General features: G+C 31.4%; 83 protein-coding genes, 3 pseudogenes and 1 riboswitch (1 of these 87 only partly in view). Of the genes and pseudogenes, 22 read left to right on the top strand and 64 right to left on the bottom strand.

The annotated features are described in order from the left end of the window. Window positions 1–381: 381 nt before the first annotated feature. A complete protein-coding gene (locus HMPREF3058_RS07285; protein ID WP_002476201.1) occupies window positions 382–1,305 on the top strand; it encodes a diacylglycerol/lipid kinase family protein in 924 nt (307 codons plus the stop codon). Between the two features lie 396 nt (window positions 1,306–1,701). Beyond that, complete coding sequence (gene adhE / locus HMPREF3058_RS07280; protein WP_002491220.1) at window positions 1,702–4,311, top strand: bifunctional acetaldehyde-CoA/alcohol dehydrogenase; 2,610 nt, start codon at window positions 1,702–1,704, stop codon at window positions 4,309–4,311. A 66-nt stretch (window positions 4,312–4,377) separates the two neighbouring features. Here adhE and HMPREF3058_RS07275 read toward each other — a convergent pair whose 3' ends face one another. From HMPREF3058_RS07275 to HMPREF3058_RS07250, 6 genes are all read right to left on the bottom strand, one after another. Continuing rightward, entirely contained in the window at window positions 4,378–4,917 is a 540-nt protein-coding gene (locus HMPREF3058_RS07275) for a 5' nucleotidase, NT5C type (RefSeq protein ID WP_002445915.1), read from the bottom strand. A 121-nt stretch (window positions 4,918–5,038) separates the two neighbouring features. Then, window positions 5,039–6,094, bottom strand: a complete 1,056-nt coding sequence (gene hisC / locus HMPREF3058_RS07270) for a histidinol-phosphate transaminase (RefSeq protein WP_002491239.1) — start codon at window positions 6,092–6,094, stop codon at window positions 5,039–5,041. A gap of 202 nt (window positions 6,095–6,296) precedes the next feature. Then, entirely contained in the window at window positions 6,297–7,811 is a 1,515-nt protein-coding gene (locus HMPREF3058_RS07265; protein ID WP_002491234.1) for an ABC transporter permease/substrate-binding protein, read from the bottom strand. Continuing rightward, window positions 7,804–8,778, bottom strand: a complete 975-nt coding sequence (locus HMPREF3058_RS07260) for an ABC transporter ATP-binding protein (RefSeq protein WP_002486651.1) — start codon at window positions 8,776–8,778, stop codon at window positions 7,804–7,806. Before HMPREF3058_RS07260 ends, HMPREF3058_RS07265 begins: the two co-directional genes overlap by 8 nt. A gap of 200 nt (window positions 8,779–8,978) precedes the next feature. Beyond that, window positions 8,979–10,760 carry a DNA helicase RecQ gene (recQ, locus tag HMPREF3058_RS07255; RefSeq protein WP_100214438.1) on the bottom strand — a complete coding sequence of 594 codons (1,782 nt, stop codon included), beginning with the start codon at window positions 10,758–10,760 and terminating at the stop codon, window positions 8,979–8,981. A gap of 10 nt (window positions 10,761–10,770) precedes the next feature. Then, window positions 10,771–12,660, bottom strand: a complete 1,890-nt coding sequence (locus tag HMPREF3058_RS07250; protein ID WP_172952485.1) for an ABC-F family ATP-binding cassette domain-containing protein — start codon at window positions 12,658–12,660, stop codon at window positions 10,771–10,773. 121 nt (window positions 12,661–12,781) lie between these two features. Here HMPREF3058_RS07250 and HMPREF3058_RS07245 point away from each other — a divergent pair. Beyond that, window positions 12,782–13,596 (top strand): annotated as a pseudogene (locus tag HMPREF3058_RS07245) (ZIP family metal transporter). Between the two features lie 266 nt (window positions 13,597–13,862). Here HMPREF3058_RS07245 and HMPREF3058_RS12205 read toward each other — a convergent pair. The 8 genes and pseudogenes from HMPREF3058_RS12205 to HMPREF3058_RS07200 all read right to left on the bottom strand — a co-directional run. Further along, a pseudogene (locus HMPREF3058_RS12205) lies at window positions 13,863–14,452 on the bottom strand (transposase); the annotation flags it as partial. 325 nt (window positions 14,453–14,777) lie between these two features. Continuing rightward, complete coding sequence (ltaS, locus tag HMPREF3058_RS07230; protein ID WP_002491438.1) at window positions 14,778–16,718, bottom strand: polyglycerol-phosphate lipoteichoic acid synthase LtaS; 1,941 nt, start codon at window positions 16,716–16,718, stop codon at window positions 14,778–14,780. Window positions 16,719–17,226: 508 nt separating this feature from the next. Next, the gene (locus HMPREF3058_RS07225) at window positions 17,227–18,231 is read right to left on the bottom strand and encodes a 5-oxoprolinase subunit C family protein (RefSeq protein WP_070731238.1); all 1,005 of its coding nucleotides are present in this window, start codon (window positions 18,229–18,231) and stop codon (window positions 17,227–17,229) included. Beyond that, window positions 18,219–18,950: a 5-oxoprolinase subunit B family protein gene (locus tag HMPREF3058_RS07220; RefSeq protein ID WP_002445907.1), complete on the bottom strand. Its 732-nt coding sequence runs from the start codon at window positions 18,948–18,950 to the stop codon at window positions 18,219–18,221. Before HMPREF3058_RS07220 ends, HMPREF3058_RS07225 begins: the two co-directional genes overlap by 13 nt. 18 nt (window positions 18,951–18,968) lie before the next feature. Beyond that, window positions 18,969–19,175, bottom strand: a complete 207-nt coding sequence (locus HMPREF3058_RS07215) for a hypothetical protein (RefSeq protein WP_001830353.1) — start codon at window positions 19,173–19,175, stop codon at window positions 18,969–18,971. A gap of 48 nt (window positions 19,176–19,223) precedes the next feature. Then, the gene (locus HMPREF3058_RS07210; protein ID WP_002490714.1) at window positions 19,224–19,832 is read right to left on the bottom strand and encodes an aminotransferase class IV; all 609 of its coding nucleotides are present in this window, start codon (window positions 19,830–19,832) and stop codon (window positions 19,224–19,226) included. Between the two features lies 1 nt (window position 19,833). Beyond that, window positions 19,834–20,985 (bottom strand): chorismate-binding protein, encoded by a 1,152-nt coding sequence (locus HMPREF3058_RS07205; protein ID WP_002491470.1) that lies wholly within the window; start codon window positions 20,983–20,985, stop codon window positions 19,834–19,836. Then, window positions 20,975–21,562, bottom strand: coding sequence for an anthranilate synthase component II (locus HMPREF3058_RS07200; protein WP_002491460.1), 588 nt, complete (start codon window positions 21,560–21,562; stop codon window positions 20,975–20,977). The genes HMPREF3058_RS07205 and HMPREF3058_RS07200 overlap by 11 nt, the downstream gene beginning before the upstream one ends. A gap of 118 nt (window positions 21,563–21,680) precedes the next feature. Then, window positions 21,681–21,727, top strand: a riboswitch (PreQ1 riboswitch). A 130-nt stretch (window positions 21,728–21,857) separates the two neighbouring features. Here HMPREF3058_RS07200 and queC point away from each other — a divergent pair. The 8 genes from queC (at window position 21,858) to HMPREF3058_RS07160 (ending at window position 27,592) form a co-directional block, all read left to right on the top strand. Continuing rightward, window positions 21,858–22,529 (top strand): 7-cyano-7-deazaguanine synthase QueC, encoded by a 672-nt coding sequence (gene queC / locus HMPREF3058_RS07195; RefSeq protein WP_002491476.1) that lies wholly within the window; start codon window positions 21,858–21,860, stop codon window positions 22,527–22,529. Between the two features lie 4 nt (window positions 22,530–22,533). Continuing rightward, a complete protein-coding gene (queD, locus tag HMPREF3058_RS07190) occupies window positions 22,534–22,953 on the top strand; it encodes a 6-carboxytetrahydropterin synthase QueD (protein WP_002491414.1) in 420 nt (139 codons plus the stop codon). Next, complete coding sequence (gene queE / locus HMPREF3058_RS07185; RefSeq protein WP_002457623.1) at window positions 22,954–23,667, top strand: 7-carboxy-7-deazaguanine synthase QueE; 714 nt, start codon at window positions 22,954–22,956, stop codon at window positions 23,665–23,667. It abuts the gene before it with no gap. Between the two features lie 99 nt (window positions 23,668–23,766). After that, window positions 23,767–24,366 (top strand): hypothetical protein, encoded by a 600-nt coding sequence (locus HMPREF3058_RS07180; protein WP_002491416.1) that lies wholly within the window; start codon window positions 23,767–23,769, stop codon window positions 24,364–24,366. A gap of 545 nt (window positions 24,367–24,911) precedes the next feature. Beyond that, window positions 24,912–25,349: a DM13 domain-containing protein gene (locus tag HMPREF3058_RS07175; RefSeq protein WP_002475954.1), complete on the top strand. Its 438-nt coding sequence runs from the start codon at window positions 24,912–24,914 to the stop codon at window positions 25,347–25,349. Between the two features lie 50 nt (window positions 25,350–25,399). Continuing rightward, entirely contained in the window at window positions 25,400–25,873 is a 474-nt protein-coding gene (locus HMPREF3058_RS07170; protein ID WP_001830332.1) for a DoxX family protein, read from the top strand. Next, complete coding sequence (gene saeR / locus HMPREF3058_RS07165) at window positions 25,848–26,537, top strand: response regulator transcription factor SaeR (protein WP_002475960.1); 690 nt, start codon at window positions 25,848–25,850, stop codon at window positions 26,535–26,537. The genes HMPREF3058_RS07170 and saeR overlap by 26 nt, the downstream gene beginning before the upstream one ends. Before the next feature lie 2 nt (window positions 26,538–26,539). Beyond that, window positions 26,540–27,592 carry a sensor histidine kinase gene (locus HMPREF3058_RS07160; RefSeq protein ID WP_032602599.1) on the top strand — a complete coding sequence of 351 codons (1,053 nt, stop codon included), beginning with the start codon at window positions 26,540–26,542 and terminating at the stop codon, window positions 27,590–27,592. Between the two features lie 68 nt (window positions 27,593–27,660). Here the strand turns inward: HMPREF3058_RS07160 and HMPREF3058_RS07155 are convergent, their stop codons facing one another. The 10 genes from HMPREF3058_RS07155 to norA all read right to left on the bottom strand — a co-directional run bounded on the left by HMPREF3058_RS07155 (window position 27,661) and on the right by norA (window position 39,619). Then, window positions 27,661–28,767, bottom strand: a complete 1,107-nt coding sequence (locus tag HMPREF3058_RS07155) for a glycosyltransferase family 2 protein (protein WP_002491413.1) — start codon at window positions 28,765–28,767, stop codon at window positions 27,661–27,663. A gap of 202 nt (window positions 28,768–28,969) precedes the next feature. Then, window positions 28,970–29,809 carry an aldo/keto reductase gene (locus HMPREF3058_RS07150; protein WP_002491453.1) on the bottom strand — a complete coding sequence of 280 codons (840 nt, stop codon included), beginning with the start codon at window positions 29,807–29,809 and terminating at the stop codon, window positions 28,970–28,972. Between the two features lie 241 nt (window positions 29,810–30,050). After that, window positions 30,051–31,400 (bottom strand): hemolysin family protein, encoded by a 1,350-nt coding sequence (locus HMPREF3058_RS07145; protein ID WP_002445894.1) that lies wholly within the window; start codon window positions 31,398–31,400, stop codon window positions 30,051–30,053. 236 nt (window positions 31,401–31,636) lie between these two features. Next, window positions 31,637–32,809: an N-acetylglucosamine-6-phosphate deacetylase gene (nagA, locus tag HMPREF3058_RS07140; RefSeq protein ID WP_002445893.1), complete on the bottom strand. Its 1,173-nt coding sequence runs from the start codon at window positions 32,807–32,809 to the stop codon at window positions 31,637–31,639. Window positions 32,810–33,163: 354 nt separating this feature from the next. Further along, entirely contained in the window at window positions 33,164–35,116 is a 1,953-nt protein-coding gene (locus tag HMPREF3058_RS07135) for a PTS fructose transporter subunit IIABC (RefSeq protein ID WP_070731236.1), read from the bottom strand. Window positions 35,117–35,121: 5 nt separating this feature from the next. Next, window positions 35,122–36,042 carry a 1-phosphofructokinase gene (gene pfkB, locus HMPREF3058_RS07130; RefSeq protein WP_002491482.1) on the bottom strand — a complete coding sequence of 307 codons (921 nt, stop codon included), beginning with the start codon at window positions 36,040–36,042 and terminating at the stop codon, window positions 35,122–35,124. Next, complete coding sequence (locus tag HMPREF3058_RS07125; protein WP_002457633.1) at window positions 36,039–36,797, bottom strand: DeoR/GlpR family DNA-binding transcription regulator; 759 nt, start codon at window positions 36,795–36,797, stop codon at window positions 36,039–36,041. Before HMPREF3058_RS07125 ends, pfkB begins: the two co-directional genes overlap by 4 nt. Before the next feature lie 255 nt (window positions 36,798–37,052). Beyond that, window positions 37,053–37,535, bottom strand: a complete 483-nt coding sequence (gene ybaK / locus HMPREF3058_RS07120) for a Cys-tRNA(Pro) deacylase (RefSeq protein WP_002457634.1) — start codon at window positions 37,533–37,535, stop codon at window positions 37,053–37,055. A gap of 113 nt (window positions 37,536–37,648) precedes the next feature. Continuing rightward, a complete protein-coding gene (locus HMPREF3058_RS07115) occupies window positions 37,649–38,119 on the bottom strand; it encodes a hypothetical protein (RefSeq protein WP_002491431.1) in 471 nt (156 codons plus the stop codon). A 336-nt stretch (window positions 38,120–38,455) separates the two neighbouring features. Then, a complete protein-coding gene (gene norA, locus HMPREF3058_RS07110) occupies window positions 38,456–39,619 on the bottom strand; it encodes a multidrug efflux MFS transporter NorA (protein ID WP_002476307.1) in 1,164 nt (387 codons plus the stop codon). Between the two features lie 413 nt (window positions 39,620–40,032). Between norA and HMPREF3058_RS07105 the strand changes: the two genes are divergently transcribed. Next, window positions 40,033–40,650, top strand: a complete 618-nt coding sequence (locus HMPREF3058_RS07105; RefSeq protein ID WP_002445880.1) for a DUF1361 domain-containing protein — start codon at window positions 40,033–40,035, stop codon at window positions 40,648–40,650. After that, a complete protein-coding gene (locus HMPREF3058_RS07100) occupies window positions 40,647–40,916 on the top strand; it encodes a hypothetical protein (protein ID WP_002445879.1) in 270 nt (89 codons plus the stop codon). The genes HMPREF3058_RS07105 and HMPREF3058_RS07100 overlap by 4 nt, the downstream gene beginning before the upstream one ends. A gap of 49 nt (window positions 40,917–40,965) precedes the next feature. Here the strand turns inward: HMPREF3058_RS07100 and HMPREF3058_RS07095 are convergent, their stop codons facing one another. The 5 genes from HMPREF3058_RS07095 to HMPREF3058_RS07075 form a co-directional block, all read right to left on the bottom strand. Next, window positions 40,966–42,339 (bottom strand): cryptochrome/photolyase family protein, encoded by a 1,374-nt coding sequence (locus tag HMPREF3058_RS07095; RefSeq protein WP_002491419.1) that lies wholly within the window; start codon window positions 42,337–42,339, stop codon window positions 40,966–40,968. Window positions 42,340–42,534: 195 nt separating this feature from the next. Then, a complete protein-coding gene (locus HMPREF3058_RS07090; protein WP_002476304.1) occupies window positions 42,535–44,091 on the bottom strand; it encodes an SLC13 family permease in 1,557 nt (518 codons plus the stop codon). A gap of 132 nt (window positions 44,092–44,223) precedes the next feature. Continuing rightward, a complete protein-coding gene (mdh, locus tag HMPREF3058_RS07085) occupies window positions 44,224–45,165 on the bottom strand; it encodes a malate dehydrogenase (protein WP_002491464.1) in 942 nt (313 codons plus the stop codon). Between the two features lie 128 nt (window positions 45,166–45,293). After that, the gene (locus HMPREF3058_RS07080) at window positions 45,294–45,587 is read right to left on the bottom strand and encodes a hypothetical protein (RefSeq protein WP_002457641.1); all 294 of its coding nucleotides are present in this window, start codon (window positions 45,585–45,587) and stop codon (window positions 45,294–45,296) included. Window positions 45,588–45,607: 20 nt separating this feature from the next. Continuing rightward, on the bottom strand, window positions 45,608–46,534 hold the full coding sequence (locus HMPREF3058_RS07075; protein WP_002491466.1) for a CobW family GTP-binding protein: 927 nt from the start codon (window positions 46,532–46,534) through the stop codon (window positions 45,608–45,610). Between the two features lie 221 nt (window positions 46,535–46,755). Here HMPREF3058_RS07075 and mgrA point away from each other — a divergent pair, with 221 nt between their 5' ends. Continuing rightward, window positions 46,756–47,199, top strand: coding sequence for a global transcriptional regulator MgrA (mgrA, locus tag HMPREF3058_RS07070; protein ID WP_002445872.1), 444 nt, complete (start codon window positions 46,756–46,758; stop codon window positions 47,197–47,199). A 239-nt stretch (window positions 47,200–47,438) separates the two neighbouring features. Here the strand turns inward: mgrA and cydC are convergent, their stop codons facing one another. Together cydC and HMPREF3058_RS07060 are read right to left on the bottom strand one after the other, a co-directional pair. Beyond that, entirely contained in the window at window positions 47,439–49,133 is a 1,695-nt protein-coding gene (gene cydC / locus HMPREF3058_RS07065; protein WP_002491428.1) for a thiol reductant ABC exporter subunit CydC, read from the bottom strand. Beyond that, a complete protein-coding gene (locus HMPREF3058_RS07060; RefSeq protein ID WP_002491439.1) occupies window positions 49,130–50,764 on the bottom strand; it encodes an ABC transporter ATP-binding protein/permease in 1,635 nt (544 codons plus the stop codon). The genes cydC and HMPREF3058_RS07060 overlap by 4 nt, the downstream gene beginning before the upstream one ends. Window positions 50,765–50,974: 210 nt before the next feature. On the opposite strand from HMPREF3058_RS07060, the gene HMPREF3058_RS07055 reads away from it, so the two are divergent. Further along, the gene (locus HMPREF3058_RS07055) at window positions 50,975–51,847 is read left to right on the top strand and encodes an undecaprenyl-diphosphate phosphatase (protein WP_002445869.1); all 873 of its coding nucleotides are present in this window, start codon (window positions 50,975–50,977) and stop codon (window positions 51,845–51,847) included. Between the two features lie 292 nt (window positions 51,848–52,139). Here the strand turns inward: HMPREF3058_RS07055 and HMPREF3058_RS07050 are convergent, their stop codons facing one another. Further along, entirely contained in the window at window positions 52,140–52,598 is a 459-nt protein-coding gene (locus HMPREF3058_RS07050) for an effector binding domain-containing protein (RefSeq protein WP_002491440.1), read from the bottom strand. 195 nt (window positions 52,599–52,793) lie between these two features. Between HMPREF3058_RS07050 and HMPREF3058_RS07045 the strand changes: the two are divergent. From HMPREF3058_RS07045 to HMPREF3058_RS07035, 3 genes and pseudogenes are all read left to right on the top strand, one after another. Continuing rightward, a pseudogene (locus HMPREF3058_RS07045) lies at window positions 52,794–53,219 on the top strand (hypothetical protein); the annotation flags it as partial. 50 nt (window positions 53,220–53,269) lie between these two features. Continuing rightward, a complete protein-coding gene (locus tag HMPREF3058_RS07040) occupies window positions 53,270–53,719 on the top strand; it encodes a YaiI/YqxD family protein (RefSeq protein WP_002475907.1) in 450 nt (149 codons plus the stop codon). A gap of 10 nt (window positions 53,720–53,729) precedes the next feature. Continuing rightward, complete coding sequence (locus HMPREF3058_RS07035) at window positions 53,730–54,296, top strand: LOG family protein (RefSeq protein WP_002445865.1); 567 nt, start codon at window positions 53,730–53,732, stop codon at window positions 54,294–54,296. 318 nt (window positions 54,297–54,614) lie between these two features. Here the strand turns inward: HMPREF3058_RS07035 and HMPREF3058_RS07030 are convergent, their stop codons facing one another. The 3 genes from HMPREF3058_RS07030 to HMPREF3058_RS07020 form a co-directional block, all read right to left on the bottom strand. Next, window positions 54,615–55,163 (bottom strand): GNAT family N-acetyltransferase, encoded by a 549-nt coding sequence (locus tag HMPREF3058_RS07030; protein ID WP_002475901.1) that lies wholly within the window; start codon window positions 55,161–55,163, stop codon window positions 54,615–54,617. A 125-nt stretch (window positions 55,164–55,288) separates the two neighbouring features. After that, window positions 55,289–55,585: a hypothetical protein gene (locus tag HMPREF3058_RS07025; RefSeq protein WP_002491457.1), complete on the bottom strand. Its 297-nt coding sequence runs from the start codon at window positions 55,583–55,585 to the stop codon at window positions 55,289–55,291. A gap of 121 nt (window positions 55,586–55,706) precedes the next feature. Continuing rightward, window positions 55,707–56,126, bottom strand: coding sequence for an SA0632 family lipoprotein (locus HMPREF3058_RS07020; RefSeq protein ID WP_002499291.1), 420 nt, complete (start codon window positions 56,124–56,126; stop codon window positions 55,707–55,709). Between the two features lie 440 nt (window positions 56,127–56,566). Between HMPREF3058_RS07020 and HMPREF3058_RS07015 the strand changes: the two genes are divergently transcribed. Beyond that, complete coding sequence (locus HMPREF3058_RS07015) at window positions 56,567–57,256, top strand: DUF1129 family protein (protein WP_002491478.1); 690 nt, start codon at window positions 56,567–56,569, stop codon at window positions 57,254–57,256. Window positions 57,257–57,311: 55 nt separating this feature from the next. Here HMPREF3058_RS07015 and HMPREF3058_RS07010 read toward each other — a convergent pair whose 3' ends face one another. From HMPREF3058_RS07010 to HMPREF3058_RS06985, 6 genes are all read right to left on the bottom strand, one after another. Continuing rightward, the gene (locus HMPREF3058_RS07010) at window positions 57,312–57,800 is read right to left on the bottom strand and encodes a DUF456 domain-containing protein (protein ID WP_002445860.1); all 489 of its coding nucleotides are present in this window, start codon (window positions 57,798–57,800) and stop codon (window positions 57,312–57,314) included. Window positions 57,801–57,806: 6 nt separating this feature from the next. After that, window positions 57,807–59,015 (bottom strand): sugar efflux transporter, encoded by a 1,209-nt coding sequence (locus HMPREF3058_RS07005; protein ID WP_001832093.1) that lies wholly within the window; start codon window positions 59,013–59,015, stop codon window positions 57,807–57,809. 57 nt (window positions 59,016–59,072) lie between these two features. Next, complete coding sequence (locus tag HMPREF3058_RS07000) at window positions 59,073–59,927, bottom strand: LysR family transcriptional regulator (RefSeq protein WP_002445859.1); 855 nt, start codon at window positions 59,925–59,927, stop codon at window positions 59,073–59,075. A gap of 80 nt (window positions 59,928–60,007) precedes the next feature. Then, a complete protein-coding gene (locus HMPREF3058_RS06995) occupies window positions 60,008–60,601 on the bottom strand; it encodes a ribonuclease FAU-1 family protein (protein WP_002475896.1) in 594 nt (197 codons plus the stop codon). A 295-nt stretch (window positions 60,602–60,896) separates the two neighbouring features. Continuing rightward, window positions 60,897–61,082 (bottom strand): hypothetical protein, encoded by a 186-nt coding sequence (locus tag HMPREF3058_RS06990; protein WP_002457527.1) that lies wholly within the window; start codon window positions 61,080–61,082, stop codon window positions 60,897–60,899. A 19-nt stretch (window positions 61,083–61,101) separates the two neighbouring features. Beyond that, entirely contained in the window at window positions 61,102–62,247 is a 1,146-nt protein-coding gene (locus tag HMPREF3058_RS06985; RefSeq protein WP_002499292.1) for a globin domain-containing protein, read from the bottom strand. Window positions 62,248–62,418: 171 nt separating this feature from the next. Between HMPREF3058_RS06985 and scdA the strand changes: the two genes are divergently transcribed. Then, window positions 62,419–63,093: an iron-sulfur cluster repair di-iron protein ScdA gene (scdA, locus tag HMPREF3058_RS06980; RefSeq protein WP_002491433.1), complete on the top strand. Its 675-nt coding sequence runs from the start codon at window positions 62,419–62,421 to the stop codon at window positions 63,091–63,093. Window positions 63,094–63,403: 310 nt separating this feature from the next. Here the strand turns inward: scdA and HMPREF3058_RS06975 are convergent, their stop codons facing one another. The 5 genes from HMPREF3058_RS06975 to HMPREF3058_RS06955 all read right to left on the bottom strand — a co-directional run bounded on the left by HMPREF3058_RS06975 (window position 63,404) and on the right by HMPREF3058_RS06955 (window position 68,419). Further along, window positions 63,404–63,880 (bottom strand): cupin domain-containing protein, encoded by a 477-nt coding sequence (locus tag HMPREF3058_RS06975; RefSeq protein WP_002445854.1) that lies wholly within the window; start codon window positions 63,878–63,880, stop codon window positions 63,404–63,406. Beyond that, on the bottom strand, window positions 63,880–64,596 hold the full coding sequence (locus tag HMPREF3058_RS06970) for a YebC/PmpR family DNA-binding transcriptional regulator (protein WP_002445853.1): 717 nt from the start codon (window positions 64,594–64,596) through the stop codon (window positions 63,880–63,882). Before HMPREF3058_RS06970 ends, HMPREF3058_RS06975 begins: the two co-directional genes overlap by 1 nt. 252 nt (window positions 64,597–64,848) lie before the next feature. Then, complete coding sequence (locus HMPREF3058_RS06965) at window positions 64,849–65,208, bottom strand: transcriptional regulator, SarA/Rot family (protein WP_002457530.1); 360 nt, start codon at window positions 65,206–65,208, stop codon at window positions 64,849–64,851. Between the two features lie 113 nt (window positions 65,209–65,321). Beyond that, on the bottom strand, window positions 65,322–67,496 hold the full coding sequence (locus HMPREF3058_RS06960; RefSeq protein WP_002491420.1) for a helix-turn-helix transcriptional regulator: 2,175 nt from the start codon (window positions 67,494–67,496) through the stop codon (window positions 65,322–65,324). A 263-nt stretch (window positions 67,497–67,759) separates the two neighbouring features. After that, window positions 67,760–68,419, bottom strand: coding sequence for a Bax inhibitor-1/YccA family protein (locus HMPREF3058_RS06955; RefSeq protein WP_002457532.1), 660 nt, complete (start codon window positions 68,417–68,419; stop codon window positions 67,760–67,762). Window positions 68,420–68,829: 410 nt separating this feature from the next. Here HMPREF3058_RS06955 and HMPREF3058_RS06950 point away from each other — a divergent pair, with 410 nt between their 5' ends. Next, window positions 68,830–69,630: a LysM peptidoglycan-binding domain-containing protein gene (locus tag HMPREF3058_RS06950; RefSeq protein ID WP_002491463.1), complete on the top strand. Its 801-nt coding sequence runs from the start codon at window positions 68,830–68,832 to the stop codon at window positions 69,628–69,630. Window positions 69,631–69,798: 168 nt separating this feature from the next. Here the strand turns inward: HMPREF3058_RS06950 and HMPREF3058_RS06945 are convergent, their stop codons facing one another. The 7 genes from HMPREF3058_RS06945 to graX all read right to left on the bottom strand — a co-directional run bounded on the left by HMPREF3058_RS06945 (window position 69,799) and on the right by graX (window position 77,397). Next, complete coding sequence (locus HMPREF3058_RS06945) at window positions 69,799–70,809, bottom strand: inorganic phosphate transporter (RefSeq protein ID WP_002457533.1); 1,011 nt, start codon at window positions 70,807–70,809, stop codon at window positions 69,799–69,801. A 14-nt stretch (window positions 70,810–70,823) separates the two neighbouring features. Continuing rightward, window positions 70,824–71,441: a DUF47 domain-containing protein gene (locus tag HMPREF3058_RS06940; protein WP_002457534.1), complete on the bottom strand. Its 618-nt coding sequence runs from the start codon at window positions 71,439–71,441 to the stop codon at window positions 70,824–70,826. A gap of 521 nt (window positions 71,442–71,962) precedes the next feature. Then, window positions 71,963–73,852: an ABC transporter permease VraG gene (gene vraG / locus HMPREF3058_RS06935; protein WP_002491474.1), complete on the bottom strand. Its 1,890-nt coding sequence runs from the start codon at window positions 73,850–73,852 to the stop codon at window positions 71,963–71,965. Next, the gene (gene vraF, locus HMPREF3058_RS06930; protein WP_002491452.1) at window positions 73,842–74,603 is read right to left on the bottom strand and encodes an ABC transporter ATP-binding protein VraF; all 762 of its coding nucleotides are present in this window, start codon (window positions 74,601–74,603) and stop codon (window positions 73,842–73,844) included. Before vraF ends, vraG begins: the two co-directional genes overlap by 11 nt. A 144-nt stretch (window positions 74,604–74,747) precedes the next feature. Then, the gene (gene graS / locus HMPREF3058_RS06925) at window positions 74,748–75,788 is read right to left on the bottom strand and encodes a histidine kinase GraS/ApsS (protein ID WP_002491415.1); all 1,041 of its coding nucleotides are present in this window, start codon (window positions 75,786–75,788) and stop codon (window positions 74,748–74,750) included. Beyond that, the gene (gene graR / locus HMPREF3058_RS06920; RefSeq protein WP_002491455.1) at window positions 75,781–76,455 is read right to left on the bottom strand and encodes a response regulator transcription factor GraR/ApsR; all 675 of its coding nucleotides are present in this window, start codon (window positions 76,453–76,455) and stop codon (window positions 75,781–75,783) included. Before graR ends, graS begins: the two co-directional genes overlap by 8 nt. A gap of 18 nt (window positions 76,456–76,473) precedes the next feature. Next, window positions 76,474–77,397: an auxiliary protein GraX/ApsX gene (graX, locus tag HMPREF3058_RS06915; RefSeq protein WP_002445844.1), complete on the bottom strand. Its 924-nt coding sequence runs from the start codon at window positions 77,395–77,397 to the stop codon at window positions 76,474–76,476. A 108-nt stretch (window positions 77,398–77,505) separates the two neighbouring features. Here graX and HMPREF3058_RS06910 point away from each other — a divergent pair, with 108 nt between their 5' ends. Continuing rightward, window positions 77,506–78,012 (top strand): GNAT family N-acetyltransferase, encoded by a 507-nt coding sequence (locus HMPREF3058_RS06910; protein ID WP_001832115.1) that lies wholly within the window; start codon window positions 77,506–77,508, stop codon window positions 78,010–78,012. Between the two features lie 554 nt (window positions 78,013–78,566). On the opposite strand, the gene HMPREF3058_RS06905 is transcribed toward HMPREF3058_RS06910, so the two are convergent. The 11 genes from HMPREF3058_RS06905 to HMPREF3058_RS06855 form a co-directional block, all read right to left on the bottom strand. Then, window positions 78,567–79,616, bottom strand: a complete 1,050-nt coding sequence (locus HMPREF3058_RS06905; protein WP_002499293.1) for an alpha/beta hydrolase — start codon at window positions 79,614–79,616, stop codon at window positions 78,567–78,569. Window positions 79,617–79,894: 278 nt separating this feature from the next. Then, on the bottom strand, window positions 79,895–80,962 hold the full coding sequence (locus tag HMPREF3058_RS06900; protein ID WP_002474354.1) for a YkvI family membrane protein: 1,068 nt from the start codon (window positions 80,960–80,962) through the stop codon (window positions 79,895–79,897). 223 nt (window positions 80,963–81,185) lie between these two features. Next, the gene (locus tag HMPREF3058_RS06895; RefSeq protein WP_001832127.1) at window positions 81,186–81,686 is read right to left on the bottom strand and encodes a hypothetical protein; all 501 of its coding nucleotides are present in this window, start codon (window positions 81,684–81,686) and stop codon (window positions 81,186–81,188) included. A 350-nt stretch (window positions 81,687–82,036) separates the two neighbouring features. Continuing rightward, complete coding sequence (locus HMPREF3058_RS06890; RefSeq protein WP_002445840.1) at window positions 82,037–82,834, bottom strand: ABC transporter ATP-binding protein; 798 nt, start codon at window positions 82,832–82,834, stop codon at window positions 82,037–82,039. A 358-nt stretch (window positions 82,835–83,192) separates the two neighbouring features. After that, complete coding sequence (locus HMPREF3058_RS06885; RefSeq protein ID WP_002457541.1) at window positions 83,193–84,026, bottom strand: YitT family protein; 834 nt, start codon at window positions 84,024–84,026, stop codon at window positions 83,193–83,195. Between the two features lie 537 nt (window positions 84,027–84,563). Continuing rightward, the gene (locus tag HMPREF3058_RS06880) at window positions 84,564–85,793 is read right to left on the bottom strand and encodes a NupC/NupG family nucleoside CNT transporter (RefSeq protein ID WP_002499294.1); all 1,230 of its coding nucleotides are present in this window, start codon (window positions 85,791–85,793) and stop codon (window positions 84,564–84,566) included. A 285-nt stretch (window positions 85,794–86,078) separates the two neighbouring features. Then, on the bottom strand, window positions 86,079–87,806 hold the full coding sequence (locus tag HMPREF3058_RS06875; RefSeq protein WP_001832157.1) for an ABC transporter ATP-binding protein: 1,728 nt from the start codon (window positions 87,804–87,806) through the stop codon (window positions 86,079–86,081). A gap of 872 nt (window positions 87,807–88,678) precedes the next feature. After that, on the bottom strand, window positions 88,679–89,077 hold the full coding sequence (gene tagD, locus HMPREF3058_RS06870) for a glycerol-3-phosphate cytidylyltransferase (protein ID WP_001833002.1): 399 nt from the start codon (window positions 89,075–89,077) through the stop codon (window positions 88,679–88,681). Window positions 89,078–89,211: 134 nt separating this feature from the next. Continuing rightward, window positions 89,212–90,276, bottom strand: a complete 1,065-nt coding sequence (locus HMPREF3058_RS06865) for a glycosyltransferase family 2 protein (protein ID WP_002491427.1) — start codon at window positions 90,274–90,276, stop codon at window positions 89,212–89,214. Further along, window positions 90,276–91,367: a teichoic acid glycerol-phosphate primase TarB gene (tarB, locus tag HMPREF3058_RS06860; RefSeq protein ID WP_002491480.1), complete on the bottom strand. Its 1,092-nt coding sequence runs from the start codon at window positions 91,365–91,367 to the stop codon at window positions 90,276–90,278. The genes HMPREF3058_RS06865 and tarB overlap by 1 nt, the downstream gene beginning before the upstream one ends. A gap of 324 nt (window positions 91,368–91,691) precedes the next feature. Continuing rightward, a protein-coding gene (locus HMPREF3058_RS06855; RefSeq protein WP_002445834.1) for an ABC transporter permease crosses the window boundary here: on the bottom strand, window positions 91,692–92,260 show its 3' portion. The gene runs 244 nt beyond the window's last position; the window shows 569 of its 813 coding nt (coding positions 245–813); its start codon lies beyond the right edge, outside the window — the gene reads right to left on this strand; the stop codon is at window positions 91,692–91,694.

Below are 92,260 nucleotides of genomic sequence, written 5' to 3'. Positions count from 1 at the left end.
TTAATAAACATCACTAAACTAAATTAACGAGGTGTCTTATGTATAAAGAGGCTTAACTCACTCTACCAGATTGAAACTTCAGTCCTTATCCCCACAATGATATTGTTGAAACAATTCCCGATACTGAATTCAGACATCATCGTGGCGCAACATTATATCATCCCAAAATGAAATTAAAAATAGTGTTATATGCCTACACAAATTTTTTGCCAACCTTATATTCTTATTCTTAATTTTATGCTATTTTATTTTGAACATCTATCTCTATAGAACACTTAAGTTTCAATAACATAAATTTTAATTTATAATGTAAATCAAACATAAGTGGATATTCAAACAATCTAATTACATAGACTATTTATCGAAAGTAGGTATATATTTATGAAACAACCGTATAACCATGGTGTTCTTTTCTATCATGAACATAGCGGTTTGAAAGATATACATAATGGCATAGGAGAAGTTGCAAAATCTCTTAGTTCAATGTGTAAACACCTCTCTCTTCAACTCAGTGAAAATAAAGGCGATATTATTAAATATTGTAAAGCTATTAAAAATGAAAATTACAGTTCTGATGTAGACATTTTATTTATTTTAGGTGGAGATGGTACACTTAATGAACTAGTAAATGGCGTTATGCAATATCAATTAGATTTACCAATCGGTGTAATACCAGGTGGTACCTTTAACGATTTTACAAAAACACTTCAACTGCACCCTAATTTTAAAATAGCTAGTGAGCAATTATTAACATCGCACGTTGAATCATATGATGTGTTAAAAGTGAACGATTTATATGTACTTAATTTCGTTGGACTAGGCTTAATAGTACAAAATGCAGAGAATGTTCAAGATGGTTCTAAAGATATATTCGGTAAATTCAGCTATATTGGATCAACTGTTAAAACGTTATTAAATCCTGTTAAATTTGATTTCTCATTGACTGTTGATGGTGAAACAAAAGAAGGAAATACTTCGATGATGTTAGTAGCAAATGGTGCCAATATAGGTGGTGGACAAATTCCGCTAACCGATTTATCACCACAAGATGGAAGAGCAAACACATTTGTATTTAATGATCAAACACTAAATATATTGAATGATATATTAAAAAAACGTGATAGTATGAATTGGAACGAAATCACGCAAGGTATTGACCACATATCAGGAAAGCACATCACACTCTCAACAAACCCTAGTATGAAAGTGGATATTGATGGCGAAATTAACTTAGAAACACCAATTGAGATTGAAGTATTACCCAAAGCGATACAACTTCTTACTGCAACTGAACAAAATAATTAAAATAAATTTTACTTATTCTTTATCAATTTATTTTAAAAGCATGAGCGACTGAGACATTAATGATTGTCTCAGTTTTTATTTTAAAAATTGATAACATCGTTAGTCGTGTGGAACGATAATTTCATTACAATATCCTTATTATTTTTAGTATGAATACTTACAATAAATTTTTTAAAATTTACTTCTTTTAAAAATAGATTTTTTTAATTACCAAATACGTTTTGTTCCCTTTGTATCAAGTCTTACACATTAATCCCGACTAAATATACAGATTAACAACGTGTTCATATAAACATCACAATTGACTCTTTAATAGTCTGTATTTTCTTTTAATTTGAAAAAAGGTGTACTATAATGTTTGTGAATTATTTCACAATATCTAAGGAGTGGTTGTATATGTTATCTGTAACTAAAAAAAATACATATGAATCAAACAAAGATGAAGTTACACAAATGATTGATTCATTAGCAGAAAAAGGACAAGAAGCTCTAAAAGAATTATCTAAAAAATCTCAACAAGAGATTAATGACATTGTACATCAGATGAGCATGGCTGCTGTTGATCAGCATATGCATTTAGCTAAACTCGCTTACGACGAAACAGGTAGAGGTATTTATGAAGACAAAGCTATCAAAAATTTATATGCCTCAGAGTACATATGGAATTCAATCAAAGACAATAAAACAGTAGGTATCATAGGTGAAGATAAACAAAAAGGATTAACGTATGTAGCTGAACCTATAGGCGTTATTTGTGGAGTGACACCAACGACCAACCCTACATCTACAACTATTTTCAAAGCAATGATTGCTATTAAAACAGGTAATCCAATTATTTTCGCATTTCATCCAAGTGCACAACAATCATCAAAACATGCTGCTAAAGTCATTTTGGAAGCAGCAATAAAAGCAGGTGCTCCTAAAGATTGTATTCAATGGATAGAAATACCATCAATTGAAGCAACTAAACAATTAATGAATCATAAAGACATTGCTTTAGTTCTAGCGACTGGAGGCTCTGGAATGGTAAAGTCCGCATATTCGACAGGTAAACCTGCATTAGGAGTCGGTCCAGGTAATGTTCCTACTTATATTGAAAAAACTGCACATATCAAACGTGCTATTAATGATATCATTGGTTCTAAAACTTTTGATAATGGTATGATTTGTGCTTCTGAACAAGTCATGGTTGTTGATAAAGAAGTATACTCTGACGTCGTTAAAGAATTCAAATTACACCAAACATATTTTGTTAATAAAAATGAACTACAACAATTAGAAGATGCCATCATGAATGAAGATAAAACTGCAGTCAAACCTGACATAGTTGGTAAATCTGCTGTAAATATAGCGAAATTGTCAGGAATTAGTGTTCCAGAAAAAACAAAATTATTAGTCGCAGAAATTGATGGAATTGGAAAAGATTATCCTTTATCACGTGAGAAATTATCACCTGTACTCGCAATGGTAACTGCAAAATCAACAAGACATGCACTACAAATTTGTGAAGACACATTAAAATTTGGTGGTTTAGGTCACACTGCTGTAATTCACACCGAGGATAGTCAATTACAACAAAAATTCGGTCTAAAAATGAAAGCTTGCCGTGTATTGGTAAATACACCTTCTGCTGTTGGAGGAATTGGAAATATGTATAATGAACTCATTCCTTCTCTTACGTTAGGTTGTGGTTCATATGGTAGAAATTCTATTTCTCATAATGTAAGCGCAGTAGACTTATTAAATATTAAAACAATAGCAAAACGTCGTAATAATATGCAATGGTTTAAACTCCCACCTAAAGTTTATTTTGAAGAAAATTCAGTTATGTATTTGACAGAGATGGATAATGTTGAACGTGCAATGATAGTTTGTGATCCAGGGATGGTTAATATTGGTTATACTGATATAGTTGAACAAGTGTTGAGACGCCGAGAAAACCAACCTCAAATTAAAGTGTTTAACGAAGTTGAACCTAATCCATCAACTCATACAGTCTATAAGGGATTAGAAATGTTTATGAATTTCCAACCTGATACTATTATTGCACTCGGTGGTGGTTCGGCAATGGATGCAGCCAAAGCAATATGGATGTTCTTTGAGCATCCAGAAACTTCATTTTTTGGGGCAAAACAAAAGTTCTTAGATATTCGTAAACGTACTTATAAAATTAGCAAACCTAAAAACGCAAAATTTATATGTATACCAACGACATCAGGAACTGGTTCTGAAGTGACACCTTTTGCAGTAATTACTGATAGCGAGACGCACGTTAAATATCCACTAGCAGATTATGCGTTAACTCCCGATATTGCTATCGTCGATCCACAATTCGTATTAAGTGTACCTAAAGATATTGCCGCAGATACAGGAATGGATGTTTTGACACATGCCATTGAATCTTACGTCTCTGTCATGGCTTCAGATTATACAAGGGGCTTAAGCTTACAAGCAATAAAGTTAACTTTTGACTATCTCAAATCATCAGTTCAAGAAAATGACAAACACTCACGAGAAAAAATGCATAATGCTTCAACAATGGCCGGTATGGCGTTTGCCAATGCTTTTTTAGGAATTTCTCATTCTATCGCACATAAAATTGGTGGTGAATACTGTATTCCCCACGGTAGAACAAATGCTATTTTATTACCACATGTCATTCGTTATAATGCCAAAGATCCACAAAAACATACACTGTTTCCTAAATATGATTTCTTTAGAGCAGATACAGACTATGCTGACATTGCAAAATTTTTAGGACTCAAAGGTAATACAACTGAAGAATTAGTGGAAGCTCTAGCTAATGCGGTGTATGATTTGGGATGTTCAATTGGTATTGACATGAATTTAAAATCGCAAGGCGTAACTGAAGAGCTTCTTCATTCTACTATAGACAGAATGGCTGAATTAGCATTTGAAGATCAATGTACAACTGCTAATCCAAAAGAACCGCTAATTAGTGAGCTTAAAGGCATTATCGAAAGAGCATATGATTATGAAAGATAACTTCAAAAATGTTTAATAAAAAAGTCATAGGCCATCAAATAAAGTGACCTATGACTTTTATCTTCTCTATTTTTCAATTGAATTAAAATAATTCTTTACATCTCTCCAACCACTTACGCGTTCAAATCTATGTTCATTAACATTATGAGAAGCAGTAAACATAATTGATTTCCCTTCAAAAATTTCCAATTGCTTTGGATTATCATCAATAAGATAATCTGCAAGAATAATATTCTTTCTACCACAAAATACAAAATGTTGTGGATCTAAAAAAGGAAAGAATTCTAATAACCATTCATATTTGTCATGAAAAGAGGTTGGTACATCCATCGCTGCTGTGGCTATGTATATGTCGTAATGCTCATTGAGTTGTTTTACAACTTCTTGAGCATGCGGCATTACATCTAAATTTCTAAAGAATCCAGGTTCTTTTAAAATATCCATGACTAACCCCTCATGTTCGGGTATCATATGTTTTAATTTTTTACCGTTTAATGATTCCATTTTGATATTTAAATCCGCTCGTTCATTGACCGCTTTAACAACAGCACCCAATGTATCAGCAAGCACTTCATCCATATCAATGGCGATTCTCTCTCGCGTCATTCGCTTACACTCCCTGTTCTTGATATACGTGTTTAGTATAGCAAAATTTTTTCCTTCTGTTTAATCTATTTAACTGCGATATCACATCTTTTTAAATCAGAAGCTATCAAAGAGTGTTAGTTTAATACTCAAAATGTTTTAAAACTTCAATCATCTTATCATTTTGTTCTGGTAAACCAATAGTAATTCTAACACCGTTAGGGAATAAACGTGTAATACATCCTACGTTTAACAATGCATCATAAAGTGCTTGACTTCTTGAAGTTTTAACAAAGACAAAATTAGCTTGACTTGGTAAAAAATACTGACTTTGAGGAATTTGATAAAATTTATCTCGTTCAAAACTATTTTTTTGTGTCACTTCTTTCAAATACTCTTGATCTTCTAAGGCAGCGATTGCTGCATATTCTGAAATTCTAGTAACATTAAATGGTGGACGAATAATATTCCACTTTTCAATGGCGTCTTCAGAAGCTATAACATATCCTACTCTTAATCCAGCTAATCCAAATGCCTTAGAAAAAGTACGTAATAAAAAGGCATTGTCAAAATCCTCCTGTAACTTTAGCGTATCAGGAAAATCATCAGCAGTAACAAATTCTACATATGCTTCGTCAATTAATACAGGAATATCACTTGGGACACGTTTTAAGAAGTTAAATAATTCATCGTGCGAAAAGTAAGTCCCAGTTGGATTGTTAGGATTGCATAACCAAATTAAAGACGTTTTATTATCAATCTGTTGTAATATACCATCTAAATCAAATCCACCATCTTTGAGAGGCACTTGGATAACATCAGCAGATTCCACAATTGCATTATGATAATATTGTCCGAAAGTAGATTCACTAGTGATAATCTTATCTCCTGGTGATAATACGGCTCTTGATATCATTAGAATGACCTCATCTAAACCCGCACCAAATAAAATACGAGATGCATCAACATTAAGTTGTTGACTTATTGCTTCCCTTAATTTTGGCGATCCAGATTCCGGATAATAATATAATTCATCTAAATGAGATTGAATAGCCGTTTTAACTTTTGGACTTGGACCATATACATTTTCATTTGAAGCAAGTTTATGTAATTCACCTTTAATACCATACTGTTTTTTTAAAGATTCTGGAGAAAGCCCTGGCGTATATGCTGTTAATTGGTCTAATTGTTTCTTCATACATAGATCACACCTTAAATTGACTGAAATTTTAAAAAACTTAGTACTTATTATAAACAAACTCATACCTTAAAATCAATCACACTTCTAAGATTACATTTTAAATTCGCTATATCGGTTGAAATAGTTAAATTATAAATAGCTATTCGATGTTTAAATGGTACATCGAATAGCTATCAAATCAATCTAGAAACGCACAATTTTATTTTATTAATTTTTCTTTTTCTAAGTATTCTCTTGCTACTTTATAAGGATCCTCTTTCTTCACTGTTACCTTATAGTTCATTTCTTGCATTTCTTCATCTGTGATTCTATTCTCCAATTTATTGAGTGGTTTTTTAACTTCAGGATGGTCATTTAAATATTTTTCTTTAAATAGCGGTGCTCCTTGGTATGGAGGAAATACATGTTGATCATCTTTTAATACTACCATGTTATATTGTTTTAATTCAGCATCAGTAGAATATGCGTCTATGAGATTAATATCTCCCTTTTTAACTGCAGTATAACGTAATTTAGGTTCCATAGTTTTAACATTAGAAAGATTAAGATGGTACGTTTTTTTAACAGCTTTGTATCCATCTGGTCTATCATTAAATTCCAATGTAAAACCTGGTTTAAGTTTATCTTCCACCTTGCGTAAATCACCTATTGTTTTAATTTGATGTTTTTCCGCAAAGTCTCGTTTTACAGCTAATGCATACGTATTATTATATTTCATCGGTTTAAGCATTGTCATATGATATTTTTTTTCTAAACTAGACTTTGCTTGTTGATATACGTCTTTCTCTTTTTTAGACTTTAAATCTTCTTTCGTTAATTCACCTAATACGGTACCTGTAAATTCTAAATAACCATCAATTTCATCTGACTTAAGCGCATTAAATAAGAATGATGTTTTACCCATGCCATCTTTGACTTCTACAGTATCATCTGTGTCTTCTTCGATAAGTATTTTATACATATTAGTAATAATTGACGGTTCTGATCCCAGCTTACCTGCGAATGTGATTTTATCACCTTTTTGAGCTGCCATAGGTATAGCAATAGCTATGATAATCACAATTACAATTGTCCCTAAAGAAATGAGCAATTTTTTATATGATAAACGTTCCATGTATCTTAAAATAAAGTCAAAAATAATAGCTAGAAGTGCAGCTGGAATAGCACCTATTAAAATGAGTGCACTATTGTTACGATCTATGCCTAATAATATTAAATCTCCTAGACCACCAGCGCCTATTAAAGCTGCGAGTGTAGCAGTACCAATGATTAATACCATAGCTGTGCGTATTCCTGCCATGATGACAGGCATTGCAATAGGGAGTTCGACTTTGGTCAATCTTCTAAGTGGTTTCATCCCAATACCTTTAGCCGCTTCAATAAGAGAGGAATCGACCTCCTTAATACCTGTGTATGTATTACGTAGAATAGGAAGTAACGCATATACAACTAAGGCGATAATTGCCGGAAGTCTCCCAATTCCGAAAATTGGTATCATCAAACCAAGTAGTGCCAGTGATGGAATTGTTTGTAGAACAGCTGCAATATTCATGACGATTTCTGAAAGTTTTTTTGTTTTAGTAAGCAAAATTGCAAGTGGTACTGCTATAAGAGTTGCAATGAAAAGGGCTATAAAAGAAAGTTGAATGTGTTCAATTATAGTAGAAAATAGCTGTCCTTTTCTATCACTTAATGTCGCAAAGAACTCATTCATGTGTCGCATCCTCCTTATTGAGAGATAAATAAGTAAACACATCTTCTCTATTTAACAAATATCGACGATGTTGTTCTTTATCGTTGACCACAACTGCATCATAATGAGACAAATCTTCATAAATATTATTTAAGTACAACTCAGCATCTACTTCAGGATAATGAATAACGCTTGTGTTGTCATCTACAGGTCGATTAATTCCTAAATCTTTAATCTTCACTTGATTCACAATATTATGCGTTGTATCCAAATGACTACCCATGAATTGCTTTACAAAATCACTTTTAGGTCGCGTTCTAAAACCTTCAGGTGTATCAATTTGTTCAACATGGCCTTCATTAAGTAAACAAATTCTGTCACCTAGTTTCATCGCTTCTTGGATATCATGCGTTACAAAAACTATTGTTTTCTTAATTTGCGTTTGTAAGTCAATTAAATCGTCCTGCAACTTCTCTCTGCTAATTGGGTCAAGAGCACTAAAAGGCTCATCCATGATAATAACGGGAGGATCTGCAGCTAATGCTCGCACTACACCAACCCTTTGTCGTTGTCCACCCGATAGTTCATCAGGTTTTCTATTTTTAAATTGCTCAGGGTTTAAACCTACCATAGTCAATAATTCATCCACACGTAAATTAATATCGTTATCTTTCCACTTTTTCATTTGGGGTACTTGTGCAATGTTTTCTTTGATGGTCATATGAGGAAATAATGCAATTTGTTGTAGTACATATCCAATATCCCAACGCATTTCGTAAACTGGATAATCACTAATTGGTTTATCTTTAAAATATATGTAACCTTCGCTTAAAGGAATTAAACGATTGATCATTTTAAGTGTTGTTGTCTTACCACAACCTGAAGGACCAATTAACACAAAAAATTCTCCTTCTTTAATATTAAAACTTACATTATCTACAGCAATATTATTACCATATCGCTTTGTGACATTTTTAAATTTAATCACTTTTTCACCTTCATTCCCTCTACAAAATAGTAGACCATTTTAATCTATATTCCCTATTAAATCATTTTTAATTGAAAATTAACATTTATTATATTTCAAAAATCCAAACTAACAAAAAGTATTATTAATACTTAATATCTAACTTCATATAATTAAAAAACGACGAAATCAAAAGATAGGAGATTTCGTCGTTTAATCATTTATATACTAGTTTTATAGCTTTGTATGGTTTCGATAAACTTAGGACAATAATGCTTTAATTTATAACTTCCTACACCATCAATAGCAATCATTTCTTGTTTCGATTCAGGTTTACGCTTAGCAAATTCTTCGAGTGTGTAATCAGAAAATATACTTACAGGTGCTATTCCAAGTGTATCACTTAGCTGTTTACGTACATCAACAAGCTCACGATATAACGCTCTATCCACACCTTCAACAGTGTTGATAAATACCTTCTCTTTAGTTTTTTGTTTAAACGGAGTGGTATAAACCTTGGTATGATTATTTAGTAATTGCTTCACGGATGTATCACACATAAGAATTTCATCATTTTCATTTAAATATCCTTTGAAACGTAACTCATCAATTAAGTGTGATAACTCAGATGTTGTGTAATTTTTCATCAATCCATGTGTCGTTACTTCATTATAATGATGGTGTTTTATATAATCTGTCACTTCTCCACGTAAAACTTGTATAATAACACTATAACTTTCCTGTTGCTTCATTCGAGCAATACAGCTAATAATCATTTTAGCTTCACGTGTCATATCATACGTTTTATTTTCCTGTATACAATTACTGCATTGATTGCATTCCTCTAGATTTTCATTGGGTTCAAAATAATGAACAATTGTCGCTTCTAAACACTTTTTCGTTTTGGTATATTGAATCATTTTTGTTAATTTTTCGCCCATTTTATCTTTATAGTCATCATCAGCTTGGGATACAGTAATAAAATACTCATGTAATCCCTTATCTCGTTCACTAAACAAAAGGATGCATTCACTTTTTAAACCATCACGTCCCGCACGTCCAGCTTCCTGATAGTAAGATTCCAAATCTCCAGGCATGTTATAGTGAATGACATAACGTACATTTGATTTATCAATACCCATACCAAATGCATTTGTCGCAATGACAACCTCTACACGATCATACAAGAAATCATTTTGCGCCTCAATTCTCTCTTTATTCGTTAAACCAGCATGATAAATTGTGCTCTTAATTTTTTCACTATTTAGAGCTTCGTGTAATTCTTCAACCTGCTTACGAGTGGAACAATAAATGATTCCTGCCTGCCCTTCATGATTTGCAACATAATCCACAACAAATTTTTGGCGCTGATAAGTGGGATTGACTTTGAAGATTAAATTGCGTCTTTTAGTACTTGTTTTGACAACATCATTTTGTCCAATTGATAACTTAGACATGATATCTTGTTGAACTTCAGCAGTTGCCGTAGCTGTAAGTGCAACAATTGTGAAGTTTTGCGGTAATGTAAAAACTTTTTGTATGACACTTTGGTAACTAGGTCTAAAATCATGTCCCCACTTCGATATACAGTGTGCTTCATCAAAAGCGATAAGGGGTATTTTTATTTTACGTAATAAATTTAGAAAAAATGTATTTTCAAAGCGCTCTGGAGCTACATATAAAAACTGAATGGCGCCACGCTTTATTCGCTCTTCAATCTCTTTTTGTTGTTTATGAGTCAAACTACTATTCAAATATGCAGCTTGAATTCCCATTGCTTGTAGTTGATCAACTTGGTCTTTCATCAAAGAAATAAGTGGACTTATAACAATAGTTGTGCCACCCTGCATTAAACCCGGTACTTGATAGCATATCGATTTACCGCCACCGGTAGGTAGTACACCCAGTGTATGCTGATGATTTAATATTTTAGTTATAATTTCTTCTTGTCCTGGTCGAAATGACTTATAACCAAAATAATGCGATAAAGTCTCTTGCATGATTACATTCCCCTTATTGTTCTTTAATTTCTTCAAGCTCACTCCATCTCGTGATGTCTGCTTCATAAGTTGCTTCAAGTTGCTCTTTTTCCTCATTAAGTTCTTTGATTCTTGCATAATTATCACTTGCATTAATCATTTCTTGTTCAAGCTCTTCTAAACGCGTTTCAGTCATTTCTATACGCGTCATAATTGTTTCGTATTCTAACTTCTCTTTATAGGAAAGTCCTGTTTTCTTTTTTGGTTGATGCTTATGTTTATTTTGTTGTTCAGTTTGTTTAGATAACATGGCTTGGCGTTCATGTTCCTTTTTAAAAGATTCATAATCTTCAAATGATCCAATAATTTTTTCGATTTTACCATCATGAATAAACCAATATTCTTGTACCACTTTATTTAAGAAATAACGATCATGACTGACAGTAATGACAGAACCACCAAAATCATCAATGTAATCTTCTAAAATCGTAAGTGTTTCAGTATCTAAATCATTAGTCGGTTCATCTAAAAGGAGTACATTAGGTTTATGAACAAGTAGACGCAATAAATACAGACGCTTTTGTTCTCCACCTGAAAGTTTATAAACTTTTTTACCGTGTGTAGCGCTCGGAAATAAAAATCTTTCTAACAATTGTGTAACTGAAATTGAGGTACCATCTTTTTCTTTAGCCATTTCACTTTCTTCTCTTAGATAGTCAATCACTCTAATATCACGTTCAAGTGTCTCTTCGGTTTGCTTAAAATAAGCTACCTTAACAGTTTGACCGATTTTGAGCTCACCCTCATAGTCCTGATCTTCATTACTTAAAATATTAAGTAATGTTGTTTTCCCCGCTCCATTAGGTCCTACAATACCTATACGTCTACCACTTTGAATAATTTCAGTGACACCTTCAAATAAAACTTTATTATTAATTGATTTTGATAAATTCTTTAACTCATATACTTGTTTACCTAACCTTGAATATGCAAGATTAAGCTCACCCTTATCTTGTGTATGTTGCGTCTTAACATCTGATTCCAGTTGATTAAATCTATTGATACGTGCCTGTTGTTTAGTAGTTCTTGCCTTTGCTCCTGCTCGCATCCATGCTAGCTCTTGTTTATACAATGCTTTTTGTTTTTCTTGTTGCTTTTGTTCTACTAATTCATTTTCTGCACGCATTACTATGTAATCTTCATAATTACCTGGATATGTTTTTAACTTCCCTCTGTCCAGTTCAATAATTCGCGTCGATACTTCATTTAAAAAGTAGCGATCATGTGTTACAAATAAAACTGTATGCGGATATTGCTTAACATAATTAATAAGCCAACGGATGGATTCAAAGTCAAGATGGTTCGTCGGTTCATCTAGCAAAAGTAAATCCGGTTGCTCTATTAGAGTTTTAGCCAATACAACTCTTTTTTGTTGACCACCCGAAAGTTCAACTATTTTCTTAGTTGTATCGTGAATCCCTAGTTTAGATAAAATCGTTTTAATTTCTGCATTATAATCCCATGCATCCTTTTGATCCATTTCTTCTTGTGCTTCCATCATTTTATTAAAATTAGAGTCACTTTGATCTAACGCATAGCGATTAACCGCTTCTTCATATTTTTTTATAATTCTTAATGTAGGGGTATCCGAACTTAAAACGGCTTCGAACACAGTCATATGACCATTGAGGTCTTGTTTTTGAGAGGAATAACGAATGCGATATTGATTAGGGTGGGTAATATCTGCAGTAAAATCTTCGTCTAGACCACCAATGACTTTTAATAGTGTACTTTTACCTGTTCCATTAATACCTACTAATCCAATTCTTTCATGCTCGGATATAGATAGGTTAAGATCATTAAAAATTTCTTTATCTGCATAGGATTTATTTAAATGTTCAATTTTGTATGCTTCCATGCTTATCTTCCTTTTCAAATACTGGAAATTGTCAACTATCGAATTTTCAAAAAAATTTTGTTAAGCTAAATTCAGTTCTATATATTATACACCTTTTTAGATCCAAAAGATATAAGGAGACTTAGATATGTCAGATTTATTCCAAAACGCACCACCCTACATTCAGGCGCTTATAGCCGGAATAATCACGTGGTTACTAACTGCTTTGGGTGCGGCAGCAGTTTTTATATTTAAGAAAGTGAATGATAAAGTCTTAAATTCGATGCAAGGTTTTGCAGCTGGAATCATGATAGCAGCAAGTTTTTGGTCATTATTACAACCCGCAATTGAATCAAGTGAAAATAGCGCTATGCCATGGCTTCCTGCAGCAATAGGTTTTATTCTCGGTGGCGTTTTTATCAGGGTTCTAGATTATATTATTCCCCATATTCACCAAAATGCCCAAGATAAAAACCAACAACAAGAGGGTGTGCCTACCTCTCTTGGAAAAAATGCACTACTTGTGTTAGCTATCACACTTCACAACATACCTGAAGGACTATCTATCGGAGTTGCATTCGGTGGTGTTGTATCTGGTAACAGTCACGCTACATTTTTAGGTCGATTGGTCTAGCAATAGGTATCGGCATACAGAATATTCCTGAAGGTGCAGCACTATCGATGCCAATCCGTGCCGCAGGTGCAACACGTTGGAAAGCATTTAATTATGGACAAGCTTCAGCAATTGTTGAGCCTATTTTCGCTACTATCGGTGCTGCAGCAATTTTAGTGGTAAATCCTATATTGCCTTATGCACTGGCGTTTGCTGCAGGTGCCATGATTTTCGTTGTTGTTGAAGAACTGATACCTGATTCTCAATCAAGTAACAACACTGATTTGGCAACTTTAAGTCTAATGATTGGTTTTACAATTATGATGATTCTAGACGTTGCACTTGGATAATTCATATCATTAAAAAAAGAATCATAATAGATTAATCAACTATATTGTTTTACTTTATATTTAGCCTTGTAACCCAATCATTTATAATCAGCGAACTTCATTGTCCTTAACATTAATCATAATAAAAATTTGAGATTTTGTTTTATAGTTAATAAAACAAATGACTTCAATTAATTCCAATATAAATAAAACATACTTATAAAGTTATATGTTGATATTAATGTTTTTTCTAAAAAAGGTGTGTCATTGAAAGTTTCAAAGTTATTTTATTTGTACAAAAATATATTAAATACAGAAGTCACTCTTAAAGATATTCTAATTTCAAAATGATTAGTAAAGATATTAATATAAAAATAAGAGCCCAGGACATAAAGTTCCAGGATAACTAAATAAAGACAATTTCTATTGAATTAATATAGAAATTGTCTTTTTTATAATTTTTTTGATTATTTTCAGCTCGTTGAGCTGTTACTTTTATTATATTAAGTGTCATCAGCACAAATCCTAGTTCTCTTTTGACTTTATTTCTCCTTCAAACGGACATACAATTGGAACCCAAAATAAGATTCATAAATACAAAAACAAGCTCTACATCAATTTTTCTTTGACTGTAGATGTTTTTTGGTTCTGAAAGCTTTTTATTAATTTGGCCTTTAAAATATTACCAACTATAATTCTTCATTATTTTTTTATTTGTTTTTGAATTGAAGTTAATAAATTGGTGTTTCAGAGGACATTCTGAACAATCATCACATTCATATAATTTAAAGTCTCGTTTAAAACCATATTTATCATGACGATAGTCAAATCTTTTAAATCCTAGTCTTTTATTGTTCAGACAAATAAATTCATCGAATTCAGTCTCGGGAATTGTTTCTACAGTATTATTTACATCTCGTGAAATATCATTTGTTGGGATAAGAACTGAAGTTTCCATTGGTAGAGTATGTTGAGTCTTGTTATAATCTTGATACATAAGGCATCTCGTTAATTTAGTTTATTGGATTTATTAAATTATACGAAAGGGCCTTATTTTTTAGTATTTCAATGAAAAATTACATATAAATACAAAGTATTATAAATAAAGAAGCCAGTAAAATGAATTTATAAAAACTCATTTACTGGCTATTTTGCTAGGAATTATGTCCCAGCTTCTTAACAATTTCAACTCACTGAAAAAACTATTTTTTTTCGTTCCCTTTTGGACCTGATTTATATTCATATTTACCAGGATTTACTTTTTTAAAGTCAGGATTTTTGTAGAATCTGAACAAGTCACCATTTAACACGCTGTCACTCATTTCAAGATCTTTCTCAACTTGTTTTTTATTTTTATCGAAGTCTTTAGGTTTTTCAGTAAGCAATTCATTATCTTTATTTGAGTAAATTTTACCATTCACATACTTATAATCTTCAGTGATAAAATCACCGTTTCTAAACGGTACTACGTTATTGTGTTGTTTAGAGAACATGTCAGAGCCAAACATTAGGTAATTCTTGCTATCAATACCAACAAGATGCAGTAATGTAGGCATTACATCCATTTGTCCAGCATACTCTTTATTTACGCCCCCTGATTTACCTGGAACTTTTAACCAGAAACCAGTGCGGTTTAAATCTGTAAATTTAGCTGGTGTAATCTTCTCACCTAATAATTTTTCCATAGCATTATTATGATTTTCTGAAATACCATAATGGTCTCCATAAATCATAATGACTGAATTATCATATAGACCTTTTTTCTTAAGATCAGTAATATATTCCTCTAAAGCTTGGTCGAGATAGTGTGCCGTTTGTATATAACCGTCTACTGTTGAGTCACCAGTATTAGGTTTATCAATAGAAGCATCCTCTTCATCTAATGTGAAAGGATAGTGGTTAGTTAAAGTAATTAAGTGTGAATAAAACGGCTTTTTCATTTTAGATTGATAATCTGCTGATGCTTTAAAGAATGGTTTATCTTTTAAACCAAGATTAACAATATTGTCGTCAGACATGTCATAGTAAGTGGCATCATAGAAATTATCAATACCGAAATGTTTATAAACTTGATCTCGATTCCAAAATGTTTTGTAGTCACCATGCATTACATTAGATGTATAACCTTGCTTTTGATCTAGTATAGCAGGTAATGATTGATACGTATTATCTCCCTTCAGTGAATAGGCAGATCCTTGCGGCAAGCCATATAAACTGTTGTCCATTGTAAACTCTGAGTCAGATGTTTTACCTTGCCCTGTTTGATGGAAAAAGTTTGGGAAATACGTAAAATCTTGGTTACCACTAGATAATTTATTTAAAAACGGTGTAACCTCTTTACCATTTACCTTTTTATTGATTAAGAAAGTCTGGAAACTTTCAAGGTGAATTTTAATTATATTTTTCTTTTTCGCTGCACCGTAATATTCAGGATTTGGTTCAGTACGTTTCTGCTTAGTGTAATTCAGCACTTTAGTTAAGTCGTCTTCAGAAGCTAGTGCTTTTTGCTGATTATTTTCGATTGTTTTTACACCATCATAAACAGTGAAGTTATATGGTCCTAAGTATTTCACAAGATATTTATGATCAAAAGTTCTTGTTAATAATTCGGGACGGTCTGTTTCTGCAAACGCTAAATTTAAGAAAAATAATGCTACTGACGTAGCCATTACAACGGGTACAAATTTTTTACTGAATGCTCTATAATCTAACCATTTACGTTTAAATATTAAAATGGCAAGGTAGATAATAGTGTCAATGAAATAGACAAAGTCATACCATTTGAAAGAAGCACTTACTGCACCACCCATTGATTCAACGTTGCCTGCCTGGTTTAGTGTACTAAAAGTTAAGAAATCTGAGAAAAATCTGAAGTACACAACGTTTGCATAAAGTAGAAACGTAAGTAAAAATCCTCCAATAAAGATGAACCAAAATGCCTTCTTCCCTTTAAAAAATAGGAAAACACTTAGTACAAGTGCAATCAAACTATAGGGATTCATAAGCAATATTAAGTTTTGTACTAAACCCTTGACACCTAAAGAAAAGTCAACATAATATGAAAAATATGTCTTCAAAGTAATGGTGAATACCGTTAATAAGAAGAACGCAAAAATTCCTATTTTCTTCTTGGGTAAACTCATGTTTGTTTCCTCCGTTTTTAGTAATGAATCATTCTTACGTTAAATGATTTACTTTACCTTCAGTTAATTCAAATTATAACTATCTGTTTAAATTACTTTATATTCATTTGATCAAATCGATTATTTCTATATATAAATTTAAAAATTTGATATAAATCATAAATGCGAATACGTCATCGTTTAGACTATGTAGTTGTTAACTTTTTATTAAGATTTTTAAATCTTTGTAATCTTATTGTAATAAAAATACATAGTTCAATTTATAAATATATAGTATTATGCCTTAAATATCAAGTAAAAGCACGCTATACAGGTAAATTGTCAACATAAAAGTGTTATTAAAATTTTAAATAAATGAGCTCTTTTGCATAGATAATGATTCATTATAAACTCAGTATTTCTTATGTTCATCAGTCTCTAGGACGATTCAATTTAAGTTACAAATCTGATGTACGTGCACAAGACTACTTCTTTTTTATTTATGGGAAAACAATTCCATAGTTATACGTCACTTTAACATTTCTAATTGCATACGATGTTCAATACCATGGAACAATTGATTTAACCAATTGCTATACTTTATTAAGTTTTTTTCTGCAGTTTCGATATCTATAAATTGAAATTTCAATTTTGAGCCTTGTGGTTTTTGTGCTAATTTTGTTAGATGATAGCTTGCGATTGTACCTATTTGAGGATAACTTCCTAATGTATAATGATCGTTTAATAATACAATCGGTGTGCCATCTCTCTTAACTTGAATGGTTCCTCTTTTTACTGATTGATGAGCAGGCATATCATCATAGTATGCTTTGATTTGGGGTCCATCAAGCACCATACCTACTCTATTTGTTTTACTGGACACACTATATTCAGCCATTGCAAAACGACGCGTCGCCTCTTTTTTAAAATCTTCCGTTCCCTTATTTCTAATCACATGAAAAACATCCGAAACATAATTAAAAGACAATGCGTAACCATCAATTCCCCAATCAGTTGTACGTTTGTCAGATAAGTTTTCAAATAGCTTAAGATGTCGTTGAGAATAATGGTGTTTTAATTCTATTTCATCACCTTTCTTAAGCTTTCTGCCCTCAAAACCACCAATCTCCACATTAAAATCTGTAGATGCTGAATGAAGCCATTTTTCTAGTTTAAAACCGCCACCAACTGCTAGATAAACGCGTGATGTACGACTGGTTTCATTAAATTTCAATGTCTCACCTTCATTGATGAGATATAATTTATTAGGATAAATTTTCATATGTTCAGTTTCAGCTTTAAAATTTCCACCTGTTAAAGCTATTAGTGCCGGCTCAGTGAAGCGAATTGTTGCCATTTTTTGAGTCATTTCAAGTGTTGCTTCATTCTTGTCATTTGCAACCAGACGGTTGGCTATTTCATGTGCTAATTCATCTAGTGCACCACTAGGGATGACACCTTCATGTTCATATCCCTTTCTGCCAAAATCTTGAAAGTTACTAAATAGACCACTATTTTCAATTATGATTGACATGTTTTATAATCTCCTAGTTCTATTTCATTGATATCTTTAGACTCAAATGTGACATTGTCTCCTAGCTTTAATAATGTAAAGTTTTGTTGCTCAGGAAAGAAAAGTTGAACTGGTGTATATCCTATAACTAACCAATCATTATATGTATCAGTAGTAACTATTCCACATTTTTTCCCTTCAATAATAACTGATCCACTAGGGATGAATTTTTTCTTTTTACTTGTGTGGTTCACATGTAATTTTTTATTCATTCCGGTAAGATACGGAAATCCTGGTGAATACCCCATCATTGATACAAAATATTTTTCTTGAGTGTGTAGTTTTACAAAATCCTCTAATTTGAGTTTAAGATGCTTTAACAAATGTTGTAAATCAGGACCAAATTCTCCGCCATATATAACTGGAATATTAACAGATTGTTGTTTTTGAATATATCTCGCTTGAAGTTGTTGCCGATGATGTCTAATTTCTAATTTTATAGAATCAATTAAAGCTTTCATATATAAAAATGGTGACTGAATATGGTGATGTTTAATCATATCTCTTGCGTCATAGCAAATCATTAGGTCAGATTCTGTAGCTACAATTTCAGTAATAAATGGATATGATTTATCAATTAAATATGCTCTCAATGAAAGTAAATCTTCTGTCAGTCTTTGAGATACATTTTTCTCTATTGAAACAACAATGGCTTGGTCGCCTTGACTATATATTTTCATAATATCACCTCGTCAAAATTAATGATGATAAAACACATTCATCAATTTAATAATATGTGGCATTATAGATTGCATAAGCAAATAAACCAACACAAACGCACAAAATGTAGTTATAGTAGCTATTAACTTAGCAATAAGCACTTGATTGTTTTTAATGGCTTGGTTTGACATCTTTTTACCTAATACAGTAAGAAGTATTAATATAGCTAACCATAATAATGTCATAGGCTACCTCATTATTTTTTATCATTAAAATTCTTTTTCATAAATATATTATACATATACTTTAACACCGACAACCTCTCTTAAGCTATTGATTAAATAGACGTTGATTTGACTCGATTTGATTTTTTCTTTAAATTCTTCGATATAAAAATCTTTTTCTATAACTTCCCCTTGATCAATAAGAGATTGTCTCATACAGCCGGGGAGCATGTCTTCTTTATATGTTGGTGTATACAATTTATCTCTTTCTTGTATCATTACGTTGCCAATGTCAAACTCTAAAATTTTACCTTCTTCATCATAGATCAGTATTAAATCTGTGAAATGATTATGTGTTAAATAATCACGTTCTGTTGTTTTATTAGTTATGATTACTTTATCAATATTCTTTTTTTGTTGAACTAGTCGTGCGGTAAAAAAAGGTTTATCGGGTATCGGAAATAACTCATAGTTGAGTTCCCCTTCTTTGTTTAACGTCACCTTCAAACGATATACGCCTTTTGAATGCAAGGTTTTTATATTATGAATAAACTGCTTCCATAATAGATGATCAAATTGAAATCCTAGATGCTCACTAGAAGTTGAAATACGTTGATAATGGTATTCAAGCCGAGGAATGAATCCCCTATCCAATTTCATTGTTTCAAATAAATGCATATTATAACCGCTCCAAAATTTTAGTTTTATCGTGAAATTCTTGAACTTCATTTTCAGGTATTGAATCAATTGTTATACCAGCACCCACCCCATAAACCGCTTCTTCATGATTATACTCAATTGTCCGTATAGGTATATTAAATATCATCCTTTGGTTTGGAAGTAATAAGCCAATTGTTCCACAATAAATGGATCTTGGCATGTCCTCCAACTGAGCTATATATTGCATTGTATTTATTTTTGGTGCACCTGTAATAGAACCACAAGGAAAGAGCGCTCGCATCATATCTATTAATTGAATGTCATCTTGTAATTGGCCACAAACTGTACTGGTCATTTGGAAAACTGTGTCATATTTCTCAATCGAAAACAGTTCAGGTACATCTATAGTTCCACTTTGAGCAATTCTTGTAATATCGTTACGTAATAAGTCTACAATCATCACATTCTCTGCCATATCTTTAGAGGAAGTTTTTAAATTATTATAATATAGCTGATCTTCTTTAACATTTTTCCCTCTAGGCATGGTTCCTTTCATCGGCTTGCTAACAATCATATTTGATTTACCTTTATAGTCACCTTTTTGAAAGAAAAGTTCAGGCGATATTGATGCTACTTTTATATCAGGTGTGTCCATTAAAACGGTATAATTACCATTTTGTGACATAGTAAGTTGATGATATAAGTGACTTATAGGACAGAAAATTTCTGCTTTTAAGCGCGTTGTGTAATTCACCTGATACGTTGCCCCTTCGATGATGGCTTTATGAATCGATTTGACCTTGTTAATCATCGCTTTATCACTTTCACAAAAATAAAATCCTTCAGTTTTTATATGATTTTTAGTAGACATTACTTTTTTTATATTTTTTATCGAATTGACCGATTTAAATGAATAAGCTGCAGCAAAAATATGGGATTGTTCCACGTTATTGACCACCATTTCCTTATTAAAAAAAGGTGCTGCTTCATAAGTAACATAAAGTGCAACATAACTTCCGTTACGTTGTTCTTGTTCTGCAAAGTGAATGACATCCCCTACTTCATCAAGACGATATGCAATTTTAGAATCTTGAACGTTATCCATTTCTAATTGATAGTCTTCATAGTCCTTTTCATTCTCATAATAGCGATACTTAAATTCAATGTGCATATTTAACCCCTACCTCGGTTAAGAATAAATTTAATTGTTCGTGACCATATTCACTTAGTATTGATTCGGGATGATACTGTAAACCATAAATAGGATACTTACGATGTGCAACAGCCATAATAACATTCTCGTTGTTCAGCGCTGTGACTTTTAATGCGCTAGATATTGTAGAAGGGTCAGCCATAAGTGAATGGTATCGCATTACGTTAAAATACGATGGTAGACCTTTAAAAATACCCTCATTGCTATGGCTTATCTTGGTAATATGTCCATGAACAGGTTTATCATTATGGATAATGTTTCCTCCAAAATATTCAATGATTAATTGAAAACCTAAACAGACACCCAAAATGGGAACGTGACGGTGAAATATTTCTAATACTGATGATAGTATTGGATAATCACTTGGTTTCCCAGGTCCAGGTGAAATGACAATCGCTCTCGGATTCAATTCATCGAGATGCTGTATCATCAAATCATTTACAGAAATGATTTTCACTTCTTCAGTAGTTTGTACATTAATATAATCTATTAAGTTATATGTAAAAGAATCTTGATTATCTATCATTAAAATCATATTCATACCTCAATTATCGATAAAGATTGTTAATTATTATAGTTCTTACCCTCTATTATCACAGAACATGACTTGATTTTATATAGCATTTCGTTTATTCTATGTTCCGTACAAAATAATAACAGAGGTTCCTAGCCGAAACCCTCTATAAAAAACTAGACATGAAAATTTCAACAATGAATTTCTTCATATTATAACGTTAAGACTATATATGTCTTTAATATTTCTGTCTATCTTTTTTATAGAGATAGACTTTTTTTATGCAAAATTATCAAAATGATGAGGAGTCATATCAATGTCGCAAAATGACTTAAATAAAGAAAAAGCACTTGTCGTATTTAGTGGTGGTCAAGATAGTACGACATGTTTATTTTACGCTAAAAAACATTTTAAAGAAGTTGAACTCGTTACATTTAATTATGGACAACGACATGATACAGAAATTGAAGTTGCAAAAAAAATTGCAAAAGAGCAAAACTTGAAACATCATATTTTAGACATGTCATTACTATCTCAACTTACTCCCAATGCACTTACTCAACATGATTTAAAAATTGAAGATAATGATGATGGTATTCCTAATACTTTCGTACCAGCTAGAAATCTATTGTTTTTATCTTTTGCTGGCGCGTTGGCCTATCAAATTCATGCTAAACATATTATTACTGGTGTTTGTGAAACAGATTTTTCAGGTTATCCAGATTGTAGAGATAGCTTTATCAAATCTATGAATGTAACTTTAAGTCTTTCAATGGATAAAGACTTTGTCATTCATACGCCATTAATGTGGTTAGACAAAGCACAGACATGGGCACTGAGCGATAAGCTAGGTGTGTTAGATTATATTCGCCACAACACATTAACATGTTATAACGGTATCATTGGTGATGGCTGTGGTGAATGTCCAGCATGTCACTTAAGAGCTAGAGGTTTAAAACATTATCTTGAACATAAAGGAGAAGAATAAGAAAATGCAACAAATTTATCCAAGTGTCACTCACCCATATCAATTCGAACTTAACAAAGATTTTAACTTTTCTGCTGCACATTATATTCCCTTTGAAGAAGCAGGAAAATGTATTCGTACACATGGTCATACATATTACGTCAACTTAACAATTGCTGGTAATACACTAGATAAATGTGGATTTTTAGTTAATTTTAGAGATTTAAAAAAGCTAGTTCACGAACAATTTGACCATTATTTGCTTAATGACTTGCCTGCTTTTAAGGATAAAAGTCCCTCAACAGAAATTGTCGCACAAACGATTTACCACATTGTTCAAAAAGAGTTAGATCAAAGAGAGAATCAACCGAAATGTGTTCAAGTTTATCTTAGAGAAACACCTTCAAGTTACGTAGTTTATAGACCAAAGGAAGATCAAGTGTAAATGGCTAAAATACCCGTTTTAGAAATTTTCGGACCAACAATTCAAGGTGAAGGTCGTGTAATAGGAAGAAAAACAATGTTTGTGCGAACAGCTGGTTGTGATTATAGATGTAGCTGGTGTGATTCTGCATTTACTTGGGACGGTAGTGCTAAAGAAGATATCAAATTAATGACTGCTGAAGAAATTTATGAAGCGTTACTTGAAATAGGTGGTCATCGATTTAATCACGTGACTATATCTGGAGGTAACCCTGCTTTAATCAAAGGTATACAGGAATTAGTAGATTTATTTGAAGAGAAACATATTTATACAGCTTTAGAGACACAAGGTAGTCGTTTCCAATCATGGATGACACAAATTGACGATTTAACGATTAGTCCAAAACCCCCTAGTTCGGGAATGAAAACTAATCTAGAAGTATTAGATTCTGTTATAAATCAATGTACATTTCATTCACTTAATTTGAAAGTGGTGATTTTTGACGATGCAGACTATGATTTTGCAAAATTAATTCATCATCGTTATCCTAACATCCCATTCTATCTACAAGTAGGCAATCCTTATCTTGATGATAACGTTGACCAACATACAGATAAATTACTTGAAAGATATGAGAAATTAGTGGATCGTGTAATGCAAAGTAGTGATATGAATCATGTCTATGTACTACCACAATTACATACATTATTATGGAGTAATAAAAAAGGCGTCTAATATTGAAAATACGTTAAATATTTCTGAGTGTTATGAAATGATTAAGTTAATGTTAATTGGTATAATGAAGAGATGAAGAATTACGAATAGGAGTTCAACATGATTATATATATATTAATTAACATCGCCATCGTCTTGCTAATTCTTGGCATCGATTTATACCGACATCGTTTCAGACAGCTTAAGTTTAGCTCCATATTATTATCTATTTTAATCAATAGCGTGATTGATATTTTTGCGATTAATCAATTCAATTTTATTACGATGTTTACCGTCACACTCTTTATGATATGGACACTTTTACAAATATATTTAAATTTCAAGCTATATCCTTTTGTAATTTCTGACCAAAAGTTTATTGCTATAATACTAGCTATTGTTATAAGCTTATTGCAATTTATTACTGATAAATCGAGCACACAATCGGTGTATATGTCCATCCCATATTTATCACCCACGATATTTATAATAGGCGCGATTTTACTTTTTGTAGGTACTTTCAAAATAGACGAAGTTGAACGTCTTTCACTATTTCGTAAAATTAAAAGACCAATGACAACAGGTACAATTATTATTATCCTATCTCTCATATCAACGATGATTTTAACGCCCTTTTGGTATGTCTTTTTAATTATTTATAGCTTACTCATTGGTTTTATATTATGGCAAGGTATTTTCTTCATAAAAGATAAAAAATAATTATCCTTACATTGATTTATAAGATAGCACTATGAAATTACTTTTCGTTGAAAAGTAATTTCATAGTGCTTTTTTATTTGTAGACAATATAATGTGAAACATCTTTTGAGCTTAGGTCATAAGTGATTGGGTTAGGCATATTTTTTAGACAATCTAATACAGAATTGAGAATATCTTTATAGCAAATTCTAATTTAATGACTTGATTCAATAAGAAAATATCACTGAGAAATTTCACTTGTCATATAAGTTGTGTCGAACTCATATTAGGATAAAGAATTCAAAATGAATACCTCGTCCTCCAACTGTTAATTCATATTAATTTTCAATATTGACACCTTTTCTTCATTTTATCTCTTTTATTTATTTCATTTTTTATTTATCAAGCCTATTACATTCTAATAAAACTCTTTCATTTTTATAATTATAAATAAAAATCATTTTGATTTAATTCTTTTTTAAATGTAGTTAAGAAACAGTTAATGGTTATGTTCACGTATTCCGATTAAACTATTCTTAAATAAAAACAGAAAAGAGGAATACATTATGAATACAAAATATTTATTAGCAGTCGGAGCAATTGTTACATCACTTACGTTAGGCGCATGTGGAAATTCTAACTCAGAAAGTGATCACGCTAATCACAAAGATAAACAACAAGAAGAAAGTAATGTAAAAACAGACACAACGAAAAAATTATCTGGTAATTTTGAATCTAAAAACGGAGAAAAAGTAGAAGGTAAAGCTAAAATTGAAAATGGCAAACTTATGTTAGAGAATTACAAATCTTCAAAAGGTCCAGACCTGTATGTTTACCTAACTAAAAACGGAGATATTAAATCCGGTAAAAAGATTTCAACAGTAGACTACAATAAATCCAAACAAACTTTTGATTTAAAAAATGTAGATTTAGAAAAATACAATGAAGTAACAATTTATTGCGAAAAAGCACATGTCATTTTTGGTGGCGCTAAATTAAAATAATTTAGCTATTAAATGTAGACGTTTTTAACTATAGAAAGAGAGTGTTAATCATGAAGAAAATAAGTTTATTTATAATATTTTTAATTCGTGTAATTTCAGGCATTGTTATTTTCAGACAAGGATGGGAGAAATTTACAGGTGATTTTACATTAAACGGGCTAGTTCCGGTAATTAGAGATAACACAGATTCTCCACAATGGTATAAATGGTTTTTTGAACATATTGTTGCACACACAACAGGATTATTTAATATAATCGTGCCTTTAGGGGAAATGGCAATTGGTTTAGGTTTAATTTTAGGTATATTTGCATACGCCGCAAGTTTCTTTGGAGCCTTCGTTATGATAAATTATATTTTAGCAGATATGATTTTTACGTACCCTCTACAATTAGCTTTCTTTATTATTTTACTCATGAGTCACTCTTTATTGGCTAAGGTATCACTTAAAGAAATCATCGCTTATTTTAGAGACCGTAATAACAGAGGTGAAGATAAGCATGACCCACTTACTAATCGTGGATGATGAAAAAGATATTGTAGACATTTGTCAAACGTATTTCGAATATGAAGGATATCAAGTTACGACAACAACATGTGGTAAAGAAGCACTAAAATTATTATCTTCAGATATTGATATTATGATTTTAGATATTATGATGCCTGAAGTTAACGGATACGATATTGTCAAAAAAATGAAAGATATGCAACTTGATATACCTTTCATATATCTAACAGCAAAAACTCAAGAACATGACACGATATACGCACTGACATTAGGTGCTGATGACTATATTAAAAAACCCTTTAGCCCAAGAGAACTAGTATTACGTACTAATAACCTTCTTGCCAGAATGAGTAAGTCAAATCATTCTAATAAAATTGAACAATTAGAATTTGATGGTTTAGTTTTAAAAAATTTAAGCAAGACGCTTACCATTAACAACATAGAGATACCTATGCGCATTAAAGAATTTGAATTGCTTTGGTATCTTGCTTCTAGAGAAGGTGAAGTTATTTCTAAATCCGAACTTCTAGAAAAAGTATGGGGGTATGACTACTACGAAGATGCTAACACTGTCAATGTCCACATACATAGAATTCGCGAGAAATTAGAAAAACATGATTTTTTACCCTACACTATTACAACTGTATGGGGACTTGGTTATAAGTTTGAAAGGAGCCGATAACTATTTTTTCAATAAGAAGTCAAATCATTATCGGTGTCATTTCAAGCGTTATTTTAACAACAATTATACTGGTTATTGCATATAAGCTCATGTGGTTTAATGGTCACATGACACTCACTTTAGCCATCACTACTATGATAACAAGCTGTTTAACACTTTCGATTTGTAGTATTTTTATTAATCCTTTAATTCAGAAGATTAAGCAATTCAACATTAAGACTAAGCAATTTATAAATCACGAAAAATTCATCGATGATGAAACATTCCAGTCTCCTAGAGAAATTAAAGAGTTGAATGATTCATTTAATAAAATGGCATATGAAATTAATAATCAAATGAATATGATAAAAAACGAGCAACAAGAAAAAACTGAAATTATACAAAACCTTGCACATGATTTAAAAACACCTTTAGCTGGTATTCGATCATATTCTGAAGGTCTACGAGATGGTGTCATTAGTAATCCTCAAGAAGTTCATGAAGCATATGAAACATTAATCAAACAAGCAAATCGTTTATCAATTTTATTTGATGACATTACACATGTGATTAATTTAAATACTGGACGTTCTTATCCTTTGGAATTAATACAGCTCGATCAATTACTTGTTAATATATTACAACCATACGAACAACACATAAAACAAGAAAATCGTACGCTTGAAGTTAATTTCTGCACAGATATTGATGCATTCTACCAGTATCGACCTCCAATCGAACGTATTTTGACTAATTTACTAGATAATGCATTAAAATTTTCTAATTCTGGTAGCCGTATTGATATTATTATTTCTGAGTGTAAAGAAAACGACGCCATTAGTATTGCAATAAAAGATGAGGGGATAGGTATCGTTCCAGAACTTCAATCACGTATCTTTGAAAGAACGTTTAGAGTTGAAGACTCTCGAAATACTAAGACTGGTGGTTCGGGGTTAGGGTTATACATTGCAAATGAGTTAGCACAACAAATTGACGCCTCTATCACAGTCCAAAGTGATTTAGACATTGGAACCACGATGACACTTACCTTAAAAAAATTTCAATTTAAAAAGTAATTTGTACTGTATAAAAAACCGAATGTAGCTGGAATGAGTTTGAACATTCTAGCTACATTCGGTTTTCATTAATGTACACGCTCTTTAAAGCCTTCTTCTTGAGAATAATTTGATGCATACGTATCACTATATGTTTTAACTTTATAAAAAGAACTTAATTTATATAAATCATTACTACGCTTGTTATTTCTATTTTTATTCAGGTTTAAAGCATTATATCTCATGTCGAGATTCTCAGTCTGAATATTAGAATTTTCAACAATATACTTCGGTCTATGTTTAACTTCATAATAAATACGACCGATATATTCTCCTACTACGCCAATAGACATTAATTGAATACCACCCAACAATAATATAGCAGCAATCGTAGTAAAATAACCAGGTATATTTATACCATTAATCAAAATGTTTATTAACAAATAAATTATATATAAAATACTGATAGAAAACGTGAACATACCTAGGTATATCATCATGCGTAAAGGCTTATTGTTAAAAGAAATGAGTCCATCTATACCATAGTTGAGTAACTTTCTAAAAGTCCACTTAGATTCTCCATCTTCTCGGGTCACATTTTCATATTGAAATACTTTTGTTTCATAACCTATCCATTCAAATAGACCTTTAGAGAAACGATTATATTCATCAAGGGTTGTTAAAGCTTGAACTGCACGTCGACTGAGTAATCTAAAATCACCAACGCCGTCTTCAAATTGGATATCCTCTACAAATGCATTAATTAACTTATAATAACATCGAGACAACGTTTTACGTACAAAATTCTCTCCCTGACGATTCCTCTTAGCAACCACTTGATCGTAACCTTCAATGTAACCCTCTATCATTTGTGGAATATATTCAGGCGGATGTTGTAAATCTCCATCAATCATAATCACCGCGTCGTGCATTGTGCTATGCTCATAGCCAGCAATCATTGCAGCTTCTTTGCCAAAGTTTCGACTGAACGAAAGATATTTAACATGGTTATCATACGCAACAATATTCTTGATATGATGTATTGTTGTATCTATACTACCATCGTTAATAAAGAGTAAATCGTATTCATAGTTTTTGATTAAACTATCTTTCTTCATTATTTCAGTTAATTTGTCATAAGTTTTCAAAACGACTTCGCCTTCATTATAGCAAGGGACGATGACTCTGATTTTCATTAAATGACATCCTTTTCTCTGAACTATTTGCTATCATTTTATCAATTTCCTTGTCATACATTCTAGTTAAATACTGTGTATTTACATAATCTTAAATTAAGCTTAATAGTTTTAAACATTATCATTTATGAGGAACACATTAACTTTTAGTAAAAAGTATTTAATTATCTTTTAAAAGTTAACGCTAACTGGTTAATTATATTTATTTCAAATCTCCAATACTGACATCATCAGGATCTTTTCCTTGTCTAGCATTTTTATTTAAACTATCTATTTCTGCAACATCTGTTAACTCAAAATTAAAATCAAAAATATCAAAATTTTCTTTAATACGTTGAGGTGTTTGTGATTTAGGAATGATAATACGATTATGTGCGAGATGCCAACGTAAGACAATTTGTGCAGGTGTTTTATCATAACGATGAGCAATATCTGTAATAACAGGATCATCAAGCAATCCTTTATTACGCATTAAAGGCATCCAAGCTGTTACTTTAATATCATGTTCATCACAAAAGTCTTGTACATCTTGTTGGTTAAAGTACGGATGCAACTCAATTTGATTCACCTGTGGTGTAATTTTAGTTTCTCTCATTAACTTTTCTAAATGATGTATCTTAAAGTTACATACACCAATGGCTTTTATTTTACCTTCTTCATATAAATGTTCTAAGGCTTTATATGATTCAATATACAATTGATCATTTTCGCAAGGCCAATGAATTAAAAATAAATCTAAATAGTCTAACCCTAAATTGTCCAATGATTTATTAAAGTACTCTATTGTTTGGTCATAACCTTGATAATCATTCCAAAGTTTAGATGTTATGAATAGCTCGTCCCTCTCAATATTTGATTGTTTTAATGCACTACCTAACGCTTTTTCATTTCCATAAAAGTAAGCCGTATCAAATGCGCGATATCCTGCATCTAAAGCTGTACGAACAACCTCTTCCATCTGGTCATCCGCTATCTTATAAACTCCTAACCCAACTGCAGGCATTGGATAACCGTTATTTAAAATTTGAACATCATTTGTCATAGTACATTAACTCTCCTTATTTACATAAATATTATTCGCTTATTATCATTTTAATACCTTTTTTATTTACTGATAAAACAAATTTGATCTATTCATTTTGTTATTTTAATACAATGCAATTTATTGCTCCTTAAATGATGAGTATCTTCGTTACCCTCTACATTTTAATTATCCTTTTTCAAAACAAAAAGTGGGATAGAACTCACTTGGCATTCTATCCCACAACTTATCTTTTTAAGTATTAATCACGTTCGTCATCTTCTTGTTCTTCATCAACAGAAGGGCGTCCACTATTAAATTCATAATTCAAATTGACCCAAATAATTTGATGATTGTCGATTTCTGTAATCGTCCAACGATCATATTCAGTATCAACGAAGTCATCTTTTTGCAAATTAGTATTTTGTGATTGTAACCAACCACCAATAGTATCAATATCCTCAGAATCTTCAAACTCTATGTCAAATTTTTCATTTAAATCATCAAGTAAAACACGACCATTAATTTGATAAGTATGATCATCAAGTTTAACTATATCGTTAACTTCATCATCATCAAATTCGTCTCTGATTTCACCAACAATTTCTTCTAAAATATCTTCCATTGTTAAAATACCTGCTGTCCCACCATATTCATCTATAATCAAACTAATATGTACATGCTCTCTTTGCATTCTTACAAGAGCATCACTTATTCTAGTTGTTTCTGAAATCATGGGTAGTTCATGAATATAATTGGCGATTTTAATCGGTTTACCTGACGCATATTCTGTTAAAAACTCTTTGACATTTATAAATCCTTTTACATGGTCTTTATCACCATCTTCAGTGATTGGATATCTTGTAAACTGATGTTCTTTGATAGTATCTAATAATTCATCTACGTTAAATGGTTCGTTGAGCGTAACCATTTGTGTACGTGGCACCATAATATCTTTTGCATGACGTTCATCAAATGAAAAAATATTTTGCATATACGCAAGCTCTGTTTGGTTAATCTCTCCACCATTATAACTATTGTTTATAATAATTTTTATTTCTTCTTCTGACATTGCATCAGTTTGAGCATCTGGATCAAATCCAAACATTCTGACAATCACACGAGAAGAACCATTCATTAACCATATAAGTGGTTTCATAAAATTACCAAAATAAAATAGTGGTCTTGAATATAAAAGTGCAAGTTGTTCTGTATGTTGAATAGCAAATGATTTAGGTGCCAATTCGCCTAATACAACATGTAAATATGTCACAACAATGAATGAAACAACAAATGAAATCGTCGTTGTTAAAGGACTCGGTAAATGTAATAACTCGAATAGTGGGTGCATCATCTTTTCAAATGTTGGTTCACCTAACCAACCTAAGCCTAAAGACGTTACTGTGATACCTAATTGACAGGCAGATAAGTAATAGTCAAGATTGTCTATCATCTTTTTGACAATTTTTGCACTCTTATTACCCTCATCTACTAATTGTTCAATACGCGTTGATCTCACTTTTACTAATGCAAATTCTGACCCAACGAATACTGTTGTTAATGCAATCAAAAGAAAAAATATAACTAAACTAATTATGGTCGAAGTTTCCAATTAATTCCCTATTTCTAGGGATTCACCTCCATATATATTGTGTCACGCTTAGGTAACACGTATTTAAATCATCATGAATCAATAAGTGACAACTACATGCTAAGACCTTCCCATCGTGACACTCCCCGTAAAAAATGTGATTGGCTTCATTCTATCATAAATCTTTTGTTATATGTTAAACATATGCCAATGCTATATTGTAGACAAAATAATTTTTTTGTTCAACTAATGATAAATCATTTGAAAGCATGATATTTTCCATTTTTAATCGTCGTTTCAACATTACATGCATCATCTATGATAACAATATCTGCATCTTTCCCGATTTTAATACTACCTTTTACGTCATCTATGCCTAATGTCACCGCTTGATTTAAACTTGTTACTCTCCATAAATGCTCAATCGTGTCACCTGTAAATTGTATTAAGTTTTTAAGTCCTTCGTTCATTTTGAGTATACTTCCAGCTAAAGCCCCAGAAGACAGACGTGCTTCACTTCCCTTTACAATCACATCCTGACCACCTAAATCATAATGTCCTTCTGGCATTCCTTTAGCTCTCATCGCATCTGTAATTAAATAACAGCTTTGATTCCCTTTAAGTCTATATGCAAGTGCGATGGATGCTGGATGTGAATGAATACCGTCCACAATCATTTCAGTATGCAATCCTTGATTTAACCAGGCTGCACCAAATACGCCCGGTTCTCGATGTTGAAAGCCGGTCGCTGCATTATACAAATGAGTGATATGTTTGGCACCATGACTTACAGCTGCATTCGCTTGATCAAACGTTGCCACCGTATGTCCGATTGAAAAAATGATATCATTTTTCATTGTCTTTAAAGTTTCTGTTGCTCCATCAACTTCAGGAGCGTATGTAATAATCTTAATTAGTCCATTCGCTACTTTCTGAAACGACTTTATTTTATCAACCGTAGGACGCTGTACGAATTGAGGGTGTTGTGCGCCTACTTTATGTTCTGAAATAAATGGACCTTCAAGATGTACTCCGACAATTTCGGCAGCATTTGTAACATCTTGTTGTTGAGTATATTTAGCAATAGTTTGAAGTGCCCGCTCAATGTTGACCGTTGACTGTGTCATTGTTGTTGCTAAAAAAGATGTTGTCCCCTCAGAAAGGAGTGATTCTGCTAAATGTTGTAAACCCTGTTCAGATGCATCCATGGCATCTTCACCATACCCCCCATGAATGTGAATATCTATAAACCCAGGCAGTATATGTCGTTTTTTTACATCAATAATGTCAATTGTATTATGAGACGATGACGGATGAAAAGGACACTTACCAACGTCCAAAATTTTCCCATCTTTAATATGAACATATCCATTGTTAATCATTTCATTTTCTGTATATACGATGCCATTCGTTAAAACATATTCTGACATGATTGAACCCTTCTTTTCTTTAAATTATTAGTAGTTGATTGAACTATTTTATTATATCTTTCTTCGTACTGAATATCACTTTTCAATATTTCATCGGTTAACAGATGAATTTTACTATATATTCTTAATTTAATAACAGTATTTTTAATTTAAGATATTATTTTCATACACAATAACTATTTAATTATTAAACTTCTTATTCTTTATTACAACGATAACATTCAATCTAACCAATGCAACATAAATTTCTATTAAAAAAACGGCAACTCCCATTTATTTTGAAATGGAAATCACCGTTTAATTCAATTAATTTTCTAAATATTTAAAGCATTGTTATTACTAATTATATGATTACTATTCATCCATAGCTTGAGATGCTTGAATTTCATTGTCTGTTACTTTTGGTTTCAAGAAACCATAAAGTAAAGCTGAAACTAACGTACCTACAACTAAAGCAATAAGAGTTTGAAGTATATGGCTAAAATCAGTACCAACAATGACGAAAATTCCACCGTGAGGTGCTTTGATACTTGATCCTAAACCTAAAGCTATTGCTCCAGCCACACCTGAACCAACCATCATTGAAGGAATCACACGTAATGGATCGGCAGCTGCGAATGGGATGGCACCTTCAGTAATAAATGATAATCCCATAACATAGTTTGGTACAATTGAGCCTCTTTGCTCTTTAGTGAATTTTCTTCTAAAGATTAACATTGCTGTAGCGATAGCTAATGGAGGAATCATACCACCAATCATCGCTGCAGTAATAGGAGCTGCATTACCTTCAGTTAGTGCAGCAGTAGCAAATACATAAGCTGCTTTATTAAATGGACCGCCCATGTCAATTGCCATCATAGCTCCAATCACAAGACCAAGTAACATAATATTAGAGCCTGACAAACTATTTAAACCATTTAATAACAAATGATTTAACCAAGCTGCTGGCGGATTAAAGACATACACCATTAATAATCCAGTAATTGAAACAGAAAGCAATGGATAGATTAAAGTAGGTTTCAAGCCTTCAATTGCTTGTGGCAATTTACGTGTAATATATTTAATTCCTTGAGTTAAATAACCTGCTAAGAAACCTGCAATAATTCCACCAATAAATCCAGAACCTCCAGAAATAGCTAACATACCACCAACTAAACCAGCTGCAAAACCTGGTTTATCTGCAATACTACGTGCAATGAAACCAGCTAAAATCGGAATAATTAAAGCAAAGGCACTATTTTTACCGATATTCCATAATTGTTCAGCAAATGCATTATATTCTGAACTATCAGGTTTAAATGAGTTTGCGCCGAATAAGAATACAATTGCCATTAAGATACCACCCGAAATAACAAGTGGTAACATATTAGAAACACCATTCATTAAGTGTTTATAGAATGCTTTTCCTGGACTTAACTTTTCTTCATTATCGTCATGTTTTTTCGATCCACCTTGCGCTACGAATGGTTTACGATTTGTATCTAATGCTGTATTAATTAGTTCTTCGGGGCGTTTAATACCATCAGCAACAGGAACCTCAACCACATTTTTTCCATCAAAACGATCAGTTTCTACATGGACATCTGCTGCAACAATTATTCCAGTTGCACGTTCTATGTCTTGTTCAGTTAAATGATTTTTAATACCACTAGAACCATTTGTTTCAACTTTAATTTTGATGTTCATCTTCTCAGCTTGCTTTTTCAAAGCATCACGTGCCATATATGTGTGGGCTATACCAGTTGGGCATGCTGTAACTGCTAAAACATAAGGCTCATTATTATCTTGATTTGAGTTGTCAGTTGAAACAGTTGCATTTTCATTCGCTTCTGCTTCTTCTTCTTTTGTTGCCTCATCATCCGCTTCATCGATAATGTTTAACACTTCTTCAGGAGATTCATCATGAATTAATTTTTCACGTATTTTCTCATCCATTAATATTCCGGAAAGTTTCGCAAGTGCATCTAAGTGCGTTTGTGCTCCACCTTCAGGCGCTGCAATCATAAAGAATAAGTGTGCAGGTTGCATGTCTAAACTCTGATAATCCACACCTTCTTTAGATTTACCGAATGCAATTGCAGGTGTTTTAACTGCTGCAACTTTAGCATGTGGTATAGCAATACCTTCACCAATCCCTGTTGTACTCTGAGATTCACGATTATGAATTGCCTCTTTAAACGATACAGGGTCACTTAACTTACCTGCTTTATCCAATTGATTAACTAGCTCAGTAATCACCCCACTCTTATCAGAAGCATCTAAATCCATCGCTATTGTTTCTTTAGTTAACAGTTCAGTAATTCTCATCTTTTTCACTCCCCATCAAGTACAGAAATTGTCACTTGAGATTTAATATTTTCTATAGCATCTCTTGTCGCTAAATCTTCTGAAAAAGCAGTCGCTGTTCCTGAAGCTACGGCCTGTTGAAAAGCTTCATCTACATTAAGACCCATGGACAACCCTGCTACCATACCTGCCACTGTACTATCACCAGATCCTACTGTATTAACTACATGTCCTTGTGGATTCACAGCTTTAATACTTTGATGTTGATCAACATATATCGCACCATCGCCACCAAGTGAAATGATGACTGATTGTGCCCCTTTTTTTAAAATTTCTTTACCATATTTTATAACATCTTCATCACTCTTGACTGTAGTGTTAAACATTACTTCTAATTCATCTTTGTTTGGTTTAATAAATAATGGTCGATATGGTAATACTGTTTCAACAAGATCTTTTTCTGCATCAACAACTAGTTGCGCACCAGTTTTTTCAGTGATTTGTGCTATTTGTGCATAAGCATCACTTGAAATACTGTTCGGTACACTTCCAGCTACAATAACAATATCGTCTTTTGTAGTGCGACGTATTTGTGATAAAAGTTGTTCAAATTGCGCGTGTGTCACTTTAGGTCCGGGTGCATTGATTTCTGTTTCTTGACCTGATTTTAGTTTCACATTAATACGCGTATCCTCATCTACTTGAACAAAATCTGATTGAATATTACTGTCCTCAAGTGTTTGAGTAATAAAATCCCCAGGGAAACCTCCTGAAAATCCTAAAGCTGTAGAATCAACATCTAAAGTTTTAAGTACTCTTGACACATTGATCCCCTTACCTCCAGCAAATTTATACGTTGCTTTTGCCCGATTTAATCCTGCTATTTCAAATCCATCAGTAAAAATGATGTAATCGATTGAAGGATTGAAAGTAACTGTATATATCATGATTTCCCTCCTATAAAATTAAATTCATTCATGTAAGCTTCAGTCATCTTGCTTTGCATTGCCTTTTGCGAAGTTATGATGCTAAGCCCATCTAAAATTGGAACTCTTGCAAAATAAATTTGATTAAACTTTGATTGATCGACAAGCACATATTTATGATTTGATAGTTTCATAGCTGTTTCTTTAATCAAAGCTTCTTGTTCATCAGGGGTTGTTAATCCATATTTTAAATCAATACCGTTCATTCCTATAAAAGCGCGATCAAAACAATAACGTCTTAATGTTTCTAACGCGTTAGCACCAACTGTAGCCATTGTCGTAGGTTTAACTTGGCCACCAACCATTAAAGTTTTAATACCGTGCTTTAATAGTTCTTCAACATGTGTCATTCCGTTTGTTACAACAGTAATATCCTTTGCCTCAATATATTGAATTAACTCAAAAGTTGAGGAACCCGCATCTAGAAATATACATTCATGATCTTGTATATCACATGCAGCACGTTTAGCGATTTCTTGTTTTTCACGTAAATTCTGAGTTCTTTTTTCAGATAACTTAGGTTCCTTAACTCGATTTTGATGAATTGTAGCGCCACCATGTACACGTTGTAATTTACCCATATTTTGCAACTTAGATAAATCTCTTCGTATAGTTGATGCACTACATCCTGTTCTATCAACTAAATCTTGAAGTGTTAAAAAGTCCTTTTGAGTTAATTCTTGTAAAATTAAATTCTGTCGTTTTTCTGATATCACTGCTATACCTCCCCTAACTCACTTATATTGTAATGGCTACGCTTACATATTTCAATCAAAATCTTCCATTTTCAATCAAAAACAATCATTTTGTGACAAAAATAAAAACACCTTTCAGATTAGGTGTTTAAAATGGATTACATCATCACAATTTAAGTCGTACATTTTAATTTTCAGAGATCATTTTCTAAGTATTAAACAATGTCTTTACAAATTTATTCAAATAATGTTGAAACATTAAATGTCTATACACGATTAATTCTGTGTAATAGATTCTACTTGAGCCTTTGTCATGTCAATTAAATCATTCACATGAATGATAATTTGCATTCCTCTTTGACCTCCGCTAATATAAACTTTTTCTAAATTTCTAGCGGAAGCATCAATCGTCGTTTTAAAGGAATGTTTCATACCGATAGGTGAACATCCTCCTCTAACATACCCTGTTACTTGTTTTAATTGATCGAGAGGCATTAAGTTCAATTTCTTTTCATTAACAACATGAGCAGCCTTCTTCATATCTAACGTTTCATTAACTGGAATGACAAAAACATAGTGTTCATGATTAGAATTCTCTAGTACAAGTGTTTTAAAGACTTCTTCTATTTTAGCACCTACGAGTTGAGCAATTTCTTCTCCATGTTGATGCTTGTCAGTAACTTCGTAAGTATTCATTTGATAATTAATTTTAGCTCTATCTAAAATCCGCATAGCATTTGTTTTTTTAGTTTTAGACACATACTCACCCTTTATAATGATCATTCACATTTCATTTTAACATGAAAACTTTATTTCATTTACTCTAACACTATTAAAAAACACCCTTTCTTATATAGTAGAAAGCGTGTTAATTAATGATAATTGATGTTTGATGCATGTACAGTCCCACTTTTATTGACTTTAACCTTAGTTTGATGAAGTTTATTTTCACTAGAAAATACATATACTGAATGAAGCGACTCGTTGAAGGTACGCTCTATATTATATTTTTTACTTAAATGATTCTCAGCGTAATTCAAAGCAATTACTTTACATTCTTGTGGATTGAAATCATAAGATGTTTGCGTTCTTACACTTTGTTGATTTGTTTTATTAACATTCTTTTGATAATCAGAGTTTTTTTCTGAAGCTTCAGCAACATGATTCATATTTAAGTTAGGGAATATATTGTTATGAGAAACTGTTTTTACTTTAGTAAAAGTGCAAATTGTTTTATGGACTTTCGCTAATGCATTTTGGTTTGTAGCTAAAAATAATAAAAGTACTAAACAAATTGACAAAATAATTGCAACAGAACTTAAAAATAAGTTTTTCAATTTCATCTCCTTACCCACATTTCTCTTAAGATTTATTCTATCTTAACACAACAACTTTTAATAAAAGATATGTAGATTACAATTTAAATAGATTGTAATATTTGTAACAATAACATTAATGTAGTTGTTATTTTTGTTACATAAACCACTAATAATTCATAATCTTTTAAAACTTATATTTAAGGTAAGATCAACTTTGCATTACAAGTTATAAAACAAAAGAAGTGGGGCACAGATTCCGTCTTGAACACTGTGTCCCACCTCGTCCGCCCAAACTTGCCTTGTCCGTAGAATTTCTCGGTGAAATTCTTTTTGTTGGGGCCCCACATTTCATATTGAGTATTAATTTGCTTCTTTACGACGTGACTTAAGTCCTTTTTCAATAAAAATAATGATAATTCCACTTAATGAAACCGCAATAGCCATATATAAAGGAAACTCTAAATTAACATCGAATAATGCACCAGCTACAAGAGGACCTATAAAGTTACCCATACTGGTAAAAGTTGAATTCAATCCACCTGCAAAACCTTGCCGTTTACCTGCTATATTTGAGAAGTAATTAGTTAAAGCCGGTCTAATCATATCAAAACCTATAAAAACAACAAAGCTAATCATCATAATCGTCCAATAACCATTTGCAAGCACTAACATAACGAGAACAATAGCTGAATATAGTAATGACCATGCAATAAAATTAAGTTCACTCATATGTTTCATAAATTTATCAAAGAAGAATACCTGGAATAATGCGCCAAACACGCCTCCACCGATAATAGCTATCGAAATATCTTTAGGAGTATAATTTACTTTGTCAGCTGTATATAAAGAAAACAATGTTTCAAAAGCAGATAAACCAAATGCTAATACAAGTGTTAATATAACTGGCGTAATAAATACTTTCCAATTAATTTTAGTGAATAATTCTGGTTGATATTGGTGGAATCCATCTGTGGTTGCTTTGTGAGGATTATGAATTAATAAAACTGACATAATGAATGCAACAACACCTAATGTTCCAGCAACATAGAAAGGTAATCTATGTGAAATTTCAGCTAAAAACCCTCCAAATCCAGGCCCTAATATGAAACCTGAATTAATAATTGCCGACATATAACCAAAGTTTTTAGCTTTATCAGCTCCTGGAGAAATATCTGCAATCATACCTGTTACACCAGGCATGACCATGCCTGCACTAAAACCACCTAAAACACGTGAAATGATTAAAATGGTAAAACTTTGACCGGCTGCGAACATAAATTCAGAGACAGAAAAGAATACTAAACCGATACATATAATTAATTTTTTCCCCAATTTATCAGCTAGTGTCCCACCAAATGGTGAAATAATCATTTGTGATAATGCAAAGGCAGCAACTAGCATTCCTAAGTCACTACCTTTTAATCCTAAATCCTTTAAATATACAGGAAGTACAGGAATAACTAACCCAATTCCTAAAAATATAAGAAATATATTAAAATAAAGAATAAATAATTGCTTTTTCATAGGACACCCCCTTTTTCTAATATAGTAAGCATACCAATCATTTTGAATTTTATCGCAAGTTTATTTTTTAATTTTAATGTCCCGCATAAAAACTTTACTTTACTAAAAGTTTCTACATTGTATAACAATTTAACGTGGCATGACAATCATTTTGAAAAACTTTAATATTTAAATTTCACTAAACTCTATTTTTTAGTTAAAAATTTAACATATAATTAAACGAAACTGTATCTTCCTAAACTTTCGACAAAATCTTAATCAAATTTACCAAAGTCTAATGAATGTACGGAGTAATTTTTCTTCGCTTTCTCATCTGTATAAACAGAAAGCACCTCAAATTGTTTGAAATGCCTCACTGTAAAAGTTATCATTAACTCTCGACTATCAAACTCTATAGAAAGTAGTGCGTGGTTATGCAATCTCGTTACTTTGCAAGAATATATTTCATTATCTTATTTGCTATATCTATGACTGAATCACATATTTTTAACTTTATGACATTAAATTTATTTTTAGCATACGTGCCTTTTGAACTTTGTCTACTTTTAAAATTATTCAAACCAGTCAAAGCTTTTGAATGGCCCTTATTTATTGTTTTCGGACTCATATTTCTATTATTAGTTCCAAACACATTTTATATGATTACCGATCTCATACACTTAAACCAATTTCAATTTAACTTTTTAGCTGGATTAAACATCACAGAATGGATTTATTTCACCTATCTAATACTTGGCGTACTCTTAGCAATATACCTCACAATTCTTATATTTTTAGAAATTGCACATTTTACGTCTTATGTATGGTTAAATCGACTATTGATAGTTATATTAATGTTCTTAAATGGATTAGGTATTTACATCGGTCGATTCTTAAGATTACATACTGTCTATTTATTAAATGCACCTTTAAAAATTGTGAAAGAGGTTTTTTTAATCATAGATGTTAAAGCGTTACTATTTGTCATTCTAATGGTGCTCATACAAGCAACAGTCATATTGTTTGTTAAAGGGGTGAGATTTTACCAATGATGATTGAAGTAATATTAATGGTATGTCTCATCATGATTCAACTCATGATAGGTCATTTATGGCATCAAATAGGATGGAGCTATACTAAAGCTATTTTATTAATGTGTTTACCGTTGGGGATAGGATTATATTTGATGCAATTATTTTATTATGAGACCCGTTATACAAATTGGGAAGTCCCTTTTAAAACTAAATTAAACCTTAAATATATGTATATTTTAACTTTGTTAGAATATATTTTAATCTATGTTTGTTTTTTTATGTAACTAGATAAAGATCTGAACGCACGTATACTGTTGTTCAGATCTTTTTTCTTTAATCTAATGCTTTGAATTCTGACATTACACGTTGTCTACTTTCTTTGTGATCAATCATTTGTTTAGGATAGTCTTTACCTATTTCTACACCTTGACCCTTTATTTGTTGCTCGAATTTATGGGTATCGTGTAAATACTTAGCATCTATCTGATTTAATTTTGGAATGTAAGTTTTAATATATCGAGCATTATTATCAAAACGCTCGCTTTGTCTTATAGGATTAAACATTCTAAAGTATGGTACAGCATCTGTTCCAGTAGAAGCCGACCATTGCCATCCGTGAACATTTGAAGCTGCATCATAATCTATTAATTTTTGTTTGAAAAATGACTCACCCCAAATCCAGTCAATAAACAAATCCTTAGTTAAAAATTGAGAAACTACCATTCTCATGCGATTATGCATAAATCCAGTTGTTTTAAGTTCCTCCATTGCTGCATCAACAATAGGAAAACCAGTATTCCCATCTTTCCACAATTTAAAATTCTCTTCATTATAAGACCATTTCAATTGTTGGTATTTTTCTTTAAAAGCAACATGAGCTGTTTCGGGATAATTGGTCATCAATACATAATAAAACTCTCTAAAAATCAATTCACGTATAAAAGCTTCGTAATTTTGTTCATTTTTATCATAATTTTGAAGTAAATCGTTGAAAACTTGTATAATATCTATCATTCCATAAGCTAAGTAAATACTTAGTTGGCTTGTTAATACTTCAGGCAAATATTCCCTGTTTTCTTTATAATTTTCGATATCTTGAGATAAAAATTCAGACCAACGATTTTGAACATCACGTTCACTTATGCCATATGAATGATAATCTTCTTTAAGTTTATGTTGAGATTTCACTGCAACCTTTGTAATATCTTCTAAATGATAGTCATATTCATCTCTAATCATTAAGTAAGGACGCCATTTTCTATAAAAACTGGTAAATACTTTATATGGTTCACCTTGTTTATTATGTGTTTTGCAAGGTTTAAAATAATGGTTTGCCCTTAATGATATTACTTGAATATCAGCTTGTTTAAACCGTTTTCTTTGATGTAAAATATCATATTCTTCGTGATGATAACTCATAATATCACCTGCAACAACAACCTTGTCTATAGTTTGTTTTTTACAAAAATCTATTAATTTATCATAAGACATCAAAAAGGGTTCTATATCATATCGTTGTAGTTCATACATAAACTTCTGTATGGACCCATAATAGTATTGTGCTTTCTTTTTTGCTTCTTCTTCAAACTCTTCAGTTGGAATAATAAAATAACATTGATTTATAGATTCTTTATTTCTATATATATAATCAAATAAGGGATTATTATTTATCCTAAAAACTCTATTTAATATGACACCTATAGACATTAGAAATTACCACCTAACATTAATTTTTTGTTATACCCTAATACTAAATTCTATTTAAATTCATATATTTTTATACGCTTCATTTCAACTATTAAGATTAACTTGCCACGAATTTATAAAATATGTCTCGTAAAGTTAAAATATTAAACTTTACGAGACATTTATAATTATCATTTGAATACCTAAATCTTTTACTTACACTAAACCAAGCCATTTCCAATACGTCAAACTAAATACGATAACTAAAATATAACCTACTATCGTTAAAGGTATACCTGTCTTTAAAAAATCCTTTACAGTAAAAGTCCCAGTACCATATGCAAGCATATTTTGTGGTGCACTAACAGGTAGTAGGAAACCAAAACTAATCACAAATTGTTGTATTAATACAAAACCAATAGCATGATCACCTAAATTTAGCGTTGAAGTCAAAGAAATAAACACAGGTATTAACGCAGAGGCTAAGCTCGTTGCACTTGCAAAACCTAAATGTATTAATATATTAAATAAGGTAATTAACGCAATAGTTGCTATGATTGGTAAATGTTTAAGCCCCATTAAACCAAATGTTTGATCGCTTAACCATTGAGCGGCTCCTGTTTTAAGTAATACATTACCAAGTGAGATTCCTACACCAAATACTATAATCGTTCCCCACGGAATCTTCTTTTCAACACCTTTCCAAGTAATAACACCAATCTTTGGCATCAGCATAATACCTAGAGCAACTAGTGTAATCGAAGCTGAATCAATCGGATGTAATACTTTCTCAGTCGACCAGAAGAATAATAAAAGCACTGAAATCACAATTAGTCGCCATTCTCTATGACTGACTGGTCCTAATTTATTAAGTTCCTTTTTAATTAACTCTTTGCCACCTTCAATTTCATCATGTTCAGGTGGCATAAACTTAATCATTATAAAATAAAGAGCTATAGACATAATGATTGACCACGGCGCAGCATATAAAAACCACTCTCCCCATGATACATCATGTCCTAAATTTTGGTTAATAAAATTGATAGCTACAATATTTTGTGCTGCAGCCGTTTTAATACCTATATTCCATATCGAAACTGCTTGTACAGCAGTGATAATTAATAATGAAGCAAGTCTACTATCCTTACTCACATTAAATGCAGCAATCATTCCCAGTAATATTGGGACAACTGCACCAGCACGCGCTGTAGCTGATGGTACAAAAAATGCTAGAACAATAGATACTAAAATAGCACCAATGACTATATTTCTAGTTTTATTTCCTACAATTGATAGCACAAGTAATGCAAGTCGTTTATGTAAATTGGTTTCCTGCATTGCTGCTGCTAAAAATAATGCTGCAGCTACAAGTGCTACGGCTGAGGTTGAAAAACCACTGAAAGCGTGACTAAGCGCGTTATTCGTTCCTAAAATATCGCTACCTTTTAGTATTATGTCGCCACTTTTAGGGTTTCCAAGTTTTTCGGATAAATCTTGAACTGGACTTAAACCTAGTAAAAGTATCATTAATCCTAAAATTAATGTTGCAGAAACTGGATAAGTAACTGCTTCTGTAACCCACATAACTACAGCGAAAGCTAGAATAGCTAATGCTGCTTTAGCCATTACAGGCAATCCTGCTGGTGTGGGTAATAACAAGATAGTAATTAAAATAATAAAACTAATGATAATCCACACAGGTTTATAATTTTTTTTAGACTTTTTATCATGATATTTTTCAGTATGCGCTTGATATTGGTCCCCTTTAGCCATTATCATCGTCTCCTTATTCTATGAATATATGTTCATTATATCAAGAAAGCGCTTTTATATATCAACGATAAATACACTTCACACAATTTTCACAAAAATCTAACAATTTACGATGAAGGACTTCCTAGTTATTTATTTGAATTTTAATGAGTTTTTAACTTCACTCACAGCTTGCGCAGAGTGTTGTAGTTGTTGATACTCATCATTATTCATATCTACTTCTATAATCTTTTCTATTCCTTGATATCCTATTATAGTAGGAACACCAAAACAAATATCTGAGCATCCGTATTCTCCTTCTAGATAAGCAATACTTGGTAATAAACGTTTCCGATCATTAAAAATTGCATCTATGGTTTCATATATGGCAGTTGCTGGTGCATAATAAGCTGAGCCTTGACCTAATAATTCAACAATTTCTGCACCACCCTTACGTGTACGTTCAACAATTTGATCAATCTTTTCTTTAGAAATAAGATGCTTAACGGGAATCCCATTAATGTGTGTTGTATTTACCAAAGGTAACATCGTATCACCGTGTCCTCCTAACACAAACCCATTTACATCTTTGACAGACACGTTAAGTTCTTGAGCGATAAAAGTTCGATATCTTGCAGCGTCTAAAATTCCAGATTGACCAATAATACGTTCTTTAGGAAAACCTGATGCTTTAAATGCTGTATATGTCATAGCATCAACCGGATTAGTCAGTACAATAATTATTGACTGAGGTGCATACGTTGCAATTTGTAGTGCAGTTTCTCGTACTATTTGTTCATTAGTTTGAACTAAGTCTTCTCTTGTCATTCCTGATTTCCTATGTATACCTGCAGTCATCACCACTACGTCTGAGTCTTTAATATCTTCTATATTTACTGAACCATGTATAGGTGTGTCAAACCCCCAAATGGGTCCGCTTTCTAAAATATCTAACGCCTTTCCTTTAGCCATCCCCTCTGATTGCTGGCGTTCAATCAACACAATTTCTGCTAATTCCTTTTGTGCAAGAATGAATGCTAGAGTCCCTCCTGTATGTCCCGCACCAATAATTGATATCTTTCTTCTATTGACCATAAGCAATGCCCCCTTGTTTAATTTTCTCTTTAAAAATCAAAAAGCTTTGCCAATTCATGTTAATTATAACATTGAAATGACAAAGCGCTTGAAGACTTATGTGAAATAAATATTTATATAATGATTGACTATCCAAAAATATCATGATTTAATCCAAAAACATAAAGCAGTACAAAAAATGCTATACCACTTAATATTGTTAGTATTAAGGTTAATATAAGTGTACGTTTAAAATGTCTTATGAAGGCTATAAAAAGCATTCCTAAATTGTAAGCAAAGAATAGACCAAATAAGACCATTGTAATTTTTACATCGGTATAAAAGATATTAAATAATAAAACAACAAAGGCAAAACCTAAATACGGAAAAGTGATTAGGTTTCTTTCAAATTTAATTTGTTTGTTACGATTATCTTCATTCATTTTTATCTTACTCTCCTTATTTATGAGAATTGCAACATATCGAGTTTATTTTTTAATCTGTTAACATCAAGTTGTTCACCAATCAATACTATCGTTAACGGATAATCCCCATTAATAACTTCATAATCTGGCATACCAAATGAATATTGAAACTCATATGTCACATTGGGTTCATCTTTAAATTGTACATATCCTTTTAATCTTAAAACATTATCAGGCATACGCAAAATAAATTGGTAAAATAATTGTCGATCAATGGCTGTTGTAAATGTGTATTGCATACTATTTATACCATGGTGATGAGAATGTGTATGTGTCATTACTAATTGATCACGAAATTGTGACATCTCATCGATATTAACTTGTCCATAAGTAGTATATATTTTTGAACTATATTTGTTTACTTCGTTAAGTTGTTTTTTTAAAGTATCTCTGTCATCAACAGTTATTAAATCTAATTTATTAACGACGAGCACATCGCTTACCTCGAGTTGTTCTTCCATGAGACGCTTTGTGGAGTCAGTATACTGATGTCTTTGTAAAAAGCGAAGTGCATCAACAATACTAACAACATGGGGGCGTTCAACAAACTGAACTATGCGAGGATCTTGACACGCCATGATCAATTCAATAGGATGCGCGATACCAGTTGCTTCTATTATAATATGGTTCGTTTCATGGTTGTGACTGAGCATCTCAATTTGTTGAACTAAATCTGATTTCATATCACAACAAACACAACCATTCAATAATGGATACACTTTGACTAATTCACTCAAATGGTTACCATCTACATCAAATGATCCAAATTCGTTCATAATTACTGTTATTTTCTCATCAATTTTTAATAATTCATTAATATAATGTGTCAGGAACGTAGTTTTACCACTGCCTAAGAAACCGCTAACGATTGTGATTTTCAACTTTTCATTTTTATTATTTTTCATTTTAATATATCCTTTACTATTACAAACATTTTAATATATGATAACATAAATATTTAATTATCTTTTTACTTGATTTAATGTAAGATATCTTCTAAACTTTAAACATACTTTAATTTTAGCATGACATTGAATCATAGTGTTGTATATAAAACAAGCAACATAGATGGATTCCAATCCGAAAAAAAAGAGAATACGGATAGAATGTCTGGAGGAGAACTTTAATGTCTGAACAACATAATTTAAAAGAGCAGCTATGCTTTAGTTTGTACAACGCTCAAAGACAAGTTAATCGCTACTATTCAAACAAAGTCTTTAAAAAGTACAATCTAACATACCCACAATTTCTTGTTTTAACAATATTATGGGATGAATCACCTGTTAACGTCAAAAAGGTCGTTACAGAATTAGCACTTGATACTGGAACTGTATCACCATTACTCAAGAGAATGGAACAAGTTGATTTAATCAAACGTGAACGTTCTGAAGTAGATCAACGTGAAGTATTTATTCACTTAACAGACAAAAGTGAAATGATTAGGCCCGAATTAAGCAACGCATCTGAGAAAGTTGCAACTGCTTCTTCTTTATCTAAAGATGAGGTCAAAGAACTTAATCGTTTATTAGGTAAAGTCATCGATGCATTTATCGAAACAAAAGAAAAGTAATGTGTTGCTGTCATGAAACTAAAGTTAAAGGTTAAGTTTTAAATACATTGTACACTCAAACATATTATATAATAAAGGTGTGGACAGAATTTGAATTAAATTCATGTTCTTCCTGTGGTAACGAGAACTATGACTGAGAAGACTGAATATAAGTTCTTTTTCATCTTAGTCATCGACTACCAATATATAACAAAATCCTGAGACAAAATTTAGTGTCTCAGGATTTTGTTATATATGATTTAATTAAAAAATTTCATTTCGTTTCTATTCATTTCTATTACTTTTTTTAAATAACCGTCATGCTGCATTAATTCTTGATATGAGCCATTTTCTATTATTTCTCCATCATTCATGACTATAATTTTATTAAATCTTGGAAGTATTTCTAAATCATGTGTAGCTATGATGAGTGTTTGGGATAAGGATTCAATCAAATTTATAATTTTTTGGGTATTATTAATATCTAGTGCTGTAGTAGGTTCATCTAATATCCAAAAATCGGCCGAAGATCTTAATAGCAATCTCGCTAAACTTAGACATTGAGCTTCCCCACCTGATAAATTATGACCGTCTAACGTAACTATTCTATCTAAATTTAAATATTCTAATCCAACATCTCCGAGAACCTTTTTGAGGTTATCATCTGATTGCTCAGAAAATAAATTATCACGAATTGTACCATCAAAAATATATTGAGATTGAAGCATTGCATTAAATGTTTGATATTTTTCATTGTCATTGATAGTGTTCATATCTTTACCATTTAATCTCACTTTTCCCTCTTCTATTTGATATAGCCCAAGTAATACATGAAGTAAAGTACTTTTACCTGATCCTGAAGGACCGATGATTGCTACCTTATCACCATATTCAACGGTTAGATTAATCTGTTTTAGAATAGAGTGATGTTGATGTTCATATTTAAATGTGACATTTTTAATTTCTAATAAATGATTTTGCGAACGCTTTAAGTTAGTATGTTCTGAAAGAATTTTATAATTAGGTACAATAACCTCGTGTATCTCTTCAAGTGCCTGGTCTGTATCCGCTTTATAATATGCCACATTGCTCATAGGTACTGCTTGTTCAAATAAAGTTAATATCATCAATATAATACTTGTAATATAAATAGCATTGAGCTGACCATCATGAATCTGTTGCGCGCCTAACACTAAACACATAAATATTGAGAACATTGCAATTAAGTTTAACAAGTAGTCATAAATTGAAAGAAATCGGCGTTCCTTAAGTTGCATATCATCAAATTGTCGTAAAGCATGGGAAACTGTATTTTTGAAGTCATCGCTACGATTGAAACGTTTTAATTCTTCATGCCCTTCTTTATAATCATAATATCTTTTAAGAAATATTTTTTGCGTTTGAGTCACTTGTTGCTTTAATTTACGTGCTTTCTTAGCACTTAACCAAGGAACAATCCATAAAGTTAATAACATACTTAAAGTAATCACTAATGCATGTAGTGGAGATAAAAACAACATAGTTATTACTGAAACAATTGCAGTTAATCCGATTACAATCGGTGGGTAATATACTCTCAGATATATGTTTTGTAAAGCTTCTACACGGCTTATCATTTTTGTAATAAGATCACTTGAATTAAATTTTCTATAGATATCTGGAACGACTGGATATAGCATTTTTAAAAATTGAACCCGTACATTACGTAACATTGTAAATGTCGTCTTGTGTGAAAGTAATCTTTCTATATAGCGTGTGATTGCTCTTAAAAATCCAAACAATTTAACAGATACAACTAAAATCATTAATGCATAGAGTGGCGCACCTAGCGCACTTTGAGTAATCATATAACCACTTAAAAAGAACATTGCTAATGCTATAATTCCACCTAAAACACCTACCATGATAGCGCATATTAAATCTCTATCTATACTAAAATGAATACGTGATTTCATTGATCTATCGTCACCTCACTACGCGAAACAGAAATGATCGAGTCATCTTTTATAAGATGACCACTTTCGAGATATATACGCCGTGCTGAACTTCGAATGGTTGAATCACGGTGTGCAATAATAAACACTGTCGTTGTAGAAAAATGATGCTCTAATACTTGTTGTATGACCTTTTCAGTTTCAATATCTAATCCTATCGCTGGTTCATCAAAAATAACAATATCAGGTTTCAATAATAATAAACGACTTAACTCAATACGTCTCATTTGTCCACCTGATAACATTTCCCCACCTTCACCAATAGAAGTATAGATACCATATTTCAATGAAAGTACTTTCTCTTTTAACCCCACTTCATCAAGCACTTGAATCACTTGCGCATCACATATCTCATCATCATACATTGCAATATTATTTTTGATAGAATCTGCAAATATATATGGGCGCTGACTTAGAAATCCAATATTTAATGATGCTTGGTTAAATGAAAGTGTTCCATGTGTGGGTGTTACTGATTGACTAAGCAACTTAGCTAAAGTGGATTTCCCTGCACCACTCGGTCCCACAATAGCGACCTTTTCTCCTTTATTTACCGAAAATGAAATGTTTTTCAATGCCATATGATTACTATTAGCGTATTGAAAATCAACATGTTTGATTAAAACTTGTTCAAACTGTTTCTCATCCACTTTTAATGTAGGAGAGTCAGCTTTATCTTCAGATTCTAAAAATGAAAACACCACATCGCTAGAACCTTCACTTTGCTTACCTGTATGAAATGCTTGACCTAAGTCTTTAATCGCATTATAAAATTCAGGAGCTAAAATAATCGCAATCGCTGCAGTCACAAAGTTGATATGGTTAAACACAACTAAGCTTAAAGCCACTTCCAATGCGACCAATCCAATCCCTAACATACTTATGAATTCAAGCATAAGTCCTGATAAAAAGGCACTTTTCAAAATACGCATTGTTAAATCTCTAAAACGTGTACTGTCTTTATAAAGTTGTTGCTCAGAATGTTTCGTTTGATTTAAAAGTTTAAATGTAATAAGACCTTTAGCAGCATTTAAAAAACGTTGACTAAACTGGTTTAAATATGTCATTTGATCCTTCGACTCATCTCTTGTTTTAAGTCCAAAAATAACATAAAACAATGGAATAAAAGGTGCGGTAACTATCATAATAATAGCAGTAGGTAAATGAACAAAACACATGGTAATAATAATAACGATGGGAATTAACATTGATTTAAAGACTTGAGGTAAATAACTCTGAAAGAACGGACCGATACCATCAATACTTTCAGTTAAAATATTTATTTCTTCACCAATTGAACGGACACTTTTCTTCAAAATCATTTGTTCTCTAAGCATATGTTTTATTTTAAATGCCAAATGATCTCCTAAAAATTGAATCAGCATATTAAATGTTGCCCTTAAAATAAGGGAGATAAAAATAACTGATAACAATAATAATAAAGATTGTTGTTGGTAATACAGTAAGTGATTTAAAAAGTGTGAAATTGAAATGTTTTGCACAACGACCGTAAAAGATAAAAAAACGCTCATGATTAACATGAGTGCGGGGTATAATTTATAACTTAAAACCATTTTTGTTAGTTTTTTCACAATAATCTCACCTACATATATTATAGAGTGTTTACAAAAAATTAAAATCATTTCGCTCACAGAATAATTCTAGTCATAACTTAATACATTTATAAGACTTTGGTCTAGTATTTAGATTGTAAACACCATCAATATGATTTTCTATGCTATGATAATATGGTATTTTGAGTACTAGTAATAAATTAATAGAGATAAGAAAGTGGGTAAAGTATGTTTTTACTTGAATTAATAAAAGGCATCATCTTAGGTATCGTAGAAGGACTTACCGAATTCGCCCCTGTTTCTTCTACTGGGCACATGATACTTGTCGATGATATGTGGTTAAAGTCAACTAATTTTCTCGGTTCTCAATCAGCATTCACATTTAAAGTTGTTATACAGTTAGGTTCGGTATTTGCGGCTGCTTGGGTATTTAGAGAACGCTTCTTAGAAATTTTACACATTGGTCAACATAAACCTGAACCTTCCACTGCGGGAGATAGACGTTCAAAACCACGACGTCTGAATTTAATACATGTATTAGTAGGTATGGTCCCAGCAGGGATTTTAGGATTTTTATTTGATGATTTAATTGAAAAATACTTATTTAGTGTACCAACAGTCTTAATTGGTTTATTTATAGGTGCCATTTATATGATTATAGCTGATAAATATTCTAAAACTGTTCAGCATCCTCAAACAGTAGATCAAATTAATTATTTCCAAGCATTTGTCATTGGTATCTCTCAAGCAATAGCTATGTGGCCTGGATTTAGTAGATCTGGTTCAACGATTTCAACTGGTGTTCTTATGAAATTGAATCATAAAGCTGCATCTGATTTCACTTTTATTATGTCGGTACCTATTATGTTAGCTGCAAGTGGGTTATCTTTACTAAAACATTATGAGTACATTCATTTAGCACATATACCATTCTACATTTTAGGATTTTTAGCGGCATTTATTGTTGGATTAATTGCAATTAAAACATTCTTACACTTAATTAATAAAGTTAAGTTAGTCCCTTTTGCCATTTATAGAATTGTCTTAGTTATTTTTATAGCAATCCTATACTTCGGATTCGGTATTGGCAAAGGAATTTAATAAAACACACGTATGAAATACATTAGTCTATTTCAACAATATAGAAATGGTTGTATATCAACTTATTTTCAGTATGTTTACCATCATTACGTATAAAATTGAAATATTGTAAGATGTTTCAGGTTTTACTAGGTAATGAAAGTTACCTATCATTAAACTCTCGCCAGACAGGTGAGAGTTTTTTATTAAACTTATTGTTCCTTATATTTTCTTTATTATAAATAAAATGTACTTTGTTGCTATAAAGGTTTTTTAGTATGAGTACTAAAAAATATCGAATTTGTCTATTTTTTTAATTTACTTCATAGATAGGCACTAACATTTCACACACTTTATCTGTTCCCTCTTCCTCAATGTATCTCTCTATAATTGGTTCATTTCTCATACGCAAATGAGTTTCATTTAAAATATTTTCTAAATGACTAAAGAAATTCTCTATATTTCTTTTTGTATGACTAATTTTAAACACAGCATAAATGCCACCTATAAAATTTCTTTTAGATATTGTCTGCTCATTTACTGTTTCATCTATTCTCAAAACAACGTCATATCTACATTGATTACTTTGAACGTGGAGAGGATTTGCTATACCTAACACACCGTATTTCTCAACATATTTCCAATAATGATGAGTATGAATCCAATGCTTAAAGGTCTTCATCATTTCAAAGTTTTCATCACTTTGATAAGTACCTATCATTCTCATATAAACGACGCTACTGTCATCCAATTTTTCAATCTTATATTTCATATTATCGCCTCCACTGAGAAAGTAACCCGAGTTAAAATTTTTTGCAATATGAATTTTAAAATTTTGTTATACAAAAAACGCTTTATGATGTTAATATGAAAAATTCATTTTCAACCATACAACTAGTATCAATCGTTTATTTTCATGTATCATAGGGTATGAAAAAGAATAGTAAAAGTTATGGAGGCAACGTGTATGGACAAAAAGAAACTCATTAAAACACTTATCAATGTATTACCAATCGTTATCGTACCATTAGTAACTGAACGTAAGCGTATTAAAAAACATCCAGATGTACAGAAAGTAACTAATGCTACATCTAAAGCAACTTCAAAAACAACATCTGCAATTTCAAATAAAGCTTCAGACGTCAAAGAGTACGTAGGAGATAAAAAGCAAGAATTTGATAATAAGCGTGAATTGAAGAAAATTGCGAAGGAAAATGATCCAGCTTACATTGAGAAAAAAGGCGAAAAATTAGCTAAACAAAATCGTAAAGAAGCAGACAAAATGGACAAAAAGCTTCAAAAGAATATTGAAAAACGTCATAAAGAAGAGCAAAAACAGCGTGAAGAAGCAGAAAAAGCTAGAAAAAAAGAATTTAAAAAATATGAAAATTACGTGGCTGACAGTGTCGTAAAACAACATAAGGAATCAAATCATTCTTAACCATGAAGACTAACGTAATTATAGATGGAGATGCTTGTCCTGTTGTTAATTCTGTCATTGAATTGACGAAAGGGACAGGCATTTTTGTTACGATTTTAAGAAGTTTTAGCCATTTTTCACAACAAATACAACCCGAACATGTAAAAACTGTATATGTTGATGACGGTCCCGATGCGGTAGACTATAAAATAGTCGAACTTGCTAGCAATAATGATATCGTCATCACACAAGATTATGGACTTGCCAGTCTACTGATAGATAAAGTACATACCGTCATGCATCATAAAGGAAATATTTATCACTCAGACAACATCCAAAGCTTATTAGATCAAAGATATCTAAATGCTCAAATAAGAAGACGAGGTGGTCGTCACAAAGGCCCTCCTCCCTTCACAACAGAAGATAGACTTAAATTCGAGCAGGCTTTTAGAAAAATCATTAATCAAATCTAGGAGGCATAATATGAAAAGAATTGCTGTTTATTGTGGTGCAAGTAAAGGAAAAGACCCGTCTTACGTTAAAGAGGCATACGAATTAGGAAAATATATGGCTGAACAAGGATACGAGCTTGTATTCGGAGCAGGATCAGTCGGCATTATGGGAGCGATTCAAGATGGCGTACTTGAGCATGGTGGTAAAGCTATCGGCGTCATGCCTAAAATGTTAGATGAACGAGAAATAACAAGTCAAAAAGTAAGTGAGCTTATATTAGTAGATTCTATGCATGAGCGAAAAAATAAAATGACTGAACTTGCCGATGCTTTTATTATGGCTCCAGGTGGCGCTGGTTCATTAGAAGAATTTTTTGAAATGTATAGTTGGGCTCAAATTGGTATACACCAAAAGCCTATTGGTGTATTTAATTTAAATGGATTCTTTGAGCCACTACAACACTTAATCGACCATATGATTAAAGAAGGATTTATTGATGAGAAATATCAAAAACTTGCCCCATTATATGATACTAAAGAATCACTCATCGAAGGACTTAAACATTACAAACCGTTAGGTGTACGTACATACGATTAATAACGTAAAAAGTAGAGAACCCACAAATGATTTCCTCTAAAGAAACATTTGTGGGTATTTTTCAATAAAAGTATCAAACTCTTTCATCTTTATTAAAATTTATCTTAAAATTAAGTATCAAATAAACATAATCATATCTTATTTAAGTAGAAATTTGGTAATTAATAACTTTGTAGTTTATATTATTAACTTATTATTCTTCAGTTCTTTATTATATGGATGATCATTTTCAATTATACAAAAACTACAAATCCCATTTCATGTAGGCGCTTTTATGAGTCATAATTTTCATTTGTACAAGAACTACTAACTTTCCTTTCAAGAAGGAAGTAGCTCTTTATAATATCTTACATGACGTTTAAGGGGATGGTATTTACTAAGATTCGGATATTCAAAATTGTCTAAAAAAGTCATTCCTAATTTTTCCATGACTTTTCTAGAGGGCAAATTATTTTCAGAAGTAAAACTATATAATTCTTTAATTCCTTTATCTCTAGCATATTTCATTACGGCTTCCGCCCCTTCTGTAGCTAGACCATTTCCCCATACTTCTGGAATTAGCCTCCACCCTATTTCATAAAACGGTAACTCTTTAAAAGGGTAATGGCTATCTTTTGATACGTAATTCACACCTATAAAACCTAACCATTCTCCCGTCTCTTTCAACTCGACAGCAAATAAACCTAGGCCACTTTCTTGTATTATGCTATCCATACTTTCCATGTCTATCTCAGAACGACGATAACTAAGTAAACTAGGGAAGTATCTACGTACTTGCGTATTAGCATTCATTTTTTGAAAGGGTAATAAATCTTCGGTTTTCCAATCTCTTAAGTTTAAACGTTCAGTTTCAATATAAATAACCATCTTAAACACTCCATTTAATCGAAAATGTTTATTTTGCCTATATTTTAATATAAAATTAACGCGTTATGAAGTTTTTAACTCTACTCATATCGCGTTATTTAAACATATATTCTTTTTTATATTTATTAGTTTTTAGAAATATAACTAATCAGTTTAATGTGTACCGGTATTTCTTTCAAACGATCACTTTGATTTTTAGGTGCAACAAACGTCGCATCAATAAAATCATTTTGGTGATTAAGGTGGTATGTTGCCACAAATGTATCTGTATCTGATTCAAAGTTAGGCATATGTGCAATGACTCGTTTAATATCACCTGTTGTATCTTTAATAGTTCGACCAGTCAGATTCTCTAACTCACGACCTAACTCTACTAATGTCATCTTTTTACCTTCTAAAATATTAAAATCTTGTTCATGCATCGTTCTTCTCTCCTCTTAAAGCTATCAACTATTCGCTATCTTCTTGTTAAACTCACTAATACCTATTCGCCACATATAATACCCTTCTCATTTCGTATTCAAACGTTAGGAATAACTACAATCATTCTTGTCGATGATTATTTTTTCTATTATCCTCTGATGGCTTCTGCTGTGTATGTGGTTTAGAGGATTGACCGTCATGTTCATCTTGATTGCTTTTTATTTTGTTAGTTTGATCATCATGATTAGCAGATGTTGATTGATTATTTGAAGACTTTTCTTTTGCATCATGATTATCTTTATTTTTCTTATCTCGGGATGTGCTTTTAGCAGGTAATTCGTTTACATCTTCTTGGAGACTATCCTGTTTGTGTTTAAGCTTATCCTTTTGCTCTTGTAACTTTTTCTTCTGCTTTTTTAAATCTTTATTTTCTTTTTTTAATTGGTCAATGCTTTTTTCTAAAGAAGCTTTTTCGTTACTTTTACCACATGCAGTTAACACCAATGTTGTAATTAATAGTAAGGTTAACCATTTTTTCATGATAGACTCCTTTGTAGTTACTTATCGATACACTTTATTTTAACATGGTTTTTTGATTTAATCATTTTTTAACATAAAATATCAATTCATTTCATTACATTTAATTTCACAAAGTAACATATATATTTAATGGGAAATTATTTACTCTTTATTTATAAAAGTTTACTTTATTAAAGCTATATTTTTAGTTATGATATCATTCGCGCTTTTTTATCAAAATTAAACGATATTTGTGTGAAATAGAAAAAAGATTTACAATTCTTATCATTTTGTGCAATAGCCGTTTGAACTTATATAAGAGTAATGATATACAGGTAATAATTATGATATGATTGTGTTTATCATACTAATCATCATGTTTTTAAATGATAATTTAGCTTAGTTATCCTTTTTAAAGTAGTATTTATTTATGAATTTAAAATTTAAGGGAGTATTTTATTATGAAATCCACTGCGCAATTAACAAAGGAGAATAATGTCAAAGCTTTACGACTGAACAATACCGATCGTGAAATATTTGAAAATTACATGACATATGTGCGTGCTGACTTACGTGTTAACCCTCATGATTCAGAATTAATGTTAAACCGTACTTTGAAACACTTAATTCGTGCAGGTGACACTGGAATGCTTGCGATGGAGTTTTTCAACCATGATCCTAAAGCACATGCTAAAAAAGAGATAAGAGCACTCCCAAATGAAACATTTAAAAACATTTTTAAATATATAAGTCATAACTTCATTCTTTTAATAGGTATTTTTTGTTTTCTTAAAGGATTGATTGGCTTTTTTATAGGGGGCGATAGTAATTTACTATATTTATATACGTTTCCCCTAACTGTCATTATTGGTTTAGTAATTATATTTTTATTTATTTGGATGAACTTTAAAACGGTACAATTACAGTGCTTTAACAACTCTTATTGGACCTGGTGGCTTACCTATGGTGTCATCGCATTATTATTAATCACTCTTTTTTATGTTTTTTTTATACCACAATCCTTTTTAGCGTTTGGACCATATATTAAAGTTAGTAATTGGACTTTCATCATTATTGCGATAATAATCATCCCTATTTCATTTTATGTGAATCATCACTTTTATAATAAAGAAGCAAATACACGCATATAAAAAGACTTATACTCAAAATAAACGTTTTGAGTGTAAGTCTTTATTTGATCTCAATTTAATTTATTAGAAAGACATCTAAAAAGAACCAAATAACCATCACAATCATTATTAGACCTTGAGCAACTGTACTCGCTAAAAATGCAATCACTGAGCCAAAACTCACCTTTATAGCTTGTTGAAAGTTAAATCCTTGAACCAATTCAACAATGAACACAGCAACAAAAGGAATAATGATAATACCAAAGGGAGGAAAAACGAAACACCCTACAATCACACCTATGAGCGCTGTGTATTCACCTATTTTACTTCCTCCAAAGCGATTGACGAAATATTTATTCATCACAAAATCTGCTACTAATATCATAATGGTAAAGATGATCATTGCAACATAAAAAATCCACGATAATCTTCCATCATGAAAACCAAATTGATAAATTAAAAACCCAATCCATAGCATTAAAAGTGATGGTATCACCGGTTTAATTAAACCAATAAATGCTAATGCAAAGGCTATAATAATTAAAATCCATAATATCGCTGTCATCTCTATCTACTCCACATCTTCTATTGTAATTTTTTGATCTTTCGTAAACAAGATGAGTATCATCCCTACGAAGATAGAACTTGCTGAGACAAAGAATACATTTTCCAAACCAACCCAATGACTCATCACACCACCTAGCAAATTACCACCAAGTTGTCCTATTACCATGGCATTGGCAAAAAGTGTTGATGCATAACCTGGAAAATCAGGAAGAATATCTTGAAAATAACTAATCCCAAGACCTAGTAATATTGCTAGAAAGATGGCTAAACATATTTGCCCAACAAGCATCATATGAAAATTTTTAAATACACCAATACTAAAGTAAAATGCGCCACCAAATACAGAGCCAATGATCAATAAAGTTCGAGTTGGCAATTTAGCAGATAATATACCTAAAATAACCATAAACGGCACTTCTAAACCCGCACATAAACTCGCTAAATAGCCTACATATCTTTCCTTTTCATTTAAATAATCTGTCACAAAAAGTGGCATATTCATCGTATACATCCATTGCCCAATATGAAGTAATATAAACGCTATAAATGGAATAAATAATGATTTATCTTTAAACATATTTGGTGCAATTTTCTCAATATGCTGTTGTTCAGAAATTTGATTTTTCACCGGTAAATTTTTATAAAAAAACACTTGTAAAATTAAAGTAAATAAAATAATAGCTATTGTGCCACCAAATAATCCAGAATAACCTTTTAACTCAATAAGTTGCGCACCTATAAATGGCCCAAATAAAAAACCAAGTGAAAACATTGAACGTAAAACAGTATTAGCAAACTTAGCACGATCACGTGAACTTGAAGCATTGATTGATTCCCTGGCAGAGGCATACAATTGTGGCATTGCTGGTGCAAATAAACCTTGAAACAGCGCATATAGCACGATGAACAACCATATTTGATGAACGTAGAAATAAATTGAAAAGCTCACTGCCCCCATAAACAAAGCAGTGATGATTAGAATCTTTCTATTAAGGTGATGTGTATCAGAAAACCTTGCAATAATGGAATTGACTATAAACTGACTTATCGCAGCAAGTGCAAGTAGCAGTCCATATTGTGTCGTCGTCATCCCCAAATCTTTTGTAGCAAATAAAATTAAATAAGGTACAGTCACTGCTATTCCCATACCTAGTAACAACATATTGACCACAAACAATTTATAATTCTTTATTTGCAATAATGCTGTAAACATCTTCTCGACCTCTATCCTATTTTTAGATTGCAGTTACACAACAAAATTTAGCCTCAATTACCTAATAAAGTTCAACATTAAATTTACGAATGCGTCTACTTGAGGAAGTTGTAGCATACTTGCGTCATAACTCATGTATGTTGACCGAATAAGCGGCTTTTTATCAATAGTGACTTTTTCAAATTCAAACATGTTCTTGTCGATATTTTTTATCATAATTTTTGGTAGTATTGTTACCCCTACACCACTAAGCAACATTTCTTTACATGTGGCAACTTGATCAACTGTGATCGTCGCGTGATAATCATGTCCCAAATGATTGTTATACCATTGTTTAATTTGATTAATATAAATTGGATCTGCTTGAAATTCAATAAAAGGCAGTTTAGTTACATCTTCCTTACGATCCTTAGGATATATAAAATAATGCTCATCGTTAAATAAATGTGTATTCGATAAATTCATTACTTTATTTCCACGTGTAATCATCACATGGTAGTCTCGATGATGCGCTTTTATTTGTTCAGTAGATCCTACTTGAACCTGAATCTCCACATTAGGAAATTGCGAATTATAAAGACTCAATACTTCAGGAAGTAATGTTTGTCCAATAAGCGAAGAGCAACCGATTGAAATTGTACCGTTCACTTCACCGATATGTGCTTGTATTTTATCAAAAAATAAACGCTCACGTTTGAGCATATCACGCGCATGTTCAATAATCATTGAACCTTCAGTCGTAGTAATGAGCTGTTTTTTTGTACGAATAAAAATCTCAACTCCAAATGCTGCCTCAATTGCTTTTAAACGTTGAGTAACTGCAGGTTGAGATATATATAGAATTTCTGCTGCTTTGCGCAAAGTTTTTGTCTCATCTAAAGTAATGAGCAAACGATAATCATCTATTTTCATAGCGTCCCCCTACATATGTTTATACTTTAATCTTAGTGAAACGACTTAACTTACCATCATCGATAAATTGATTAAAATAGTTAATGTCGTCGGTGTGATTTCTTTTTAGCTTTATAGGGACGTTTATGTTTCATTTTCTGTGCTTTATGATTGATTTTATGATAACAACGCATAACCTTATCTTGTATTTCTGAAAAATTATCTTCTATTTCAATCATTAATTGATGGGCGATAATATAAGCCTCATGATATTGCTTCTTTGAAATTTGTTTATTTTGTAGTGCGTACATTAAATCATCTTCATCTACAAGTTCATACTCACCATTAGGTAGAACGAGAACGTCTAAACATAAATCGATGGTACGTGCATTTCCTTTTTGAGTAATGTTCTTTATATTAATGTCAAAATAATATTCTAATGGATTACCTTTATTATCAAACATGACAGTTATACTATACCGCTTCTTATCCGGTAGTATCTGTAACCATTTATAATTGTCATCTGCAACTATTATGTTTTGTCCAACTACCGTCACCTCTAAAGGCTCACGAACCTTTTTCATCGTGACCAAGCCTATAATACCTTTAAATCTATTATTATTAACTTTAACCTCTGTATATTCTCTCTCTACCAGGCGACGCCAGTGACGTTTGTCTATATATTTTACTTTCACAGTCACCAACTCCTTGCTTTTATTATATTAAACTAGGGTGTCAATGTCATCTTAAGTCTCAGATAAATGCTGTTTACATAAATGTTCTTATTAAATCATTAAGACTATTCTACTATAAATAGATGTATTTTACTTAAAATAGATAGAAATACTAGGTTTTATCACATGAATATTGAAATTAAAAAAAACAAATGTGAACATAAAAATAAGCAACGAGTGACAGAGTCATAAACACTGTTACTCGTTGCTTGATAAAATACCTATTTTATATAATGGTAAAACAATCATTAAAATTCTATTGCGCTTGATGTTGTTTTTTCTTAATAGTTAAGTACTTTAACCCTAATGCAAATAAACCATAACCTAAAATGCCTTGCATTAATGTTTTGCACAAAGATTTCTTCGTTGTTAAGCGATCAGAAATAAATGTACTTACTAAATAAAGAAAAAACACTTTGACATATCTTGGATTCATTTTCATTATATGACCTTCTTTAAAACTATACTTGAACACTTAAACGAGGAATAAATGTTTCAAAATGAACATGATTCATATCATAATTTAATTCTTTAAGGGAATTTATAATTGAATGTAAGAAATTCGTACCACCGCAAATATAAATTTCAGGTTGTTCACTTAAATATTGTTCTAATTCTTTAGCTTCTAAATAACCTTCTTTATCTTTCACGTGTAAATGTAACTGTGCTTGCTCATGATTAGCTGTAATACTATCAAGTTTTTGAGCAAATGGTCGTTCATCTTCTGTTACAACCGCTTGAATCATTTGAGTTGGAACGTTTAATGAAGCAGCTTTTTTAAACATTGAAACTAATGGTGTCATACCTACGCCAGAACCAATAAACAATTGCGGTCTTTCAGTATTTTCTATTGAAAAACCACCAACAGGAGCAGATAGATTAATCATGTCACCTTCTGATATTTCATCATGTAAAATTGTTGAAACTTCACCTTCATGTTCAGTAGTCACATCACGTTTCACACCAAATACTAAGTGATTTTCATCTCCATCTATAATTGAATAATGACGTTTAGCTCTATATGGTAACTTTTCACTAGAAACATCTACGGTAATGTATTGACCCGGTTCGAATTGACTTAAATCATATTCGTCAGATTCAACTGTGAAAGATTTGATGTCACTTGTTTCTTGTGTAATGTTTGTGATTTTAAATGGTTTAAAACCTTTCCATAACATATGGTTGTAAATTTCTTGCTCTAATTTGATAAATACATCTGCAATTTCTCCATATGCTTTTGCCCACGTTTGAATTACTGGGTCGTCACTTTCTAATCCTGTCACATCTTGAATTGCAGCAAGTAAATTTTCACCTACAATTGGATAATGTTCGGGATAAACTTGTAAAGCACAGTGCTTATGTGCCACAGGCATAATTGCAGGCTTAATTGCACCTAAATTATTAATGTTCATTGCTGCAGCTAGTACTGCTTGTGCTAATGCAGCAGATTGCATACCTTTCTTTTGGTTTGTTTGATTAAACATATTTAATAACTCTGGGTTAGCCTCAAACATCTTTGGATAAAAAATTGAAGTAATCTCAGTTCCTTTATCTTGTAATAATGGTACAGTTTGTTTGATAATATCTTGCTCTTTTTCAGTTAGCATGATTCATTCCTCCCTCTCTTCTAATTATGATAGTTATTATGCTATTTTTCAAAGTATAAATTTATGAATTGCAACCTTTTTATTATTATTTGAATATTTTATGAAGTTTATCTTTATGATTGATTCAATTTTTTACTTTTCATTTATACTAAATATTAAGGAGGAGTTTTTATGATTAAAAAAGAAGATATTGTTGCAGATGTTGTAACAGATTTTCCTAAAAGTGCAGATATATTTAGAAATGCCGGAATAGATTTTTGTTGTGGCGGGCAAGAGAGTATCGCTTCTGCTGTCAATCATAAACCAAATATTGACTTAAATTCCTTGTTAAATAAGTTGAATCATATTGATAATACAGAAGGTAACAGTACCATTAATCCTAAATTTTTAAATGTTGAATCTCTTATACAATATATACAATCAGCTTATCACGAAACGCTTAAAGAAGAATTTAAGAACCTTACACCCTACGTGACTAAATTAGCAAAAGTACATGGTCCTAGTCACCCATACTTATTAAAATTACAAGACTTATATCGCGAGTTTCGTGATAGTATGTTGGATCATATACGTAAAGAAGATGAGGAGGACTTTCCTAAACTCATTCAATATAGTCAAGGACAAGATGTACAAAATATTAAAGTCATATTAGAAGATTTAATTAATGACCACGAAGATACTGGACAATTATTAAAGGTTATGAATCAATTAACCTCTGATTATCAAGCACCAGAAGAAGCATGTGAAACATGGAAGCTTGTTTACCAAAGATTACAAAATATCGAACATCAAACACATCAACATGTACATCTTGAAAACCATGTGTTATTTAAAAAGGTAAGTTAATTAATTAAGACTTAGGCTTCATTTAATTAACTGCGTGCACATGTCAAAATTCAATTTGAATTCGTTGCCACACGTCCAGAAGCCCGAACCCCAACTTGCTTTGCTTGTTGAATTTCCCGGTGAAATTCTCTGTGTTGGGGCCCCGAACCCCAACTTGCTTTGCTTGTTGAATTTCTCGGTGAAATTCTCTATGTTGGGTTCTAAAAAAATTGAAATTGTCATATTTTAATTTAGTTATCGACTGTCAATATATTAAAAAACCTGAGACTATTACCGATGTCTCAGGTTCTTCTACTTAATATATATTCTATTAATCATCTTGAGATATAGCTAATCTTTTTATTATGTTTTCATATTGCGGATATTGAGGAATCAAAGATTCTTGTGTTAAAAGTTCAAAATGCTCGTATTCAAATCCAGGTTGACACATACATCCAACTAGACTATATCCTTCTGCGTTATCTAATGTAGAGGCAAAAATTGTCCCTTTAGGCACACAGTATTGTAAACACTCACCACAATCTATATCTCTACCTAATTTAACAGTTTGATATTCACCTTTTGGGGTTATCATATGAATCTTCAACGTCTGGCCAGCATGATAATACCATACTTCATCTGCATCTATTCTATGAAAATGTGATATATCGTGCTGTGTTAATAGAAAATAAATACTGCTAAAAGACGCTCTTCCATTACTGTCGCCTCTCATTGTCTCTTTAAAATATCCGCCTTCTGGATGCGAAATTAATCCCAACCGATTTATCCAATCATTAGCAGTCATCATTATTTTAAATCTACATTATGGAAAACATTTTGAACATCTTCCAAGTCTTCAAGTGCATCGATTAATTTTTCAAAAGTAGCTTGATCCTCTTCAGACAACTCAATATCAGTTTGAGGTAACATTTCAAACTCTGCTACTTTGAATTCCTCAACGCCAGCTTCACGTAATGCATCCTGAACTTGTGCAAACTGATCTGGTTCTGCGTAAACAATAGTCAAGCCATTGTCATCAATTACATCTCTGACATCAATATCTTGCTCCATTAGTGTTTCTAAGACTTCATCTACAGATTTGCCTTCTACACCAAAGGTTGCAGTATGGTCAAACATATAAGCTACCGAACCAGATACCCCCATATTTCCTCCATTTTTACCGAACGCAGCACGTACATCTGATGCTGTACGATTTACATTGTTTGTTAATGCGTCAACAATAAGCATTGAGCCATTCGGACCAAAACCTTCGTATCTTAAGTGATCGTAGTTTTCATCACCAGCGCCTTTAGCCTTATCAATAGCTCTATCAATAATATGATTAGGTACTGAATATGTTTTTGCACGTTCTAATACTAATCTTAAAGTTTGATTTGACTCTGGATTAGGCTCACCAGATTTTGCAGCTACATATATTTCTTTACCAAATTTGGCATATATTCTACTAGTATTTTTATCTTTTTGGGCTTTTTTCTCTTTAATGTTGTTCCATTTACGTCCCATAATGTCATCTCACTTTCATCATCTATGTACCATATTATATATTTAGCTACCGCCTTTGTAAAATCTGTGAATATGTTACAAACATTGTTAAATCAATCATTATAGATACCTATTGTTCAGCATAATACAATAAACATTCTTAATAAAAAAACTGTCATCAAAATAAAACTTTTGACGACAGCAAACTCATTTTATGTAGCTTGATTCATTTCGACACATCTCTATACATTTTGTATATCGATTAAAATGTCGTTAACAACTTAAGAATTTTTCAACATCTTCAAATAAAGCATCAAATTCACTCATATTATTTTCATCCATATATAGAAAAATTTTTCTTTCATCTCTATTCGATCTTACTTTATTTAACTTTTCTTTGTCTATCAATCTTCTAATAGACATCAAAATCTTAGTTCTACTAATATCTAACTCTCCAGTAGCCAGTTTTAGAAAAGTTTGCATAAGAATTCGCTCATCTAAGCAATATTTTTTAGCTAAATATAGTACAGCAAGATCGTTTAACGTCAACTTATATTTTTTATCTATATATCCAGATAATGCTTTATATTGTTTGTAAAATTCTAGTAATTTAATTAATTTCTGCTCATTCAAAATCTGCACCTCCAAATATAAGTGACAATGCATATATCATTATCTTAAATATTTGGATAATTGTCTTTGACATTTGTTTTTAAACAATTGTCAAAATTACGAATAAACACAATTTAAGTTGTGCTACGCCTTTTATTTATTTTACCTTTTTTATATATTTCAACTAAATATACTGCATTATATTTCATTCTGATTTTCAACGGGCCCTTTTTGAAGTCATGTTCCATAATGTTCATGTATGGTCTAAAGTTCTCCTCAACTCTCATCAAGAACGGTGTAGACCAAACATATTTATGACGTAAATTTTGAGAAATCATATGATTAATATTGCCACCTTCATCATCAACTTTAACAATCACACAAATATATTCATCTATTAACGCTTCATCTTCAAAATTAATCCATATATCAACATCTTTAAAGTCGCTCTCATTCGATTCACTTTCAATCACACGCCAATCATATAAGTAGAGATAATATTGATCAGTATTTTCAATAATATTATAGAATCGTTGTTGAATTTGATTTTGATTAATCATCCAACTCAAATGATTAAAAATCAGGCCAAAAGTTGTTTTAAACCCATTCTCATCAAATAAATGTACAGCGTTAAAGACTTTAGGATTTGAAAATACATTTAATCCGTAGCCTTTAAAATGTTTTTTTAGTTTTGAAATTGCTTGAAATAGTAATGGTGCACTATTACTTAAATCAATTTCATTATTATTCAGTAATTGATGATTGTATAAATTTAGAAAAATTAAATTTTCACTACTAAAGTCAAACTGCTTTAAATCATCTATTAAATGCTTAAGTTGCAGGATATTTTTGAGTAATAAACCTTCCTCATTATCAAGTAAATAGGGTAACTTTAATCTAGCATTATCAATATAAAGATAGTCAAATTTTAAACGCTTTATTTGTGAAGCTAATGATTTAAATTGTGCAGTGTCATTAAACATACAACTAATATCTAAACCTATTTTATATTCCAATTTGATGTTTTGTATCTTCAATATATTACGATAAATTTCTCGAATACTTTTTTCGTCCAAATTAAATATAAATTGCACATTGTAATCTGAAACAAAACGTTTATTCATATTTTTTAAGTTGTCATATTGATATGTAAAAAGTTGATTGAGTTCATATATTTGCTCGATTTTATCGATGCTAAATGCAACGTGCAAGTGATATTCAATAATAATTTTAATGATATCATTCATCTCTTCTTGAGAGAACGTATTTTTATATTGGCATAAGTTAGGCATAATACAAAAAATAATTTTTGAACCTTCATACCCTATTTTTTTATGAATACCTTGCAAAAACAACATTTTAATTTCGTCAATTGAATTAATTTGAACGACAGAATAAAACGTTGAAACATTAGAAGTTGGATATTGGTCAATAACAATTTCATCATAATTATCTAACTCATTCGTTGACAATTTAGAACATATTAATGATTGGACACGTGATTTTAAGTGTTCTGAAACATCATCATCAGAACATCCATTATACTTATCATATTTTTTCATTGCACGATATGCATTGGGTGTTACACTTAAATAATTTTTGAATTGTCTGGAATATGTAGATACATTACTAAATCCTAGCGTTTCACTAATTTGGCTTATCGTTTTAGTTGTCGTAAGTAGCATCTCTATAGATTTACTAATTTTAAGTGTATCTATATATTTTTTAAATCCCATACCTAATAACAAATGAAACTGCGTAGAAAGATTGGACTTAGAAACATACAACTTATTGGAAATATCTTTTAGGGTCAGTCTTTCTTCGATGTGATTATATATATAATTCAATTCATCCTTTAACTCACCATAATAATCATACATATATTGGTCTTCAGCAATTTTTTTGTCAATAATAACTTCATTAGCAAGAATATGAACAATTTTATTGATAATATCTTGTTCTTTATCCACATTACCATCTAAAAAATTCAACGTAAGTTGAGCAACTAGTTCTTTAATTTCGTTCTTAGATTGTATTAAATCCGAAGTATAATGGTAATTGAAAAAAGAATAGCCTAACTCTGTAAACCAATCACTAGAAATATATACTTCTAGTGTGATGCCATTGTCACTGATACTAAACACATCCATATTATTCACAATATATAACTCATCTGTGAGTATCCTTTCTTTCATAAATTGTTGAAAGTACATACTCCCTTCGATAGGCCAAAATAATAAAATGCCGTCTTGACATCGTGTTGCCGTATATTCTTTTTTTGAAAGTATATGCAAACAAGAATTTGCCATATCTTTACCTCTTTCCCTCAGTCTTTTATGCCCATACCAATTCGTGTAAATTTTCACAAGTATCAGAAAACAATCTAACACAACATAAAAAATAAATCAAAAAGAAAAATGATGTATTTAATCATTTTTTTATTTTTGTTCTTTGCCTTTTCTATTAGATACAAAAAAGATGTGTCGTGTTGAGAGTTCAACATTAAATGAAAAACTCAGAAACTCTCTGATAGAGAAACACGATCACATCTTTTAATTCCTTCATGATCTCTTTAGTTTTTAAAGCGATTTGCTAAACTAAGTATATCTTCAATGATATTTAATAAGTTGATAAACAAATTAAATCCCATTTCTCTTGGTGAGAATTGACCTCTTTTCATTCTATTAAAATCGTATAAAGTATAAAGGAGAAACAATAATAAGCTCACTATTGTAATAACAGTATGAAAAATTGGATTATTAATAAATATCCCTATAATCCCAGCTATAATTAGCGCAATTAATGTCACAAACAGATATTTTCCCATACTCGAAGCGTCTTTTATTAAAAAGTAACCCACAATACCAAAAGCTATAAATGCACCAATAGCAAGAATAATATTTTTATAGAATACTTCTGCTCCTAAATTTTGTAAGTAAGTCGTAAAAAGAGCATACGAAAGCAACCCTACAATAATGGCGTATATATGGGAGATCACTAAACCATATTTTCGCGCACGTTTAATAAATAACGTTGCTAATATCAGAATTAACAATCCTAGAGACAATGGTTTTCTCCATGACATGGGAAGATATTGTCCAAAATAACAACCAATCCCAAAAATTATCCAATAATACATAAAATATAACCATACTTTTGCATAGGCATGTGTTTGGTTCTTATCTTGAGATTGTCTTTTATGATCAGTTGATTGGTGTGTCGATTGTGACATTATAATAACTCCTTTTCTATATTAAATAATTGGGTAATAAAAATTTTACAATACTATAAAGAATTACAAAAGTATTTAAGTTCATAAATTCTAAATATATAGAAGTTTTAGAAAACTCATTACAATGAACTTTACTTTATTACAATTTATCTAATAAATATTAAGAAAAGTAACGAAATATGTCTTATAAATAGCGATATATCAACTTTCTTTAATAAATGTTCAGAACAATACATTATTTTAACAATGTTACAAGATAATAACAAAGCCCACAAAGTCAAATATTTTTGTTAGTATGGGGTACGTAATAAAAAAACAAAAAGTTAATGTACGGAGACTTGTCGGGACAATTATCTAAATCATTAAACTTAAATCAATTAAATCTTTGTTATATTTAAGGAGGAGTTACTTTGAAAAAGTTAGCCTTTGCAATTACAGCCGCTTCAGGCGCAGCAGCAGTTCTATCACATCATGATGCTGAAGCTTCTACACAACATAAGGTTCAATCTGGAGAATCTTTATGGACTATTGCTCAACAATACAATACTTCAGTAGAAAGCATTAAGCAGAATAATAATCTTAGCAACAATATGGTATTCCCAGGACAAGTTATTAATGTAGGTGGAAGTGCTTCACAAAGTACTAGTTCAAACACTTCTTCAAGTTCAGCATCTTCACATACTGTAGTAGCAGGTGAGTCATTAAATATCATAGCTAATAAATACGGTGTTTCAGTTGATGCATTAATGCAAGCAAATCATCTAAATGGTTATTTAATTATGCCTAACCAAACATTAACTATCCCTAATGGTGGTTCTGGTTCAGGATCAGGTGGTACAGCAACTCAAATTAGCGGTAATTATACTTCACCTTCATTCAATCATCAAAACTTATACACTGAAGGTCAATGCACATGGTATGTATTCGATAAACGTTCTCAAGCTGGTAAACCTATCAGTACTTACTGGTCTGATGCAAAATACTGGGCATCAAATGCAGCGAATGATGGTTATCAAGTTAATAATACTCCATCTGTTGGTGCAATTATGCAAAGTACACCTGGACCATATGGCCATGTAGCATACGTTGAACGTATTAATGGTGATGGTAGTATTTTAATTTCAGAAATGAATTATGCAAATGGTCCATATAATATGAACTATCGTACTATCCCAGCTTCAGAAGTATCTTCATATGCATTTATCCACTAATCACTGATGATCAATGATTTTACTACAAGGTAAGCGGACATACCTTGTAGTTTTTTTTATTTTATATTTTAGGCAATTCAAATAAAAAGGCCACACAAAGTTGACTAAAAATGTCAGTCTTTGTGTGGCCTTTAGCTATATGTACTTACCTATTTATACAAGCCTTTTTTATTTTAAGAACAGATGAATAACAAAATAAATAATTGCTGCTAAAATAGCTGAGATAGGTAAAGTAATCACCCATGTTACAACCATACGTTGAGCAGTACTCCATTTAACACCTTTCGCACGATTTGAAGCACCTACACCTAGAATAGATGAAGACACAACGTGTGTAGTAGATAATGGGAAATGTAATGATGACGCTACGAAAATCGTTAATGCTGAAGAAATATCAGCGGCTGCACCGTTAGCAGGTCTAATTTTCATAATATTTCCGCCGACAGTTTTGATGATTTTCCAACCACCTACCGCTGTACCTAATCCCATAGCTGTTGCACACGCAACTTTAACCCATACTTGAGGTTCAACATTACTACCATCTTGTAAGTTACCTACAATTAAAGCTAATGTGATAATCCCCATAGATTTCTGAGCATCATTTGTACCATGTGAGAATGATTGTAATGCTGCAGTAAAGATTTGGAAAAACCTAAAATTACGATTAGTACGTGTTAAATTTGAATTTTTAAAAACGATTTTAACAATCGTATACATCATATAACCTACACAAAAAGCTATGATTGGTGAAATGATTAATACGATAATAATCTTTGTAAAACCTTGATAGTGTAATACTGCAAATGAACCTTGCGATGCAATGGCTGCACCCGCTATAGAACCGATAAGTGCGTGAGAAGATGAACTTGGTATTCCATACAACCAAGTGATCAAATTCCAAATAATGGCAGCAATAATAGCTGCTAACACAACAACTAAACCATGTTGTAATTTGAATGGATCAACGATATCTTTTGTAATAGTTCCAGCAACACCTGTGAAGGTCAATGCCCCAATAAAGTTCATGACTGCTGCTAATAAAATAGCTCTTCTTGGTGTTAATGCTCGAGTAGAAACCGCAGTAGCTACAGCATTAGCTGTATCATGGAAACCATTGATAAAGTCAAATATTAATGAAAATATAACTATAGCTATCGTGACAATTAAAATATATGACATAAATAAAGACTCCCTTAGCTATTTTTCATGATTATAGTTTCAAAATTATTAGCAACAGCTTGACACTTATCTGCTATTTCTTCCATGCTTTGATAAATATCTTTTATTTTAATTAATGTGATTGGATCTGTTTCACTGTTGAAGATGTGTTTCATCGACTGTCTTAAGATACCGTCGCAATTTGTCTCAAATTCTTTAATATTAATAGAATGAATGCGCATGTGAGATAACTTTTTGTCTACAAGTAATCCTACAGCTAGCTTCATTTCGGCAACTGCTTTTTGTATGTTTTCTACAAATTCAGCCATGTACTCATCCGTATATTCAATTGAATACATTTCAAACATTGCTGATGTCTCTTCCATAGCATCTAGAACATCATCTATTGCATTGCATAAAGATAAGATATCTTCACGTTCAATTGGTGTAATGAATGTTTGGTTGAGATCAGAAATAACTTGATGCATAAGTTCGTCACCATGTGACTCATACGTTTTAATATTATCAGAATAAGCTTTCAAATCTAAATGTGTATTGAAATCCATTTTACCGAATTCAATAGCTGCACGGTCTAGATTGAATACCATTTCTTCTAATTGAACCATGAACTTATCCTTTTTCTTACTAAACATTAAAAATCCTCCATTTTGAGCGATTGTCATCAATCACATTATTAAATTTTATTTGTGTAAGACAAGTAGTTGAGGAACTGATTTACAATTATTATAAAAAGTAACTAGCAATTCTTATATTGTAAAAATTGTGTAAATTTAATATATAGTTATCATTTATTGATGTTCGCCAACATCCAGTTTTGTCCCTACTTGAAAATATCACAAAATTTACATAACTACAATTCTATTTACAAATTCTTAACAAACTAGATATTAAATTTTTACATAAGCGTCTCATGGCTTATTAAAAATGATGAGCGATAAAATTATGTAAACACTTTTATCCACTACAACTTTAAAATAACGATTTATTAAATCAATTTCAAATATTAATTGTAATTTTTATTCAATTTAATAAAGCGACACTTTAATCACTTGTTATTTTCAATGATTAAAGTGTCGCTTCGTATTGTTCGTTGGAGTTTTGAAAATATATTAAAGTCTATAAATTAAATAACACAAATTCAATAAGTATAAATTTATATCGAATGTTTAATTGTTCTTTTAGAATGATTATAAGCTATAATAGCAAATACTGCATAAGTTGCTGTATAAACCGCCATAACTATAAAAATAGGTATTTGATTTGTCACATTCATTAAATGCATATAAGCAAGTGAAGCAAAATATGCATGCAGTAATGCAATAATTAAAGGTAAACCAAAATTAAATATTACCTTAAGTTTCAAACCTTTAGACATATCTTGATGCGTAAATCCTAGCTTACGAAGAATCGTGTAATTCTCAAGTTCGTCTTCCGTTTCATCAATCTGTTTAATGTAAATTATACATCCTGCTGCGATTAAAAACGTAATTCCTAAAAACGATGTCACAAATAATAAAATACCAGTTAAACTAGAAATTTCACTTGCCGCTTCACTTCTTGTTTCTATATCTTCATTGATACTACTAACTAATTGTTCTAATTCTGGTAAATCATTTTTATTTTTAAGATCAAAACCATATTGGGAAACAATATTCTTTTCTTTTATATGTTCTCTAATTTTTTGATAATCTTCATCATTTAAAATAAGTGTCGGTCTACCACGATCGACATCAGACATAAAATAGACTTTATTTATCCCTTTTCTCAAACTTACTTTTAAACGAAACTTCTTACTTCCTACATAAGCCGTCCCTTTTTTGTCTGTTTTAACAACATCTTTGAGAGATCCTCTAGGTATAATAATATCTGTCTGCCCTTTTTTCGTACTTACATTTGGAATATATTTATCACTCGTTACTGTGATTTCTTTCGGTCTATATACGCCTTCGCTAAAAAGATGATCTTTATAAACTTTTGCATATACGACCTCTTTATAATTATAGTAATGTTCAATATTACGATTATTTAATTTAAAAGCAAGTTCATTTGCTTGTCTCTGATTCTTTAACGTAACATCATGTGGTGAACTCAGTAACACTTCATTTGTTAACGTACTACGACTTAACGCCGCAAAACATAATACAGAAACGGTTATTGCTGACACAACAGTCATTATAGTTAAAGAAAATGCATTCTTCTTTACACGATATATAATAGGTGATGTGAACATAACATCTGTGACACTTACCGTTCCATTTCTCAACCGCTGTATCGCTTTAAATATCAATGAAACTGTACTTCTAAAGAAAAAATATGATCCTATAACAGTTAAAAATAAAATAGCAAACGGTTGAATAATTGTTTCTACGTTATCTACTAATTTAGTCGACATTATATAACCACTAACTATCATAATAATCCCTAGCACGCCTAATACAACTTCACCAAGTGTTGTGCGCGTATGACTGAACTCTTTTTTGTTTACATCAGATGCTAACTCTTTAATAGAACGTTTAAGCAAATATACATAGCTTTGAAAGACTATAAGTACGTATGACACAGCTATTAATAATAACGTTTCTAAAATGGCATGATAATTAAAGATAATAGAAACACTCACGTTGATTCCTAATAATCGCAATACAATCATGAGTAAAATTTTCGAACCAAAGATCCCCAATATGATACCTACAATAGTTGTCATCATAAATGTCATCAATTGCTCCAACATAATCATTTTCATGATATCTTTCTTTGTTAGACCAATGATTTGTAATAACGATAGTTCACGCCCTCGTCTTTTCAAAAATAAAAAATTAGCATAAAGCAAAAAGACCAAAATAATGATAAATAAAAAATAACTTCCTACTTGTGAGCCTTCTTTGATGACAGGGAACGACTGATTACCGTGTAAATGGTGCGCATATTTTAAAGTTACAAAACTAAAATATAATACAACGCTGATAACAAGAGATAATAAATAAATAGCATAGTGCGTCACATTTTGTTTAAAGTTTTTGAAGATAATTTCATTAAAGCTCATAATTGATGCCACCAAGTACACTTTGCGTTCTTATAATTTCTTTATAAAACGTTTGTTTATCATCATCACCTTGATACAACTCAGTAAAGATTTGTCCATCCTTTAACATCACAACACGGTTTGAAAAACTAGCAGCTACTGGATCATGTGTCACCATAAGTATAGTTGTGTTAAATTCCTCATTCATATATTTAAGACGCTTAAGTAAATCTTGTGTACTTTTAGAATCTAAAGCACCTGTAGGCTCATCTGCAAATATAATTGAAGGTAAATTAATAAATGCTCTTGCTGCTGAGGTACGTTGACGCTGTCCACCTGATAACTCTGATGGATATTTATCACTAATATCACTAATATTCAAAGCCTCTACTATACGTTGATAACGTTCATGCATGATTTGTTTATCTAACTTTTGAACTGATAGTGGAAGCATAATATTTTCTTTAACGGTTAAAGTGTTTAAAAGATTATAATCTTGAAAAATAAATCCAATATCTTTTTTTCTAATATCAGATAATTGCTTATTAGATAACTTCTCAAGTTGTTTCCCATTGATTGTAATAGATCCTTTAGTCATATAATCAATCGAACTGAGTACATTTAATAAAGTTGTCTTTCCTGAACCAGAAGGTCCCATGATTGATATAAACTCACCTTCATCAACATCTAAATTAATTTCTTTCAAAACTTCTTGGAAAGCTTGCTTATCACCATAAACTTTTGACAACTGCCTTACCTCTAATATCGACAAATAATCACTCCTGTCATACTTCAATCAAATTATCTTTTACGAAGACAAACTTAATGTAGACTATCATATCTTCTTTAATTTACATCATTTATTATATCGATTATTAATTACACTTGTGATAATAGTAAGTAACAAAACGCACGTTTAAAATGACAATCTTGTCACCTTAGACATGCGCTCAATGATTTCATTTTGTTGTGGGAAAATGAAATAAAACGTTGTTCCTTTCCCCACTATTGAATCAACTTTAACTTCAATCCCAAGTTGTTCTTTCACGCTTTGTACAAGGTATAATCCCATACCAGAAGACGCTGCGTCGTTGCGGTCTGTTGTAGAAGTAAATCCTCTATCAAATATACGTGGTAAATCTCTCTGACTAATTCCACGACCGTAGTCTTTAATTTTTAAAACGACATGTCCTTCTATGGTATAACCGCTCAAATTTATTGTAGAATTATCACTATATTTTAAAGAGTTAGACAGAACTTGTCTAATCATCATACGGCACCATTTAACATCTGTATAAACCTTTTGTTCGTCTTTAAAGTCTAATTCAAAACCTATCCCTTTTGCCTGACTGATATGTCGAGTAACTTGTATTTCATCTATAACCATTCTTTTTAATGAAATATAATCAAAATACATATCACGATGCTGTGATTCAAGCCTTGTTAAATATAATTGCTTATCTAACATCTCATTAATACGAGACCATTCAAATAATAACGCTCGCTTACGCTGATCATCACTTTCTTGATCTATCAATAATTTCATAGCCGTAACAGGTGTTTTTATATCATGAACAAACTCTGTAATTGTTTGTTCATGATTTTTAATTTGTAATTGTTGTTCGACTACTTTCTCTTTTTGAGCGTTTATATGACGATACAGATAATCTATGACTTGTTGTTGGAATGGGGTTTCTGCCAAATCTTTATGCTTAATTTCTTCAATTTCTTTATCTTCATAAAAATGTTTGGATAGACGGACTTCTTTAACAAACGTAAATAATAAGAAAAGTATACTCAAGCCTATGTTTAATATCACTATATAAAATACACTTTCAACTGAAATCTCATAATCTATGTAGGCAACACCTAATAAAATAATGTTGAGAAATAATATCCACAATATCCAGTTACTACGAGATTTTATAAAAAACCAAAACCATCGAAAATTATTCATGAGCTAAGTATCCTTTACCAACTTTGGTTTCTATTGCGCTAGCCATGTCAATTTCTGATAATTTTTTTCTTAATCTATTAACATTAACTGTTAAAGTATTATCACTAACAAAAGCTTCATCATCCCACAAAGCAGTAATGAGAGTGTCTCGCGTCACGATTTGATTGCGTTTATTGATTAACATCTCTAAAATAATCATCTCTGTTTTAGACAAAAAGATAGTTTTATCATTTTTTTGAATACTATCTTTTGATAAATCCACAGTAGCGTCTTGCCAACTTAATGTTCGCTTTTCTTCAACTCCAAATTCATAAACACGTCTATATATAGCTTGTAACTTAGCAATTAAGACGTTTGTATAAAATGGTTTTTGCATATAATCGTCTGCCCCAAGTTCCATACTCATCACTTGATCCATTGGATTATCTCTTGATGATAAAAACAAAATAGGAACGTTCGACTGTTGTCTCATTTTTCGACACCAATAAAACCCATCGTATTTCGGTAATTGAACATCTAAAATAACAATTTCTGGATTAAATGTCTCAAATGTCTCCATCACATGACTAAAATCCTCGACACCAGCGACATTAAAATCCCATTGTTCTAATTCCTTTTTTAATTCTTGAAAAAGCGTATTATCGTCTTCGACTAATAATATTTGCATAACGAATCACCTAATATATTATTTAGTATATTTAATCTTCTCACCTGATTGAATGCGCCCTTGATAATGCTTAATTCTACAATCAATTTCAAAGCCTCTCATAAGAAGTCCTTGAATCGGTGCTTGTACGAAATAGTAAATTGGCCAAAATAATCTAGGGATATAATCGTATAAATGAACCATAATTAAACGTGTTCCTTTAAGAAGTCTAAATTCTAATTTTGCTTGCTTCTTTAATTTTGGTTTCATCAATTTACCACCAATAAGATGTAATGTAATTATATCTTCTGTTGTATTAATCATTTTGAAAATAGCTAAAGGGCTTTTAATGTTCTTATTGTAAATGATGTAGTGATGACCTTGTTTTTGAGTATGTACAAAAGTTCCTTTTGTCTCATCTAACCATCTACTAAAATAATCTACAAGTTGATTGAGCGTCCATTTCTTCGGTAAAATCATCTTCATCGCTGTTCGAACATCATCATATTTAGCTGTTTGTAATTCTACGTTAATATGAGGACGTTTCACTTCAACATCCGTACAATCAACTGGTACTCCATAAGCGCCTAAACGTTCAATGGCTTCATTATCATGACGGCTCCCCGGAATATACACAATCTTTTTCAGCTTATTTATTGATGCAGCTCTACCAAAATTATCTGCCGCTATAAAGTTTAAATCTCGTGCTGTTGCATGTGTTAATTTAGCAGAATGTTTAGTTGGATCTAAATAATATACCGCAATGTCTATACCTTCCATAGCTTCAACTACATCTTTGTAATTATATATATCACGTTTTAACCATGTGATTTTGTTCGTAGATCCTTTATCAGGTTTGGGATATTTAGATAAAGCATATAATTGAGCATCATGTTCAATGACTCGACTTAAATATCTACCAATATAGCCGGTGCCACCTGCTAACAATACTTTAGGCTTCATAAATATCAGCTCCTAAACTTTCTTTTAGATAATTTTATATCAAGCGTAATTAAGTAAAGTGTATTATAATAAGGAAGACAATTGATTTAACAAAACAGGAGTGTTGATATGACACATCTCATTCGTGAAATTAGTATTAAAGACGTTGAAAACTTTATCAGTCTATTAAGCCAAATATATGATGAATCAGAATTTACATTCTACAATCCAGGTGAATATTCACCAACGATATCTTCCGCAAGTCAACACTTAGAAAAATACATCACTTCACCTACCAAAGCGATATATGTCGCTGAAAGTGATGAGCAACTTGTTGGATACGTATTTGTTAATACTGAAACCTATGAACGTACACAGCACGAAGCTGTCGTGTACCTTGGAGTTAGAGAATATTACCAACATCAAGGTATTGGACAAGCACTTATCAATAGAATTGAAGCATGGGCTTTAAATCATCATATTCGACGTATTGAAGCTACGGTTGTTACTGAAAACATTAACGCAATAGAATTGTTTAAAGGTATGGGCTTTCAAATCGAAGGTGAACTTAAAGATAAGCTTTTTATAAACCAAAAATATTATAACGAATATGTAATGGCTAAAATATTAAATTAACTAAGTATGTCACTATAAATTTTACCACATATTTAAAATATTAAATAATATCATTATACGTCTTTCATATTGAGGCGTATTTTAATTATCTTTACTACTTATAAGTTTAAGATTATTTATTCTTTACTTATTATGAATCTACTCCATCATCGTTTCGTATATCTTTAAATTATTCTTAAACTACTTTAATTTTAAAATCAAATCTATACTGTTTAGTCATAAAAACGCACCCCAAAAGCTAAATTTAGTCTTGCTTTTGGGGTGCACATTATTGTCTTGAGAATTTCAATATGTTATGCGTCGATGACTGAATTAAAAAATTATATCAAGCTTACTTTATCAATAATTCAGAGTAGAATTTCTTACAGAAATTACAAAGATAACGACTTTAGGATTGTTTGATGCTGATAGTGATTGTACATTAAATATGAATGATATCTCTTTAATGTAGTTATGATATTTAATTATGCAATCGTATTCTTCCAACATATACAGTACTTCTCGCAATGACGTACCTTAATGCACAAAACCATTGAAATACTTGATTAATAAACTTAAGAATCAAAAGGGTATAAGGATACTTCATTAGTATTTTGAGTTGGCTGATTTTGTGATGACTCGTTACTCTCCACTCCAGAAGATGATGTATTTCGACTTAAAAATAACAGCACTTTTTTGATATTTTCTTTTGATTCCGGTTTATCTAGATGAAATTGATATTGATGATGTAAGTGGTGCGAACCATCATAGAATAATGTATCTACTGGTATATTTTCTGCTTTCAAACCTTGTGCAAATTCTTTATTTTGACTGTAAAATGGATCAGCGTCACCAACCGAAAGAAATGTCGGCGGGTATTCATGAGTCACTTGATTGAGCGTTGACATTTGAGATAAGTTTTTAAAATCTGTTTCCCAATGACTTGTTCCGGTATAACTTTTCATAAATAATTGTATTCTTGGAAACTCGGTTGCCCTAACCGTTTTCATATTATAAAAACCACCAAAAAATACGGCAGCCTTTATTTGTGAAGGCTTGAACTGCTGTTCAAAATGCATTTCATCTCTTAAGTCTTCATTGGTTTGCATAGCTACATATTGACTGGTTAACTGAGCACCAGCAGAGTCTCCCCCAATAACAACTTGATCAAAATCAATAGGTAACTCATGCTTATTCTCTTTTACAAACTTTACAGCTTGATTGAGTTGTACTAGCGGCGTGGGATATTTATATTGTGGAGCTAGCGCATAATTTACGTTGACAATGATGTATCCTTGTTCTGCAATTCTTGACAATAATTGATTTTTATATTGTTTGTCTCCAGCGATAAATCCTCCACCATGCATCCAAAAAATTACCGGTAATTTCGTATCATTGCTCATATCTGCTGGGGTAATAATGTCTAATTTGCTGTTGGGCATACCTTTACCATATGAGATATCTCTATATAATTTTACATTTTTGTTATTAATTTGAACATTTGTCTTGCTCTTCTGTTTATCATGAACATGGTTATAATGACTCTTCAAATTAAAAGCCAATATAAGTGAGACAACAAGTATGATTAGTGTTGTTATCCATATCCATTTTAGCTTTTTTTTCATCATGGCTAACCCTTTCAAATAATTACTCTACTTGTCTTGCTATTAATATAATAAAACAAATATCGATATAATTAAACAAAGGGGTAGGACAGAATCCATTTTGATGAATTCGAAGTCCCACCCCTCAAAGCTGACTCAATTTAAAATTATTTAATATAAGTGTGCATCTTTAACTTAGTCAACTCGGATGAACATATATACTTGTTCATGTATTTTTTAACCTTAAACTTCTCACGATTAAAATAAACATTTTTAATCATAAAAGTGTGAAGCAATGACTACGCGATATGCTCTTCATCATCTTTTTTACGTTTATAATATTTAATCAACACTGCTACTACAATAAATAATCCGACAATACCCATAAATTTGTATAAAACATTGATTAAATCAGCGAATCCTACGAAACTTAAAATAAATGCCATCACCATCATGATAACAATGAATATATGGTATTTTTTACTATAAGGTTCTGTGAAACGCGCTGCAAAAGAATAACAAAGACCTAAAATTGTGTTGTACATCACAGCTAACATAATGACTGTGAGTACAAGACCTAACCAAGGATGTATACCTTTCGCTAGGTTAAGCGTAGGTATTGCTACATCTTTAATTTTTGAATATTCTGTTTGAAGTGAGAAGTTAATTAACGCAAGTAAGATAGCGTATAGCACACCACCAAACATTGCTCCTGCACCTGAAACTCTTCGCTTAGAAGCATCACCGCCGATAGCTACTATCGTACTAAATCCTACAGCAAATGCTAATCCGCCGTATACTAATCCCCAAAAGATACCTTTCCAAGCACTCGTTTCAGGCATAGCACTGTTTACTTCCCCTAATGAAATACTACCTGTAAATAGGTAGAACACAGCAATAAGAATAACCATTATGATTAAAAATGGTGTAACTATTCCTAAAGCTCTTACAATTTTATTAAAATCTAATAATAATGTTAAGTAAATCAAAACTGTCATGATTAATGCGCCTAACCAAGTAGGAATTCCAAAACTTTGCTCAAAAGTAGAACCTGATCCGGCTATCATAGTGACAGCTATACCAAATAAGAAAAAGACAAGAATATAATCAAAAACTTTACTAAATTTTTTTCCAAAAACATATTGCAATGTGGACTCGTGATTTTTCGCTTCAAATGCAGTACCTATCTTAGCTACTTGTCTTCCTATGAACCCAAGTATAAATCCTGAGATAATCACTCCAATATATGACCATAAACCAAATGGTGTGAAAAATTGCATCACTTCTTGTCCTGTTGAAAATCCTGCGCCGACAACAATGCCAACATAGGCAAAACCAATTTTTATAGCTTCTTTATTCAGCCCCATGTGAATATTTACCTCCTTAGAGTTGCACAGTGAGCATTATAACGTACTGACTTTTTATTGCAACCCTAAAAAAATGTATAAATTTAGCTATTCTGTATTTTTAATCATTTTAGAAAACGATTTTTCGGACTTCAATATAAACAAAAATGCATAATCAATCGTAATCATGTATAAAAAATAGTCGCAAAAGTTTCAATAAACTTGAGCGACTATAACTCATTTTTTAGCGTGCATCTCTTTGATTATTCAATTCATTAATGTCTACAACTACATTATCCATACGTTTTGCTGTATCTTTAAGTACATTTCGTGCAACATTATTACTTGGATCGAGTTTTAGAATACGTTTAGCGACATCAAACGCTTTTTTATCCGAAATAACTGGCTCAGGAATAGCATGAAGTAATAACATTTGTAGTAAACTCTTCACTTCATTTCCGTCAGTAAGTTTTATGGAAGAATCTGCATGATAATATGCTGAATCTAGTGCGCCCTCATATTCACTTAAAGGATAAACAAGTAAAAGGAATGCTAAATCATGTAATTCTGATGATTCTTCTACCTTAATCATATCTAGAATACATGTATAAAACATCATACTCTCTACTTCATGAGCACTAGAGATGTATGCTTCTTCAAATTCCATAAAATCTGTTTCGGACATTAACTGTCTAACTAGTTCAAACTCGCCATTCAATACATGTTTTTTTATAAGATGTTGCATGGCAATGTCCTCCTATTGTCCAGATTTTATATAACAATTATTATTATAATACCATAATTACCTTTAAATTTCATTTAAAAAATGATTCTCAACGTTTTGGACCGTAAAATTACAATATATTTTCAAACACCTTTTCTTTATATGTATACGTCTTATAATAGCAATAATAAATGTATAAAATGGTGAACTTTAAAAATTATTATGGTTCACGTGTTAAAATTTTTCAAACTATGGTTATGATACTAAAATACTCTATAGGCTTATTAATATAAAAAAATGCTCAAAACAATTATCATTTTGAGCATTTTTTATTATAATCATATTTTTTCAATAAGACTGTATTCATTTAATCATGAATAGGTCTGACAGAATAAATCGTAAGTAACTAAAATTGGTTTCCCTGTTCTCGGATCTATATCTAAAACACCATCAATATTAAATACCTTTTCTAGAATGTCCTTAGTTAACACTTCCTCAGTTTGACCAGTCGCAACAATATCTCCAGCTTTCATCGTAATAAGATGATCTGAGAAGCGTATTGCTTGATTAATGTCATGTAAAACCATGACAATAGTGCAACCTTCTTCTTCGTTGAGCTTTTTGACTAAATTTAATATTTCTAATTGATGACAAATATCTAAATAAGTTGTAGGTTCATCTAAGAAAATAATATCAGTACGTTGAGCTAGTGCCATTGCAATCCACACGCGTTGTCTTTGTCCACCACTTAAATCATTTATAGTACGATGACGAAATTCACTTGTACCTGTAACTGACAGTGCCCAGTCAATTTCTTTTTTATCTTCTGCAGTTAAACGACCAAATCCTTTTTGATGTGGAAAACGTCCATAAGAAACAAGTTCTCCCACAGTAAGTCCATCTGGGACCTCTGGTGATTGTGGTAAAATTGCTATTTTTTTAGCTATTTCTTTCGTTGATGTGGCATGAATACTCTTACCATCCAAATTAATTCTACCTTCTTTAATTGACAACAGTCTAGATAACGCTTTCAATAAAGTTGATTTCCCACACCCGTTAGGTCCAATAATAGAAGTAACCTTTCCATCAGGAATTGCGACATCCAAATTATTAATAATCGTAGAATCACCATAGCCAATTTTCACTTGTTCACCACTTAAACGACTCATAATAATTCCCCTACTTTCATTCTCTAAAATCTTGCTTTATATATAGTAAAAACATTGTTATTGATTAAGTTATTCACTCATTATCAGTCATAAACTGGTAATTGATAATCATTATCATAGTTTTCATTATAACATCTCTTCTATATTATGACTAACAATTATTTTCACTATGTTATATATCATACTCGTAAATGAGCAGCAGTGAATTAAGTGAGTAGTATTGACCATAATAGATAAGTAGGGAACAGTATAATAATAAAAAGCCCAAAATGGCTTTAACTAAGTAACCATTTTAGGCTTCACTTTAAAAAGTGTCTTACATTTTAGCAACTTTCTAACTTTATAACATATTGAAATTTTACTCATCTAACAAAAAACCATTACCATATACATCACGAACGTCATGAATAACTAAAAAGGCATTTTCGTCAATATTTTTGATAATTCGTTTAGCACGGGAAACTTGTGTTTTAGAGATGACGACGTAAAGTACATCTTTTTCTTCTCTAGTGTAATAACCGTGTCCATTTAATATTGTTAATCCTCTTCCAACTTGCTGATCAATAGCTTTTGCTACCTCATTCGGGCGACTAGATATAATAGTCATTGCTTTTTTAGTATTTAATCCTTCTATAACAAATTCCATCACTTTTGTACCTATATATAAAGACATAACTGTAACTAAGCACTTCGCCAAAGGAATTTCTGTCAATGAAATAAGCACAACGATAAGGTCAAAGAATAACAAAGCGTATGGCGTACTAATATCTAAATATTTATTAACAATTCTCGCAAGAATAACCGTTCCAGCAGTTGTTCCCCCTGCTAGAACGATAATACCAATTCCTAAACCAACACAAGTCCCACCAAACACAGCATTAATTACAACATTCCCAGTTTCTACATGCCATGTTTCAGTTAAACTTAGAAAGATTGAAATGAGTACTGTAGCAAAAATAGTTAAATATGTACTACGTTTGCTCAAATATTTATAACCCACAATAATTAAAATAGCATTTAAAACAAAATTGGTTATTGCCGGTGAAATATGAAAAGCATAATATAATACGATGGCTATACCAGTGACACCACCCTCACCCAAATTCCCTGAAATAACAAATGCATTGATACCTGCAGAGAAAATAAATGAACCTATAATAACTAAAATGATATCTCTGATAGTTTTATTCACTCAATCACCCCTAAAACTTTGTTTAATTATTAAAATGTTAGCATAAGGTAACTACTTACTACAATAAAATTTCAAATAAATATATGATTTAAAAAAACAACTTCACATATCATAATATTCGTAATTATAAAAATATGTCATATTAAACGTACTAAAATAGAAATTCAACACATCCGCTTTCGAACAAATTTAAATATTCTGAATTTTTAATTTACTTATACGCCTAGGTCTGCTATAATAACTTTAACTTCTTGAAAGAGAAGTTATCTCCTTTGTGTTGTTTATAGTAACAAAACAAATTTTGCTCGAAGTACTGTGACAGTACCTAGTCCTTACCGTTACAAGTACATTAATATTCATTTCCCATAAAAGCCAAGTATAAAAAGTGTCTCCTCACTTTTATGCTTGGTTTTTATCATTTTAGAAATTCGTAAATCAATTCGTCAGCTTTCTACAAAATTAAAAAGCACACGACTCATCTAATTACAAAATAGAATGAGTAGCGTGCCTATATAAATTAAAAATCTAAAAAGTAAATTACCAAGCAAATATTCCAACAAATGCAGCAGTAAGTAAGGATACTAAAATTCCTGCTAACAACATCATCGGTACATATTTGGAAACAAAATCCGACGTTTTCTTATCAACTATACCTTTCAATGTACCTATAATCATTCCAATAGTTGAAAAGTTTGCAAAAGAAACTAAAAATGTTGATATAACTGCTCTATGATGAGGCGTCATTGCATTAACTTGATTAGAAATTTCACCCATCACAACAAATTCGTTTGTTACAATTTTCTTCGCCATTTGTTGTGCTACTTCCCACGCTTCATTAAACGGTAAACCTAATAGTAACGCAAATGGATACATGAAAACGCCTAAGATTTGATCAAGACCAAAGCTACCTTTGACACCAATACTATTTGCAATAAGATGTGTGATTAAATGAATCAATCTATCAATTAAGTCAGCCAAAGCTACAAAACTAATGACAAATGCAATGATAATTAATACAAGCTTTCCAGCTGCTAAAACTGAATCTCCAAGAAATGAGAAAAATGGTTGTCTTTCAGTTTGGTGATCTCTTATGCTATACACGACATCTTCTTGTTCTTCAACTGATACAGGATTCAAAATACAAGAAACTATAATTGCGTTAATAATATTTAGTGGAATTGCCGTCAATACAAGTTCTCCAGGTATCATTTGCACATAAGCGCCCACAATTGCTCCTGAAACTGAACTCATAGACATCATTGCAATAGTTAGTACCCGCATCTCATTCATGCGTTTAAGCTGTTCACTAGAAACAGCAAGAGCCTCAGTATTACCTAAGAACATCATTTCAACACCAAAAAATGATTCAAACTTAGGTTGGCGTGTAACTTTAGCAAGTACCCAACCAATACCGCCAATGATTTTTGGAAGTATATTAAAGTACATAAGAATGTCAAATAATGGTACAACTAATAAAATAGGGAAGAGCGCGCTTACTGCCATGTCCATCATTTTATTAGACGTGAAGCTTTTAAATGCAAATCCAGTACCCTCATGTGCGGATTCTATAACCCATGCTATACCGTTAGCTGCTCCTTTAACCCCTGTTCTTCCCCATGGAAAATATATAAAGAACCAAGCTAAAAACAAATTTAAAATAACCAAAATAAAAATAGATTTCCATTGTATATTCTTCCTATTTCTAGAGAAAATAACTCCTATACCTAGGAAAATAAATAACCCAATGATATTAACTAATAAAAACATTTGGCACCTACCTATATGTATTTTTATACTTTCATGCATTGATTATGCAATCCTGTAAGACTATCAATATGTCATTCTATGTATTTTGTTAATGGTGAACAATGATGAACAACAAAAAAATGAAAGCGTTTGTTTTACGTACTATGTTTCTATACAAACCCCAAAAGTTCTTTTAATCTTACAAAAGTTATTATACCACGTGAAAAATAGGGTTAAAATGACATTTTTACAAAACTTACATAAAAAAACACGCCCTTCCACTCATTTATTAGGGCGTGATTAATATTAATCTGATAATTTTTGAGATGTAACAAAATGTCTGTATTTATCATGACTTGCCATCAATTCATGATGTGTTCCTTTACCGGTAACTTCACCTTTATCAATAAATACAATTTGACCAGCTTTTTTTATAGTCGAAAGTCGATGAGCAATAACTACAGTAGTTCTGCCTTCCATAAGGGTTTCAAGTGCTTCTTGAATTTTTAATTCACTTTCGCTATCTAGGTTCGCTGTCGCCTCGTCTAATAACAAAATATCAGGATTTTTAACAAAACTTCTAGCGATATCTATTCTTTGTCGTTGACCACCTGATAATTTGAGTCCACGCTCACCAACCATCGTGTCGTAACCTTCGTCAAACTGCATAATAAAATCATGACAATTAGCAAGCTTAGCATACTCTATTAACTCTTCATCATCAACTTTTCTATTAATACCATATAAAATATTATCTCTTATCGTTCCACTCATCATCGAATTAGATTGCATAACATAACCAATTTTTGTACGCCACTTTGAAAGTGGAATATCAAAAATACTTTGATTACCGTATTTAATATCTCCACGTTCAATATCATACATGCGCTCAATTAAATTAAAAATCGTACTTTTACCTGAACCAGAAGGTCCTACAAACGCGCTCACTTCACCTTGTGGAATACTAAATGACACATCTTCCAAAATCTTTTTAACGTCATATTTAAAATCCACGTGCTCAAATACTAATTCGCCGTCGATGATCGTAACGTCTTTAGATTCTGACAAAGCTTCAGTAGGTTCAATAGGCTCTTGCATAATTTCATATATACGACTGCTCGCACCCACAGCTTTTTTATAATCCGTAACTAGTGTCGATAAGTTAATCAGTGGCATAGATAACTGGATTACATAAAATATCATAGCAATAAGTGTTCCGGGAGTAATTGCTCCAGTACCTATTTCTAATGCACCAAAACCTAAAATAATCGCAATAGTTAATAGCATAACAACACCAGAAATGGGCTGTACGACTGCTGATATTTTAGCTTGCTTTAATCCTAATCTATATATTTTTTTAAGATTTGTATGCGCATTATCTAACTCTAAACGCTCAGTATTAGATACTTTAACTAAACGCATTTCGGTAAGCACTCTACCTAATAATCCACTGAAGTTCGCAATTTCAGATTGCGTATTGGTAGATATTTTTTGCATCACACGTCCGAGAGGAACGATGATTAAAATAAATACAGGAATAGTAATAAATGTTAATAAAGTTAATTTCCAATCCATGATAAATAGCATGACTAATGAACCTATTAAAGTTAAAACAGAAGGCAATAAATTAGGTAGCTTTTGTGAAATAAATTCATTAATCACTTTTGTATCATCTGTTAGACGACTCATTAATTGGCCACTTTCATTTTTATCAAAGAACGGCATTTTTAATTGAATAATATGTTCCCACAATAATGAACGAATCGCATAAATAATCTTTTCACCAATTTTACTTAACAAATATAGGCCTATACCGCTAAGTAATGCATTAACTAAGAAAATCGAGCCAAATATAGCTATCATTCCCCAATTAATGCTACTGACGGAAAATTTATCAACTAAACGTCCAGTGAATAATGGTACTAATAAACCACTTAAACTTCCCAACGAAGTAATGATAACCGCTGCAATGATTAACCCATATGGCCATGAGAGTCTTTTAAATAAGAAAAACAAAGGGTTTTGTTCTTTCATAGTTATACCTCGTCTTTATATTCATATTTGATCTTGCTTAATATTGTAAAATTTCACTTCATCCCAATTCACAAAATATATAACGATTGCTTATTTATAAGTCTTTTAAGCAAATTTATATGATACCCAAAATGTTGCAAACTATGTAATTTTAACATTCAACTTCTCATGTACGTAACTATGTTCTTCGTAGTTGATATTATAACATTTTTTATCAGAACACACGCAAAAGATTATTTAATAGTACAAAAAATTGCACGTCATCTTATTTTTATTTTCTGTCACCGTTCTGTGTTGAAAAGTACTAACGAAATATTTACTATGGTTCAATATTTCTACGAATAATCGATTTTATCCGAATCAGCTACACATAAGATCTAAAAATATTAAAATATATGTGATGAAATTTAACATATTTAAAAATGATAATACGTGATACCAATATGAGGATTCAATTTATCAAACTCACTATCATGTATATGTTTTATGACTTTATTGATACAAAATTAACTAATGCACTTACATCCACATACATTCGAGAAAGATGAGGTTGATATATTATCAATATAGAAAAAAGTAGCAAGATATTTTCTCATTAAATAATATCTTACTACTGTTCTCATAGATTTATGTCTTCAACTTTATTAAATAATATATAAGCATCTCGAATTACAGAATGTTTGATTTTAAATATAAAACCTGAGACATCTATCATTATCTCAGGTTTCATTTACATATTAGCAATCGATGACTAGATAAAAATAAGTTTATATCAACCTTTTCCAACTCTAGTTCACATTAATTTAAAGAACAATTCTTTCTTATCTCTCTTTTCGAGATTAAATGTTCAATAGTGTCATAAATACTCTTAGTTATTTTGTATCTTTTCCGTATAATTCTTGCTTGATTTTGGTAGTTGAGATGCCTTCTGTGCGGTTAAGATAAATGACTTCACACTTATCTTTAAGGAAATCAAATTCCCCTTCCCAATCATGACCCATCACAAAAACATCAACATCAAAACGATCAACATCTTTTTCTTTCTGTCCCCATCCTTCTTCAGGGATAACTAAGTCTACGTATCTAATAGACTCTAACATCATCTTACGTTGTTCATAATCGTAATATGATTTTTTGTTTTTGATTTGATTGAATTCATCAGTAGAAAGCGCAACGATAAGATAATCCCCCATCTCACGAGCTCTTCTAAGTAATTCAATATGACCATAATGAAGCAAGTCATATGTACCATAAGTAATGACTCTTTTCATGATACGAAATTCTCCTTAACTAAAAATTTAATAAAAATTTATAATCTTAATGTATCATAAATATTTTGAGCATGCCATTAATACTATATTAGATACTAAACATAAATAAATTTAAAACTTACTTCAAAGAAAAGTTATTTTTTAAAAATTCTTTTTAGTGATTCTTTACCAGAAAATGATAACTTTTTAGGTATAACTTGAAGTTTAAAACGAATTAAGCCTGGTCTGCCAATTCCAACCTCACTAAGTGCCTTTTTCCATTGTAAGTATAAAGGATTTGTCCAATGTGTTGCACTCTGTTCAACAGCTCTAACAATTCGAAACATAGCCTCTCCCGAGTAATGTGTATGCTGCATAGCTTTCATATAAGCTATAACACTTTCAAGCAAAGATTGCGTCATTTTGTTATTTTTCTTTAAATGCGCCTGTATTAAGTAACTTACTATGAGGTTATCCATTCGATAACTATAATAGATTTTTTCGTCTAATAATAATAGTAATTCCATCACGCGTTGACGAACTTTTAACGCATCACTCATATAAGGTAAAAATGTATCAGCACGTTGCGCTGTTACTGATCCTTCTCTCTCATTATAGCCATATACAATGTTAGGTATAAGTTGAATATCTCGCGCTTTAGAGAACGCTTTGACAATAAAGGTATGTTCTTCACAGAAAACGACATCTTCATCAAAACGTAATCCGGCATACTTCGTGCTAAATAATTTTGCTCCAGGTCCTATCGATTGTAAAATATCCGGTTTACGATCAAGTGTGACAATCGCATCTTTCACCATAGATTGATGGGTCGAAATGACTTGCCATTCGCCGTTAACTTCTCTGGCCATTTGACCGATAACAATATCGGTTTCTTTGTTTTTCTTAAAAGCATCCACCATTAAATCAATCCTACTAGGTAAAAACTCATCATCTGCGTCTAAAAATAAAAATGCATCAACATCTTCAGACATAGCTTCTAAGCCAACATTTCTACTTCGAGCTGCTCCTTGATTACTCTGATGAATGACTTTGATGTGAGGATGTTTTTGTTGTAGTTCTGTTAGTACATGTTGTGTTTGATCAGTTGAACCATCATTGATACAAATAATCTCATAAGGCACACTAGTATCAACTGAGAGTATGGCCCGTTTAATCGTTTCTTCAGCGTTATACACTGGAATAATTATTGCTAATTTCATTATTTCACCAACTTATTAATAAAATGGACTAACTGGTTAAGACTATCTTTTGAATTATATTGATGCCAATCATTAAATAAAGATTGAAATTGCTCATCGTTATCATGTATCGCTTGTATAATTGACTCTTCATTACTCATTTTGTACCGTTCAGGAATTGCATAATAAAATTCATTCAATCCTCTTACTTTTTCATATTGCTGTTCATCATAATTATAAATAAGTGTCGGTTTATTAAGTGCGCTTGCTTCAATAGGTAATGAGCTATAATCACTTATAATAATATCCGCCATAATTAACATTGAGGTAACGTCGATTGAATGAGCAGTTTGACAATCAACAGTCGAGGGATGCAAATGACTCAATAACGTATAATTCGGTAAGTGCCGTTCAAAGTTTTCTTTATCAATAGTACGTTGTGCTACTTGACCTTCTCTATAAGTCGGAACATATACTGCGAGTTTATTTGTAATATGATATTTCTTTTTTAATCGTTGTTGTTCTAACTTAAGATTACTTCTAAAGTATTGGGTCAGTCTTGGAAGTCCAAACTTTAACATTTGCGATGGAGATGCATCAAACGATTGTATAAAACATTGAGCCATTTTCTCCCCACCTACCAAATAATAATCGGTAGCATCATAAACTTTTTTGTATTGTCTTACCATAGCCTTGTTTTTTAAATCAACTTGATGATCAGTTAAACCAAAATTTTTAAGCGCACCGGCAGCATGCCATGTTTGAATAACAATTTGCCCTTTTTTCTTCTGATAGCCACCCATCATTAAATAATACGTATCTAAAATAATAACCTTTGCTTTACTTAATACTTTCATATGTTTCATAATATATTTATTTCCGGCGGGTATAAAATATGCATGATTAATGTTATTAATATCTTTCTGGTATATTTTTTTACCAATAACCGTTACATAGTATCCTTCACTACATAAGGCCTCTATAATAGGCAAAACATCTTGCTTAAAGGTCATCATTATCACAATGTGCTTCGAATTAACATTAAACGGTTTAAAAATCATATTTAAAAGCACAATAGCTAAGATATAAATCTTTTTAATTATCAATCTCATTTTTTCACCATCTTTAAATTTCCAATCATTATATCAAATTATAAACGATACTTACTTTCAAAGAAAATAAAAGCAAATAATTTTTAATTTACTCAAAAATTCTACTAAAAGTCTCGATATTATTAAAAAAAGTAGGACTACGAATTCATCTTGAATCCATTGTCCTACCTCATAATGTCAATATGGCATATATTAAATTTGAACTATTTCTAACAAACAGTTATTTAAAAATTTCTTTTTATAAAAAACTAAATCTTTAATAATAAGCTAAATATTAATTCATTTTATGGTAAACCGTTAATAGAACTCTCTTGATTGACACTTTTACAAGAAGTCCGCAAAGTGATCTCTATAGCGTCTATGTAAAATAGAACCTACTATAAAGAATAAGAGAATGATAATAACGTTATATAGCATTAACTTCCAATGATCTATGAAATACCATTGATGGAACAATATTGCTGCTCGGTATGATTCTGCGATAAAATATACTGGATTAAATAACATAATTTGATGAATCAAACCACTTACGCCATGATTTTTTGGCACCCATAAAATCGGAGACATATAAAACAATATTCTCATTAATGCTTGCATAATCATCTGCGTATCTCTAATTAAAATCCCCAAAGTTGATGTTAAAAGTGCCACCGACGATGTTAGCAAATATGCAAAAGGTACATATATAAGTAATTGTACAATGTGAATTGAAGGGATAATTCCATTGCACATACAAGCTATTATAATAATTGCTAATAATCCTAAATGACCATAGAACCTACTTGTTACAATATAAGTAGGAATGATTGAAAGTGGGAAATTCATCTTTGCCACTTGATTGAATTTCTGAGAGATTGATTTAGTTCCTTCTAACACACCTTGATTAATAAAGA

Source organism: Staphylococcus sp. HMSC068G11, from assembly GCF_001815825.1.
Classification (GTDB): domain Bacteria; phylum Bacillota; class Bacilli; order Staphylococcales; family Staphylococcaceae; genus Staphylococcus; species Staphylococcus epidermidis.
Note: the sequence above shows the minus strand (reverse complement) of the source record. Positions and strands in the feature narration are given on the sequence as shown.

Excerpts from the sequence above, each read along its gene's own strand:
- HMPREF3058_RS07285 (WP_002476201.1), top strand. The coding sequence starts at position 382 with ATGAAACAACCGTATAACCATGGTGTTCTTTTCTATCATGAACATAGC.
- adhE (WP_002491220.1), top strand. The coding sequence starts at position 1,702 with ATGTTATCTGTAACTAAAAAAAATACATATGAATCAAACAAAGATGAA.
- HMPREF3058_RS07275 (WP_002445915.1), bottom strand. The coding sequence starts at position 4,917 with ATGACGCGAGAGAGAATCGCCATTGATATGGATGAAGTGCTTGCTGAT.
- hisC (WP_002491239.1), bottom strand. The coding sequence starts at position 6,094 with ATGAAGAAACAATTAGACCAATTAACAGCATATACGCCAGGGCTTTCT.
- HMPREF3058_RS07265 (WP_002491234.1), bottom strand. The coding sequence starts at position 7,811 with ATGAATGAGTTCTTTGCGACATTAAGTGATAGAAAAGGACAGCTATTT.
- ltaS (WP_002491438.1), bottom strand. The coding sequence starts at position 16,718 with ATGAGTTTACCCAAGAAGAAAATAGGAATTTTTGCGTTCTTCTTATTA.
- HMPREF3058_RS07225 (WP_070731238.1), bottom strand. The coding sequence starts at position 18,231 with ATGTCAATCATAATTGAAAATAGTGGTCTATTTAGTAACTTTCAAGAT.
- HMPREF3058_RS07220 (WP_002445907.1), bottom strand. The coding sequence starts at position 18,950 with ATGAAAATATATAGTCAAGGCGACCAAGCCATTGTTGTTTCAATAGAG.
- HMPREF3058_RS07215 (WP_001830353.1), bottom strand. The coding sequence starts at position 19,175 with ATGACATTATTATGGTTAGCTATATTAATACTTCTTACTGTATTAGGT.
- HMPREF3058_RS07210 (WP_002490714.1), bottom strand. The coding sequence starts at position 19,832 with ATGCATTTATTTGAAACAATGAAATTGGATAGGGGATTCATTCCTCGG.
- HMPREF3058_RS07205 (WP_002491470.1), bottom strand. The coding sequence starts at position 20,985 with ATGCACATTGAATTTAAGTATCGCTATTATGAGAATGAAAAGGACTAT.
- HMPREF3058_RS07200 (WP_002491460.1), bottom strand. The coding sequence starts at position 21,562 with ATGATTTTAATGATAGATAATCAAGATTCTTTTACATATAACTTAATA.
- queC (WP_002491476.1), top strand. The coding sequence starts at position 21,858 with ATGTCGCAAAATGACTTAAATAAAGAAAAAGCACTTGTCGTATTTAGT.
- queD (WP_002491414.1), top strand. The coding sequence starts at position 22,534 with ATGCAACAAATTTATCCAAGTGTCACTCACCCATATCAATTCGAACTT.
- queE (WP_002457623.1), top strand. The coding sequence starts at position 22,954 with ATGGCTAAAATACCCGTTTTAGAAATTTTCGGACCAACAATTCAAGGT.
- HMPREF3058_RS07180 (WP_002491416.1), top strand. The coding sequence starts at position 23,767 with ATGATTATATATATATTAATTAACATCGCCATCGTCTTGCTAATTCTT.
- HMPREF3058_RS07175 (WP_002475954.1), top strand. The coding sequence starts at position 24,912 with ATGAATACAAAATATTTATTAGCAGTCGGAGCAATTGTTACATCACTT.
- HMPREF3058_RS07170 (WP_001830332.1), top strand. The coding sequence starts at position 25,400 with ATGAAGAAAATAAGTTTATTTATAATATTTTTAATTCGTGTAATTTCA.
- saeR (WP_002475960.1), top strand. The coding sequence starts at position 25,848 with ATGACCCACTTACTAATCGTGGATGATGAAAAAGATATTGTAGACATT.
- HMPREF3058_RS07155 (WP_002491413.1), bottom strand. The coding sequence starts at position 28,767 with ATGAAAATCAGAGTCATCGTCCCTTGCTATAATGAAGGCGAAGTCGTT.
- HMPREF3058_RS07150 (WP_002491453.1), bottom strand. The coding sequence starts at position 29,809 with ATGACAAATGATGTTCAAATTTTAAATAACGGTTATCCAATGCCTGCA.
- nagA (WP_002445893.1), bottom strand. The coding sequence starts at position 32,809 with ATGTCAGAATATGTTTTAACGAATGGCATCGTATATACAGAAAATGAA.
- HMPREF3058_RS07135 (WP_070731236.1), bottom strand. The coding sequence starts at position 35,116 with ATGAGAATTACTGAACTGTTAACTAAAGAAACAATAGCGATGGATTTA.
- pfkB (WP_002491482.1), bottom strand. The coding sequence starts at position 36,042 with ATGATATATACAGTTACTTTCAATCCTTCAATCGATTACATCATTTTT.
- HMPREF3058_RS07115 (WP_002491431.1), bottom strand. The coding sequence starts at position 38,119 with ATGAAATTGAAAAACTTATTTTTAAGTTCTGTTGCAATTATTTTGTCA.
- norA (WP_002476307.1), bottom strand. The coding sequence starts at position 39,619 with ATGAAAAAGCAATTATTTATTCTTTATTTTAATATATTTCTTATATTT.
- HMPREF3058_RS07105 (WP_002445880.1), top strand. The coding sequence starts at position 40,033 with ATGCAATCTCGTTACTTTGCAAGAATATATTTCATTATCTTATTTGCT.
- HMPREF3058_RS07100 (WP_002445879.1), top strand. The coding sequence starts at position 40,647 with ATGATGATTGAAGTAATATTAATGGTATGTCTCATCATGATTCAACTC.
- HMPREF3058_RS07095 (WP_002491419.1), bottom strand. The coding sequence starts at position 42,339 with ATGTCTATAGGTGTCATATTAAATAGAGTTTTTAGGATAAATAATAAT.
- HMPREF3058_RS07090 (WP_002476304.1), bottom strand. The coding sequence starts at position 44,091 with ATGGCTAAAGGGGACCAATATCAAGCGCATACTGAAAAATATCATGAT.
- mdh (WP_002491464.1), bottom strand. The coding sequence starts at position 45,165 with ATGGTCAATAGAAGAAAGATATCAATTATTGGTGCGGGACATACAGGA.
- HMPREF3058_RS07080 (WP_002457641.1), bottom strand. The coding sequence starts at position 45,587 with ATGAATGAAGATAATCGTAACAAACAAATTAAATTTGAAAGAAACCTA.
- HMPREF3058_RS07075 (WP_002491466.1), bottom strand. The coding sequence starts at position 46,534 with ATGAAAAATAATAAAAATGAAAAGTTGAAAATCACAATCGTTAGCGGT.
- mgrA (WP_002445872.1), top strand. The coding sequence starts at position 46,756 with ATGTCTGAACAACATAATTTAAAAGAGCAGCTATGCTTTAGTTTGTAC.
- cydC (WP_002491428.1), bottom strand. The coding sequence starts at position 49,133 with ATGAAATCACGTATTCATTTTAGTATAGATAGAGATTTAATATGCGCT.
- HMPREF3058_RS07055 (WP_002445869.1), top strand. The coding sequence starts at position 50,975 with ATGTTTTTACTTGAATTAATAAAAGGCATCATCTTAGGTATCGTAGAA.
- HMPREF3058_RS07050 (WP_002491440.1), bottom strand. The coding sequence starts at position 52,598 with ATGAAATATAAGATTGAAAAATTGGATGACAGTAGCGTCGTTTATATG.
- HMPREF3058_RS07040 (WP_002475907.1), top strand. The coding sequence starts at position 53,270 with ATGAAGACTAACGTAATTATAGATGGAGATGCTTGTCCTGTTGTTAAT.
- HMPREF3058_RS07035 (WP_002445865.1), top strand. The coding sequence starts at position 53,730 with ATGAAAAGAATTGCTGTTTATTGTGGTGCAAGTAAAGGAAAAGACCCG.
- HMPREF3058_RS07030 (WP_002475901.1), bottom strand. The coding sequence starts at position 55,163 with ATGGTTATTTATATTGAAACTGAACGTTTAAACTTAAGAGATTGGAAA.
- HMPREF3058_RS07025 (WP_002491457.1), bottom strand. The coding sequence starts at position 55,585 with ATGCATGAACAAGATTTTAATATTTTAGAAGGTAAAAAGATGACATTA.
- HMPREF3058_RS07020 (WP_002499291.1), bottom strand. The coding sequence starts at position 56,126 with ATGAAAAAATGGTTAACCTTACTATTAATTACAACATTGGTGTTAACT.
- HMPREF3058_RS07015 (WP_002491478.1), top strand. The coding sequence starts at position 56,567 with ATGAAATCCACTGCGCAATTAACAAAGGAGAATAATGTCAAAGCTTTA.
- HMPREF3058_RS07010 (WP_002445860.1), bottom strand. The coding sequence starts at position 57,800 with ATGACAGCGATATTATGGATTTTAATTATTATAGCCTTTGCATTAGCA.
- HMPREF3058_RS07005 (WP_001832093.1), bottom strand. The coding sequence starts at position 59,015 with ATGTTTACAGCATTATTGCAAATAAAGAATTATAAATTGTTTGTGGTC.
- HMPREF3058_RS07000 (WP_002445859.1), bottom strand. The coding sequence starts at position 59,927 with ATGAAAATAGATGATTATCGTTTGCTCATTACTTTAGATGAGACAAAA.
- HMPREF3058_RS06990 (WP_002457527.1), bottom strand. The coding sequence starts at position 61,082 with ATGAAAATGAATCCAAGATATGTCAAAGTGTTTTTTCTTTATTTAGTA.
- HMPREF3058_RS06985 (WP_002499292.1), bottom strand. The coding sequence starts at position 62,247 with ATGCTAACTGAAAAAGAGCAAGATATTATCAAACAAACTGTACCATTA.
- scdA (WP_002491433.1), top strand. The coding sequence starts at position 62,419 with ATGATTAAAAAAGAAGATATTGTTGCAGATGTTGTAACAGATTTTCCT.
- HMPREF3058_RS06975 (WP_002445854.1), bottom strand. The coding sequence starts at position 63,880 with ATGATGACTGCTAATGATTGGATAAATCGGTTGGGATTAATTTCGCAT.
- HMPREF3058_RS06970 (WP_002445853.1), bottom strand. The coding sequence starts at position 64,596 with ATGGGACGTAAATGGAACAACATTAAAGAGAAAAAAGCCCAAAAAGAT.
- HMPREF3058_RS06960 (WP_002491420.1), bottom strand. The coding sequence starts at position 67,496 with ATGGCAAATTCTTGTTTGCATATACTTTCAAAAAAAGAATATACGGCA.
- HMPREF3058_RS06955 (WP_002457532.1), bottom strand. The coding sequence starts at position 68,419 with ATGTCACAATCGACACACCAATCAACTGATCATAAAAGACAATCTCAA.
- HMPREF3058_RS06945 (WP_002457533.1), bottom strand. The coding sequence starts at position 70,809 with ATGTCATATATTTTAATTGTCACGATAGCTATAGTTATATTTTCATTA.
- HMPREF3058_RS06940 (WP_002457534.1), bottom strand. The coding sequence starts at position 71,441 with ATGTTTAGTAAGAAAAAGGATAAGTTCATGGTTCAATTAGAAGAAATG.
- vraG (WP_002491474.1), bottom strand. The coding sequence starts at position 73,852 with ATGAGCTTTAATGAAATTATCTTCAAAAACTTTAAACAAAATGTGACG.
- graS (WP_002491415.1), bottom strand. The coding sequence starts at position 75,788 with ATGAATAATTTTCGATGGTTTTGGTTTTTTATAAAATCTCGTAGTAAC.
- graR (WP_002491455.1), bottom strand. The coding sequence starts at position 76,455 with ATGCAAATATTATTAGTCGAAGACGATAATACGCTTTTTCAAGAATTA.
- graX (WP_002445844.1), bottom strand. The coding sequence starts at position 77,397 with ATGAAGCCTAAAGTATTGTTAGCAGGTGGCACCGGCTATATTGGTAGA.
- HMPREF3058_RS06910 (WP_001832115.1), top strand. The coding sequence starts at position 77,506 with ATGACACATCTCATTCGTGAAATTAGTATTAAAGACGTTGAAAACTTT.
- HMPREF3058_RS06905 (WP_002499293.1), bottom strand. The coding sequence starts at position 79,616 with ATGAAAAAAAAGCTAAAATGGATATGGATAACAACACTAATCATACTT.
- HMPREF3058_RS06900 (WP_002474354.1), bottom strand. The coding sequence starts at position 80,962 with ATGGGGCTGAATAAAGAAGCTATAAAAATTGGTTTTGCCTATGTTGGC.
- HMPREF3058_RS06895 (WP_001832127.1), bottom strand. The coding sequence starts at position 81,686 with ATGCAACATCTTATAAAAAAACATGTATTGAATGGCGAGTTTGAACTA.
- HMPREF3058_RS06890 (WP_002445840.1), bottom strand. The coding sequence starts at position 82,834 with ATGAGTCGTTTAAGTGGTGAACAAGTGAAAATTGGCTATGGTGATTCT.
- HMPREF3058_RS06880 (WP_002499294.1), bottom strand. The coding sequence starts at position 85,793 with ATGTTTTTATTAGTTAATATCATTGGGTTATTTATTTTCCTAGGTATA.
- HMPREF3058_RS06875 (WP_001832157.1), bottom strand. The coding sequence starts at position 87,806 with ATGAAAGAACAAAACCCTTTGTTTTTCTTATTTAAAAGACTCTCATGG.
- tagD (WP_001833002.1), bottom strand. The coding sequence starts at position 89,077 with ATGAAAAGAGTCATTACTTATGGTACATATGACTTGCTTCATTATGGT.
- HMPREF3058_RS06865 (WP_002491427.1), bottom strand. The coding sequence starts at position 90,276 with ATGAAATTAGCAATAATTATTCCAGTGTATAACGCTGAAGAAACGATT.
- tarB (WP_002491480.1), bottom strand. The coding sequence starts at position 91,367 with ATGAGATTGATAATTAAAAAGATTTATATCTTAGCTATTGTGCTTTTA.